At 71.2% G+C, this 113,940-nt stretch carries 102 protein-coding genes, 2 tRNA genes and 2 pseudogenes (1 of these 106 only partly in view); 62 read left to right on the top strand and 44 right to left on the bottom strand.

Features of this window, described 5'->3' with window-relative positions; genetic code table 11:
* The 5 genes from IE272_RS30450 to IE272_RS30430 form a co-directional block, all read left to right on the top strand.
* Window positions 1-1,000: the 3' portion of an MFS transporter gene (locus tag IE272_RS30450; protein WP_190009078.1), read on the top strand. Its footprint begins 353 nt before the window's first position; 1,000 of the gene's 1,353 nt are visible here — the last part of the coding sequence; the start codon falls outside the window, past its left edge; its stop codon occupies window positions 998-1,000.
* A 183-nt stretch (window positions 1,001-1,183) separates the two neighbouring features.
* Window positions 1,184-1,900, top strand: coding sequence for an SDR family oxidoreductase (locus IE272_RS30445; protein ID WP_373304216.1), 717 nt, complete (start codon window positions 1,184-1,186; stop codon window positions 1,898-1,900).
* Between the two features lie 95 nt (window positions 1,901-1,995).
* Window positions 1,996-4,407 (top strand): tetratricopeptide repeat protein, encoded by a 2,412-nt coding sequence (locus tag IE272_RS39165; RefSeq protein ID WP_050358796.1) that lies wholly within the window; start codon window positions 1,996-1,998, stop codon window positions 4,405-4,407.
* 10 nt (window positions 4,408-4,417) lie between these two features.
* Window positions 4,418-5,035: an AAA family ATPase gene (locus tag IE272_RS30435; protein ID WP_179890711.1), complete on the top strand. Its 618-nt coding sequence runs from the start codon at window positions 4,418-4,420 to the stop codon at window positions 5,033-5,035.
* Between the two features lie 164 nt (window positions 5,036-5,199).
* Window positions 5,200-6,315, top strand: a complete 1,116-nt coding sequence (locus IE272_RS30430) for an ADP-ribosylglycohydrolase family protein (protein WP_050358797.1) — start codon at window positions 5,200-5,202, stop codon at window positions 6,313-6,315.
* Here the strand turns inward: IE272_RS30430 and IE272_RS30425 are convergent.
* Together IE272_RS30425 and IE272_RS30420 are read right to left on the bottom strand one after the other, a co-directional pair.
* Window positions 6,300-7,877, bottom strand: coding sequence for a sodium:solute symporter family protein (locus IE272_RS30425; protein WP_050358798.1), 1,578 nt, complete (start codon window positions 7,875-7,877; stop codon window positions 6,300-6,302). The two genes, IE272_RS30430 and IE272_RS30425, sit on opposite strands and share 16 nt — an antisense overlap.
* A gap of 381 nt (window positions 7,878-8,258) precedes the next feature.
* Window positions 8,259-9,041 carry an SDR family oxidoreductase gene (locus IE272_RS30420; RefSeq protein ID WP_050359014.1) on the bottom strand — a complete coding sequence of 261 codons (783 nt, stop codon included), beginning with the start codon at window positions 9,039-9,041 and terminating at the stop codon, window positions 8,259-8,261.
* An 89-nt stretch (window positions 9,042-9,130) separates the two neighbouring features.
* Here IE272_RS30420 and IE272_RS30415 point away from each other — a divergent pair, with 89 nt between their 5' ends.
* A complete protein-coding gene (locus IE272_RS30415; RefSeq protein WP_229897823.1) occupies window positions 9,131-10,051 on the top strand; it encodes a hypothetical protein in 921 nt (306 codons plus the stop codon).
* Between the two features lie 144 nt (window positions 10,052-10,195).
* On the opposite strand, the gene IE272_RS30410 is transcribed toward IE272_RS30415, so the two are convergent.
* The 3 genes from IE272_RS30410 to IE272_RS30400 all read right to left on the bottom strand — a co-directional run bounded on the left by IE272_RS30410 (window position 10,196) and on the right by IE272_RS30400 (window position 12,525).
* Window positions 10,196-10,402, bottom strand: coding sequence for a DUF397 domain-containing protein (locus IE272_RS30410; RefSeq protein ID WP_032794851.1), 207 nt, complete (start codon window positions 10,400-10,402; stop codon window positions 10,196-10,198).
* 290 nt (window positions 10,403-10,692) lie between these two features.
* Window positions 10,693-11,550, bottom strand: a complete 858-nt coding sequence (locus IE272_RS30405) for a helix-turn-helix domain-containing protein (protein WP_050358799.1) — start codon at window positions 11,548-11,550, stop codon at window positions 10,693-10,695.
* A gap of 255 nt (window positions 11,551-11,805) precedes the next feature.
* Window positions 11,806-12,525 carry a GOLPH3/VPS74 family protein gene (locus IE272_RS30400; protein WP_032794854.1) on the bottom strand — a complete coding sequence of 240 codons (720 nt, stop codon included), beginning with the start codon at window positions 12,523-12,525 and terminating at the stop codon, window positions 11,806-11,808.
* A gap of 192 nt (window positions 12,526-12,717) precedes the next feature.
* On the opposite strand from IE272_RS30400, the gene IE272_RS30395 reads away from it, so the two are divergent.
* The 3 genes from IE272_RS30395 (at window position 12,718) to IE272_RS30385 (ending at window position 18,550) form a co-directional block, all read left to right on the top strand.
* Window positions 12,718-15,357 (top strand): serine hydrolase, encoded by a 2,640-nt coding sequence (locus IE272_RS30395; protein ID WP_190009028.1) that lies wholly within the window; start codon window positions 12,718-12,720, stop codon window positions 15,355-15,357.
* Window positions 15,358-15,517: 160 nt separating this feature from the next.
* Window positions 15,518-17,482, top strand: coding sequence for a DUF8823 domain-containing protein (locus tag IE272_RS30390; protein ID WP_190009026.1), 1,965 nt, complete (start codon window positions 15,518-15,520; stop codon window positions 17,480-17,482).
* Window positions 17,483-17,620: 138 nt separating this feature from the next.
* Window positions 17,621-18,550 carry an adhesin gene (locus IE272_RS30385; RefSeq protein ID WP_190009074.1) on the top strand — a complete coding sequence of 310 codons (930 nt, stop codon included), beginning with the start codon at window positions 17,621-17,623 and terminating at the stop codon, window positions 18,548-18,550.
* Between the two features lie 25 nt (window positions 18,551-18,575).
* Here IE272_RS30385 and IE272_RS30380 read toward each other — a convergent pair whose 3' ends face one another.
* Together IE272_RS30380 and IE272_RS30375 are read right to left on the bottom strand one after the other, a co-directional pair.
* Window positions 18,576-19,463 (bottom strand): ATP-grasp domain-containing protein, encoded by an 888-nt coding sequence (locus tag IE272_RS30380; protein ID WP_190009024.1) that lies wholly within the window; start codon window positions 19,461-19,463, stop codon window positions 18,576-18,578.
* Window positions 19,460-19,663 carry a hypothetical protein gene (locus IE272_RS30375; RefSeq protein ID WP_190009022.1) on the bottom strand — a complete coding sequence of 68 codons (204 nt, stop codon included), beginning with the start codon at window positions 19,661-19,663 and terminating at the stop codon, window positions 19,460-19,462. The genes IE272_RS30380 and IE272_RS30375 overlap by 4 nt, the downstream gene beginning before the upstream one ends.
* Here IE272_RS30375 and IE272_RS30370 point away from each other — a divergent pair.
* The 7 genes from IE272_RS30370 to IE272_RS30340 all read left to right on the top strand — a co-directional run bounded on the left by IE272_RS30370 (window position 19,662) and on the right by IE272_RS30340 (window position 28,247).
* Window positions 19,662-20,537 carry an aminoglycoside phosphotransferase family protein gene (locus tag IE272_RS30370; RefSeq protein WP_190009020.1) on the top strand — a complete coding sequence of 292 codons (876 nt, stop codon included), beginning with the start codon at window positions 19,662-19,664 and terminating at the stop codon, window positions 20,535-20,537. The genes IE272_RS30375 and IE272_RS30370 overlap by 2 nt on opposite strands.
* 227 nt (window positions 20,538-20,764) lie before the next feature.
* Window positions 20,765-21,664: a hypothetical protein gene (locus IE272_RS30365; protein WP_190009018.1), complete on the top strand. Its 900-nt coding sequence runs from the start codon at window positions 20,765-20,767 to the stop codon at window positions 21,662-21,664.
* The gene (locus IE272_RS30360; RefSeq protein ID WP_190009016.1) at window positions 21,661-23,481 is read left to right on the top strand and encodes a sacsin N-terminal ATP-binding-like domain-containing protein; all 1,821 of its coding nucleotides are present in this window, start codon (window positions 21,661-21,663) and stop codon (window positions 23,479-23,481) included. Before IE272_RS30365 ends, IE272_RS30360 begins: the two co-directional genes overlap by 4 nt.
* Before the next feature lie 258 nt (window positions 23,482-23,739).
* Window positions 23,740-24,474: an NUDIX hydrolase gene (locus IE272_RS30355; protein ID WP_190009014.1), complete on the top strand. Its 735-nt coding sequence runs from the start codon at window positions 23,740-23,742 to the stop codon at window positions 24,472-24,474.
* Between the two features lie 9 nt (window positions 24,475-24,483).
* Entirely contained in the window at window positions 24,484-25,647 is a 1,164-nt protein-coding gene (locus IE272_RS30350) for a 5'-methylthioadenosine/S-adenosylhomocysteine nucleosidase family protein (RefSeq protein ID WP_190009012.1), read from the top strand.
* The gene (locus IE272_RS30345) at window positions 25,644-27,626 is read left to right on the top strand and encodes a hypothetical protein (protein ID WP_190009010.1); all 1,983 of its coding nucleotides are present in this window, start codon (window positions 25,644-25,646) and stop codon (window positions 27,624-27,626) included. The genes IE272_RS30350 and IE272_RS30345 overlap by 4 nt, the downstream gene beginning before the upstream one ends.
* An 87-nt stretch (window positions 27,627-27,713) precedes the next feature.
* Window positions 27,714-28,247, top strand: a complete 534-nt coding sequence (locus tag IE272_RS30340; protein WP_373304215.1) for a hypothetical protein — start codon at window positions 27,714-27,716, stop codon at window positions 28,245-28,247.
* A 196-nt stretch (window positions 28,248-28,443) separates the two neighbouring features.
* On the opposite strand, the gene IE272_RS30335 is transcribed toward IE272_RS30340, so the two are convergent.
* A tRNA-Arg gene (locus IE272_RS30335) sits at window positions 28,444-28,516 on the bottom strand.
* Window positions 28,517-28,724: 208 nt separating this feature from the next.
* Between IE272_RS30335 and IE272_RS30330 the strand changes: the two genes are divergently transcribed.
* Genes IE272_RS30330 through IE272_RS30320 form a run of 3 tightly spaced genes read left to right on the top strand, consistent with a single transcriptional unit; the run spans window position 28,725 to window position 32,356 of the window.
* Window positions 28,725-29,351, top strand: coding sequence for an RNA polymerase sigma factor (locus tag IE272_RS30330; RefSeq protein WP_050359019.1), 627 nt, complete (start codon window positions 28,725-28,727; stop codon window positions 29,349-29,351).
* On the top strand, window positions 29,348-30,532 hold the full coding sequence (locus IE272_RS30325) for a CU044_5270 family protein (RefSeq protein WP_190009008.1): 1,185 nt from the start codon (window positions 29,348-29,350) through the stop codon (window positions 30,530-30,532). The genes IE272_RS30330 and IE272_RS30325 overlap by 4 nt, the downstream gene beginning before the upstream one ends.
* 42 nt (window positions 30,533-30,574) lie before the next feature.
* Window positions 30,575-32,356, top strand: coding sequence for a class I adenylate-forming enzyme family protein (locus tag IE272_RS30320; protein ID WP_057663554.1), 1,782 nt, complete (start codon window positions 30,575-30,577; stop codon window positions 32,354-32,356).
* Here the strand turns inward: IE272_RS30320 and IE272_RS30315 are convergent.
* Window positions 32,343-33,620 carry a M6 family metalloprotease domain-containing protein gene (locus IE272_RS30315; RefSeq protein ID WP_050358807.1) on the bottom strand — a complete coding sequence of 426 codons (1,278 nt, stop codon included), beginning with the start codon at window positions 33,618-33,620 and terminating at the stop codon, window positions 32,343-32,345. The genes IE272_RS30320 and IE272_RS30315 overlap by 14 nt on opposite strands.
* Window positions 33,621-33,907: 287 nt before the next feature.
* On the opposite strand from IE272_RS30315, the gene IE272_RS30310 reads away from it, so the two are divergent.
* Window positions 33,908-34,603, top strand: coding sequence for a TetR/AcrR family transcriptional regulator (locus IE272_RS30310; protein ID WP_056703491.1), 696 nt, complete (start codon window positions 33,908-33,910; stop codon window positions 34,601-34,603).
* Window positions 34,604-34,889: 286 nt separating this feature from the next.
* Window positions 34,890-36,413, top strand: coding sequence for an MFS transporter (locus IE272_RS30305; RefSeq protein ID WP_050358809.1), 1,524 nt, complete (start codon window positions 34,890-34,892; stop codon window positions 36,411-36,413).
* 60 nt (window positions 36,414-36,473) lie between these two features.
* Here the strand turns inward: IE272_RS30305 and IE272_RS30300 are convergent, their stop codons facing one another.
* A complete protein-coding gene (locus IE272_RS30300; protein ID WP_056703494.1) occupies window positions 36,474-36,986 on the bottom strand; it encodes a MarR family winged helix-turn-helix transcriptional regulator in 513 nt (170 codons plus the stop codon).
* A 253-nt stretch (window positions 36,987-37,239) separates the two neighbouring features.
* Between IE272_RS30300 and IE272_RS30295 the strand changes: the two genes are divergently transcribed.
* Entirely contained in the window at window positions 37,240-38,022 is a 783-nt protein-coding gene (locus IE272_RS30295; protein WP_190009006.1) for a dioxygenase family protein, read from the top strand.
* A 124-nt stretch (window positions 38,023-38,146) separates the two neighbouring features.
* Here the strand turns inward: IE272_RS30295 and IE272_RS30290 are convergent, their stop codons facing one another.
* Window positions 38,147-39,193 (bottom strand): questin oxidase family protein, encoded by a 1,047-nt coding sequence (locus IE272_RS30290; RefSeq protein WP_190009003.1) that lies wholly within the window; start codon window positions 39,191-39,193, stop codon window positions 38,147-38,149.
* A gap of 523 nt (window positions 39,194-39,716) precedes the next feature.
* Here IE272_RS30290 and IE272_RS30285 point away from each other — a divergent pair.
* A complete protein-coding gene (locus tag IE272_RS30285) occupies window positions 39,717-40,718 on the top strand; it encodes a sigma-70 family RNA polymerase sigma factor (RefSeq protein WP_050358812.1) in 1,002 nt (333 codons plus the stop codon).
* 132 nt (window positions 40,719-40,850) lie between these two features.
* On the opposite strand, the gene IE272_RS30280 is transcribed toward IE272_RS30285, so the two are convergent.
* Window positions 40,851-41,927, bottom strand: coding sequence for a helix-turn-helix transcriptional regulator (locus tag IE272_RS30280; RefSeq protein ID WP_190009001.1), 1,077 nt, complete (start codon window positions 41,925-41,927; stop codon window positions 40,851-40,853).
* Window positions 41,928-42,096: 169 nt separating this feature from the next.
* On the opposite strand from IE272_RS30280, the gene IE272_RS30275 reads away from it, so the two are divergent.
* Window positions 42,097-43,680 (top strand): MFS transporter, encoded by a 1,584-nt coding sequence (locus IE272_RS30275; RefSeq protein WP_190008999.1) that lies wholly within the window; start codon window positions 42,097-42,099, stop codon window positions 43,678-43,680.
* A gap of 120 nt (window positions 43,681-43,800) precedes the next feature.
* On the opposite strand, the gene IE272_RS30270 is transcribed toward IE272_RS30275, so the two are convergent.
* Together IE272_RS30270 and IE272_RS30265 are read right to left on the bottom strand one after the other, a co-directional pair.
* Window positions 43,801-44,556 (bottom strand): DUF6227 family protein, encoded by a 756-nt coding sequence (locus tag IE272_RS30270; protein WP_007452547.1) that lies wholly within the window; start codon window positions 44,554-44,556, stop codon window positions 43,801-43,803.
* 368 nt (window positions 44,557-44,924) lie between these two features.
* On the bottom strand, window positions 44,925-46,121 hold the full coding sequence (locus IE272_RS30265) for a P1 family peptidase (protein ID WP_229897834.1): 1,197 nt from the start codon (window positions 46,119-46,121) through the stop codon (window positions 44,925-44,927).
* 220 nt (window positions 46,122-46,341) lie between these two features.
* On the opposite strand from IE272_RS30265, the gene IE272_RS30260 reads away from it, so the two are divergent.
* The 6 genes from IE272_RS30260 to IE272_RS30235 all read left to right on the top strand — a co-directional run bounded on the left by IE272_RS30260 (window position 46,342) and on the right by IE272_RS30235 (window position 51,874).
* Complete coding sequence (locus IE272_RS30260; RefSeq protein ID WP_056703500.1) at window positions 46,342-47,451, top strand: hypothetical protein; 1,110 nt, start codon at window positions 46,342-46,344, stop codon at window positions 47,449-47,451.
* Window positions 47,448-49,775, top strand: a complete 2,328-nt coding sequence (locus tag IE272_RS30255) for a molybdopterin oxidoreductase family protein (RefSeq protein WP_190008997.1) — start codon at window positions 47,448-47,450, stop codon at window positions 49,773-49,775. Before IE272_RS30260 ends, IE272_RS30255 begins: the two co-directional genes overlap by 4 nt.
* Before the next feature lie 6 nt (window positions 49,776-49,781).
* The gene (locus tag IE272_RS30250; RefSeq protein ID WP_007452552.1) at window positions 49,782-50,384 is read left to right on the top strand and encodes a 4Fe-4S dicluster domain-containing protein; all 603 of its coding nucleotides are present in this window, start codon (window positions 49,782-49,784) and stop codon (window positions 50,382-50,384) included.
* Window positions 50,381-51,196 (top strand): QcrA and Rieske domain-containing protein, encoded by an 816-nt coding sequence (locus IE272_RS30245; protein WP_057663552.1) that lies wholly within the window; start codon window positions 50,381-50,383, stop codon window positions 51,194-51,196. Before IE272_RS30250 ends, IE272_RS30245 begins: the two co-directional genes overlap by 4 nt.
* Window positions 51,193-51,588 (top strand): hypothetical protein, encoded by a 396-nt coding sequence (locus tag IE272_RS30240; protein ID WP_190008995.1) that lies wholly within the window; start codon window positions 51,193-51,195, stop codon window positions 51,586-51,588. Before IE272_RS30245 ends, IE272_RS30240 begins: the two co-directional genes overlap by 4 nt.
* A 61-nt stretch (window positions 51,589-51,649) precedes the next feature.
* The gene (locus IE272_RS30235; protein WP_050358818.1) at window positions 51,650-51,874 is read left to right on the top strand and encodes a hypothetical protein; all 225 of its coding nucleotides are present in this window, start codon (window positions 51,650-51,652) and stop codon (window positions 51,872-51,874) included.
* Window positions 51,875-51,890: 16 nt separating this feature from the next.
* Here the strand turns inward: IE272_RS30235 and IE272_RS30230 are convergent, their stop codons facing one another.
* The 6 genes from IE272_RS30230 to IE272_RS30205 all read right to left on the bottom strand — a co-directional run bounded on the left by IE272_RS30230 (window position 51,891) and on the right by IE272_RS30205 (window position 58,011).
* Complete coding sequence (locus IE272_RS30230) at window positions 51,891-52,433, bottom strand: MscL family protein (protein WP_190008993.1); 543 nt, start codon at window positions 52,431-52,433, stop codon at window positions 51,891-51,893.
* Between the two features lie 113 nt (window positions 52,434-52,546).
* Window positions 52,547-53,191: a hypothetical protein gene (locus tag IE272_RS30225; RefSeq protein ID WP_190008991.1), complete on the bottom strand. Its 645-nt coding sequence runs from the start codon at window positions 53,189-53,191 to the stop codon at window positions 52,547-52,549.
* Window positions 53,192-53,381: 190 nt separating this feature from the next.
* A complete protein-coding gene (locus IE272_RS30220; RefSeq protein WP_050358821.1) occupies window positions 53,382-54,266 on the bottom strand; it encodes an S-methyl-5'-thioadenosine phosphorylase in 885 nt (294 codons plus the stop codon).
* 102 nt (window positions 54,267-54,368) lie between these two features.
* Window positions 54,369-54,719 carry an FmdB family zinc ribbon protein gene (locus IE272_RS30215; protein ID WP_050358822.1) on the bottom strand — a complete coding sequence of 117 codons (351 nt, stop codon included), beginning with the start codon at window positions 54,717-54,719 and terminating at the stop codon, window positions 54,369-54,371.
* Between the two features lie 66 nt (window positions 54,720-54,785).
* Window positions 54,786-56,066 (bottom strand): MFS transporter, encoded by a 1,281-nt coding sequence (locus IE272_RS30210; protein ID WP_073960728.1) that lies wholly within the window; start codon window positions 56,064-56,066, stop codon window positions 54,786-54,788.
* 343 nt (window positions 56,067-56,409) lie between these two features.
* Window positions 56,410-58,011 (bottom strand): potassium/proton antiporter, encoded by a 1,602-nt coding sequence (locus tag IE272_RS30205; protein WP_229897819.1) that lies wholly within the window; start codon window positions 58,009-58,011, stop codon window positions 56,410-56,412.
* A gap of 277 nt (window positions 58,012-58,288) precedes the next feature.
* Here IE272_RS30205 and IE272_RS30200 point away from each other — a divergent pair, with 277 nt between their 5' ends.
* Complete coding sequence (locus tag IE272_RS30200) at window positions 58,289-61,033, top strand: penicillin acylase family protein (RefSeq protein ID WP_190008989.1); 2,745 nt, start codon at window positions 58,289-58,291, stop codon at window positions 61,031-61,033.
* Between the two features lie 65 nt (window positions 61,034-61,098).
* Here IE272_RS30200 and IE272_RS30195 read toward each other — a convergent pair whose 3' ends face one another.
* Entirely contained in the window at window positions 61,099-61,704 is a 606-nt protein-coding gene (locus IE272_RS30195; protein ID WP_050358826.1) for a 5-formyltetrahydrofolate cyclo-ligase, read from the bottom strand.
* Window positions 61,705-61,797: 93 nt separating this feature from the next.
* Between IE272_RS30195 and galU the strand changes: the two genes are divergently transcribed.
* From galU to IE272_RS30160, 7 genes are all read left to right on the top strand, one after another.
* The gene (galU, locus tag IE272_RS30190) at window positions 61,798-62,700 is read left to right on the top strand and encodes a UTP--glucose-1-phosphate uridylyltransferase GalU (RefSeq protein WP_032792340.1); all 903 of its coding nucleotides are present in this window, start codon (window positions 61,798-61,800) and stop codon (window positions 62,698-62,700) included.
* Between the two features lie 4 nt (window positions 62,701-62,704).
* The gene (glp, locus tag IE272_RS30185; RefSeq protein ID WP_056703524.1) at window positions 62,705-64,015 is read left to right on the top strand and encodes a molybdotransferase-like divisome protein Glp; all 1,311 of its coding nucleotides are present in this window, start codon (window positions 62,705-62,707) and stop codon (window positions 64,013-64,015) included.
* 101 nt (window positions 64,016-64,116) lie between these two features.
* Entirely contained in the window at window positions 64,117-64,617 is a 501-nt protein-coding gene (moaC, locus tag IE272_RS30180) for a cyclic pyranopterin monophosphate synthase MoaC (RefSeq protein WP_190008986.1), read from the top strand.
* A 191-nt stretch (window positions 64,618-64,808) separates the two neighbouring features.
* Window positions 64,809-65,252 (top strand): MogA/MoaB family molybdenum cofactor biosynthesis protein, encoded by a 444-nt coding sequence (locus IE272_RS30175; protein ID WP_050359023.1) that lies wholly within the window; start codon window positions 64,809-64,811, stop codon window positions 65,250-65,252.
* Window positions 65,253-65,269: 17 nt separating this feature from the next.
* Window positions 65,270-65,899: a GNAT family N-acetyltransferase gene (locus IE272_RS30170; RefSeq protein ID WP_057663533.1), complete on the top strand. Its 630-nt coding sequence runs from the start codon at window positions 65,270-65,272 to the stop codon at window positions 65,897-65,899.
* 157 nt (window positions 65,900-66,056) lie between these two features.
* Window positions 66,057-67,283: a SepX/GlpR family protein gene (locus tag IE272_RS30165; RefSeq protein ID WP_057663531.1), complete on the top strand. Its 1,227-nt coding sequence runs from the start codon at window positions 66,057-66,059 to the stop codon at window positions 67,281-67,283.
* Between the two features lie 98 nt (window positions 67,284-67,381).
* Window positions 67,382-67,455: transfer RNA gene (locus IE272_RS30160), tRNA-Ala, on the top strand.
* A gap of 116 nt (window positions 67,456-67,571) precedes the next feature.
* On the opposite strand, the gene IE272_RS30155 is transcribed toward IE272_RS30160, so the two are convergent.
* The 3 genes from IE272_RS30155 to IE272_RS30145 form a co-directional block, all read right to left on the bottom strand.
* Window positions 67,572-67,721 carry a hypothetical protein gene (locus IE272_RS30155; RefSeq protein WP_157875679.1) on the bottom strand — a complete coding sequence of 50 codons (150 nt, stop codon included), beginning with the start codon at window positions 67,719-67,721 and terminating at the stop codon, window positions 67,572-67,574.
* A gap of 497 nt (window positions 67,722-68,218) precedes the next feature.
* Window positions 68,219-68,980 carry a hypothetical protein gene (locus IE272_RS30150; RefSeq protein WP_190008984.1) on the bottom strand — a complete coding sequence of 254 codons (762 nt, stop codon included), beginning with the start codon at window positions 68,978-68,980 and terminating at the stop codon, window positions 68,219-68,221.
* A 593-nt stretch (window positions 68,981-69,573) separates the two neighbouring features.
* Window positions 69,574-70,164, bottom strand: a complete 591-nt coding sequence (locus IE272_RS30145; protein WP_190008982.1) for a hypothetical protein — start codon at window positions 70,162-70,164, stop codon at window positions 69,574-69,576.
* 508 nt (window positions 70,165-70,672) lie between these two features.
* Here IE272_RS30145 and IE272_RS30140 point away from each other — a divergent pair.
* On the top strand, window positions 70,673-71,896 hold the full coding sequence (locus IE272_RS30140; RefSeq protein WP_050358829.1) for a S1 family peptidase: 1,224 nt from the start codon (window positions 70,673-70,675) through the stop codon (window positions 71,894-71,896).
* Window positions 71,897-71,953: 57 nt separating this feature from the next.
* Here the strand turns inward: IE272_RS30140 and IE272_RS30135 are convergent, their stop codons facing one another.
* Window positions 71,954-73,057 carry a helix-turn-helix domain-containing protein gene (locus IE272_RS30135; protein WP_050358830.1) on the bottom strand — a complete coding sequence of 368 codons (1,104 nt, stop codon included), beginning with the start codon at window positions 73,055-73,057 and terminating at the stop codon, window positions 71,954-71,956.
* Between the two features lie 140 nt (window positions 73,058-73,197).
* Here IE272_RS30135 and IE272_RS30130 point away from each other — a divergent pair, with 140 nt between their 5' ends.
* A complete protein-coding gene (locus IE272_RS30130) occupies window positions 73,198-74,706 on the top strand; it encodes a sigma-70 family RNA polymerase sigma factor (protein WP_190008980.1) in 1,509 nt (502 codons plus the stop codon).
* A 44-nt stretch (window positions 74,707-74,750) separates the two neighbouring features.
* Window positions 74,751-75,212: a GNAT family N-acetyltransferase gene (locus IE272_RS30125; protein ID WP_190008977.1), complete on the top strand. Its 462-nt coding sequence runs from the start codon at window positions 74,751-74,753 to the stop codon at window positions 75,210-75,212.
* A gap of 88 nt (window positions 75,213-75,300) precedes the next feature.
* On the opposite strand, the gene IE272_RS30120 is transcribed toward IE272_RS30125, so the two are convergent.
* The gene (locus IE272_RS30120) at window positions 75,301-75,792 is read right to left on the bottom strand and encodes a GNAT family N-acetyltransferase (protein ID WP_190008974.1); all 492 of its coding nucleotides are present in this window, start codon (window positions 75,790-75,792) and stop codon (window positions 75,301-75,303) included.
* Window positions 75,793-75,842: 50 nt separating this feature from the next.
* Here IE272_RS30120 and IE272_RS30115 point away from each other — a divergent pair, with 50 nt between their 5' ends.
* The gene (locus IE272_RS30115) at window positions 75,843-76,658 is read left to right on the top strand and encodes an exodeoxyribonuclease III (protein ID WP_050358833.1); all 816 of its coding nucleotides are present in this window, start codon (window positions 75,843-75,845) and stop codon (window positions 76,656-76,658) included.
* Window positions 76,659-76,755: 97 nt separating this feature from the next.
* Here the strand turns inward: IE272_RS30115 and IE272_RS30110 are convergent, their stop codons facing one another.
* Window positions 76,756-77,400 carry a MerR family transcriptional regulator gene (locus IE272_RS30110; RefSeq protein WP_050359026.1) on the bottom strand — a complete coding sequence of 215 codons (645 nt, stop codon included), beginning with the start codon at window positions 77,398-77,400 and terminating at the stop codon, window positions 76,756-76,758.
* 168 nt (window positions 77,401-77,568) lie between these two features.
* Here IE272_RS30110 and IE272_RS30105 point away from each other — a divergent pair, with 168 nt between their 5' ends.
* The 4 genes from IE272_RS30105 to IE272_RS30090 all read left to right on the top strand — a co-directional run bounded on the left by IE272_RS30105 (window position 77,569) and on the right by IE272_RS30090 (window position 81,304).
* Window positions 77,569-79,170 (top strand): flavin-containing monooxygenase, encoded by a 1,602-nt coding sequence (locus IE272_RS30105; RefSeq protein WP_190008972.1) that lies wholly within the window; start codon window positions 77,569-77,571, stop codon window positions 79,168-79,170.
* Window positions 79,167-80,120 (top strand): alpha/beta fold hydrolase, encoded by a 954-nt coding sequence (locus IE272_RS30100; protein WP_050358835.1) that lies wholly within the window; start codon window positions 79,167-79,169, stop codon window positions 80,118-80,120. Before IE272_RS30105 ends, IE272_RS30100 begins: the two co-directional genes overlap by 4 nt.
* The gene (locus IE272_RS30095) at window positions 80,117-81,010 is read left to right on the top strand and encodes an SDR family oxidoreductase (RefSeq protein WP_057663517.1); all 894 of its coding nucleotides are present in this window, start codon (window positions 80,117-80,119) and stop codon (window positions 81,008-81,010) included. Before IE272_RS30100 ends, IE272_RS30095 begins: the two co-directional genes overlap by 4 nt.
* Window positions 81,011-81,109: 99 nt before the next feature.
* Entirely contained in the window at window positions 81,110-81,304 is a 195-nt protein-coding gene (locus tag IE272_RS30090; RefSeq protein WP_050358836.1) for a hypothetical protein, read from the top strand.
* A gap of 483 nt (window positions 81,305-81,787) precedes the next feature.
* Here IE272_RS30090 and IE272_RS30085 read toward each other — a convergent pair whose 3' ends face one another.
* Window positions 81,788-85,198: a S41 family peptidase gene (locus IE272_RS30085; protein WP_190008971.1), complete on the bottom strand. Its 3,411-nt coding sequence runs from the start codon at window positions 85,196-85,198 to the stop codon at window positions 81,788-81,790.
* Window positions 85,199-85,393: 195 nt separating this feature from the next.
* Here IE272_RS30085 and IE272_RS30080 point away from each other — a divergent pair, with 195 nt between their 5' ends.
* Together IE272_RS30080 and IE272_RS30075 are read left to right on the top strand one after the other, a co-directional pair.
* Entirely contained in the window at window positions 85,394-85,966 is a 573-nt protein-coding gene (locus IE272_RS30080; protein ID WP_030803460.1) for a TetR/AcrR family transcriptional regulator, read from the top strand.
* A gap of 121 nt (window positions 85,967-86,087) precedes the next feature.
* A complete protein-coding gene (locus IE272_RS30075) occupies window positions 86,088-88,307 on the top strand; it encodes an MMPL family transporter (protein ID WP_050358838.1) in 2,220 nt (739 codons plus the stop codon).
* A 211-nt stretch (window positions 88,308-88,518) separates the two neighbouring features.
* Here IE272_RS30075 and IE272_RS30070 read toward each other — a convergent pair whose 3' ends face one another.
* The 3 genes from IE272_RS30070 to IE272_RS30060 are packed head-to-tail and all read right to left on the bottom strand — an operon-like array spanning window position 88,519 to window position 90,954.
* Window positions 88,519-89,310, bottom strand: coding sequence for an ABC transporter permease (locus IE272_RS30070; protein WP_050358839.1), 792 nt, complete (start codon window positions 89,308-89,310; stop codon window positions 88,519-88,521).
* Window positions 89,307-90,260: an ATP-binding cassette domain-containing protein gene (locus IE272_RS30065; protein ID WP_190008969.1), complete on the bottom strand. Its 954-nt coding sequence runs from the start codon at window positions 90,258-90,260 to the stop codon at window positions 89,307-89,309. Before IE272_RS30065 ends, IE272_RS30070 begins: the two co-directional genes overlap by 4 nt.
* A gap of 31 nt (window positions 90,261-90,291) precedes the next feature.
* The gene (locus IE272_RS30060) at window positions 90,292-90,954 is read right to left on the bottom strand and encodes a DUF4097 family beta strand repeat-containing protein (protein ID WP_057663503.1); all 663 of its coding nucleotides are present in this window, start codon (window positions 90,952-90,954) and stop codon (window positions 90,292-90,294) included.
* Between the two features lie 223 nt (window positions 90,955-91,177).
* Here IE272_RS30060 and IE272_RS30055 point away from each other — a divergent pair, with 223 nt between their 5' ends.
* Window positions 91,178-91,957, top strand: coding sequence for a MarR family transcriptional regulator (locus IE272_RS30055; protein ID WP_057663500.1), 780 nt, complete (start codon window positions 91,178-91,180; stop codon window positions 91,955-91,957).
* 8 nt (window positions 91,958-91,965) lie between these two features.
* Here IE272_RS30055 and IE272_RS30050 read toward each other — a convergent pair whose 3' ends face one another.
* A complete protein-coding gene (locus IE272_RS30050) occupies window positions 91,966-92,382 on the bottom strand; it encodes an SsgA family sporulation/cell division regulator (RefSeq protein ID WP_098893620.1) in 417 nt (138 codons plus the stop codon).
* 211 nt (window positions 92,383-92,593) lie between these two features.
* Here IE272_RS30050 and IE272_RS30045 point away from each other — a divergent pair, with 211 nt between their 5' ends.
* The 6 genes from IE272_RS30045 (at window position 92,594) to IE272_RS30020 (ending at window position 98,025) form a co-directional block, all read left to right on the top strand.
* Window positions 92,594-93,733: an energy-coupling factor ABC transporter permease gene (locus IE272_RS30045; protein ID WP_190008967.1), complete on the top strand. Its 1,140-nt coding sequence runs from the start codon at window positions 92,594-92,596 to the stop codon at window positions 93,731-93,733.
* A 1-nt stretch (window position 93,734) separates the two neighbouring features.
* Window positions 93,735-94,496 carry a cobalt ECF transporter T component CbiQ gene (cbiQ, locus tag IE272_RS30040; protein ID WP_056711830.1) on the top strand — a complete coding sequence of 254 codons (762 nt, stop codon included), beginning with the start codon at window positions 93,735-93,737 and terminating at the stop codon, window positions 94,494-94,496.
* Window positions 94,484-95,284, top strand: coding sequence for an energy-coupling factor ABC transporter ATP-binding protein (locus IE272_RS30035; RefSeq protein WP_190008965.1), 801 nt, complete (start codon window positions 94,484-94,486; stop codon window positions 95,282-95,284). The genes cbiQ and IE272_RS30035 overlap by 13 nt, the downstream gene beginning before the upstream one ends.
* A gap of 265 nt (window positions 95,285-95,549) precedes the next feature.
* Complete coding sequence (locus IE272_RS30030; protein ID WP_050359028.1) at window positions 95,550-96,716, top strand: serine hydrolase domain-containing protein; 1,167 nt, start codon at window positions 95,550-95,552, stop codon at window positions 96,714-96,716.
* A complete protein-coding gene (locus tag IE272_RS30025) occupies window positions 96,713-97,516 on the top strand; it encodes an SDR family NAD(P)-dependent oxidoreductase (protein ID WP_050358857.1) in 804 nt (267 codons plus the stop codon). The genes IE272_RS30030 and IE272_RS30025 overlap by 4 nt, the downstream gene beginning before the upstream one ends.
* Window positions 97,517-97,557: 41 nt before the next feature.
* Window positions 97,558-98,025, top strand: a complete 468-nt coding sequence (locus tag IE272_RS30020; RefSeq protein ID WP_190008963.1) for a GNAT family N-acetyltransferase — start codon at window positions 97,558-97,560, stop codon at window positions 98,023-98,025.
* A gap of 69 nt (window positions 98,026-98,094) precedes the next feature.
* Here the strand turns inward: IE272_RS30020 and IE272_RS30015 are convergent, their stop codons facing one another.
* Together IE272_RS30015 and IE272_RS30010 are read right to left on the bottom strand one after the other, a co-directional pair.
* Window positions 98,095-98,820 (bottom strand): hypothetical protein, encoded by a 726-nt coding sequence (locus IE272_RS30015; protein WP_229897817.1) that lies wholly within the window; start codon window positions 98,818-98,820, stop codon window positions 98,095-98,097.
* 9 nt (window positions 98,821-98,829) lie between these two features.
* A complete protein-coding gene (locus IE272_RS30010) occupies window positions 98,830-99,291 on the bottom strand; it encodes a GNAT family N-acetyltransferase (RefSeq protein WP_190008959.1) in 462 nt (153 codons plus the stop codon).
* Window positions 99,292-99,399: 108 nt separating this feature from the next.
* Between IE272_RS30010 and IE272_RS30005 the strand changes: the two genes are divergently transcribed.
* A complete protein-coding gene (locus tag IE272_RS30005) occupies window positions 99,400-100,515 on the top strand; it encodes a MerR family transcriptional regulator (RefSeq protein WP_190008957.1) in 1,116 nt (371 codons plus the stop codon).
* 118 nt (window positions 100,516-100,633) lie between these two features.
* Here the strand turns inward: IE272_RS30005 and IE272_RS30000 are convergent, their stop codons facing one another.
* The gene (locus IE272_RS30000) at window positions 100,634-101,074 is read right to left on the bottom strand and encodes an ATP-binding protein (RefSeq protein ID WP_050358865.1); all 441 of its coding nucleotides are present in this window, start codon (window positions 101,072-101,074) and stop codon (window positions 100,634-100,636) included.
* Between the two features lie 165 nt (window positions 101,075-101,239).
* Here IE272_RS30000 and IE272_RS29995 point away from each other — a divergent pair, with 165 nt between their 5' ends.
* Both IE272_RS29995 and IE272_RS29990 read left to right on the top strand, forming a co-directional pair.
* A complete protein-coding gene (locus IE272_RS29995) occupies window positions 101,240-102,118 on the top strand; it encodes a helix-turn-helix domain-containing protein (RefSeq protein ID WP_057663480.1) in 879 nt (292 codons plus the stop codon).
* Window positions 102,115-102,327 carry a DUF397 domain-containing protein gene (locus tag IE272_RS29990; protein ID WP_057663477.1) on the top strand — a complete coding sequence of 71 codons (213 nt, stop codon included), beginning with the start codon at window positions 102,115-102,117 and terminating at the stop codon, window positions 102,325-102,327. The genes IE272_RS29995 and IE272_RS29990 overlap by 4 nt, the downstream gene beginning before the upstream one ends.
* A gap of 8 nt (window positions 102,328-102,335) precedes the next feature.
* On the opposite strand, the gene IE272_RS29985 is transcribed toward IE272_RS29990, so the two are convergent.
* From IE272_RS29985 to IE272_RS29975, 3 genes are read right to left on the bottom strand one after another with little or no spacing between them, the layout of a single operon-like run.
* Window positions 102,336-103,187: an EamA family transporter gene (locus IE272_RS29985; RefSeq protein ID WP_050358868.1), complete on the bottom strand. Its 852-nt coding sequence runs from the start codon at window positions 103,185-103,187 to the stop codon at window positions 102,336-102,338.
* Window positions 103,184-103,702, bottom strand: a complete 519-nt coding sequence (locus IE272_RS29980) for a YbaK/EbsC family protein (protein WP_073960711.1) — start codon at window positions 103,700-103,702, stop codon at window positions 103,184-103,186. Before IE272_RS29980 ends, IE272_RS29985 begins: the two co-directional genes overlap by 4 nt.
* 56 nt (window positions 103,703-103,758) lie before the next feature.
* Window positions 103,759-104,502: an AraC family transcriptional regulator gene (locus IE272_RS29975; protein WP_098893508.1), complete on the bottom strand. Its 744-nt coding sequence runs from the start codon at window positions 104,500-104,502 to the stop codon at window positions 103,759-103,761.
* A 54-nt stretch (window positions 104,503-104,556) separates the two neighbouring features.
* Between IE272_RS29975 and IE272_RS29970 the strand changes: the two genes are divergently transcribed.
* Window positions 104,557-105,762 (top strand): MFS transporter, encoded by a 1,206-nt coding sequence (locus IE272_RS29970; protein WP_190008955.1) that lies wholly within the window; start codon window positions 104,557-104,559, stop codon window positions 105,760-105,762.
* A 31-nt stretch (window positions 105,763-105,793) separates the two neighbouring features.
* A complete protein-coding gene (locus IE272_RS29965; protein ID WP_190008953.1) occupies window positions 105,794-106,366 on the top strand; it encodes a 3'-5' exonuclease in 573 nt (190 codons plus the stop codon).
* Window positions 106,367-106,475: 109 nt separating this feature from the next.
* Here IE272_RS29965 and IE272_RS29960 read toward each other — a convergent pair whose 3' ends face one another.
* On the bottom strand, window positions 106,476-108,113 hold the full coding sequence (locus IE272_RS29960) for a penicillin-binding transpeptidase domain-containing protein (protein ID WP_190008951.1): 1,638 nt from the start codon (window positions 108,111-108,113) through the stop codon (window positions 106,476-106,478).
* A gap of 310 nt (window positions 108,114-108,423) precedes the next feature.
* On the opposite strand from IE272_RS29960, the gene IE272_RS29955 reads away from it, so the two are divergent.
* Window positions 108,424-109,824: a hypothetical protein gene (locus IE272_RS29955; RefSeq protein WP_190008948.1), complete on the top strand. Its 1,401-nt coding sequence runs from the start codon at window positions 108,424-108,426 to the stop codon at window positions 109,822-109,824.
* 18 nt (window positions 109,825-109,842) lie between these two features.
* Here IE272_RS29955 and IE272_RS29950 read toward each other — a convergent pair whose 3' ends face one another.
* A complete protein-coding gene (locus IE272_RS29950) occupies window positions 109,843-110,688 on the bottom strand; it encodes a hypothetical protein (RefSeq protein WP_057663469.1) in 846 nt (281 codons plus the stop codon).
* A gap of 433 nt (window positions 110,689-111,121) precedes the next feature.
* Here IE272_RS29950 and IE272_RS29945 point away from each other — a divergent pair, with 433 nt between their 5' ends.
* On the top strand, window positions 111,122-111,283 hold the full coding sequence (locus IE272_RS29945; RefSeq protein ID WP_169808519.1) for a hypothetical protein: 162 nt from the start codon (window positions 111,122-111,124) through the stop codon (window positions 111,281-111,283).
* 136 nt (window positions 111,284-111,419) lie between these two features.
* On the opposite strand, the gene IE272_RS29940 is transcribed toward IE272_RS29945, so the two are convergent.
* The 4 genes and pseudogenes from IE272_RS29940 to IE272_RS38890 all read right to left on the bottom strand — a co-directional run.
* Window positions 111,420-111,572 (bottom strand): hypothetical protein, encoded by a 153-nt coding sequence (locus IE272_RS29940; protein WP_190009090.1) that lies wholly within the window; start codon window positions 111,570-111,572, stop codon window positions 111,420-111,422.
* Window positions 111,569-112,808: pseudogene (locus IE272_RS29935) on the bottom strand (tyrosine-type recombinase/integrase). The gene IE272_RS29940 and the pseudogene IE272_RS29935 overlap by 4 nt, the downstream one beginning before the upstream one ends.
* 55 nt (window positions 112,809-112,863) lie before the next feature.
* Window positions 112,864-113,097, bottom strand: coding sequence for a helix-turn-helix domain-containing protein (locus IE272_RS29930; protein ID WP_030710539.1), 234 nt, complete (start codon window positions 113,095-113,097; stop codon window positions 112,864-112,866).
* 463 nt (window positions 113,098-113,560) lie between these two features.
* Window positions 113,561-113,777: pseudogene (locus IE272_RS38890) on the bottom strand (AICE-type RepA C-terminal domain-containing protein); the annotation flags it as partial.
* Window positions 113,778-113,940: the final 163 nt, after the last annotated feature.

The following is a 113,940-nucleotide window of genomic DNA, read 5'->3' as shown; positions in this document are numbered from 1 at the left end:
CGTCCAGGCCGCCGGGTCCGGCGCCATGGCGGCCTGTGCCATGGCGCTCACCGCCTCGGTGCCCCCGGAACGGCGGCCGCAGGTCTTCGCCGGATTCGGGGCGACGATGGCGATCTTCTCGGCCGGCGCCACCCTGGCGGGCGGCGTCTTCACGGAGTGGGTGACCTGGCGCATCGCTCTGGTCCTGCCCGCGCTCTCCCTGCTCATCGTTCCCCTGTGCCTGGCCGGAGCATCGGTGCGCAAGAACTCCGGCCGCTCGATGGACCTGCCGGGCGCGGCTCTGCTGACGCTCACCGCCATGTCGTTCCTCGTGCTGATCCAGTCCTCCGCGCTCGCGCTGAGCACCCCGCTGGTGATCGCGACCGCCGCCGTACTGGTCCTCTCGGCCGCCGGGCTCACCTGGCGCACGCGCGGCAGCGAGAGCTCCTTCGTACCGCGCGCGCTCGTCACCGACCGGGTGTTCCTCAAGGCCGCCGTCATCGGCATCGGCGTGTACGGCGGCCTGTTCGCCGCGATGTACGCCGTACCGCAGCTACTCGTCCGCGACCACGGCTGGAGCGTCCTGTCCGTGGGCGTCTGGCTGCTGCCCGGCGCGGTCGTCGGCGCGGTGCTCTCCAGGCCGGCCGGCCGGCTCACCGCGGGCGACCACGGCAACCGGCTCCTCGGCGCGGTCTCGCTCGCCTTCGCCGCGGCCCTCGGCGGCGCGCTGACCGGCTCCGGCGTACTGCTGCTGATCCTCGGCGCCTCGCTCGGCTTCTCCGCGTTCTCCGTCACGCAGGTCTTCACCACCGCGCTGATGTCCGGGCACATCGAACCGGCCCGGCGCGGCGGTGCGATGGGGCTGCTCAACCTCACCTTCTTCGTCGGCGGCGGCGTCGGCAGCGCCACCGCCGGCGCCCTGGCGAAGTCGATGTCGCTCTCCACGGCGCTCGGCGTGGTGGCGCTCTTCCCGCTGGTCGCCGCGCTGGTCGCCTTCACGCTGGGCCGGCGCACGCCCTGACCGCCGCAGGGCCTCTCCGCCCGCACCGAACCCTCCGCCCGCACCGCACCGTCCGAACGGTGCCGTGCGGGCGGCCGCGTTCCACGACACACAGGCGATACGGGGTCGACAGGCCGCGCCGGCACGATGGGTGCCGTACCGCACTTGCCCCGTGATCAGGAGAGCGGAAGTCCGTCATGAGCCATGTCGTTGATGCCCCCCGGAACGGGCGGCTCAGGCGCGTCGGCCGCCGGTGATCGTTTCGCGTACACCGGGCGCAGCGACCGGCGGCTCGCCGAGGCCCAGGCGGCACTCGGCACCCCGCTGGCCCACCCGGTGCGCTCCGACGTCACCGACGCCGGGGCCATCGACGCCCTCCGTGACCAGGTCGCCGACCGCCTCGGCTCCATCGACCACCTCTTCGTGAATCAGGGCATCGCCGAGTTCCAGACGCTCGAAGAGGTCACGGAGGAGTCGTGGGACCGCATCTTCGACGTGAACGCCAAGGGGGCCTTCTTCACCGTCCAGCGCTTGGCGCCGCTGCTGTCCGAGGGGGGTTCGATCGTGTTCACCACCGTCTCCAACGACCAGATCTTCCCCGGTCTCAGCGCCTACTCCGCGGCGAAGGAAGCCGTCGCCGCCTTCTCGAAGGTGCTCGCCACCGAGTTGCTTCCCCGGGGGATCCGCGTCAACGCGGTCGCCCCCGGTTTCATCCTGACCCCCACGATGGGCGTCGCCGAACTGACCGAGGAGCAGCGCGCCGAGTTCATCGAGCAGGGCAACGCCTCCACGCCGATGGGCCGGGGAGGCACCGTGGAGGAGGTCGCCGCCGCCGCGCTGTACCTGGCCGTCGAGGCCACCTTCACCACCGGGGTGGAACTGACCGTGGACGGCGGGTTCGGCCAGGGCCTCGGCGCCTGACGGACCCGGGCCGGTCGGTGCCCGGCTCCCGGACGGCCGGCTCCCGGACCTGCGGAACGATCACGTCCGGCCGGGCCCGCTGACAGACTGGGCCCATGCATCCGCCGAGCCCCCGCCGCCTCTCCCTCCAGCAGATCGTCGAAGGGCAGCGCCGCGCAGCCTTCGTCGGGCGAAAGGCCGAACTCGGCCTCTACCGCGCTAATTTCGCGCTGCCGCCAGAGGATCCCCGGCACCGGTTCGTCTTCCATGTGCGGGGGAACGCCGGGGTCGGCAAGACCTCGCTCGTACGGGAATGGCGGGAGGCGGCAGGGGAGTTCGGGGCGCTGACCGCGTCGGTCGACGAGAGCGCCGACTCCGTTCCGGACGTACTCGCCGACTTCGCCGCGCAGTTCGCCGAGCAGGGGCACCCGCTCAAGGCGCTGGACCGGCTGCTCACCACCTACCGGCGCGCGCGCCACGACGCGGCCGGCCGGCTGGCGGCGGACAGCGAGACGCCGGGCGGTGCCCCTTCTCCCGGGGCGCTCGCCGCCGCGCAGGCCGGGCTGATCGCGGCCGGGGCGATTCCGGTCGTCGGGGCGCTGGCCGGCGGCATCGACCCGGCGGTCGTGGCGCGGGGCGCGGGCGGACTGCGGGCGGTGTTCGGGGGGCGGGTCCGGCAGCAGGACGAGGCCCTGCTGCTGGCGGAACCGGTGCGGGTCCTCACCCCGGTCTTCGTCGCCGAGCTGGACCGGGTCGCGGACACCGTGCCCTGGATCGCCCTGTTCCTGGACACCTACGAGCGCACCGCACCCCAACTGGACCGGTGGCTGGCGGACCTGCTGACCCCCGGGCGGTACGGCGACCTGCCCGCCAACCTCGTGCTCACCCTGGCCGGTCAGCGCCGCCTGGACCCCGTGCACTGGGGCGACCGGAGCCGGCTGGTCGCCGACGTACCGCTCGGGCCGTTCACGGAGGCCGAGTCGCGCCAACTCCTGCACGGGCGCGGGGTGGTGACGGAGTCCGTCGTACGGGAGGTGCTGCGGCTCTCCGGCGGGCTGCCCGTCCTGGTCTCCACGCTCGCCGCCAACCCCGGGGCGGCCGGGGAGGCGAACGCCACCGCCGTCGAACGCTTCCTGGCCGGGGAGAGCGACCCGGCCCGGCGGGCGGCCGCGCTGGCCTGCGCACTGCCGCGCCGGTTCGACGAGGACCTGGTCGCCGTCGCCGTGGCCGCACCGCGGAACGGGCCGCACGCGGTGCCCGATCTCTACGACTGGCTGCACGAGCTGCCGTTCGTCGCCGAGCGGCACTCCGGCCACTCCCGCTACCACGCCGTCGTCCGGGCCCCGATGCTCCGGCTCCAGCGCACCGGATCGCCGCGGCGCTGGAAGGCGGCGCACGACCGGCTGGCCGAGGCCTTCGCGGCCCGGCGGGACGCGGCGGCCGAGGGCATCGACCCGGAACGCCTCTGGGCCGAACAGCCCTGGCGCCGGGCCGCCCTGGACGTGCTGTACCACCGGCTCTGCGCCCGCCCCCGCACCGCGCTGCCCGAGGCCCTGCGCGCCGGGATCGAGCTGTGCGGGCAGGCGCCCTCCCGCGCCCGCCACTGGGCCCGGACCCTCGCGGAGGCGGGCGAGGACGCCGACAACGCCGTACTGCGCGACTGGGGCCGGGACCTGCTGGCCGCCATAACGGACCACGGGCCCCGGCCCACCGCGGCCCTGGGGCTCCTGCTGACCCGGGCCGAGCTGACCGACACGGACCGGGCCGCCGCCCTCGTGGTGCGCGCCTGGGACCGCTTCCGCGCCGGGGAACTCGACGCCGCGCTGTCCGACCACGGGCGGGCGATCGCCGTGGACCCGCGCAGCGAACGCGCCCACCAGGGCCGGGCGGTGATCCTGCGGTCGCTCGGCCGCTACGAGGAGGCCCTCGCCGACCTGGACCGGGCCGAGGAGATCGCGCCCGCCTGGGCCTGGGCGGTGCGTGAGCGGGGGGAGACGTACCGGCGGATGGGCCGCCTGGAGGAGGCCCTGACCGTCCTGGACCGGGCGCACGCCCTGGACCCGTCCGACGCCGTGCCTCTGGGAAGCCGGGGTCTGGTCCGCCATGTGCTGGGCCGGCACGAGGAGGCGCTCGACGACTTCGACCGGGCGATCGCGCTGTGGCCGGAGTACGCCTGGGCGCTGGTGAGACGGTCCCGGGTCCGCACCGTCCTGGGCGATCCGGTGGGCGCCCTCGCCGACCTGGACCGGGCGGAGGAGCTGTCCCCCGGTCTGGCCGGGACGGAGGGGGAGCGGGGCGAGGTGTACCGGGCGACGGGCCGCCCCGAGGAGGCCGTCGCCTGCTACGACCGGGCCCTGGTCCTGGACCCCGACTACGCCTGGGCGCACGGCAGCAGGGCCATCGCGCACGAGGCGCTCGGCCGGATCCCGGAGGCGCTGGCGGACCTCGACCGGGCGCTGGAGCTGGACCCGGACTACGCGTGGGCGCGGGCGCAGCGGGAGCGGCTGGGGGTGCGGGCGGAGTCGTAGGCTCGGGGGCATGCGCGATGTGCGGGTGGTGCTGATCGGCGGGACCTCGAACACCGGGAAGTCGACCGTCGCCGGGGCGGTGGCGGAACGGCTCGGTTTCGAGCACCGCTCCACCGACGGCCTGGCCCGTCACCCGGGACGGCCCTGGCGGACCCCGGAGCACGAGGTGCCGCCGCATGTCGCGGAGCACTACGGGACGTTGACCACCGACGAACTCCTCGCCTCGGTCCTCGACCACTACGAACGGCTCTGGCCGCGTATCGAGGAGCTGATCACCGAGCGCGCACGCGCCGGAGCACCGGGCCTGGTCCTGGAGGGCTCGGCGCTCTGGCCCGACCGGGTCGCCCGGCTGACGGTTCCCCGTACGGCCGCCGTGTGGCTCACCGCCGACGACACGGTCGTACGCGACCGGGTGCGGGCGGCGGGGCGCTACGAGGTGGCGACGGACGCGGAACGGCATCTCATGGACCGGTTCCTGGCCCGTACCGTCCGCTATCAGGCGCGGATGCTGGACGCCGTGGAGGCGCACGGCCTGGACCGGGTGGACACCGGCGGACGTACGGTCACGGAAGTGGCCGACGCGGTGCTCGCCGCCGCCGCGGCGGCCCGGACGCGGCCCGGCCGCTGACCACCTCGCACCGGTCAAAAACGACCTGCGGGACGTCCGTCGACATACCCGTACGTACCCAGGTCGCCCCCTCTACCGCCCGTTCCCGTTCGATTACAGTGCTTGCGCGGTCGCCCGCAGAGGCCCGCGAACGGGCGAGCACGTGGTGACGGGGAGGGGGCGGGGTGAGCACAGGGACCACGGCGGTCTGGGGCCGGGCCGAACAGCAGGATTTCCGCAGCCGGGTCCGCGGGGCGCTGCTCGGCGGGGCCGTCGGGGACGCGCTCGGGGCCGGGGTCAGCGAGCTCGTGCTGGAGGAGATCCGCGCCGCCCACGGTGTCGAGGGGGTCGGCGACTACGTCCCCGCGCACGGCAGACGCGGCGCCGTCACCGCCCTCACCCAGCTCACCCTGTTCACCGTCGACGGGCTGATCCGCGCGCAGGTCCGCCGCGACACCGGGGCCTGGCACCCGCCCACCGATGTGCACCGGGCCCATCTGCGCTGGGCCGCCACCCAGCACGACTGGGGGCCCGACGAGCGGCGCGAGGACAACGGCTGGCTGGCCGCCGAGGAGTGGCTCTACGCCCGCCGCGCCCCCGCCCGGGAATGCCTGGGCGGTTTCGGCGACTCCGTCATGGGCACCCTCGACCGGCCGAAGAACCCCACGGCACGGGACGCGGGCGCGCTCACCCGGTCCGCGCCGTTCGGGCTCCTCGTGGGCTGGGAGCCGGGTCTCGTGCTCCAGCTGGCCGTCGAGTGCGCGGCCCAGTCCCACGGCCACCCCGCCGCGCAACTGGCCGCCGGAGCCTTCGCCGTACTCGTGCACGGGCTGGCGCGCGGCGAGAGCCTGGACGGGTCCGTGCAGAACGTGCTGGCCCTGCTCGCCGAACGCCCCGGCCACGAGCCGGTGACCGAGGCCCTGCGCCAGGCCCTCGGCTCCGTGCGGCAGGGCATCCCTGGCCCGGCCCTGATCGAGGCGCTGGGCGCGAGCGACGCCGCCGAGGAGGTCCTCGCCGTCGCCGTGTACTGCGCGCTGGTCAGCGAGGACGTCCGGCACGGGCTGCGGCTCGCGGTGAACCACAGCGGCCCCTCCCGCGCCACCGGGTCGGTCTGCGGGGCGCTGCTCGGGGCGCTGCACGGCGAGACCGCGCTGCCGCCGGCCTGGCTCGCTGAGCTGGAGGGGCGGGCCACGCTCCTCGAACTGGCCGACGACTTCGCGATGGAGATGACCCAGGGGCCTGCCCTGCACAGCCCGGCGGCCGTCGCCCCGGGCTGGCTGGCCCGCTACCCGCGCGGCTGAGGGGCGGGGGCCGGTCCTCCGTCCTGGGCGGGGATCACGGCGGCCGTCGCCGTACCGTCCCCGTCGTCCCCGTCGCCCTCGTTGATCCTGGTCAGGACCGCGTCGCGCTCCGGGGTGTCCTCCGGCTTCACGAAGCCGATCAGGATGTAGAGCACGAGGGAGACGGCCAGCGGTACGGAAACCTGGTACTGGAGCGGGACCCCGCCCTCGACGGCCCAGTTGACCGGGTAGTTGACCAGCCAGAAGGCGAGCAGGCCCGCGGCCCAGCTGACCAGGGCCGCCGTCGGCCCGGACTTCCGGAAGGGGCGCAGCAGGCCCAGCATGAACGGGATCGCGATCGGGCCCATCAGTCCGGCGACCCACTTGATCACGACGGTGATGATGTCCTTGAACGTGGGCGAGTTGATCTGCGTCGCGATCGCCATCGACAGGGCCAGGAAGGCGACCGTAGTCCAGCGGGCCGCGATCAGCCCGGAACGCTCGCTCCAGCCGCGCGCCGCCTTCGAGAGCGTCGGGGCGATGTCCCGGGTGAAGACGGCCGCGATGGCGTTGGCGTCGGACGAGCACATGGCCATCGTGTGGGAGAAGAAGCCGACGATGACGAGGCCCAGCAGGCCGTGCGGAAGCAGCTGTTCGGTCATCAGGGCGTAGCTGTCGGAGGCGTCCGGCTTCTGCGCGTCGACCAGCAGCGGGGCGCACCACATCGGGAAGAACAGCACCACGGGCCAGACGAGCCACAGGATCGCCGAGAGCCGCGCGGAGCGGGTGGCGGAGGCGGCCGAGTCGGTCGCCATGTAGCGCTGGGCCTGGTTCCACATGCCGCCGTTGTACTCGAAGGTCTTGATGAACAGGAACGCCATCAGGAACGTCACCGTGTACGGGCCGGCGGTCGGGTCCGCGTGCCCTTCCGGGAGCTTGTCCCAGACGGTCCACAGGGTGGAGAAGCCGTCGAGCTTGCTCATCACGGCGAGCAGCATCGCCAGCCCGGCGAACAACTGGATGATGAACTGGCCCAGTTCGGTGAGGGCGTCCGCCCACAGTCCGCCGACGGTGCAGTAGATCCCGGTGACGACCCCGGTGATCAGGATGCCCTGGGTGATGGAGAGGCCGGTGAACACGGACAACAGGGTCGCGATGGCCGCCCACTTGGCGCCGACGTCCACGATCTTCAGAAGCAGCCCCGACCAGGCGAGTGCCTGCTGGGTCTGGATGTTGTAGCGGTTCTTGAGGTACTCCAGCGGCGAGGCGACGTGGAGCCGCGAGCGCAGCCGGTTCAGCCGGGGCGCGAAGAGCTTCGCGCCGATGAAGATGCCGATGGCGATCGGCAGCGACCAGGTCACGAAGGACGTGACCCCGTACTGGTACGCGATGCCGGCGTAACCGGTGAACATCACCGCGCTGTAGCCGGACATGTGGTGCGAGATGCCCGACAGCCACCACGGCATCTTGCCGCCGGCCGTGAAGAAGTCGCTGACGTTGTCCACGCGCTTGTGCGACCAGAGTCCGATCGCGACCATCACGCCGAAGTAGCCGATGAGTACAGCCCAGTCGAGACTGTTCATGTCCCCCTCCAGGGGTCCGCCTTGTGAACGGGAACGCACTTCGTCGGTACGGCCGTTCAGCGGCGTCCCCTTGCGGGAGCGGGGACTTCGGGGATTGAACCCCTAGTGAGGGTTCCCGGTCAAGGCTGCCTGACGGTCATAGATGTGAACGCAGGTCAGTAAGGCGAACGATTTTACTCGTTCTTGACCTTGTGGGGCGTTGTCGCGAACATGACCGCGGCCACACGATGGGCGGGCACTTCGTCAGGCTGTGCAGAGAAGTCAGGGAGAACGCGGCAACGCGTGAAGGCCGCACGGGATGCGGGTCCCGTGCGGCCGAGAAGTCGAGAGGGAGGTCGTCTCATGCGCGAGTAGCGAGCGGCGCGCGTGTCTTTCAGCCCGTCAGCGCATCAGCTCGCCCGCGTTGACCAGCAGCGACTGGCCGGTGATCGCCCGGGCCCGGTCGGAGGCCAGGAAGGCGACGGCCTCCGCCACGTCCCCGTCCGTGGCCAGCTCCGGCAGCGCCATCCGCTCGGTGAGCCGGGCCAGCACCTCCGACTCCGGTACGCCCTCGGAGTGCGCGGCGAACCGGACGTACGCCTGCACCGGCGGCCCCCACATCCAGCCCGGCAGCACCGTGTTGACCCGGATGCGGTCCGGTCCCAGCTCCCGGGCGAGCGAGTACATCGCCGAGGTGAGCGCCCCCTTGGACGCCGCGTACGCCGCCTGCCACACCTGGGAGGGGGCGGCCACCGCGGACTGCGTGCCGATCACCACCACCGAGCCGCCCCGCTCCTTGAGGGCCGGGAGGCAGGCCCGGGTCATCCGCAGCGTCCCCAGGAGGTTCACGTCGATGACCGACTGCCAGGTGGCGAAGTCCGCGTCCTGGAGCCCGCCGAAGTAGCTGTCCCAGGCCGCGACATGGACCACCGCGTCGATCCCCCCGAACCGCTCCACCGCGAGCGCCGCCAGCGCCTCGCACTGCGCCTCGTCCGTGATGTCGGTCGACAGGTGGGCCGTGTGCCGGCCCTCCGGGTCGATCTCGGCCGCCGATGTGGCCAGGTTCGCCGCCGTGCGCGCCCCGAGCACCGCGCGCCCGCCGTCCCGGACGACGGTCGCCGCGACCCGGTGCCCGAGCCCCGGGCCGACGCCCGACACGATGACGGTCTTCCCCGCGAGCAACATCGGCGCCTCCCGGCCCTGGAAGTTCATCTGACGGACCGTCAGGGTAGGGGGAGGCGGGACCTGATGGAAGAGGAAGGCAGGCAGAGGCGATGACCGATGACGCCGGCACGGGGAGCAGCGGGGTGGCACGCAGGGGGACGGAGAGCGGCGGGACGGAGAGAGGCGGGACTGGGAGCGGCGGGACGGGGAGCGAGCGGTACGCGGAGCTGGCGGGGGCGGGGCCGTACGGAGTGCGCCCGGGGCACGCGCTGATCACCATGGTCGAACCGCATCCGGGTCATGAGTACGCGTACAACCGCTGGTACGAGGACGACCACTACTACGCGGGTGCGACGGCGATGCCGTGGATGTTCGCCGGGCGGCGCTGGGTGGCCACCAAGGACCTTCAGGAGCTGCGGTATCCGGTGGAGTCGGCGGTGGCCCGGCCGGTCGGCACGGGGTGCTACCTGTCGACGTACTGGGTGACCGAGGGGCGCTACGACGAGCACATGAAGTGGACCGTCGCCATCAACAAGCGGCTGAACCGGGACGGCCGGGTCTACCAGGACCGGACCCACGTGTTCACGGCCTTCCAGGACCACGAGGCCACCGTCTACCGCGACGGAGCCGCCGGCCCCCGGGACTTCCACGCGCTCGACCACCCGTACGCGGGCCTCGTCCTCCAGGTCGTCGACGCCGAGGGGCCCGAACGGCGGGCGGAGCTGCTGGAGTGGCTGCGCTCGCGCCATCTTCCGAAGCGGCTGAAGGGGTCGCCCGCGGCCATGGTCACGGTGTTCCGGCCGACGCCCCTGCCCGGTGACCGGATGACGTACGTGAAGCAGGTCGAAGGGGTCGACACCCGGCTGACGCTGCTGTGGTTCCTCCAGGAGGATCCGCGGACCTGCTGGGACGAGCACTTCACCGGCCTGGACGCGGCGGTCGCGGAGACCGGTCTCGGGCGGGTCGAGCTGGTCGCCCCGTTCGTGCCGACCGTGCCGGGGACGGACCTGTACGTCGACCGACTGCGGTGACGCCGGCGAACGGCACCGGAGGCCGGTTCGACGGCACCGGAGAGCCGTGCCGGATCGTGCCGAGCCCCCTCGGCCAGGACGGCGAACCGGTCGAGAGGGCTCCATCAGGTGGTGCGGTGGTGCTGTCGTGCGGTGGTGCGTCGGTCAGGAGTTGACCGTGCCCGTGGCGACGTCGCGCACGAACGCGTTCCACGCACCGGGGACGAAGGTGAGCGAGGGGCCCTGGGGGGCCTTCGAGTCACGTACGGCGATGGACAGAGCGACGGGGGACTTGACCTCGACGCACGCGCCGTTGCCCCCGGAGTACGACGACTTCGTCCACTTGTCCGTAGCACCCTCAAGAATTGCCATGTTCACTCCGGTTCAGAGAGTTGGGTGAGTCGCACCAACCTGATTCCGATTGGCGTGATCGACGCTACTCGCCAAGCCCCGTGCATGAGATGGCCGTTCACTCGACCGGATGGTCTTTCTCCGGTAAGCCTTCCGTGGTGAGTGGGCGGCGGTGTACCATCCCGCCGCCGCTCACTCAACTCTCCCCGGATTCCGCCGCGTCCGCCGGATCGGATGTCCTGATCCCGCTGGTGCCGGCCGGTGCGGCCGGGCAGGGCGTGGCCAGGTGCCGCCCGGTGCCGCAGGGGCCGTCAGCTCGTGTACGACTTCGCGATCTTGCTGATGAACTCGCGGGTCTGCTCCACGTTCAGTGCCTGCGCCCGCAGGTGCTCGTACATCACGCTGTAGCGCTGCACGTCGTTCGCCTTCTCCAGGTAGAGATCGCTCGTGACGCCCTCGATGTAGACGACGCTGGAGTCCGCGGTGTCCGGGAACTCCAGGATCGCGTACTGGCCGTTGATGCCCGGGTGCGCGCCCATGTCGAACGGCAGGACCTGCACGGTCACGTGCGGCAGGTGCGACTGCTCGACGAGGTGTTCCAGCTGGTCGATCATCACCTGCTTGTCGCCGACCACCCGGCGCAGCGCCGACTCGTCGATCACGGCCCACAGCCGCAGCGGGTTCTCCGGCGCGTTGACCCGGTCCTGCCGCCGCGACCGTACGTTGACGCGCTTCTCGATGTCCGACGGAGGGGCCTCGGGAAGCGCGCCGTTGATCAGCGCCTCGGCGTACGCCCGGGTCTGGAGCAGGCCCGGGACCATCTGGGGTTCGTACACGCGCAGCGACTCCGCGTCGGTCTCCAGACCGATGTAGACGCTGTACGGGATGTCGCCGAAGGCGTGCCACCAGCCCTGCTGGCGGGAGTCCTTCGCCATCTGCATCAGCGAGTCGACGATGCGGTGGTCCTCGACCTCGTACACCCCGCAGAGGTCGCGCACATCGCGCTGGCTGATGGACCGGCGGCCGTTCTCCAGGCGACTGATCTTCGACTGCGAGACCAGCAGCCGCTCCGCCACTTCCTCGGCCGTCATGCCTTTGAGTTCGCGCAGGCGGCGCAATTCCTGGCCCAACCTGCGTCGCCTGACAGTGGGATTGACGTTGGACGGCACGGAAACGGCACCTCCGGCTATGTAGCTGTGCGTATCTACTGCTCAGCAGATTGCCACCCCTTGCCCCGGCCGCGCTGGGAAACGGCCACACGCGGGACGCGGGGGCGCACGCACCGGTGCGCGGGAGGGCGCGCAAGCGCACGGGGCAGCCGGTAGTGGTGACTACCGGCTGCCCCGTGCGTGGTGCGGCTCCCGGACCGGGTCCTGTGACGACTGACGACGGTACGGCGGTGTGCTGTTTTCAGGTCCGTGCGGTCAGCTCGCGGCGGTGTGCGCCATGCTGCCGCGACGGGCCTGTGCTTGCGGCTGCAACGGAACTCCCGCTGCCTGCTGCGTACGGCGTGGCTGGACGGCCACTCCGTTCTGGACGTCCATCACGGCGTGCGCCACGAGTCCGCCCATCGGGTCGTGCCTGATCAGGTCCCGGAGCCGGGAGCGCGATGAGCGCCCCTCGTTCCCGGGGTACAGATGTTTGCCGAGTCCGACCGCGTGGGCCAGTGCGGCGAGCGCCGCGGTCCGCGGGTCCGGCGGTACGCCGGTGCGGATCGCACTGTCCAGCCGGGTCCTGATGTCCCGGCTGATCGCCGTCTCCGTCGCTTGGTAGCGAGTCGTCGGCAGCACTCCGCACATCTGGCCCGCCACGGCATGAACCATGCCGCACCGCTCCAGATGAGCGAGGTAGATCTGACGCAGCCCCAGTCGGGGCCCGCCGATCCAGTGGACCGCCCGAACCGGGCTGCCACGACGGCGCAGCAGTTCCAGTGCGGAGTCCAGAGTCGGATCTCCTGTCGGCCGTGGCATCACCACGGCGATACGATCCCCGTCAGGGGCTATCCGTCCTGCCAGAGCCAGCTCCACTAGCTGTGCCCCGGCCAGGCCGAGGTCGAGCGACTGCGGCTGCGCTGTGGTACCCGTGGTCGGGTCCAGAGCGAGCAGCAAAAGCTCCTCCGGGATTGTTCTGCGGCTCCTGCCCATCCATGCCTCCCCGCGTGGATGTCTGACAGGGTGACCCCTCTCACATTGGTCTGTCGAGAGCGCCTGCCTGCTTTGTATGGGAACCAGTAGGTATGTCGTTCTCGTCTAGCAGCTCGGCCAGGGGTTCACACAGGACACTGGTAGATGGTTCGGACAGCGCGGGGTGACCCCGCAGCGCATGAGGAGGCATCGGTGGCGGGCGAGTCCCCCGACAAAACGGAGCAGCAGAAGTCGTCGGGGACGGCTGCGGAGGAACGCGACCCGCGCTTCGCCGTGTTCCGTGACCCCGGCGCGGACAGGAACACGGACGCGGAATCGGAATCGGACGCGGGTGCCGATTCGGGTCGTGCCGACTCGGGCGCGGGCTCGGGAGCGACGTCCGACACGGCGACCGCGGTGTTCCGCCCCCGGCTTCCGGAGGACGCCCGGCGTGAGCCCGAGGCGGAATCCACCTCCGCGGTGCGTGAGCCGGAGGGGGCGTCCCCCGAACCGGACGTCGAGTCGGAGACCGGGCCGGAGAACGGTTCGGAGACCGGGCCGGACGTCGAGTCCGTTCCGGAGACCGCCTCCGAGCCGCTGCGTGCGCCTGTGGCGGCCTCCACGGCCTCTGGGGAGGCTGCCACGCCTCCCGAGGGCCCGGAGGGCACGGAAGCCGCCGAGAGCGGCACGAGCCCGGACACGGACGCGGAGACGTCCGACACGGAGACGTCCGACACGGAGACAGCGGACGCGGAGACGGCGGACGCCCCCGCGTCGGCTGCCGCGCAGGAGCCGGAGGCCGAGCCCGGGGCCGGGGACGGCCGGCTGCGTGCCGCGGTGGCCGCGTGGGTCGATGCCGCGGCCGAGGACAAGCCGAAGGCGGACACCGAGGACGCGGACTCCGACGCGGAGTCCGGGACCGACGCCGAGGACGAGCCCTCCGCGACGGCGGATTCCGACGCGGCGCCGAAGTCGAAGCCCCAGCCCGAGGCGGACGAGGCGGACGAGGAGCCGGAGTCGAAGGGCGAGCCCGACGACAAGCCGAAGGCCGGACCCACGGCCACGGCCACGTCCACCGCCACGCCCGAATCCACGCCCGAACCCACGCCCGAACCGAAGGCCGACGCCGAGCGCGAGTCCGGGCCGGACACCGATTCCGACCCCGGGCCGGACACCGACGACTCCTCCGACCTGCGAGGAATCGATCAGCCCACCGCGATCTTCAAGGCGGTCAAGCCGGTCGGGGCGGCCGACCGGGTCGACCAGGCGACGACCGCGCTGAAGCTTCCGCCGCGCGAGAACAAGCCCGGAGACAAGCCCGGGAGCAAGAGCGAGGACAAGCCCGGGACCAAGCCCGAGAGCGACGCCGAGCGGACGAGCACGTTCGTGCCGCTCCGTTCCGACGCCGTACGGTCCACCCCTGCGCCCCGCAAGCCGGAGCCCGGGGCCGGGGCCGCGCCCGAGACGCCCGCGCGCACCCCGGAGACCGCTTCTCCGGCCTCCCCGGCGCCGGCCGCGCCGTCCTGGGCGGCGGCCGAGCGGACCCGGCAGCAGCCGCTGCCGCCGAGGCCGCCGCTCGATCTGCTCGCCGAGCTGACGAACACGCCGCCGCCCCCGGAGACCCCGGTCCGGACGGCCGTCCGACGGGTCAAGATCTGGACCCCGCTGGTACTCCTCCTGCTGATCGTCTTTGCGATCGTGCAGGTGATGCGCCCGCTGCCGGAGCCCTCGCTGGAGCTCACGGCGAAGCCCACGTACACCTTCGAGGGCGGCGAGACGAAGCTGTCCTGGCCGGGCCAGGGACAGTCGGCCGTGATGGTCGACGGCGTCGGGTCGCTCGGTTCCGAGGGCGCGCAGAAGCCCGCCCCGATCGCCAGCGTCGCGAAGGTCATGACCGCCTACGTGATCCTCCAGGAGCACCCCCTCAAGGGTGACGAGGAGGGCGAGACGATCACCGTCGACCAGAAGGCCGAGGACGAGTCCAAGCGGCCCGACGAGTCGACGGCCCCGCTGACCAAGGGGCAGCAGCTCAGCCAGCGGCAGATGCTCCAGCTGCTGATGATCCCCTCGGGGAACAACGCGGCGCGGCTGCTCGCCCGCTGGGACGCGGGTTCCGAGGACGCGTTCATCGACAAGATGAACGACGCGGCCAAGAAGCTCGGCATGACCGGGTCGACGTACACGGACCCGAGCGGGCTGGAGAAGACCACGGTCTCCACCGCCACCGACCAGCTGAAGCTGGCGCAGGCGGTCATGCGCAACGAGGTCTTCAGGGGGATCGTGGACATGCCCGAGATCGAGATCGAGGGCATAGACGGCAAGATCTACAACAACAACAACCTCCTGCTGCAGCCCGGCGTGAGCGGCATCAAGACCGGGTCCTCCACCCCGGCGGGCGGCAACCTGCTCTGGTCCGCGAACACCAAGGTCGACGGCAAGGTGCTGTGGATCTACGGAGCGGTCATGGGCCAGCAGGCCGGTACCGGCCGGGTCTACGACAGCCTGGAGCTGTCCCTCCAGAACAGCCTGAAGCTGATCAAGGACGCGCAGGAGGCAGCCACCTCGGCGACGGTGGTGAAGAAGGGCGACGTCGTCGGGTACGTGGACAACGGGTTCGGCGGACAGACCCCGGTGGTCGCCACCAAGAACCTCAAGGCGGTCGGCTGGTCCGGCCTGGAGGTCGAGCTGAAGGTCACGGACAACGGCAAGGGCATCGACCACGCCGCGAAGGCCGGGAGCGAGGTCGGCATGGTGACCGTGGGCACCGGCACCGGGAAGGTCACGGCGCCGGTGGTGCTGCAGAGCGATCTGACCGAGCCGGCCTTCGGCGACAAGCTGGCCAGGATCGGCTGAGACACCGGAGCGGGGGAGGGGCGGGCGACGACGTCGGCCCCTCCCCGTTTATGACAGAGATACGTGCAGGGGGTACGTGTTAGCGTCCCCGGACAACTCAGGGACGCTGGGACGCGTCCTTGAAGAGGTACGGGGCCGGCGGAGGACGGGGAGAGCCGTAGTGACCACCGCGGAGCCGAAGCCCGGCCGCGAGGCGGACGAGACCACAGGGGCCAAGGGCGACGCCCTGCACGTTCGCGTGCCGTCCCCGCGTGTCCCGAAGTCTCCGGACACCCGTGATTCCCCCGGGACCCCTGACTCTGCTTCCGCCGTGGCCGCCGGGCCCTCCGGGTCCACGAAACCCTCCGGGTCCACGGGTCGTCCCTCCGCAGGTCCTGCGGCGGGACCCGCCGCTCCCGAGACGTCGTCCGCCAGGGCCCGTCGGCTGCTGCGACACCCCGTCACCATTGCGACAGCCGCCGCCGCGGTCGCCCACGTCCTCTGGTTCTTCTTCTTCGCCAACACCGGCGGCGACATCGCCGCGCAGGACGCCTGGGCCGAGTTCGTGGGCCGGCACCCCGGCACGGCGTACAACCTGGCCTGGTACGGGGGCATGCACCCCGTCTCGTACAGCGTGGTCTCGCCCTACCTGATGTCGCTGCTCGGCGTCCGGACGACGATGATGATCGTCGGCACGGTCTCCTCCACGCTGACCGCGCTGATCCTCGTGCGGGTCCCGGCCGTCCGCAATCCGCTGGCCTGCTCGCTCGCCGGGGTCTTCGCGTTCCTGTGCAACGCTCTGTCGGGCCGGGTGACGTTCGGGCTGGGCATGATGTTCGCCGTCGGCGCGGTGGCCGCGGTGTTCTGCTGGCCCTACCGGTGGCGGTACAAGCGGTGGGCCAAGGCCGCCGTCGCCGCCCCGCTCGCCGCGCTCGCCACCGCGTCCAGCCCCGTCGCCGGACTCTTCCTGGGCGTCGTCGCGGCGGCGCTGTTCCTCCACAAACGACGCCCCGGCGCGTACGCGATCGGGCTCGCCCCGGTCGCCGTGGTGGGGGTGTCCGCCTGGCTGTTCCCGTTCTCGGGTACGCAGCCGATGTCGCTCGGGACGCTGTCGCTGCCGTTCCTCTTCGCGGTCCTCGTGTACGTCCTCGTACCGCGCGACTGGAGCACGGTCCGCACCGCCGCCGCCGTCTACGGGATCGGCACGCTGCTCACGTACGTCATCGACTCGCAGATCGGGTCGAACATCACGCGTATGGCGATGCTGTTCGCCGGGGTGGCGCTGCTCGCCGCCCTGCCGTACGCGGTGCCGCGCAGCCGCCGCTGGTACGCCCTGGTCCTGGCCTTCGTGGGCCTCAACTTCTGGATCGGGTTCAAGGGCGTCGACGACATCGTCCGGACCGCGCCCGAAGCGTCCTGGAACCGGGAACTGGCCCCGCTGATCAACCAGCTCCAGCAGGTGGAGGCGGAGCGCGGCCGGGTCGAGGTGGTGCCCGCGAGCAGTCACCGCGAGTCATCGGCGCTCGCCCCGTACGTCAACCTGGCGCGCGGCTGGAACCGCCAGGCGGACATGAAGCGCAACCCGCTCTTCTACGACGACACGCTGGACCCGGTGAACTACCGGGAGTGGCTGGACCGCTGGGCCGTGCACTACGTGGTGCTGCCCAAGGACCGTCCCGACAACGGGGCGATCCAGGAAGCGGAACTGGTCGAGCAGGGGCAGCCCTACCTGCGCGAGATCTGGGGCGACGCGAACTGGAAGCTCTTCCGGGTCCTGGACCCGGTGCCGCTCGCCGACCCGCCGGCGACGGTGGAGCGGGCGGGCGCGGACGAGCTGACGATCACCGTGAAGTCGGCGGGCCGGGTGCTGATCCGGATCCCGTACACGCGGTGGCTCGCCCTCGTCGACGAGGAGGGCAAGAGCGTGGAGCGCCCGCAGGAGACTGAGGAGTCGAAGGAGCGGTCGAAGGCGGACGAGACCGTGCCGAAGACCTATCTCAACACCCACGGCTGCCTGAACAGGGTCGAGGAGGGCCCGTTCGGCGACGAGTGGACCGAACTGCTCGCGCCGCGACCGGGCGTGTACCGGCTGGCGGCCCCGTACCAGCTCCAGCCGGGCACACCCTGCCCCGAAGAACTGAGCTGAGCCCCCTTCGGTCTCGTTCGGTGTCCCGTGTACGGGCCATCGTGTGCGGGATCTCCCTCTGCGGGCGGCGCCCTGGCATGGTGTCCTGCCATGACGTGCCAACACTGCGGCGGCGGGCGCCGAGGCGCGCTGCCCGGAATGGTCTGCCCCGGCTGCGGTGCGGGGGCGTCCCGGGCGCCCGGCACGGACGGTTCCTGGGTCGCGCGCGAGACGCTGACGGGCCGTCTCTCGACACTGCCCCGCCGGCGCAGGGTCCTGCTCGCGGCGGGCGTCGTGCTGGTGGCAGGCGGCCTGGTCACCGTCGCCTCGCTGTTGGTCCAGGACGGCGGGAGCGTGGGTGGCGGCACCACCCGTACGGACGCGGCGGGCCGGGCGGGCGCACTGCCCGACCGGGTCGGCGGCGCGGCCCCCACCAGGATCGGCCCGGCTCCGGACGCGGACCCGGGTACGGATACGGGCACGGGCACGGGTGCCGATACGGGCACGGGTGCCGACCCGGAGGCGCCCGGCGCGCCCCGCGGTACTCCGCCCGGCCCGTCCGCGTCCGCGGGGGACGGCCGCCGCTTCACCCAGTGGGCGGGTCCCGGCTGCGCGGCGGGCACGTACCGGGAGCGCGGCCGTTTCGAGAGCGGGGACGCGGGCTGGTACACGGTCGACTCCGGCGGCTTCGACGGCGGCGGGTGCGACGGCCGGTTCAGCGCGGTCCCGATGTCGGGCAGCCCGACCGAGGACCGGGGCTCCACGGCCACCTGGTCCTGGCGGCTGGGCCGGGGGTTCAGCGAGTGCGCGCTGACCGTCTTCGTCCCCGGGAGCGGAAGCCCGCGCGACGCCGCCGGTGACCCGACCGTCTACCGGGTGCTCTCCGACCCGGACGACGCGGACTCCGCGTACACGGGTTTCGCCGTGGTCCAGACGGAACACCGGGGGAGCGCGGTCCCGGTGCGCAGCTACCCGGTCAAGGGGGACGTCTTCGCCGTCCAGCTCATCGACCGGGGTCGCGACTGGGGCGATGCGAAGAGGGTCGGCGCACACCACGCGGCGGCCCAGATGAAAGCGTCCTGTCACTGAGTCGCACAGCCGACCGTTCCTCCGGCTACCGCACGAAGGCGCGGTCGTGCGGCGACAGGGCCGTGGCGGGTCCGGCGGCGCGGAGGACCGTTTCGAGGGCCCGGTCCGGATCGGCCGAGTAACACCCGCTCGCCCACGCGGCGTTGGCCTCGATCACGGCCCATCGGCCCTCGTCGTCCCGGCCGACGTCGACGACGATCGCGGACGGCAGGGTCTTCCCGGCAGCGGCGAGGACGTCCCGCCCGAAGGCGAGCGCGTCGCCGTCCGGCGGCCCGAGCCGGAGCCGGCCGGCCTCGGCGTACTGTCCGGCCGCGTGCACGGCTCCGTCGAGCAGATGGAGCCGGTACTCGACGGCGAACGTCATCACGTCGCTCACCAGCACCACGGTCGCCGGGTCCACGGCATCCGGTCCGGGCAGCCGGGACCCGTCCGCGTACACGAGCGCCGGAATGCTCTTGTCGTTGGGCGACTTGACGAAGGCGGGGCGTCGCAGCCGGTACGCCTCGCCGATGGTCATCGCCCGGATGTCCCGCTGCGTGAGGGCGCGGGGGAGCCGCGCGAGCCAGTCGGCGGGGGCCTCCAGGAGGGCGATCCCGAGCGCGGGGGCCACGACGTCGGCGAAGGAGGGCCCGGCGTGCAGATGCACGGCGTGACCATCGCTCCCGGTACATCCGGTGCTCTCCGCGCTCCCGGCGCCCCGGGCGTCCCCTGGGCTTCCGGCCTGCCCCGCCTCCTCCGGCCACTTCGCCCCCTCCGGCCACCCCGCCCATCCCGGGCTTCCCAGCCCTTCCGGTACGGCGGAGGCCGTCGCCTCGACGATCCGCAGGCCGCGCCGCAGCGCGGTGGCACGCAACGTCCGGGCGGAGGCGGTGAGCCGGGGCGGAAGGACGAGGATGCGCGGCGGGCAGGTCATGGCCGCAGATCCTCCCGCACGAGGGCACCGCGCCGCACCGATTTTTCCGGGTCGGTGGGGCCGGGGCGGGCCCGACGGGAAGAACGCGTGCGAAGACCGGCGGTGCGGCGGGCCGGGAGCGCGTTGTGCGCGTCCGGGGCCACCTGGTTGTCGGGGAGCATGTTGTGCGCGTCCGGGGCCACCTGGTTCGATCGCCGCATGATCATCGAACCGTCGCTCGTACACGGCCTGATCGCCGCCCAGTTCCCGCACTGGGCGGACCTGCCCGTGGAGGCGGTCGGCGCGAGCGGGACCGCGAACGCGATCTACCGCCTGGGCGCCGACAAGGCCGTACGGCTGCCCCGTACCGAGGGCAGTGCGGCGGATGTGGCGACCGAGCACCGCTGGCTGCCCCTGCTGGCTTCGCGGCTGCCCTTCCCCGTACCCCTCCCGCTGGTCCAGGGAGTTCCGGACAAGGCCTTCCCCCGGCCCTGGTCGGTCTGCACCTGGCTGGACGGCGCGAACCCGAGGCCCGGCGACGGCTCTTCGGCCTCCGAACTGCTCGCGGCCGATCTGGCGGAGTTCGTGCTGGCGCTGCGCCGGATCGACCCGGCGGACGCCCCGCCCGCCTACCGCAGCGAACCCCTGGCCTCCCGCGACCCGGCGGCCCGTGAGGCGCTGGCGGCCCTGGACGGGGTCCTGGACCGGGCGAGCGCCACCGCCGCCTGGAACGAGGCACTGACCGCGGAGCCCTTCACGGACCGGCCCGTCTGGGTGCACGGGGACCTCCAGCCGGGCAACGTCCTGGTCGCGGACGGCCGCCTCACCGCGGTCATCGACTTCGGCTGCACCGGTCTCGCCGATCCGGCCGTCGACCTGATCGCGGCCTGGTACCTGCTGACGGCGGGGGCCAGGGAGACGTTCCGTACGGCGGTCGCGGCCGACGACGCCACCTGGACGCGGGGGCGGGGCTGGGCGCTCTCCATCGCGCTGATGGAGCTCGCGCACTACCGGGACACGAACCCGGTGATGGCGGGCATCGCGGCGCAGGTGATCGACGAGATCCTCGCCGAGGGGCGGGGGGCCCGGGGGTAGGGCGAAGGCGGCGAGGGGCAGCCTCCGGCCACATCAAGTCAGGATGGACTTCAAGGTCCACAGCAGCCCGAACGGTTGACGGACCACCATCGCCACATCCCTCTCCCCGAGGGGCCCGTACTTTCCGGGCGGCGGCCTGCTCCGTGAAGGAGGCGGGCTATCGTCTGCACATCACCCATACATCTTGGATGATATGTGAATGTGCACGTGGGAGGGGCGAGTCGCCGATGGGTAAGAAGATCGAGGAACTCGAAGTGAAGACCGACGAGTTGGCTCTGTCGCTCGTCGGGTGGCAGGTCGAGAACGTGCGGGCGCGGCTCGTCACGGACAGCTTCGACGACACGCACTTCCAGGAGATCGTCGTCTCGGGCACGGCGCGCTTCCTGAAGGAGGACTGGTCCGACCGCTTCACCCGGGGCGAGGACGACGACTACCCGCCCACCCTTCTGCTGGGGCTGAGCCCGGTGGACCGGCCCGAGCTGGTCAGCTACACGCACGCCCTGCTGGAGACGGTCAAGAAGGCCGGCAAGAGGCCGGTGCGGTTCTCCGAGTCCAGCCGGACCTGGGAGTGCTCCAAGCCCGTCAAGCCCGAGCAGATCGCACTCCACATGACCTCCTTCGACCTGGAGGAAACCGGCCTGGGCCTGGTCTGGCCCTCGTCGAAGACGAAGCCGCTCCCCGTCGAGCTGGTCGACGAGACGGTTCACGAGGCGGTGCGGCTGAAGCCCACCACGTGCGACGCCACCGTCGTCGGCAAGAAGCGCGACGCCACTTTGCAGGTACGCCTCGGTGGGTTCGCCGAATTCGGCTCGGCCAGGGAACTGCTGGCCGACTTCATCGCCATGGAATCGTGGCGGGGCGACGAACCCGGCGACGACTACGACGTCGAGGACGAGTGTCCCTTCGAGGTCTCCATGCCCGGAATCGCCGTCGAGGTGCTGGACGATACCGACTTCCTGCTCGACAAGTGCGAGGTGTCGCTGTACGGGAGGGTGCCCGTCAAGGAGGGCGCCGCGTTGCCGTCGCGGCAGCCGCGCTGGATCGCCCAGTGCTCGTTCGACCTGGACGACCTGTCCGGGGTGCCGACCCGCGTCGTGGTGCGGGTGCTGGACGCGGAGGACCTGTGACCGGTCTGATGGCGGCCGTCGCCGTCCTGCGGGACACCCTCGTACGCGAGCACGCGCAGGCGCCGGGCCTCTTCCGTGAGATCGCGCGGATGGAAGGGCTGCTCGCAGACACCTACCGCGACCGGGTGCCGTACGAACTCCTCCAGAACTCCGACGACGCCGGCTCCGCCTCGGTGGTCGTCGAGGACCTGGGGGACGGACGGTTCCGCTGGAGCAATGACGGCCGGGCCTTGGAGGCGGCGGACGTGGAAGCGCTGTGCCGCAGCGCCAACTCCACCAAGTCGCGCGGCGGTGACTCGATCGGATACCGGGGGATCGGCTTCAAATCGCTCGCGGCCGTCGCCTCCCGGATCGAAGTCCGGTCGGCGGGCGTGCGTTTCGCGTTCGACAGGGCGGCCGCCGCGGCGCTGCTCGGCGAGCCCGGCGAGAACGCGGTGCCGCTGATCCGGATACCCGCCGAGGTGCATGCGGACACGCCGGCCGCGGGTGTGGCCTTCACCGTCACGTGCAGGCCGGACGCCACGGACGCACCGGGTGGGATCGACCCTCTCAGCGCGTTGTTCCTGCGGAACGTGACGCGGATCCGGACGACGAGCGCGACCGCACGGCAGGACGTCTTCATCGAACGAAGCAGCTCGCGGGTCGTGCTGCGCCTCGGCGCGGACGAAGCGGCGTTCGGTCTGCTGCGGCACGGTGCGGCGACGGTTGCGGTGCCGCTCGACGCACGCGCCCTCGCCATGACCGGCGTGCGCGGCCGCCTGGCGTGCTTCCTGCCCCTCCAGGACGACGTGGGACTGCCCGTCATCGTCTCGGGCGACATCCTCACCGACCCGTCCCGCACCCACGCGGTGACCGCGGACGAGTCGACTCGCCGGGTCCTCGCCGACGCGGCCCGGGCGATCGCGGAGCGGCTGCGCTCGCCCGGCGCCCCGGCGTTCGAGCGACTGTGGCAGCTGGTCCTGGAGGGCGAGGACCTGCGCAGCGTGATGGTCTCGGCCACCGCATCCGCAGGCAAGCTGCTCGTGACGTCGCTGAGGGAGGAGATGGTCACACTGCGGCCGTCGTTCGCCCACTCGCCCCTCCCGCTGGAGCCGCAGGACGTGGCTCTCGTCTTTCCGGGCGGCGCCCCTTCGGCGCTGTACGAGCCGCGCAACCAAGCCGCCGCCCGGGCACTGAAGGCGGTACTGGGCCTTGTCAGCATCGACCTCGCCGCCGCACTGGCCGGGACGAATCCCGCCGAGCTGTCCGACGCGCTCCGCTCGCGCCTCGATGAGCATCTCAAGGAACTCGCCCGCACCCACGGCCGGAAGCTCACGGAGGCGGAGAGCAGGCTCGTGCACGAGAGCGCCCCGAAGGAGCAGGCGTCCGCCGTCCCGGGCCCGGCCGAAGGGATCCGTATGACGAAGTCGGCCCCTCCCTCCGACGACTCCCTGGCGTCCGTCCTGAAGAGGTGGAGGGCGGCGGAACTCGCGGCCAAGGAATACCTCAACCGGCTCGGCTGGACGCTGCGTGATGTCAGCGCGCAGAACGTCGGCTACGACCTCGAAGGAACGGATCCGCAGGGAAGGCCCGTACGGATGGAGGTCAAGAAGGTGGACCGGCCCGATGGCAGGTTCGCCATGACCAACAACGAGATGTCCCTCATGCTGACGGAACCGGGCGGCTACCTGCTCGCCATCGTGGTCGGCGACGGCCGCCACGCCCGGCTGATGCTGCTCGATCCCTCGCGGGACGACCTCCCCAAGGAGCGTGTCTGCCGTCGCTGGGACTGGGAGTTCACCGACTGGTCACGGTTCGCGGAGACGGTCGGCGCCTGATCGCTCTGGGCCGGAGACCGCACCGCCGGACCAGGGGTTGCCTGCACGGATCAACAAGGTGAGGTCAGGCGAGGCCGCTACGGCCGTCGTGGGTGCTGCGGGGTGCGGCGAGCGTCGCCGATCCTGCACCGGGTCAGGCGGACGCAGATCTCCCTGCGGAGCCGATCCGACCGCGCGGAGCACCTCTTCGTGCAGCACCAGGGGTCTCCACGAGCCCCTTCTTGTCAAGCCGACAGAAAGTGAAGTACCGTATTGGGCATGCAAGCTGACGTGTGGTCACCCACGCCCGTACTGCTGACGGTCGATCTCGTGATCCTGACGCTGCGTGAGGGGCGACTGTGTGTTCTGCTCGTAGAGCGGGGTGAAGATCCTTTTCAAGGCATGCCGGCTCTGCCCGGAGGCTTCCTCAATCACGCCGGTGAGGAGATCCTGGACGCCGCCCACCGTGAGTTGAGTGAGGAAACCGCCCTGGATGCCGGGTCGGTCCACCTTGAACAGTTGGCCACATATGGGGGCGCGGGCCGGGATCCGAGGGGGCGAATTGTTTCCGTGGCCCATTTGGCGATCGCGCCGAGGCTTCCCGAACCGGTCGCCGGAACGGATGCCAGGGACGCCGCGTGGGTTCCCGCGGAAGTCGTGCTGTCCGGTGAGGTGGAACTGGCCTTCGATCATCGGCAGATCGTGACGGACGGAATTGAAAGCGCGCGTAGCAAGCTTGAATTCTCGTCGCTGGCAACGGCGTTCTGCGGAGAAATCTTCACCATAGCCGAGTTGCAGCAGGTGTACGAGGCGGTCTGGGGTGCCGAGCTCGACACCCGCAATTTCTACAGGAAAGTCCAGGCTGTAAAGGGATTCATCGTTCCCGCCGGATCGGGGCGCAGGAACACGGGAGGGCGGCCCGCGAGACTCTACCGGGCCGGGCCGAAGATGGCGTTGTCCCCACCGCTGATCCGCCCTGCGCTGTCTACGGCGGAAGAGGAATCGAGAGAGTAAGGGGACTAGATGTCGAAAGACCTGGTGGTGATTCTCACCGCCCTCAATCTCGAATACCAGGCCGTGCGCGGGAAACTGGCCGGTCCACGGAGTCATCTTCATGAGCGTGGGACGCGGTTCGAGGTGGGAACCGTGCAGGGCACCTCATGTCGTGTCGCGCTCGGGCTGACGAGCAAGGGGAACCATTCCGCCGCAGTGATCGCTGAGCGCGCGATCCAGGAGTTCTCGCCGGCGGCCGTCCTGTTCGTCGGCGTCGCCGGAGCCTTGTGGGACACCGCCAGGCTGGGTGACGTGGTGATGGCGACACACGTGTACGCCTATCACGGCGGGACCAGCGAGGACGACGGACTCAAGGCCCGTCCGCGGGTGTGGGAGGCGGCGCACGGCATCAGCCAGCTCGGCTCGCACCTGGCTCGCGTGAACGACTGGGCCGACGAAACACCTGCCCGTGGGCGCACTCCACAGGTGCGCTTCGGCGCTATCGCCGCAGGGGAAATCGTACAGAACTCCAAGATCTCGGCCGAGGCACGGTGGATCCGGCAGCATTACAACGATGCTCTCGCGATCGAGATGGAGGCTGCAGGTGTGGCGCAGGCCGGCCATCTCAACGGGGCGCCGGTGGCCATCATCAGGGGAATCAGCGACCGGGCGGACGGTACGAAGAGCAGCGCGAAGGACCGCGATTGGCAACCACGCGCCGCAGCCAACGCGGCGGCGTTCGCCACGCGGTTGGCAGTGGAACTGGTGAGCGAACAGGAGCAGATGGCAATGTCGCAGGCAGACCGGGCTCAAACGTCCGACAGGCGCACAGCGGGTGTCAGTAACACCGCCAATGGCAGCACCGTCGGCATCATGGCCGGGTCGGTCAAGGAGAGCAGTGTTTACGTGCACGGGGCCCCACGGACGACCGGTCCGGTGGACTTGGTCACGGAACTGGAGGGGGTCCGTGAGCATTTGAATCGCCTCCACGCCGAGGGTGCCATTGACGACGACACCAACTGTGAGGCGCGTACCGAACTGGATGCGGCCCGTCTGGCGGCACAGGAGAATACCCCCGGCTCGTCCAGGGCGGCGACGATGGCACTCAAGCGGTTACGCGGCCTGATCGCGGATTTTCCCGAGCTGGTGGCCCGGCTGGCGCCACTGGTCGTTGCTGCGGGTGACTTGTCGTGAATGACGGCAGTGCGACGCACAATTCGGCCGCCTACGGCTCCACCGTCGGAATCCAGGCCGAGACCGTGCACAACTCCAACGTCTATTTCGTCCAACCGGACGCATCGCCTCAGGAAAAGTACGAGGTCGGTGTGCGTTTCCTGGAGGACGGAGTTCCCAGCCGAGCCCGGGACATGATCAGCGACGCGATCGCCCACGGGCATGACACTGCGGAGGTTCGTTTCCATTGGGTGCTCGCCATGCTCAGCGCGCGTGCCTACCACGACCTCAGCACCGAAGAACTTCAACGGCTGCACCATGCCTCGGGGCTCGTACGGAACTATGCCGACGGAGAGTGGAGAGAAGCGCTGCGCGTCGCTTTCGAACTGCTGGCGATGTTCTCCACCGCGGACGGTGAAACGGGACGTGTACTGGAGCGGCTGCGAGCCCTGTCACCTCGCCAGCGCGACGGAATCTTCCACCACTTCGATCTCGTACTCACCGGAGGGCTCAAGGACAGCCTGTGGGCCGAGAACCGGGAGCGGGCCGAGGCGGCTCGCCTCAGCAACGGCCGCGTACAACGGGTCTGGACCTATTTCGAACCCGACCCCATCGGCCCGCGTGCCATGCCGCCTCGCCTGAGCACTGCTGCGGCCGCTCAGGCAGCCCTCCCTGTCCGAACCGGCATGTTCGTAGTCGGTGCGGCATCGCTCGGGATCCTGGCGCTGCTCGCAGATCCGGTCGCGGCGGTCGTCGAGTTGCTGATCGCGCTCGGGGCCGGCCTGACCGCGGCCCACTTCGGGCGCAGCTGGTGGTACGAGGAACATCAGCTCAAGGCCAAGGGCGGTGAGTCCTTCATCCCGCATGCGCGTGAACCCGACTCCACGGGGGACGGATTCACCAACCGCGTCCGACATTCCTTCGACTACTACTTCAGTAGCCGTGTGCCGCCCGGATTCGCCCCGCAGGAATGGCTCGGTCATACCGTCCACATCCGCAATGCCCTCGTCGCGGAGATCGCGGTTCTCTACCGTGAGAGCCGAATCAGCGTGGACCGGGTCAACTGGCTGATCCGCCACCTTGCCGAGGACGCCCGCGACCGCCACAACAGGGGCTCCTTGTTCGATCTCCGTCACCGGAAACCGGCCTCGGCATTCGTGAAGGCACTGTGCGTGGCAGCCCTCATCGTTCTCGGCATCATGACTCTGGCCCTGCTGGGAACAGTGGCGGCAGGCGCAGACAGGGCGCACCTGACGATGGCCGTCGTGGCCGTAGCCGTTGCGTTCTGGCCCGGACGTGCGGCTGCGTGCTTGTGGCTGGAAGCCCGGAGTGAAGAGCGTCGGCTGGCGGAGGAAACCCAGGAGTATCAAGAGCGGCTGGCCGCGCGGCAAGCCGCCTACCAGAAATGGAAGTCGTTCCTGGACACCGCGCGGCCCAGTGAGCCTGAGATGGAAACCTGGCTGACCTGCGACAAGTCGCTGTTCGTCGACGAGGTGCTCCGGCACTACCAGCTCACCTGGCGTGACCTGATCACTCACACCATTCTGGTAACGCCCGCACGTCCCTACAAGCGAGGGCGGGTGAAGGGCGGCCCCTGGCGATACTCGCGCTACAGCTTCCGCCTCTTCCTGGTCACCCAGGACGGCGTTCGTGAAGTCAGCACGGAGTTCGATTTCGCCGACGCGAAACGTGGCGGAGAACAGCGAAGCAACTACCGGTTCGACGCGTTGTCCTCCGTGCAGGTCACGGAACGTGCCTATGTCGGGTACGACTTGGAGCTTGTCCTTACCAACGGGCCGGCCAGGAGCATCCGGGTCAAGGACGCCGAAACCCACCAACTGGCACCGGACGAGAATGTCCAGGAGATCGCCGAGATCAACCTCAACGCGGCAGGCTTCATCCACACCTTCCGCCTCCTGGAAGGAATCGCGGCCGACGGGAAGGGGTGGATCGAACGAAACAACCCCAACAATCTGCCGTCCTTCCACGCTGCCGACTGAGTCCTCCGTGCCTTCGGGCGGGCAGGGGGCGGAGCCTCTGTCCGCCCGCTCATCAGCCAACCCGGGTACCCGAGCTGAGGAATAGCCGTGGCCGCCACAGAAGACATCACCGAGAGCAGACTGCTGCTGGCCGAGTATGACCGCATAAAGGAGGAGCAGAAGACCCGAATAGGGTTCCGTGACAACCTGCTCTACTTCACCCTCGCCGGGTCCACCACGATCCTGGCGATCAGTGTTCAGAGCCGGCAGGCTCAACTGCTTCTCACCATCCCCGTGATCTGTCTGGTCCTGGGGTGGACCTATCTGGTCAACGACGAGAAGATCTCAGCGGTCGGCTGCTACATCCGCGACCATCTGGGACCGCGGATGGCCGAGCTTGCAGGCACCCCCAGAGCGGTTTTCGGCTGGGAGACCTACCACCGCAACGACGCGAACCGCGCGACGCGCAAGCGACTGCAGGCCGCGGTGGATCTGTTCACGTACGTGGCCTTGCCGGTGATCTGTATGGCCGCGTTCTGGTGCTCTCCCGCCGTCGGACCTTTGCTCTTGATCGTCTCCCTCGCGCAGGCGTTCGCCCTGGCCGTACTGGGGTGGCAGTTCCTTCGCTATGCGGAACGCTAATGACCCTTCACCGCTACGCCCGCTTCGGCCCGGCGCGCGTCAGCGGGTCGACCGGCTCTCGCGCCGGTACCGGGCAGGCTCGGCTTCTACGGCCTCTCGCTCAGCTTGCCCTCGGCTTGAGGAGGCGTGTGTGCCGCGAGCGGAAAAGCCCTCCCGTCCGGACGAACGGAAGGGCCTTCGGCCAGGCGTTTCACTGTGCCCCCGGCAGGATTCGAACCTGCGACACCAGCTTTAGGAGAGCTGTGCTCTATCCCCTGAGCTACGGAGGCGGGGATGTGTTGGAGCCCCGTCGTGAGACCGGGCCACCGCCGACAGTGTAGCGGGTGGGGTGAGCGCCGTTCCTCGGGTTTGTCGACCGCCCACCCGGCGGGCCTGCGGCTTTCGGGGCTCCGCCGCTATGCCCCGGGCGGGCGCGTTGTGATGCGCGTCACCGGAACCTGTCGGGGCGGGCGGACAAGTCAGGGAGTGAACTACTCGATGCACGCGCGCATCCGCGCGGGGGATCCGGATGCCTTCCGGGAGCTGTTCCGCGATCATGCCCAGCTCGTCTTCCGGCACGCCGTCCGGACCACCGGGGACTGGGGCGCGGCCGAGGACGTCGTGTCGCTGACGTTTCTGGAGGCGTGGCGGCTGCGCGGAAAGCTGCGGGACGAGGGGGAGAGCCCGAGGCCCTGGCTGATGGGCATCGCCGTCAACGTGCTGCGCAACACGGGGCGCGCGGCCCGCCGCCATGAACGGGCGCTGGCCAGGGTGCCGTTGCGGGACGTTCTGCCCGACTTCGCCGACGAACTCGTCGGGCGGATCACCGACTCCGGCGAACTCGCGGCCGCCAAAAGGGCGTTGGGGCAGCTGAGACGTGCCGAGCGGGAGGTGTTCGCGCTCTGCGTGTGGTCCGGTCTCGGTTACGCCGAGGCAGCCGAGGCGCTCGGCGTACCGGTCGGCACCGTGCGGTCCCGGCTGTCCCGAGCGCGGGCCCGGCTCCGCAAGCTCACCGACAGCGAGTTGCGGCGGCGGGGCGGCGGGACGGAACCCGGCGGGTCCGGCGGACAAGTACAGGGTGGCCGCACCGCAGCGGCCCGGTCGAACGAGGAGAGAACCCGATGATCCGCACCCCCCGGCGGCGGCGCGAAGAGCCGCTCGACCACGCGGAACTGGCCCGGCTGCTGCCCGCACCCGGTGATCCGGAACTCTCCTCCGACCGCCTGAACGGCCTTGAGGAGCACCTGATGACCGAGATCCGGAACCTGACGTCCGACACCGCGCCCGACGCCTCCCCCCACACCGCGTCCGACACCTCACCCGGGGCCTCGACCGGCGCCCCGCCCGTCGGTGCGCCCGCGCGGAACCGCGCTCCCCGGCCGGCCCGTCGCCCCGGCCGTCGCCCGGTCCTGGTCGGCGTTGCCGCCGCCCTGGTCCTGGCCGCCGCCGGGGTCGCCGGACTCGCGGGGAGCTCCGGCGGCTCCGGCCGTGCGGTCGCCCCGCCCGCCGGGGCCGTTCCCGCCCCGGTCGTCCAGGTGGTCCGGGGCAGCACCGCGGGGCTGGCGGGCGCGGTGGCCGACATCTCCGGGGCGGCGGCGAGGGCGGAGCTGCCCGAGCCGGGCCCGGGGCAGTTCCTGTACGTCCGGAGCGAGGTCTCCTGGCTGGTCTCCTGGGAGGGCGCCGACGGGAAGAACAGGAGCTATGTCGACGAGATTCATCCCCGCGAGGTCTGGATGTCGCCCGACGGCGACAAAGGCTGGCTGATGGAGCCCTACAAGGAGGCCGTCGACCGCGACGGCATCACGCTGGACGACCCCGAGGGAGGGGGCCGCACGCTCAACTCGCCCAGCTACGACTACCTGAGGACCTTGCCCACCGATCCGGGTCTCCTGTTGAAGAAGATCTACGACGAGACCGGGGGCAGGGGCAACGGCCCCGACCAGCAGGCCTTCAGCACCATCGGCGACCTGCTGAGGGAGCAGGTGGTCCCGCCGAAGCTGGCTGCCGGCCTCTACCGTGCCGCGGCCCGGATCCCCGGCGTGGTCCTCGTCGACGACTCCGTCGACGCGGCCGGGCGGCACGGGGTCGCCATCGCCCGTACCGACGAGGCGGACGGCGCGCGCACCGAGTGGATCTTCGACCGCGAGACGTACACGTATCTGGGGGAGCGCACCGTGCAGACGCGTGATGCGGAGGGCATCGAGGCGGGCACGGTCCGGGGCCGTACCGCGGTGACGGACCGGGCCGTGGTCGACGCCGTCAAGCAGCGCCCGGCCGGCCTTGGCGATGCGCCCCCGTCCGCATAGCGTCTCGCATAGCAGCCAGCGTCAGCGCGAGAGGGGCCGTCCGTGCCGCACACCCACCCGTCCCCGTCCCCGGCCCCCGAAGACGCCGGGGCCCCTGCGGAACGCGCCCGGCGCGCCGCGCGCATCGCGGCCTCCCTCACCGCGCCCGGCGCGCCCTTCGCCGTGGTCATCGGCGAGCAGGGGACGCCGGAGTACGCCGACGGGCCCCGTACGCTCCGGGAGTTCGTGGAGACCACCTGGGCCTACCGGGACACGCCGTTCCTCATCGCCGGCGAACAGCGGTACTCCTACGCGGAGTTCTTCGCCGCCGCCTCCGCCCTCGCCGTACGCCTGCGGGAACGGTACGGGCTGCGCTCCGGCGACCGGGCGGTGATCGCGATGCGGAACCATCCCGAGTGGCAGATCGCCTTCTGGGCCGCCCAGTTGGCCGGTCTCGTCGCCGTACCGCTCAACGCCTGGTGGGCCGAGGACGAGTTCCTCCACGCCCTGGAGGACTGCGAGCCCGGGGTGCTCCTCGTGGACGGCGAGCGGCTGGGGCGGGTCGCCGGCTGGGCCCGGCGGACCGGGACGCGCGTCGTCCTCTTCCACGGGGAGCGCGACGGCGAGGGGGACGGGGACGGGCTGCGCGTCGAGCGGTACGAGGATTTCCCCGCGCCCGACCCGCTGGCCGCGCCGCCCGACGTGGAGCCCCGGCCCGAGGACGACGCCACGATCCTCTACACGTCCGGCACCACCGGCCGCCCCAAGGGCGCGGTGGCCACGCATCTCGCGCAGGCCGGGGCCGCGCTCAACCCCCGCTACCACGCGGCGGCCTCCGCGCTGGCGCGCGGCGTCATCCCGGGGCAGGGGCCCGCCCCCGTCTCCCTGATGACGTTCCCGTTCTTCCACGTCGCCGCGTTCACCGGCTTCTACGGCGCGATGGCGGCCGGCGGCACGCTCGTCCTGATGCACAAGTGGGACGCGGACGAGGCGCTGCGGCTGATCCGGGCGCACCGCGTCACGCACTTCGCCGGGGTGCCCACCACCGGGCTCCAACTGCTGGAGGCCGCTGAGCGGGCCGGGGACGGGCTTGAGGGGCTCACGCTGTTCAGCACCGGGGGAGCCCCCGCCCCGCCCGCCCTGGTCGCCCGCCTCACCGCCCGGTACGGCGAACGCGTCGAGCCCCGCAACGGCTACGGCCTCACCGAGACCAGCGGCGGGGTCCTCGCACACTTCGGGGACGAGTACCGGGCGGAGCCGGGCGGCGCGGGACGGCCCACCCCGGTCACGGAGGTGAGGGTCGCCGGGCCGTCGGGGGAGGAGCTGCCCGACGGGGAGGCGGGGGAGCTGTGGCTGCGCGGCCAGTCGCTGTTCCGCGGCTACTGGCGGGACACGGCGGCGACCGAGGAGGCCTTCGGCAACGGCGGCTGGTTCCGTACGGGGGACCTCGCCGTGCGCCGCGAGGGGCGGGTCTCCATCGTCGACCGGATCAAGGACGTGGTGATCCGGGGCGGCGAGAACGTGTACTGCGTCGAGGTCGAGGGCGTCCTGCACGACCACCCCGACGTGGCCGACGCCGCCGTCCTCGGCATCCCGCACCCGGTGCTGGGGGAGGAAGTGGCGGCCGTCGTCCGGCCGCGCCCCGGGGCCGGGGTCACCGCCGGGGCCCTGCGCGAGCATGTCGGCGGGAAGCTGGCCGCCTTCAAGGTGCCCGCCCGGGTGCTGTTCACCGACGGGCCGCTACCGCGCAATGCCACGGGGAAGCTCCTCAAGAACCGGCTCCGGGCCGTCGTGGAGGGCGCCCCGGCGTGCGGTCCGGGCGACGAGCCGCTCACGGGCGGGTGACCCGCACGCGGTAGTTGCCGTCGTCGTCCTCGTCCAGCACGGATATCCGTACGCCGTTGGCCCGGTCGGTGAAGGTCTGGCCGGGGCGGAACGTGGCGTCGGACAGCTCCGCGTGCACGTTGGGGCGCCGGGTGCAGCCGCCGCTGTCCTCGGTGGCGTCGGCGACGGAGACCGGGCCCTGGCCGGTGTCCACGTCGGAGCTGACCTTGTAGATCAGCACGCCCGGCCGGCAGACCGCCTCGTCGTTGCCCGCCGCCGTACGGACCTCCACGGCGTAGCCGGACTGGGCGCTCAGCGGGACGAAGGCGAGCTTGGTGCCGCCCTCGGTGGCCAGCGGGCCGAGCGTGTGCTCGCTGACACCGGGCCCCGAGGCGCAGCTGATCTGCTCGTTGTCGAGCCAGCCGAGCTTCCACTTGTGCCAGGCCAGGAAGTCGTTGTTGGCGCCCCAGTCCTCGGACATGATGTCCCAGTGCCCGACCGAGCCGCCGCCCTCCATCGTGTAGAGGTCGGGCAGTCCGAAGACATGGCCGTTCTCGTGCGGCAGGACGCGGTAGCCGGTCTCGGCGTACGACCCCGATCCGTCGTCCTGGCGGCTGTAGACGAACGACGTGTTGGAGAGCGGGACACCGTCCGCCGTCGGGGCCTCGTCGTTGCCGGAGAAGGTCACCGAGAGCACGGTGTCCAGCGCGGAGGGGCCGGCGTTCGGGCTGACCAGCACGTTGACCAGGTCGTACGCGGAGAAGTCGACCCGGGGGTCGGCGGCCGCGACGATGTCCTTCACCAGTTGGCGGTAGCCCGGCTCGAAGGGTGAGCCGCGCTCTATCCCGTACTCCGTGAAGGGCATCGGCATCCGCAGCCAGTCCTTGACGGGGGCCTCGGGCCGGTAGACGAGCCGGCCGTAGGAGCTGGCCCTGAACCACTCGGAGGTCTGCGGGAAGAACTCCGCGTACCGGTCCGCAGCGGGTTCCGTTCCCTCCGCGTCCGGGAAGTCGATCATCAGGTTGAGCGCTTTGATCTCGCCGGTCGACCGGGCGTAGCCGGGCGGCGTCGGCAGCCCCTCGGACATCTGCACGCCCATGGTGGCGGAGATCCGGCACGGGGCGAGCGCGGAGTCCTGGCTGGTGGCCGCCGGGCCCGCCGAGGCACGGCCGGCGGTCGGAAGGGTGGTGCTGGCCGAGGCCATGGCCGCTATGACCAGCGCGGTCGCTCCGGCCAGGGCGATCGGGCGGCGGTGTCTGCGTATCCGGTGGCGGGGTTGCTGCATAGAGGCGCCTTCGGGTTCCGCGGCAGTCGGCCGACCCCTGACTGCGCTCTGGCGATCAGCCTGTGCCGGGTGGTTCGGGGCCGCTCGCTGGGTGCGCCGATCGGAGGGTTTTCTTCCGGAAGCGGGGAGGATTTCCCTCCGTGAGTAATGTGACTCAGGTCACATTCAAGCGGGAAATAAGCGGGGATCCTCTCCCCGTTTGCATACGTGTCCCCACTAAGCGGGGAAACGGTCCCCGGTTACTGAAGGGGGCCGACCGGTTACGGAAAGGGAAGGGGAGGAGCGTCGTGGAGACCGTCGCCGAGACCGCCGCGAAGGGTGCCGCATCGGCATCCGCCGGGAGCACCGCACCGGCGGGACCGTGCCGGACGCCCCGCCCGCGGGCCGACGCGCTGCGCAACCGTGAGCGGATCGTCACGGCCGCACGCGAGCTGTTCGTCGAGTTCGGGCCGGACGTGGCTCTGGACGACGTCGCACGGCGAGCGGGCGTCGGCAACGCCACGCTCTACCGGAACTTCCCCGACCGCGCCGCCCTCACCCATGAGGTCGTCCTCGCGGTCACCTCCCGCACCACCCTCCGGGCCGAAGAGGCCGCCGCCACGGAGTCCGACCCGTTCGCCGCGCTCAGCCGCTTCGTGCACGCGGCCGCCGACGAACGGATCGGCGCCCTGTGCCCGATGCTCTCCGGCGTCTTCGACAAGGACCACCCCGAACTGCTCGCCGAGCGCCGACGCCTCGAAGAGGCCGTCGAAGGGCTCGTGGCGCGCGCCATGTCCGCGGGGCGGCTGCGTACCGACATCGCCGTCGGTGACGTACTCGTCGCCCTCTCCCAGCTCACCCGGCCGCTCCCCGGCATCGCCTGCCAGGGCATCGACCGGTTCACCCACCGTCATCTGCAGCTGTTCCTGGACGGACTGGAGACCCCGGCCCGCTCCGAACTGCCCGGATCGGCGGCGACCTTGGAGGACCTGCGGCGCCCCTGACCCCCGCGCCGACCTGAACCTTCCGGCCCTGTCCGGCCCTCACCGGTAACGCCCTCGGGCGTCCGCCGGCCGCCCGAGGCCTGTCCGTCACCGGGAAACGCCCTCCCGCGTACGCCCTTCCCGTGTACGGGGACCGCCGTGTCCCACCGCGGGCCCCTACGCATCCCCGCGCGTCCTGACGCGTCCCACGAACCCACGTCCTCCCGTCGCGCGTACACCAGCACGTACTCCGGCGCCCACTTCGCGACGCCTCGGCGTCCTCGCACGTCCTTAGGTGGCTACACCCATGTCAAAAACGGCTGACACCGCCCTTCCCGATCCGAGTCGCTGGAAAGCCCTGGCCTTCATCGCGCTCGCCCAGTTGATGGTCGTCCTCGACGCGACCATCGTGAACATTGCGCTGCCCTCCGCCCAGACCGACCTCGGCATATCCGACGGCAACAAGCAGTGGGTCATCACCGCCTACGCCCTCGCCTTCGGCGGGCTCCTCCTCTTCGGCGGACGGATCGCCGACCTCTGGGGGCGCAAGCGCACCTTCGTGGTCGGTCTGATCGGCTTCGCGCTGGCCTCCGCGCTCGGCGGTGCGGCCCAGAACGAGGCGATGATGTTCGGCTCCCGGGCCCTCCAGGGTGTCTTCGGCGCCCTGCTCGCCCCGGCCGCCCTCTCCCTGCTCGCCGTGATGTTCACCGACGCCAAGGAGCGCGCCAAGGCGTTCGGCATCTACGGGGCCATCGCCGGTGGCGGTGGCGCCGTCGGGCTGATCCTCGGCGGCTTCCTCACCGAGTACCTGAACTGGCGCTGGACGTTCTTCGTCAACATCCCGTTCGCCATCGTCGCCGCCGCGGGCGCCTACTTCGTCATCCGTGAGCCGTCCGGCACCCGCAACCGCGCACCGCTGGACATCCCCGGCGTCGTGCTCTCCACGCTCGGCCTGGTCGCCCTGGTGTACGGCTTCACCCGCGCCGAGTCCGCCGGCTGGTCGGACGCGACGACCGTCTCCATGTTCGTGGCCGCCGCCGTGCTGCTGCTCGCCTTCGTCGTGACCGAGGCGCGCGTGAAGTCGCCGCTGCTGCCGCTGCGCGTCCTCACCGAGCGCAACCGGGGCGGGGTCTACCTCTCGCTGGGTCTCGCCATCATCGCGATGTTCGGGCTGTTCCTCTTCCTGACCTACTACCTCCAGGTCGTGAAGGGCTACTCCCCGGTCAAGACCGGCTTCGCGTTCATGCCCATGATCGTGGGCATGATCACCGGTTCCACCCAGATCGGCACCCGCCTGATGACCCGGGTCCCGCCGCGCCTGCTGATGGGCCCCGGCTTCCTGGTCGCCGCGGTCGGCATGCTGCTCCTGACCCAGCTGGACCTGAACACCAGCTACGCGGCCGTCATCCTGCCCGGCATGCTGCTGCTCGGCCTCGGCATGGGTACGGCGTTCATGCCGGCGATGTCCCTGGCCACGCACGGCATCGAGCCGCGTGACGCGGGAGTGGCCTCCGCGATGGTCAACACCTCGCAGCAGGTCGGCGGCGCCATCGGCACCGCCCTGCTGAACACCATCGCCGCGAGCGCCACCACCGCGTACGTCGCCGACCACGCGGCCCGCGCCACGGACCCGCAGCTCCTGGAGCTCCAGGCCATGGTCAGCGGTTTCGCCGCCGCGATCTGGTGGGCTGTCGGCATCCTCGTCGCCGCCGCCGCCATCGCGATCGCCCTCATCAACACCGGCCGCCCGGGAACGGGATCCGGTGGGACGGACGGCGTGTCCGACGCGGGAGCCGAGGAGGAGTTCAAGATTCCGGTCGTCGCCCACTGACGACGGCGGATGCTTCCCCGCCCCGGTTGTTCCTCTGCCCTGGTTCCGCTCAGCGATCGCTCAGCGGAGCCAGGGCAGATCCGCGCCCGTGCCCTCCGGCTCCAGGCCGGTCGCGAGCACCCGCATGATCTCCCCGAGACTGCTCACCTGCTCGGGCGTGAGCCGGTCGAACATCGCCTGCCGTACGGCCTCGACGTGGCCCGGCGCCGAGCGGCGGAGCATCGCGTAGCCGTCGTCGGTGAGCACCGCGTTCTGGCCGCGCTTGTCGGAGGGGCACTCCTCGCGGCGCACCCAGCCGTTCTTCTCCAGCCGGGCGATGGCGTGCGAGAGCCGGGAACGGGTGATCTTCGCGTTCCGGGCCAGCTCCGTCATCCGCATCCGGCGGCGGGGGGCCTGCGAGAGCTGGACGAGCAGTCCGTAATAGATGTGCGGCATGCCGGCATCGCGCTGCAACTGGCGGTCGAGGTGATCCTCCAGCAGCGTGGTGGCATGCAGATAAGCGCGCCAGGCGTGCTGCTCCTCGTCGGTGAGCCAGCGCGGCGCGCCGGTGGGTGCCGTGGTCATGTACTCCACTGTACGACCTTTTCTTGAATGTTTAACTAGATAGGGCTAAGGTCTCCGGAGGTAGGAACTTGAAGTTTCAATAAGCCTGCCCCGAGAGATCCCCGCAGGGGATCCGAAGGAGTTTCGCAGGGCCCCTGAACAACGATCCCCCGGATGACCTCGGGGAACTCCTGCTCGGACGAGTTCGTGACCGGATCCAGTGCTTTGCGCGCCCAGCGCGGCGCCTGTCGCCCTGGGGCCGTGTCCAGTGGATGGGAGTGCCATGACAGCCACCGCGGAGCGGATGCCCGCCCTCTACCTCTCGCACGGCGCACCGCCGCTGGCCGACGATCCCGTCTGGCCCGGCGAACTCGCAGCCTGGTCCGCGGGGCTGCCCCGCCCCCGCGCGATCCTGATGGTCTCCGCCCACTGGGAGGAGGCCCCGCTCGCGCTGGGCGCCACCGAGACCGTGCCGCTCGTGTACGACTTCTGGGGCTTTCCCGAGCACTATTACGGGGTGCGTTACGGAGCCCCGGGCGCGCCCGAGCTCGCCGACAGCGTCCGCAAACTGCTGCGCGGCGCCGGTAGGCCGGTCCAGGACATCCCGGACCGCGGCCTCGACCACGGGGCGTACGTACCGCTGGTGGAGATGTTCCCGGACGCCGACATCCCCGTACTCCAGATCTCCTTGCCGACGCTCGACCCGCGGAAGCTGATGGACGTCGGGCGCAAACTCGCCCCCCTGCGCGACGAGGGCGTGCTCATCGTCGGCAGCGGCTTCTTCACCCACAACCTGGCCGCGCTGCGCCACCAGGGCGGCGGCGTTCCCGGCTGGTCGGCGGAGTTCGACGACTGGGGCGACCGCGCGCTGCGGGCCCAGGACATCGACGCGCTGATCGACTTCGAGCACACGTCCCCGGCCGGGAAGCTGGCCCACCCGCGCACCGAGCACTTCGCGCCGCTGTTCGTGACGCTGGGCGCGGCCGAGGACGAGCTGGACCGGGGGCGGAACGTCATCGACGGCTTCTGGATGGGGCTGGCGAAGCGCTCGGTGCAGTTCGGCTGAGGGGATCAGGGTGCTCCCCGGAGCCGACTGAGGGGATCAGGGCGCTCCGGGGCCGGCTGAAGGGATGGGGGCGTTCCGGGGCCGGCTGAGGGATCAGGGCTCTCCGGGGCTGCTCCGGAACGCCCTAGAAGACCGGCGGGTTCAGTTCGATCGCGCGCCGGGCGGCGGAGAACGCGAGCGCGTCGCCCACGTCCAGTGCCGTGTCGGTGAACTTGATGGTGTGGTCGTCGCCGTGCGCCGCCGCCTGGGCGAACAGCTCCCCGGCGTCCGGGGCGACGGAGGCCGACGCCGGAACCGGGGCCGCCTCACGGGGTGCGTAGGCGGCGGTGACCGCCGCGCTCGCCGCCCAGGCGGCCCGCAGACTCGGCGCCCACAGCTCACCGGGCAGCGCCGGCAGGGTGCGCAGGACCGCGTTGGGCGCGGTCGCCGCGTGGACCAGCATGATCGGCTCGCCGTGCGCATGGGTCGCGTACCGGTGCGTCGAGGCCCGTACCAGCTCCCGGAGCGCGGACCGGGCCGCCTCCGGGCCGGCGGGCCCCTGCCCCGGGTCGGTGTCCTGGTCCGGCCCCGGCCAGACCGGGAACCCGGTCAGCTGCGCGAACCGGTCCCGGACGCCGCCGTTCCGGTCCGGCACCAGCGGGACCCGGTCCAGTGCGGCCGCCGCACTCGGGGCCGGGCCGAGCGGCACCAGGGCGGGCAGCGGCTGGTGCCGGGCGGCCCAGTAGCCGAGGGCGTGGGCCAGCTCCCGGACGCGCGGGGCGCTCTCCTCGCCCGCCAGCAGGGTCCGTACGGAATGGCCCACCCGGATCACCGGATGCGTGGCGCCCGCGGCGATGCCCGGCAGCAGCCGGGGCCACCACTCGGCGAGCACGTCGCGCCAGGGGCGCTCGGCCGTCTCGCGTTCGAAGTGCGCCGTCCAGTCGGCGATGCGGCGCGGGTCGCCCAGCGCCTCGTGCCAGTTCCGCGCGGTCACCGGGGAGCCGGGGTCCGGCATCTCCTCCAGCTTCGGGCCGTAACGGTCCAGCCAGCGGTGCACCGCCGAGGCCTGGCCGTGCCGCACGAGGGCCTCCACGGCCATCGGCGCGTGATTGCTGAGCCAGCCGTCGCGCTCCGGTCCCGAGACATGGATGCGCTCCAGCGCCTCGTCGAGGGTGCCTGTGGTGTCGTCCATGCCGATCACGCTAGGCACGCGCGGGCCGGAGCGGATCGGGCCGCGGTCCCGGTCGGTCTCCGACCGGGGACCCAGGTACACCGGGCCCGGTTACCGGCCGGATCGGTCGACGGTCGTACGTCCCCGGGCCCGGGCCCCTTCCGTCCCGGCGCGGCGCGCACACCCTGAGCAACCCGAACGCCGCCCGATCCGTCTTCAGGGGTGGGAGCACGGCCCTCCGGGCGCCGGGCGACCGGGGGCGGGGGAAGTGGGCGCGTATGTGAGTGCGGTCTCATGCACGCGCCGATTCCGGGTACCCGGCCGGAGAGCCGCGGAGGGACCGGATCGTCCGCGCCAACGGCTCTGACCTGCGCGTCCGGCGGAATCCGGAAGCGGCATCCAGCGGTCGGCGCCGGACAGGGTACTGCATGATCACGAAAGTGAATGTGCGGCATGGGAATTCTGTCCGGATTCCAGTCGTTGTTTCCATCGGATGCAGGGCACCTCGAAAGGGTGTCGCGACCTACTCAGCAAGGGAGCACGCATGGCAACCCGTGCCGTCGCCCGTCGTACGTCCACCACTTCCGGTGGGTCCGGCCGGGCAGGCAGTGTTCGCGCCGTGGGCGGGGAAATCGCCGATCGCGACCTGGTCGGCATGTACCTGGACGAGATCGCCCGCACACCGCTGCTCGACGCCGCCAAGGAAGTCGACCTCTCCCAGACCATCGAGGCGGGCGTCTTCGCCCAGCAGATCCTCGACGGCGAGGTGGAGGGCGCCGCCGGTGACGCGAAGCGTGAGGAGCTGGAGGCGCTGGTCGCCGAGGGCGAGCGCGCCAAGGACATATTCATCCGTTCCAACCTCAGGCTCGTCGTCGCCGTGGCCCGCCGCTACCCGCGCGCGGGGCTCCCTCTGCTCGACCTGATCCAGGAGGGCAACGCGGGCCTGGTGCGCGCGGTCGAGAAGTTCGACTACGCCAAGGGCTTCAAGTTCTCCACGTACGCCACCTGGTGGATCCGGCAGGCCATCACCCGGTCCATCGCCGACCAGTCCCGCACGATCCGGCTCCCCGTCCACCTGGTGGAGGAGCTCGGCCGGATCCGCCGGGTCCAGCGCGAGTTCAACCGCGAGCACGGGCGCGACCCGGAGCACGCGGAGATCGCCGCCGAGCTCGACTCCAACGCCGAGCGCGTGGGGAACGTGCTGGACTGGGCCCGCGACCCGGTCAGTCTCAACATGTCCGTGGACGACGACGGCGACACCCAGTTCGGCGACCTGCTGGAGGACACCTCCGCCGTCTCGCCCGAGCAGTCCGTGATGACCCTGCTCCGCAGCGAGGAGCTGGAGGACCTGATCGGCAAGCTCGACAACAGGACCGCCTCGATCATCAAGATGCGGTACGGCATCGAGGACGGCCGGGAGCGGACGCTGACCGAAGTGGGCAAGCAGCACGGCCTCACGCGGGAGCGGATCCGCCAGATAGAGAAGCACGCACTACTCGAATTGAAGCGAATGGCTCACGACACGGGCTTTGACGCTGCGGCGTGAGCCAATAACCCGTAATCTCCCCATCAAGCCGGTTCGCACCGGCTGACCGACCGGGTCATTCCGGTCACCCGACCGGTTTTTCACCGGTCCCTCAGCTGAGCCCCGGCGCCCACCCCCCCCCGGCGTCGGGGCTCATCCCTGTTCCGGGTCGGCCGGGGGCCGGTCCTTGTCCGCGCTGCCCCTCCTCCGGAACGACGGCAGGGCGGCACGGGTCAGCCGGGCGCCGAGGCTCTCCAGGTACTCCACCAGTTGCGGCGGCCCCTGCACGGAGAACTCGCAGTCCACCAACGCCAGCCGCAGCGCCACCCACTCCAGGGAATCGGCGCACGAGGTCCGCAGCCGGCAACCGTCCTCCCCGTCCGGCACCGGCGCCCCGAGATGCGCGGGCAGCCGCGCCGCCACGAACTCCGCCGGCGCCCCGAACCACACATCGAGGCACAGCTCCGGCTTCATCCGTCGTTCCGGCTTCATCCGCCGCATCGACAGAGACAAGTACCTCGCCGCGTCCCCGCTCTCTGCGTCGCTTCCGTCGCTCCCCGTGCCCTCGACGGGCAGCGGCCTCGGCGCGAACCGCGCCCCCGTCGCGTACGGCTCGCCGACCCGGTCCACCCGGAACGTACGCCAGTCCTCCCGCCCGAGGTCGTACGCCACCAGGTACCAGCGCTGCCCGGCGCTCACCAGCCGGTAGGGCTCGACCTGCCGCTTCGTCCGGGTGCCGTCGCCGCTGCGGTACGCGAACCTCAGCCGCTCCCGCCCGGTGGCCGCCGAGGCAAGCGTCGTCAGGGTCCGGGGGGCGATGGTGGCGCCGTCGCCCCGGGTCAGCGGCACCGTGGCGTTCTGGAGCACGGAGACCCGGTGCCGCAGCCGGGAGGGGAGCACCTGTTCCAGCTTCGCCAGCGCCCGTACGGAGGCCTCGTCGACGCCCTCGATCGCGTGCCCCGCCCCGGCCCGCAGCCCCACCGCGATGGCCACCGCCTCCTCGTCGTCCAGCAGGAGGGGTGGCATGGCGGCGCCCGCCACCAGGCGGTAGCCGCCGACGGAGCCGCGTGAGGCCTCGACCGGGTAGCCCAGGTCGCGCAGCCGGTCGACGTCGCGGCGGATCGTGCGCGGACTGACATCGAGCCGCTCGGCCAGCTCGCCGCCCGGCCACTCGCGCGGGGTCTGGAGGAGCGACAGTAGCTTCAGCAGTCGTGCGGGGGTGTCGGACATGGCTTCAGGGTGCCGGACCATCAGGTCATGTTCTGACCTAATGGATGCATAGGTTCTCCCCATGCCTTCTTCCGCACCTCCGTCGCCCACGGCGTCGCACCTCGCACCGCCCACACCTCCCGCAGTACCCGCCACGTCCGAAGCGCCCGTGGCATCCCCCCTGGCGAAGATGTCTGCCGTACCGCCGTCGGCATCGGTGGGCGCGCCGGGCGAGGCCGGGGCCGCCCCGGCCGACCGGCGGCGCTGGTTCGCGCTCGCCATCGTGATGACCGCCGCCTTCATGGACCTGGTCGACGTCACGATCGTCAACATCGCGATCCCCAGCATCCAGCGCGAGACCGGGGCTTCGGTCTCCGCGATCCAGTGGATCACCGCCGGTTACGCCCTCGCGTTCGCGGCCGGGCTGATCACGGGCGGCCGGCTCGGCGACATCTACGGACGCAAGCGGCTCTTCCTCATCGGTATCGGCGGATTCACGCTCGCCTCCGCCCTCTGCGGCTTCGCGGGCAGCCCCGACATACTGGTCGCGGCGCGCGTCCTCCAGGGCGCCACGGCCGCGCTGATGGTGCCGCAGGTGTTGTCGATCGTGCACGCCACCTTCCCCGCCCACGAGCGCGGCAAGGTCTTCGGGCTCTTCGGCGCGATCGTCGGACTCGGCGCGGTCTCCGGGCCGCTGCTGGGCGCGCTGCTCACCGAATGGGACCTCTTCGGGCTCGGCTGGCGGCCGATCTTCCTGATCAACCTGCCCGTCGGCATCGCCGGGCTGCTTCTCGGCGCGAAGTTCATCTCCGAGTCGAAGGCCCCCAGGGCGGTCCGGCTCGACCTGCCCGGCGTCGCCCTGATCACGCTGGCGATGCTGATGCTCATCTACCCGCTCACCCGGGGACACGAGCTGGGCTGGCCGCTCTGGGGCCATCTGTCGATGGTGGGCAGCCTGTTCGTCTTCGGGGCGCTGGTCCTGTATCAGCGTCAGAAGGCGCTGACGGACGGCTCGCCGCTGATCGAACTGTCCCTGTTCCGGGTCAAGAGCTTCGCCGCCGGCATCGCCGTGCAGCTGACCTTCGGCGTCGGCCTCGGCATCTTCTTCCTCGTCTGGACCATGTATATGCAGATGGGTCTCGGCTGGAGCGTGCTGCGCGCCGGCACGACGGGCATCCCGTTCTCCGTCGCCGTCTCGGTGGCCGCCGGGATCTCCGTGCAGAAGCTGGTGCCCCGCTTCGGCCGCAAGGTCCTCCAGGCCGGTGCGCTCCTCATGATCGCCGGACTGCTGATCTATCTCTGGGAGAGCGAGCGGTACGGCCTGGGCATCACGTCCTGGCAGATGGTCGTCCCGCTGGTGGTCATGGGCGTGGGGATGGGGCTGATCGTGGCTCCGCTGACCGACGCGGTGCTCTCCGAAGTGCCCAAGGAACACGCCGGTTCGGCGTCCGGCCTGATCAACACCGTGCAGCAGATGGGGACCGCGCTCGGCCTCGGCCTGGTGTCCGTCGTCTTCTTCGGGGCGATCGGCGACCGGCTGGCCCCCGACGAGGTCGGCCCGGCGTTCGTCGACGCGTTCCAGCAGTCGCTGTGGTGGGTGGCCGGGGTGCTCTCGGTGATCTTCCTGGTGATGTTCGCCCTGCCCGCCCGGCCGCGCGCCCACGTCGAGGGCGACGCCCACCTGGAGGGAGACGCCCATCCGGAGGGTGACGCGAACGGGGAAGGCGGCGTCAACGTGCAGGGTGGCGCGAGCGTGCAGGGCGGCGTGAGCTGACCCGCGTGGGCGGCTGTGACCGGCACCGCGCGAGTGCGTGAAGGCCCCGGCTGTGACCGGCTTCGGATGTGACCGGCTTCGGCGGCGAGCCCGCCGGGGCCGGTCACGGCGCTGTCCGGGTCAGCAGATCCGGGTGCGGCTCTCCATCGCTGCACGGGCGGTGTGCTCGTCCTCGTACACCTCGCACATGTGGCGGCCGTCGGGCGTCGCCGTGTGCTCGACCTCCCACAGGCTCGTCTCGCTGCCGTCCAGCAGCAGGAACGCGTGCTCGTAGAGCGTGAATCCGGCCGCGCGGCCGTCGACGCGGCACTGCCGCCCGAAGATCTGGGTGATGTGGTGGGCGAACGCCGACCGGAGCAGCCGCGTCTTCTGCTCGCCCGGCCGGTCGGCGTTCTCCGCGCGGCGCAGCACCCGGCGGGCGTGGTCCGCGGAATTGTCGGGGGCGTACGTCCGGGGGAGCGGGGCCGGAGGGGCGGACATCAGGACCGTCAGCATCTCCAGATCGCCCTGGGTCTCCTGCACCCCCTCGTCACCGAAGGCCGGGGAGTCGGAGAAGCTCCCGGCGAGCCGGGACGCGGCGATGCGGGCGTCGCCCTCGTCGTCGTACAGCTCGTGCCGACGCGGTATCCGCACGTCCCGGCCTCCGCTGTGGACCAGCTCCCAGAGAGTGAGGGCGGAGCCGTCGGAGAGGAGATACGTATGACGGTAGGTCTCGCGGTGCAGCACGGAACTGTGGTGCGACGAGTGCAGCGAACTGCTGTGGGCGAGCGCGGTGCCGAGGCGGTCGACCGTGCTGTCGGGAAGGTCGAAGGAGTTGAGGGCGCGTCGCAGGAGTCGGTCGAGGTGGTGCTCGGTTGTCTCGTACGGATCGCTCAAGGTGGTGTCTCCAGGCCGTCGCCGCGTGTTACTTGGTGCGTGCTTAACGTAGTCCCTGGGTCTGACATCGTGACCGGGGTTGGTAAAAACGTAGGGCGCACGCAGAAAGTTCCCCGCCTGTTCCCGGTGCATTTCGGGCGGTTGGGATGAACTCCCTTACGTGGACGACGAGTCGGCCGCCCCCGCGCCCCTCTCTCGCGCCGCGCGCCCCCTGGGATCCGCTGCTCGGAACGGAGCCGTGGAGCGGCCGCCGTATGACTCCCTGGCGCCGGCGGCCGTACGACTCCGTGGCGCTGGTCGCTGTACGGCTCCGTGGCGCAGGTCGCCGTATGGCTCCGTGGCGCAGGTCGCCGCATGGCTGAGCGGCGCTAGTCGCCGTACAGCTCCGTGTACGAGAGGAGCCTGCCGCCCGGGCCCTCGGTGCTCCGGGCCGCGCGTACCGCCTTCACGATGGCGCGCGCCAGGACGTCGGCGCCCGCCGCCAGGATCTCGTTGACGGCGGCCGGGTCCCCGGACGGCACCCGCACCTGCCCGGTGGCGAGCGTGAACACGGTGTCCCCGTCGGTCAGCAGATGGACCGGGCGTACCGCGCGGGCCAGCCCGTCGTGTGCGGTGCCCGCCAGCTTCTGGGCCTGCGCCCGGGTCAGGTCCGCGTCCGTGGCGACGACCGCGATCGTTGTGTTGAACGGCGGGGCCCCGCCCCCGGCCGCCTCCGTCGCCTCCCGCTCCCGGGCGAGACGTCGCTCCGCCGCCGCGTGGACCTCGGCCGGAGGGTGGGCCGGCGGCTCCCCGGCCCCGTACTCCCCGAACAGCACCCCGGTCCCGGGGTCGACCACCGAGCCCGCCGCGTTCACCGCGACGAGGGCGGCCACCGTGACCCCGGAGGCGAGGCGGACGCTCGCCGTGCCGATGCCGCCCTTGAGCTGCCCGGCCATCGCGCCGGTGCCCGCGCCCACGCCGCCCTCGGCGACGGGCTCCCCGGGCCCCGTGGCAGCCGCGGCCTCCACCGCGGCGCGGCCGGTCGAAGCGTCGGGCCGGGCCCGCCAGTCGCCGCCCCGGCCGAGGTCGAAGAGGGCGGCGGCCGGAACGACCGGTACCACCTGGGTGGGTCCGGGACCGACCCGGACGCCCCGGCCCCGCTCCTCCAGCCAGGCCATCACGCCGGACGCGGCGTCGAGCCCGTACGCACTGCCGCCCGTGAGGACGACGGCGTCGACCCGCTGCACCAGATTGCGCGGGTCCAGGGCATCCGTCTCCCGCGTGCCCGGCCCGCCGCCCCGTACGTCCACGGCGGCCACGGCCCCGCCCTCGGGCGCCAGGACGACGGTGGTGCCGCTCAACGCGCCCGCACCCGCGACCTCGGCGTGGCCGACGCGGATTCCGGCCACATCGGTCAGCGCGTCCAGCGGCAGCGGCGCTCGCCCGGGGGCTTCGGCCCCGGAGTCCACGAGGTTCACGGAGTCTGCGGAGTCCACGGGGTTCACGGAGTCTGCGGAGCCCACGGGGTCTGCGGAGTCCACGGGGTCTGCGGAGTCCACGGGGTCCACCGGGTCCACGGGATTCATGGGGATCATCGTGCGGCTCCTCCGGTCGGGATCGGGACCCGCGGGGAGTGCGGGCCGGTGCGTTGCAACGTACCGGCGAGCCGGATGCGGTGGGCGAGGTCCCCGCTCGGGCAGAGGCCCCGCTCGGGCGAGGTGGCCCCTGCGACTGTCCGGGCGACCTCCTCACCCTCTCACCCCCTAAAACGGGTTAAATCCGCCCAAACAGTCCTACGGTGGCCGGGTGACCGAGCCCTCAGAAGCCACCGCAGCCGCCGAGCCCCGTGCCCCCGGCGGCCCCGCGGACACGCCTCCCGCCGCTACCGGCCCCCGGTCCGTCACCACCCGGGCGACGCTCGCCGGAGTGGCCGTCTCCGCCCTGCTGATCCTCGCGATCGTGCTCGGCAGCCGCATGCTCCACAACTTCGACTCGGCCCTCCTCCCCTACGCCGTGGCCACGGTCTTCCTCGCCTTCGGCGTCGCCTACCGGTACACCGTCTGGATCTCCGCCCCCGGCGCCCGACGCCTCTTCAAACAGGGCTGGCGCAGCCTCTTCTCCCTGGACAACTTCCGCAGGGCCCCCACGGCACTGCCGAAGATGATCGCCACCTATCTGGGCTTCCAGAAGTTCCTCGGCGCCCGCTCCCACGCCCGCTGGGCAGCCCATCAGCTGATCTTCTGGGGCTGCATCCTCGCCGCCCTGATCACCTTCCCGCTCACCTGGGGCTGGTTCACCTTCACTTCCGGCAGCGGCTCGGGGCCCGGCTACGAGATGCGGATCTGGGGCTTCAAGATCCTCGGATTCGACTCGCTCAACGTCCTCGGCTGGCTGATGTTCCACGGCCTGGACATCGCCGCCGTCCTCGTCATCCCCGGCGCCTCGTACTTCCTGTGGCGCCGCATGAAGGACCGAGGCGCCGCCACCGGCCAGCGCTTCGCCTACGACCTGGTACCGCTGATCGCGCTCATCGTCATCTCCGTGACGGGGCTGCTGCTCACCTTCTCCTCGATCTTCCTGCACGGCGGCGGCTACCAGTTCCTCGCGATCCTGCACATGGTGTCGGTCGTCTTCACGCTCATCTACATCCCGTTCGGCAAGTTCTTCCACATCGTCCAGCGCCCGGCCGCGGTCGGCATGCAGCTGTTCAAGTACACCGGCCGCAAGGACGACGAGGTCTTCGCCTGCCGCCGCTGCGAGGAGCCCATCGACACCGGCCCCTATGTCGAGAACCTGCGCGGCACCATGCGCGACCTCCGGCTCGACTTCGACTCCTGGGCCGAATACTGCCCGCGCTGCAAGCGGGTGCTGCGCGGCAGCGCCTATCTCTCCCATGTGAAGAAGGGCTTCAAGTGACCGCGGATCCGCGAGCTGCTGCCGACCGCCGAACGTTCATCCCCCTGGATCCCTCCCTCGCCCCTCCCGGCACCCGCGCCTTCCGGGACGCGGGCGGCATCCCCGCCGACCAGTGGCACGCCGACCAGAACGGCGAGACGCTCGTGCCGACCCACTGCTGCTTCTGCGGCGTCCAGTGCGGGATGTATCTGCGCGTGGACCGCGGCGGCAAGGTCTTCGGCGTCGAACCCCGCAACCACGACATCAACCGGATGCGGCTCTGCCCCAAGGGCATCAACGCCTACCAGCAGGTCAACCACCCCGACCGGCTCACCGCCCCGCTGATGCGCCGCTCCCGCGACGAGGAGTTCCGCGAGGTCTCCTGGGAGGAGGCGCTCGACTTCACCGTCTCCGAGATCAAGCGCATCCAGCAGACCCACGGCAACGACGCCTTCGGGCTCCTCGGCGGGGCCAGCCTGTTCTCCGAGAAGACCTATCTGGTGGGCAAGTTCGCCCGGGTCGCCCTCAAGACCCGGCACGTCGACTACAACGGCCGCCTCTGCATGGTCAGTGCGGCGGGCGCCAACAAACTGGCCTTCGGCATCGACCGGGCCGGCAACCCCTTCTCCGACATCCTGCTCACCGACTGCCTGCTCATCGCGGGCTCCAACGTCGGCGAGTGCTTCCCCGTGATGACCCAGTACGTCTGGGGAGCCCGGGACCGCGGGGCCAGCCTGATCGTCATCGACCCGCGCGAGACCGCCATCGCCCGGACCGCCGACATCCACGTCGCCCTCAAGCCCGGCACCGACTCCGCCTTCTTCACCTCCGTCCTGCACGTCGTCATCGAGGAAGGGCTCACCGACGAGAACTACCTCGCCGCCCACGCCACCGGCTGGGAGGAGGTCAAGGCCAAGGCCGCCGAATACCCGCCCTCCCGTGCCGCAGCGATCTGCGGGATCCCCGCCGAGCAGATCGTCCAGGTCGCCCGGACCTTCGCCCGCGCGCCCAAGGCCATGGCCTGGCACGCCCGGGGCATCGAGCACCACTCGCAGGGCGTCGAGAACTGCCTCTCCGTGATCAACCTCTGCACCGCCACCGGGCACATCGGCAAACCCGGCGCCGGCTACGGCACGATCACCGGCCAGGGCAACGGGCAGGGCGGCCGCGAGCACGGCCAGAAGTCCGACCTCCTCCCCGGCGGACGTTCCATCATGAACGAGGAGCACCGCCGCCAGATCTGCGAGATCTGGGGCATCGAGGAGTCCGAACTCCCGGCCGCCGGGACCTCCATGATGGAAATGGTCTGGCAGATGCAGCGCCACGAGATCCGCGGCCTGATCGGCATCTGCAACAACCCCTTCGTCTCCCTGCCCAACTACCGGGTGGTCAAGGAGGGGTACGACACCACCGAGTTCCACGCGCAATTCGACTTCTTCCTCTCCGAGACCGCCGCCAACGCCCATGTCGTCTTCCCCGTCACCACCTGGGCCGAGGACGAAGGCGTGATGGCCAACGCGGAAGCCCGCGTGGTCAAGCACAACAAGGCCCAGGACCCGCCCCCCGGCGTCCGCACCGACACCTGGGCGATGTGCGAACTCGCCCGACGGCTCGGCGCCGGCGACAAATTCGACTTCCCCGACTCCCGGTCGGTCTTCGACGAGCTGCGCGTCGCCTCCGCCGGCACCGTCAACGACTACTACGGCATCACCTACGAACGCCTGGAGGAGACCGGCGGCATCGCCTGGCCCTGCCCCACCACCGACCACCCCGGCACCCCCCGCCTCTTCGAGGACGGGAAGACCTACCACCCCGACGGCAAGATCCACCTCCAGGTCGTCGAATGGCACCCGCCGATGGACCCGTACGACGACGAGCACCCCATGTCGCTCACCACCGGCCGCACCGTCGCCCACTTCCTCTCCGGCAACCAGACCCGCAGGCTCGGCGCCCTCGTCGAGCAGACCCCACGCCCCTGGGCCGAGATCCACCCCTCCCACGGCTTCCGCAACGGCGAGCCCGTCCGTGTCGTCACCCGGCGCGGCAGCGAGGTCTTCCCCGTCCTGGTCACCGAAGCGATCCGCCCCGACACCGTGTTCATCCCGTACCACTGGCCCGTCCCCACCGCGGCCAACGCCCTCACCATCGACGCCCTCGACCCCCGGTCCAAGATCCCCGAGTACAAGGTGTGCGCCTGCCGCATCGAGCACGCCGAGCGGATCGACGAGGTCCCCGCCCCGCCGGTCGCTCCCGGCCATGTCGCCTACCCGGAGACCCAGGTCTCCCGTACCGACCCGCTGCCTCCCACGGCCCCTCAGGGCCGTGGCACCTCGGAGAGGAGCTGAGGCCCCGTGATGGGCAGAACGATCTTCATCGACCCGGGGCGTTGCATCGGCTGTCAGGCCTGTGTCTCCGCCTGCCGTGAATGCGACTCGCACCGCGGCAAATCGATGATCCACCTCGACTACACCGACGAGGGCCACTCCGTCGCCTCCCTCCCCACCGTCTGCATGCACTGCGAGGACCCGGTCGCCCCGTGCGCCGAGGTCTGTCCCGCCGACGCGATCCTGGTGACCGCGGACGGCGTGGTGCAGCAGGCCGACACCACCCGCTGCATCGGCTGCTCCAACTGCGTCAACGCCTGCCCCTTCGGCGTACCGAAGATCGACCTCCAGGCGAAGCTGCAGATGAAGTGCAACCTCTGCTACGACCGCACCGCCTACGGCCTCGCCCCCATGTGCGCCACCGTCTGCCCGACCGGAGCCCTCTTCTACGGAACCGTCGAGGAGCTCCAGGCGGAGCGCCCCGGAGTCCAGGTCGCGGACACCTTCGTCTTCGGCGAGACCGAGGTCCGCACCGGTGTGGCCATGGTCGTCCCCGCCGAACGGGTCCAGTGGCCGGTCCCCGGCGGGCTTCCCGTCGTCGAGATCAACGGGAAGGACGTCCGCCGATGAGCGTCACCGATCAGCAGCCGGGTGCCGACCACCCCGCCGGGGGAGACCCGCGCGAGGCGCTCCAGGACCGGATCGCCGCCGACTCCCTCACCACCCGCCGGGACTACCTCCGGATCGTCACCACCGTCTCCGGCGGCCTCGCCGTAGGCGGCATCGGAGTGGCCGCGGGCATGCTCCACCGCCACGGCGACGGCGAGGAGGGCAAGGCCCCCGAGGCGAAGCGCATCGCCGGCGGGCTCCAGCCCGGCGAGTCGATCGCCTTCCGCTACCCGGGCGAGGAGGACCGGGCCGTCGCCGTCCGCCTCGACGACGGCACCCTCGTCGGCTACTCCGCCGTCTGCACCCACCTCGCCTGCGCCGTGCTCTGGCGCAAGGACCGGGGCACGGAGGGCGAGCTGTACTGCCCGTGCCACGAAGGAGTCTTCGACGCCCGGTCCGGCGAGGTCACGGCGGGGCCGCCGCCGCGCGGTCTGCCCAAGGTCGTGGTCATCGAGCAGGACGACGGCAGCGTCTGGGCCGTGGGGACCACCCGCTCCGGCGAGAGCATCGAGGGAGGCCTCTGCCGACAGCTCGGCGGCGACCGCCCCGATCTCGCCTCCCGTATCGGCTGCCCCGACATCGGTGGCGGAGCCGAATCCCCGCCCCGGGCCGCCGGTGCGCGAGCCCGCGACCGGAGCACCGGTGAGCGGCCCGCGCCCCGGGCCGACAGCGGAACGGAATCCGGCCGCCGGGCCACCGGCCCCGCAGACGGCCCCGGGCGGAGAGCCGGCGGGACTCCCGCCACCGCCGAGAACCCGGGCAGGCGGGCATGAACGACACCCCGCACCCCGAGCAGCCGCTGCCGCCTCCCGGCAGCCACTACCCCACCTACCACCCCGGCAGCGCCGACCCCGAACTGAACCGGCCCGTCCATGAGCGGTATCCGCAGATCCGCCCCACCAGCGGATACGGGGACCCCCGCGTCCGGCACACCGGACCCGGTCCCGGAGCGGGCACCGACCAGGACCCCGAGCGATCCTCGAAACTGACCGCCCGGCTCACCCTGGCCATGACCGTCGTCATCGGCCAGCTCTGGGGACTGACGGTCCTGATCGACGAGTGGATGGAGGGCAACACCGGCACCGCCTGGTGGGGGGCCGGCTTCCTCTGCCTGTCGTTCCTCGTCGTGCTCGGCCTGTGGCTCATCGACCCGAAGGACCGCTGACCCCCGTCGCCCGGCCCCGCGGCGGCTCACACCTCGTGGTGAGCCGCCGTACCCTGGAGGCATGAGCGCCGCCCCCGCCCCCAGCCCGCGCGATGCGAAGCAGCAGCAGCCACAGGAGCAGCAGCACGAGGAACCGAAGCCCAAGCCGGTTCTGGTCTTCGACGATCCGCTGGACCGGCAGTCCGCGGACGATACGGACCAGGGGTGGGGTGAGCGGCCGCTCTCCGGCGGCAGCGCGGCGGACCTCGCGCGCTTCCTGGACGAGAAGCCGCCCCACCACATCTGAGCAAGAGCCCGGAGGGCTACCGGTCCGCGCGCGGACCCGCGGCTTCCCCGCCCGCCGCGCCCGGGCCCTCGCCCGAGCCCGGCCCGGCGGAGCCGGGCACCCCGCCGGTGCGCTGCGCCACGAGGGCGTCGCGGATCTCCTTCAGCACCTCCAGCTCGCTCACCTCCAGCGTCTCCCGTACGCCTTCCTTGGCGGCCTGCGACGCCGCCCGCCTGGCCAGGTACTTGGCCATCGGCAACACCATCAGGAAGTACACGACGGCGGCGGTGATCAGGAAGCTGAGGGCGGCGCTGAGCACCGAGCCCCACAGGATCTCGATGCCGTCCATCTCCCCGGTCTTCGGGTCGGTGGTGCAGGGGCCCTGGAGGCAGGAGCTGTAGTTGTCCAGGTCCTGGGTGCCGAACGCACCGACCAGGGGGTTGATGACGCCCTTGACGACAGCGTTCACGATGTTGGTGAACGCTGCGCCGATGACGACAGCCACCGCGAGGTCGATCACATTGCCGCGCGTCAGGAAGGCTTTGAAGCCCTCCAGCAGACTGACCTTCTTCTCGCTCACAGGTGAGCCTTCTTTCGCATGGGCGGTGAGGGGAGCGAACTGCTCCGCCACCTAAGGCGGGAGAAGGCAACACTGTCCAACCCGCTAATTCCCACGGGTGACGTGAGGCGACGTCAGTTCGCATCGGACACCGCCACGGCCAGCCGCCCCGAAGCACCCGCGCCGAGCAGCGCCGTGGCCGTCGACCGCTCCACGGACAACACCACCAGCGCCCCGTCCTCCGCCCCCGCTCCTCCGATGTCATCCGCCCCGCCCGTACCGTCCGCCCCGGCGCCGGAAACGTCCGCCGCGTGACCGCCGGGTCCCGAGCCTGGGTACGGCACCTTCGCCACGCGCACCCCTCGCGCCACCACACGCGCTTCGTCGTCGGCGTCATCGACCGCGATCACATCGACCCGGTCTCCCGGGCGCAGCAGTCGCACCGTCTCCGGGTCCGCGATCCTGACCGGCGCGGAGACCAGCCGCACGGAAGGCCGGCCGGCCCCCGGCGGAGCATCCGGTGGGCGGGCCTCTCCGTCGGTGCCGCTCAGGCCCGTGGTGGCCAGCGCGGCACCCGCCAGCGCGAGCCCCGCGGCCGCCGCCCGCCGCTGTCGGCGCAGCATCCGGCGCAGCCTGTCCGCGCCACCGCCCCGCACACGCAGGGGTCCGAACGGCCCGACCCCGCAGGGCGCGGGCACCGGAGCGGGAGGCGGAGAAGCGCACCGGGACAGAGACCGGGGCGGGGACGGGGACGGGGATGGGGACGTGTGCGTGGACATGGCACCACCTGGATTCGGGCGGACTAGGGCAAGGGAAAGGGGAGCCCGGACCGGTTGATCCGGCCGAACTCCCCTCACTTTCCACCGTCCGCGCAGATCCCGCTGAGCCCTGTGGACAGCCCCCGCACTGGGGATAACTCCGTCACCCGTTCCGGCGACGACCGCCCTGTCGAAGCAGCGGCGATCCCCGCTACGGCAGGGCGATCCCCGTGTCGATCCCGTCCAGGGCGTGGGCGCACGTGCAGTTGCGGTTCTCGTTCTTCGGCAGCCCGGCCACCGCGTCGAACAGCACCGAGCGCAGCCGGTCCACGTTGGCCGCGAACACCTGGAGCACCTCCTCGTGCGAGACGCCCTCGCCCGCCTCGGCCCCCGCGTCCAGATCGGTCACCAGGGTCATCGTCGTGTAGCAGAGGCCCAGCTCACGGGCGAGGACCGCTTCGGGGTGTCCGGTCATGCCCACGACCGACCAGCCCATCGCCGCGTGCCAGCGCGATTCCGCACGGGTCGAGAAGCGGGGGCCCTCGACGACCACCAGGGTGCCGCCGTCCACCGGCTCCCAGTCGCGTCCGCGAGCCGCGGCGAGCGCGGCCTTGCGCCCCTCGGGGCAGTACGGGTCGGCGAAGCCCAGGTGGACGACGTTCGGCACGGTGCCGTCGGCCCGGGTCTCACCGTCGTAAAAGGTCTGCACGCGGGCCTTGGTGCGGTCCACCAGCTGATCGGGGACGAGCAGGGTGCCCGGCCCGTACTCCGGCCGCAGCCCGCCCACCGCACACGGGCCGAGCACCTGCCGGACCCCGACGGAGCGGAGCGCCCACAGGTTGGCCCGGTAGTTGATGCGGTGCGGCGGCAGGTGGTGGCCGCGTCCGTGGCGGGGCAGGAAGGCCACCCGCCGGCCGCCGAGCTCGCCGAGGAAGACCGAGTCGCTCGGCTTCCCGTAAGGGGTGTCCACGGAGACCTCGGTGACGTCCTCCAGGAAGGAGTAGAAGCCCGAGCCGCCGATGACACCGATCTCCGCGGAACTCCCGGTACCCGCCGTACCCGTACCGGAGCCCGTTGCGTCAAGTGCGTTCGCCATGCGGTCACCGTATCCGGAGGAGCGTTTCCCACGACGAACGGCCGGACCCCGCCGAGTGGCCTCGGCGGGGTCCGGTCGAAAAGCAGGTGGGGCGTACGTGGGCTAGGCGGCCGACGTACCGCTCGACGAGGCCGGCGCGGAGGCCGACGACGAGGAGGAGGCGGACGAAGAGGACGACGACGATGCGCTCGCCTTCGTGTCCGAACCCGACGACGAGGACGACGCGGAGTCGGACGACTTCGCGGCCGTCGACGCCGGCGTGCTGCTCGACGAGGAGCCGCGGCTGTCGTTCCGGTAGAAACCGGAACCCTTGAAGACGATGCCGACCGCGGAGAACACCTTCTTGAGGCGTCCGTCGCAGCTCGGGCACACGGTCAGGGCGTCATCGGTGAACTTCTGCACCGCCTCGAGGCCCTCGCCGCACTCGGTGCACTGGTACTGATAGGTCGGCACTTGCTCCTCCTGGCACTCTCACTCAATGAGTGCTAACGACGGTCCATACTGACGTATTCCGTTGAATCAGTCCACCGTGACCGGCTCGCGGTGACCGATCCCACGTGCCACGGTGCGTCCCGAGGACTTCGGATTCAGCCGCGAACGCAGGGCCAGCAGGGTCATCAGGGCCAGCGCGGTTCCGACCAGAGGCACCAGGAAACCGGTGCTCGCACCATGGGCGTCGGCGAGTTGCCCCGCCACGGTCACGGCCGCCGCCTGTCCGAGCGCCACGGCGCCCGTCAGCCAGGTGAAGGCCTCGGTGCGGGCGGTGGCGGGCACCAGCGCTTCGACCAGGGTGTAGCCGCTGATCAGCGCCGGAGCGATGCAGAGGCCGACCAGCAGGCCGAGCCCGGCCAGCAGCGGCACCGAGTGCACGGCCCACAGGCCGGACGCGGTCAGGGTCAGCGCCACGTACCCGACGACCAGCCGGCGGCGCGGGCTGCTCTTCCAGGCGATGGCTCCGCAGGCGATGCCGGCCAGCATGTTGCCCGCCGCGAAGATCCCGTAGAGGACACCGTTCACCCCGGGGTGGCCGATCTCCTCGGAGAACGCGGTCAGCGAGACCTGCATCCCGCCGAAGACCGCGCCGATGCCCAGGAAGGCGACGGCCAGGACGCGTACTCCCGGCACGGAGAGCGCCGAGGCGTGCGGTTCGGCAGCGGTGGCCGCGTTGCGAGGGGCGGGCTGGGTGGCGCGCTGCGCGGCGAAGAACAGGCCGCCGACCAGCGTCAGAGCGGCTTCCGTGATCAGTCCGGCCGCCGGGTGCACGCCGGTGCACAGCGCGGTGGCGATCACCGGGCCGAGGACGAACGTGAACTCGTCCGTCACCGACTCGAACGCGGCCGCGGTGGACATCAGCGGAGAGGCGGGCCGGTCGGGGGTCGCCCCCAGCATCGCGGCCCAGCGGGCCCGCACCATGGGGCCGATCTGCGGGATCGAGGCGCCGGTCGGCACGGCGGCGACGAACAGCGCCCACAGGGGGGCGTCCGCCAGCGCCAGTACGGTCAGGGCGCTCACGGAGGCGGCGTGGAGGAGGACCCCCGGCAGCAGGACGGCGCGCTGACCGAAGCGGTCGGCGAGCTTGCCGCTCTGCGGGGCGAACAGCGCCATGGCGACGCCGGAGACCGCCGCGACGGCGCCCGCGCTGCCGTACGAGCCGGTCGTGTGCTGCACGAGGAGGACGATGCCGATGGTGAGCATCGCGAAGGGCTGCCGTGCGGCGAAGCCCGGGAGGAGGAAGGTCCACGCACCGGGGGTGCGCAGCAGTTGCCCGTATCCGGGGCGGTCGGAGACCGTGGTTGCCACGGTCCTTGCCTTTCTGCCGCCTGGTAGCCCTGCTTCCCGGCGCCCTTGTGGGGCGGGCCGGACGGAAGCGGCCGAGAGCTGTCCTCTTCGCGCGGAACTGCGGTAGATGCCGGGCGACTCGCTGCAAGCGGCGAAGAAACGCCGGGCGAAGAGACACCACGACCGCCATACGGTCGCGCCAGCTCTGCTTCAGACAGAGTTGGTCGATCAGGTTTACCTTCATGCTACAGGCAGGAAGTCCTGTGCGCCTGTGATTGCGCACAGGACTTCCGTTTAGACCTGTGATCTGCGACGCGTCCGGGGGCAGTCGCCTGGGGCGTCACCTCAGGGAGTCTCAGGAGTCTCAGAGACCGGTCTTCGTGCCGCTTCCGCTTCCGTTTGCACTTCCGCTTCCGTTGGCACTGGTGCCGGCGCCGGTATTGGCACCGCCGAGCTTCTTGGCCAGCTTCATCGCCTGGGGGATGGCGGAACCGCCGTGGGGTCCCACCATGCCGGGTGCGCCGGAAGCGGGGGATCTGCCCGTGCCCAGCCAGCCAGCCAGTTTGCCGCCCTCGCCGACCGCCCGCAGTCGTTCCTCCGCCCTGTCGCGCACCGGATCGGTGGCCACCACCAGCAGCTCGTCCCCGCGCCGCAGCACCGTCGCCGGGGACGGCACGAAGCTCTTCCCCTCCCGGACCACGAGCGTGACCGCGGCGCCGGCCGGGAGCCGGAGCTCGCCGACCTCGACGCCGTGCATCTTGGACTTCGTCGGGATGGCGACCGACAGCAGGTGTCCGCGCAGCCGTTCCAGCGGGGCCGACTCGATGCCCAGGTCCGCGGCCTCGGCCGGATCGTCGGCGATGTTCAGCTTGTTCGCGACCCAGGGCAGCGTCGGGCCCTGGATCAGGGTGTAGACGATGACCAGGACGAAGACGATGTTGAAGATTCTCGTACTGCCCTCCACCCCGGACACCATCGGAATGGTCGCCAGGACGATGGGCACGGCTCCGCGCAGCCCGGCCCAGGACATCAGGACCTTCTCGCGGGCGGGCAGCCGGAACGGCGCGAGACTCAGGAAGACCGACAGGGGCCGCGCCACCATGGTCAGCACCAGGCCCACGACGATGGCGGGCCAGAAGTCGTCGACCAGGTCGTGCGGGGTGACCAGCAGACCGAGCAGCACGAACATGCCGATCTGGGCCAGCCAGCCGAGCCCGTCGGCGAAGCCCCGGGTGGCGGGCCAGTGCGGCAGCTTGGAGTTGCCGAGGATCATCGCGGCCAGATAGACAGCGAGGAACCCGCTGCCGTGGGCCATGGCGCCCGCCGCGTACGCGGAGACGGCGATGGCCATCACGGCGATCGGGTAGAGGCCGGAGGCGGGAAGCGCCACGTGCCGCAGCCCCAGGGACCCCAGCCAGCCCACCGCGATGCCGATCGCGGCGCCGATGGCCAGCTCCATGGCGATCTCCGCGACCAGGATGTACCAGTGCTCCACCGGGCCGGCCGCGGAGAACGCGACGACCATGATGACGACGGGAGCGTCGTTGAAGCCCGATTCGGCTTCCAGGACCCCGGTGATCCGGGGCGGCAGGGGAACCCTGCGCAGCACGGAGAAGACGGCCGCCGCGTCGGTCGAGGAGACGACCGCGCCGATGATGAGGGCCTGGCGCCAGTCCAGCCCGACCAGGTAGTGCGCGGCGGCGGCGGTGATGCCCACGCTGATGCCGACGCCGACGGTCGAGATCACCGCGGCCGCGGGCAGGACGGGTCTGACTTCTTTCCACTTCGCCCCGAGTCCGCCCTCGGCCAGGATGACGACCAGTGCGGCGTAGCCGAACACCTGCGTCAGCTCGGCGTTGTCGAACTTGACGTCGAAGATGCCGTCCTGCCCCAGGGCGATCCCGATGCCGAGATACAGGAGCAGGCTGGGGAGTCCGCTGCGCGAGGAGATCCGCACCGCCGCCACGGCGACGAGCAGGACGAGCGAGCAGACGAGCAGGAGTTCGTTGAGCGCGTGGACAGTCAGGGTCCGTTCCTTCCCTGCGTGCGCCTGCCGGATCGTCCTCCGGCAGCCAGTTACTTCGTTACCTTACCTAATCTTTAACGATTTCTTGACGGGTTCGAGTGTTCGTACGAGGAAGACGCAAATGGATGCATCCCCATACCGCGTCCGAGTGGCTTCTCCGCTGCGCCTATGGTTGCTCCTGCACTCCCAGGACCACCCTGCCCCTCGAAGGACAGCGATGCCCGCCAACACAACCGCCTCTTCCGGCCCTTCCGACGCGAAGAAGCCCGGCAGGAAGAAGGGGCGACGCGCCCGCCTGATCGTGCTCGTCCTGGTGCTGGCGCTCGTCGCGGGTGTCGGATACGGGGCGTACTGGTCCGTATCCACCGTGCGGGCCTCGTACCCGCAGACCACCGGATCGATGACTCTCGACGGCCTTTCCGGCGACGTCGAGGTCAAACGCGACTCCTACGGAATCCCGCAGATCTACGCGGACTCCGACGCCGACCTCTTCCGCGCCCAGGGCTTCGTCCAGGCCCAGGACCGCTTCTGGGAGATGGACGTCCGGCGGCACATGACGTCCGGTCGGCTCTCCGAGATGTTCGGTTCCGGACAGGTGGAGACCGATTCCTTCCTGCGCACGCTCGGCTGGCGGCAGGTGGCGCAGAAGGAGTACGACGAGGTTCTGGACGGGAGCACCAAGAAGAACCTCCAGTCGTACGCGGAGGGCGTCAACGCGTATCTGAAGGGCAAGGAAGGCCGGGACATCTCGGTCGAGTACGCGGCGCTGGGGCTGACCAACGACTACAAGCCCGGCGAGTGGACCCCGGTCGACTCGGTCGCGTGGCTGAAGGCGATGGCCTGGGACCTGCGCGGCAACATGCAGGACGAGATCGACCGTTCGCTGCTGACCAGCCGCCTCGACAAGGACCAGATCGAGGACCTGTACCCCGGCTACCCGTACAAGCAGCACAAGCCGATCGTCGAGCAGGGTGCGATCTCCCCGGTCACCGGGAAGTTCGACCCCGAGGCGACCCCGTCGGACAGCATCGGATCGTCGACCCCCGAGGGTGCCACCGATGGCCTGAACACCCAGATGTCCGCCCTCTCGGACACTCTCGACGAGATCCCGGCGCTGCTCGGCCCGAACGGCAACGGCATCGGCTCGAACTCCTGGGTCGTCTCCGGAGAGCACACGACCTCCGGCAAGGCGCTGCTCGCGAACGACCCGCACCTCGCGCCGATGCTGCCCTCCCTCTGGTACCAGATGGGCCTGCACTGCCGGGAGCTCTCCAAGACCTGCCAGTACGACACGGCCGGCTACACGTTCTCCGGCATGCCCGGTGTGATCATCGGCCACAACCAGGACATCGCCTGGGGCCTCACCAACCTGGGCGCCGACGTCACCGACCTCTTCCTGGAGAAGGTCTCCGGCGACGGCTACCTGTACGACGGCAGGACCAAGTCCTTCAAGACCCGCGAGGAGACCATCAAGGTCGCCGGCGGCAGGGACCGGACCATCACCGTCCGCGAGACGAACAACGGCCCCCTGGTCTCCGACCGCAGCAAGGAACTCGACAAGGTCGGCCAGAAGGCCCCCGTCAGCAACGCGGCCCCCGACCGGGCCGACGGCTACGCGGTGGCGCTGAAGTGGACCGCGCTGGAGCCCGGCAAGTCGATGGACGCCGTCTTCGCGCTCAACCGGGCCAAGGACTTCACCACCTTCCGGAAGGCCGCCGAGTACTTCGAGGTCCCCTCGCAGAACCTCATCTACGCCGACACCGACGGCAACATCGGCTACCAGGCCCCCGGCAAGATCCCGGTCCGCTCCGAGGGCTACGACGGAACGGCGCCGGCCCCGGGCTGGGACCCGAAGTACGCGTGGAAGGGATACATCCCCTTCGACGAGCTGCCCTACGAGTACAACCCGGACCGCGGCTTCATCGTCACCGCCAACCAGGCCGTCATCGACGAGAAGAAGTACCCCCACCTCCTGACCAAGGACTGGGGCTACGGCGCCCGCAGTCAGCGGATCAACGACCTCCTGACCCAGAAGATCAAGGGCGGCGAGAAGGTCTCGACCGATGACATGCAGAAGATGCAGATGGACAACTTCAGCGAGATCGCCGCGCTGCTGGTGCCCGAGCTGAAGAAGATCAACATCTCCGACCCGAGCGTCCGCGAGGCCCAGAAGCTGCTGGAGGGCTGGGACTACACCCAGGAGCCCGACTCGGCCGCCGCCGCGTACTTCAACGGCGTCTGGCGCAACATCCTGAAGCTCGCCTTCGGCAACAAGCTCCCCAAGGAGATGCGGGTCGAGGGCGACTGCCTCAACGTGCCGCCGGCCAAGAACAGCGGCCCGGCCGACCAGCAGAAGAAGCTCGTCCGCGAGTGCGGCCAGCGCGATGGCGACACCGCGCAGCCGGACGGCGGCGACCGCTGGTTCCAGGTGGTCCGCGGCATCGTGGACGACCAGGACAACGAGTGGTGGAAGGCGCCCGCCCGGGGCCGCGAGGACGCCCTGGAGAGCCGGGACGACTTGTTCGCCCGGGCGATGGAGGACGCCCGCTGGGAGCTGACCTCCAAGCTCGGCAAGAACATCTCCACCTGGAGCTGGGGCCGGCTGCACCGGCTCACGCTGAAGAACCAGACGCTCGGCACCGAAGGTCCCGGCCTGCTCCAGCGGGCGCTCAACCGTGGCCCCTGGAACCTCGGCGGCGGCGAAGCGGCCGTCAACGCCACCGGCTGGAACGCGGCCGGCGGCTACGACGTCGTCTGGGTGCCGTCGATGCGGATGGTCGTCAACGTGGGGGACTGGGACAAGTCCCGCTGGATCAACCTCAGCGGAGCCTCCGGACACGCCTTCAACGCGCACTACACCGACCAGACCGACAAGTGGGTCGACGGTGAGCTGCTCGACTGGTCCTTCGGGAAGGAAGCGGTCGACGCGTCCACCGTCGACACGCTGACGCTGAAACCGTAGGGCTTACCGAAGCCCCCTTGTAGCTCACGCGTGAGCCACAAGGGGGCTTCGGTGTGGAGGGCGACTCATGAAGCGAAGCGCCGTGCTCCGGCCGGTGTGACCACCGCGTCCACGGGGTGGTCGTGCGGTTCCGAGGGGACCCGCGCGACCACCTCGTCGTCGTACAGCAGCACGACGAGCGAAGGGTGCGCCCCGGCGGCCGTCAGCCGGGCCAGCACCCGGTCGTAGCTGCCGCCGCCCCGCCCCAGCCGCATCCCGGCCCCGTCCACCGCGAGGCCGGGCAGCAGCACCGCGTCGGCGTCCAGGACGGCGGCGGGGCCCAGACGCGGGCCGTCCGGCTCAAGGAGCCCCCGCCCGGCCGGGAGCAGGTGCTCCGGGCCCTCGTAGGCCGCCCAGTCCAGGTCGTTGTCGGCGAGGAGGACCGGCAGCAGCACCCGCACGCCACGCCCGCGCAGCGCTTCCAGGAGGGCACGGGTGCCCGGTTCGCGCCCCACGGAGACGTACGCGGCGACCGTACGGGCGTCGGCCAGTTCGGGCAGGCACAGGGCGGCCTCGGCCAGAACCGCGGCGGTCCGGGCGGCGTCCTCCTTCGTCAGGAGGGCCCGCGCGGCGAGCAGTTCGCGCCGCAGGGAGCTCTTCGCGGACGCCTTTCCGGACTTGTCGGTGTTCAATGGTGACTCGCACGATTCTCGTATGGGCATATTTAAGGACGAAGTTAACCGGAATATCAGCTTCCGGCCGTGTGTAGCCGCTAAGGTCTGCACATGACTCAGTCGCACCCCAGGATCAGCAAGGCCGTCATCCCGGCAGCAGGTCTCGGCACCCGGTTCCTGCCCGCTACGAAGGCCACTCCCAAAGAGATGCTGCCTGTCGTCGACAAGCCGGCCATCCAGTATGTCGTCGAAGAAGCCGTGGCGGCGGGCCTCTCCGACGTGCTGATGATCACCGGCCGCAACAAGCGACCGCTCGAGGACCACTTCGACCGCAACTACGAGCTGGAATCCGCGCTCACCCGCAAGGGCGACGCCGAACGCCTCGCCAAGGTCCAGGAGTCCAGCGACCTGGCCACCATGCACTACGTACGCCAGGGCGACCCCCGCGGCCTCGGGCACGCCGTGCTGTGCGCCGCCCCGCACGTGGGCGACCAGCCCTTCGCGGTGCTGCTCGGCGACGACCTGATCGACCCGCGCGACGCGCTGCTGGCCCGGATGGTCGAGGTCCAGGAGCGTGAGGGCGGCAGCGTCATCGCGCTGATGGAGGTCGACCCCTCGCAGGTCCACCTCTACGGCTGCGCCGCCGCGGACGCCACCGTCGACGGCGACGTGGTCCGCATCACCGACCTGGTCGAGAAGCCGGACCCGGCCGACGCCCCCAGCAACCTCGCCATCATCGGCCGATACGTCCTGGACCCCGCTGTCTTCGAAATACTGCGACACACCGAGCCGGGCCGCGGCGGCGAGATCCAGCTCACCGACGCGCTTCAGCTGCTCGCCGCGGACGAGAAGATCGGCGGCCCCGTGCACGGCGTCGTCTTCAAGGGCCGCCGCTATGACACCGGCGACCGCAGCGACTATCTGCGCGCCATTGTCAGACTGGCGTGCGAACGTGAAGACCTGGGGCCGGACTTCCGGACCTGGCTGCGCAAGTACGTCGCTGAGGAGATGTAACCCCGTGAGCCGCACGATCTGGTCGGTGGACGAGCACCTGGACGACATCCTCGCCTCGGTGAGGCCGCTGGAGCCCATCGAGCTGCAGCTGCCGGACGCCCAGGGCTGCGTTCTCGTCAAGGACGTCGTCGTCGAGGTGGCGCTGCCGCCGTTCGACAACAGCTCCATGGACGGTTACGCGGTCCGGATCGCCGATGTCGAGGGCGCCAGCGAGGAGTTCCCCGCGGTCCTCACCGTCATCGGCGACGTCGCCGCGGGCAGTGCGGGGCTCGCCGACGATCAGGTCGTGGGACCGGGACAGGCCGCCCGCATCATGACGGGCGCGCCGCTGCCCGCCGGCGCAGAGGCCGTGGTCCCGGTCGAGTGGACCGACGGCGGCACGGGCGAGGGTCCGGCCGCCGCCATGCGCGCCCACAGCGACGCGCCCGAGGACGCCACCGGCGAGGTCAGGGTGCACCGGCCCGTCGTGGCCGGCGCGCATGTGCGCGAGCGCGGCAGCGACGTCAAGCCGGGCGACCTGGCCCTGGCCGCCGGGTCGGTCGTCGGCCCGCCGCAGATCGGGCTGCTCGCGGCGATCGGCTGCGCCACCGTGGTCGTACGGCCCCGCCCCCGCGTGGTCGTCCTGTCCACCGGCAGCGAACTGGTCCAGCCCGGCGAGCAGCTGACCGGCGGCCAGATCTACGACTCCAACAGCTTCGCGCTGACGGCCGCGGCCCGGGACGCCGGAGCCATCGCCTACCGGGTCGGCGCGGTGGCCGACGACGCCGAGACGCTGCGCGCCACGATCGAGGACCAGCTGATCCGCGCGGACATCGTCGTCACCACGGGGGGTGTCAGCGTCGGCGCGTACGACGTGGTCAAGGAGGCGCTGTCCTCCGTCGGGGACGAGGACGAGCCGGGCGGCGGGGTCGAGTTCCGCAAGCTCGCCATGCAGCCCGGCAAGCCGCAGGGCTTCGGCTCGATCGGCCCGGACCACACCCCGCTGCTGGCCCTGCCGGGCAATCCGGTCTCCAGTTACGTCTCCTTCGAGCTGTTCGTCCGCCCCGCCATCCGTGCCCTGATGGGCCTCACCGACGTGCACCGCCCCACGGCCCGCGCCCGGCTGAGTGCCGAAAAGGCGCTCACGTCGCCGGACGGCCGCCGTCAGTTCCTGCGCGGCCGCTACGACGCGGAGGCGGGCACGGTCACTCCGGTCGGCGGTTCCGGTTCGCATCTGATCGCCGCGCTCGCGCAGGCGGATGTGCTGATCGTGGTGCCCGAGGACGTGACCTCGGTCGAGCCCGGCACGGAGACGGACGTGGTCCTGCTCGGCTGACCGCCGCCCGGTGGCGGTACGGTATCTGCCGCCGTGCCTTCCGGGGGATACCCTCCGGTTCCCCGAGGCCCAACGGCGCCCCTACCGCTAGGCGGAGTGAGTTGAGTACGCAGAACAGGCTGACGCACATCGACGAGGCGGGCGCGGCCCGCATGGTCGACGTGTCGGCGAAGGACGTCACCACCCGCGTCGCCCGCGCCACCGGCCGGGTGCTCGTCTCGCCGCGCGTGATCGAGCTGCTGCGCGGCGAGGGAGTCCCCAAGGGAGACGCCCTCGCCACCGCCCGGATCGCCGGGATCATGGGGGCCAAGCGCACCCCGGATCTGATCCCGCTCTGCCATCCGCTGGCCGTTTCCGGCGTGAAGGTCGACCTGAGCGTGGCCGACGACGCGGTGGAGATCACGGCCACCGTGAAGACGGCGGACCGCACGGGCGTCGAGATGGAGGCCCTGACCGCGGTGTCGGTGGCGGCGCTCACGGTGGTCGACATGATCAAGGCCGTCGACAAGAGCGCGGTCATCACCGACGTACGGGTCGAGGAGAAGTCGGGCGGCAAGTCCGGCGACTACCGGCGCACCGCGCCGGAGGGATCGGGCACGTGACGCCGCCCGGGCCCGGAGCCCTCGGCCACGAAGGGCGGACGACCGAGTCGGGCGCGCCCGGCCACGAACGGCGGACGACCGAGGCCGGAGCCCCCGGCCATGAGCAGAAGGCGGCCGAGCCCACCGGCGCCGCGCTCACCTCCTCGTACGCCGCGCTCGTCGTCACCGCCTCCAACCGGGCATCCGCCGGGGTGTACGCGGACCGGGGCGGCCCGTTGATCGCCGAAGCGCTGACCGGCCTCGGCTTCACGGTCGACGGCCCGCAGGTCGTCCCCGACGGCGACCCGGTCGAGGCGGCCCTGCGCGCGGGCGTCGCCGCCGGGTACGACGTGATCGTCACCACCGGCGGTACGGGCATCTCGCCCACCGACGCCACGCCCGAGGCCACCCGTCGCGTCCTCGACCACGAGATCCCCGGCATCCCGGAGGCGATCCGGGCCGAGGGCCGGGCCAAGGTTCCGACCGCCGCCCTCTCCCGGGGCCTCGCGGGCGTCGCCTCCCGCACCCTGATCGTCAACCTCCCCGGGTCCACCGGTGGGGTGAAGGACGGGCTCGCGGTCCTCGGCCGGCTCCTGGTGCACGCCGTCGACCAGCTCCGCGGCGGCGACCACCCCCGACCGGGGAGCCCGAGCTGAACATCGCGACCTGGCCGGTGACGCTGACCGACGGCGAGATCGTCCTGCGCCCGATAAAGATGCGTGACCAGCGGATGTGGCGCGAGGTCAACCGGCGCAACCGCGACTGGCTGCGCCCCTGGGAGGCGACCGTCCCGCCGCCCGCTCCCGGCGGTCCGATGGCGCAGCGCCCGACGTACCGGCAGATGGTCCGCCACCTGCGCGCCGAGGCGAATGCGGGTCGGATGCTGCCGTTCGCCATCGAGTACGAGGGCCGGCTGGTCGGCCAGCTCACGGTCGCGGGGATCACGTGGGGCTCGATGTGCTCCGGTCACATCGGTTACTGGGTCGACCGGAGCGTCGCCGGGCGCGGGGTCATGCCGACGGCCGTGGCGCTCGCCGTCGACCACTGCTTCCGCGCCGTGGGCCTGCACCGCATCGAGGTCTGCATTCGCCCGGAGAACGGGCCCAGCCGCAGGGTCGTGGAGAAACTCGGATTCCGTTCGGAGGGCGTGCGCCCGCGCTATCTCCACATCGACGGCGCCTGGCGCGACCATCTGATCTTCGCCCTCACCGCCGAGGAAGTGCCCGAGGGGATGCTCAGGCGCTGGCGCCGGTCGCGCCCCGTGTCGCCGAGCGACCCCGGGCAGTCCGGAGAAATGAAATAGGTGTTCGAATTTGATCGCCGGATGACCGCATTGGGTCGGGCTATCGGCGGCTGTTGATCCGAACAATCACAAAAAAAGTCCGTGATATCAGCCGGATCGTGCGACACACCGGGCCAATTGGCGGATCCTTCCGCGCAAACCCCTCTACGGTGTGAGCGTGAGCAGCAGCGGCCTCATCTACGCAGTCATCGTCGGGGCCTGGGCCGCCTACTTGGTACCGATGTGGCTCCGCAGGCAGGACGAGCTCAACGAGGCCCGTCCGACGGAACGCTTCAGCACCGCCATCCGGCTGCTGTCCGGACGGGCGGCGATGGAGCGCCGGTACGCCAAGGAGCTGCAGGAGCGCACCGCCGAGGAGGCGACGCCCGACGTCGACCCGGACCGGGAAACGGACCGTATGGAATCCGTGGACGTCCGGGCCTTTGCCGCGCCTCCGGCGCACACGGAAGCCAGGCTGACCGACCCGGCGCACGCGCCCGAGCGGGCCCCGGACCACCAGGCCTCCGAACGCACGGCGCGCGACCGTCAGGCGCACGACCGACGGGCGGGGCATCAGCCGCCGGACCGTCAGTCGCACGAACGCCGGTCCGGAGAGCGTCCCGCGGAACAGGTGCCCCCCGCGCGTCGGCGTCCCCCCTCCGGTGCGGCCGACGCCGAGCGCGCCCGGCGCGCCCAGCGCTCCCAGGTCCTCGCGCGGCGCAGGCGGACCACCGTCGTCCTCTTCCTGGCCTTCACCCTCGGAGCGGTCGTCGCGGCGGTCGGCGGCCTCGGCTTCCTGTGGGCGCCCGCCGTGCCCGCCGTGCTGCTGAGCACGTACATCGTGCATCTGCGCGCCCAGGAACGCCGCCGGTTCGCCTTCACCATGGACCGCCGCCGGGCCGAGGTCGCGGCACAGCGACTGCGCGAGAACCGCCCCCGCAGGCACCAGCCCGCGGCCCCCGCCCCCGCCGAGCCCGACGACGACTCCGAAGCGCACCACCCGGAGCCGGAGCCGACGCCCACGGTCTCCCCCCAGGAGGCCGGCCGCCGCGCCCTCGTCGAGCAGACGGACCACGCGGAGTGGGTGGACCAGCAGCGCGAGCGCGGCCGCGTCCAGGGCGACAGCTGGGAGCCCGTTCCCGTACCGCTGCCGACGTATGTCACCGCGCCCGTCGCCCCCCGGGCCACGGGCGGTGTGGAGGTCGGCGACCCGGAGACCTGGAGCGCGGCCCGCTCCAGCACCGCCGAGCCCAGCCAGACGGGCACGTCGCACCCGACGGCCCCCTCGGTCGACCCGGCTCCGCGCCAGCGCACGAACCAGTCCCGTCGCAACCGCGACCGGGGCCGGACCCCGCTCTTCGACCAGTACGACGACGAGGACCGGCCGCGTGCGGCCAACGAGTGACGCGACGGGTGGGAGCTGGAAACCCCGGCACCGCTGACCAGCGGAGGAACGGATTTCCAAGCACCCCCGTGAGGGTGCTAGAGTTTCACACGTCGCAAGGGCCTGTGGCGCAGTCTGGTAGCGCACCTCGTTCGCATCGAGGGGGTCTGGGGTTCAAATCCCCACAGGTCCACAGTGGCAACTGTTCTTGAGTAAGCTCAAGAGTGGTTCATGAAATCCCGCCCAGTTGATTCAACTGGGCGGGATTTCGCGTTCCCGGTCAAGCTTCGGACGATCGGTCTCTCGGGTTCAGGCCCTCGCCGTGAAGAGGGCGGTGGTGTCGCCGTTGGGCCCGCGTTGCCGGAGCGCGGCCGCGCCGGCCAGCGCCGCGGCCGAGAAAGGGGCGACGAGCCAGCCGTGGGAGGCTGCTTCGGCCTTGTGCGTCGTCGACCGAGACACCGCCGCCGCTGTGGCGGGCCGCCTGTATGGTGGCGGCCGTCGCCTGGGCGTCGATGGTCGACAGTGCCGCCACCAGGTCGGAATGCGCGCTCGGCGGGGGCTGCTCGCCGCCTTTCCGAACGCTGTGGAAGCGAACCACCACGAGCATCCGGGAGGGCTCGGCCAAGCTGCAGGAGCTCGTCGAGGCCCGCCACCTTTACGTAGCATCCCGCGGTGTAGTTGTGGTTAGCCCGGGTGAGCGGCGCCGTGGGCCGTATGCGGCTGCCACCGAGTGCAGTTGACGACTCCTGCCCGGTCATTTCGATCTGGTGGGATTGCGTCATTCCCAGGGTGCGGTTTCCCGGTGCGTTGCCTGCTCACCTCCTTCGCGGCCCTGCCCGGCGGTGATCGGCTGAAGAGCCGGACCGTAAGGGCCGCTCCGATAGCAGTGCAGTGTGGAGAAGCCGCGCTTCTTGTTCGGCACCCGTCCGAAGGCCGTCCAGCTACTGACGATCGAGTCAGTACCGCAGCCGGATGGCGTCTGCTCCGGGAAGCTGGGCCGGACGACGGTAGGGCGCCAGCGCGGCTGCCGACGACATCCCCGCCGCTGCTGCGATCACGGGCGGGCTGATTCCTTGGGCCAGCAACCCTGCGAGCCAGGTCGCCTGAAGCCGGTGCGCGGAAAGTTTGGGAAGATTCTCATCCAGGCTATGACAGCTGATCCACGAGGAGATCAGCGTCGTTGGCCTCTTGAGGTCACGTTGCGGTTTGAACATGTAGGAGGAGCCCGCGAGTTTGGCTAGTTTGGTCAACGTTTCAGCCCAATCGACGTGACATACGACCAGGCGCCCTAGAGCTCTCTCGTCCAGTACTGGGACCCCCGAAGAAGCGTCCACATCGGTGCCTCGCATCGTGAGGGCCTCGCTCGGAGTCAGCCCGCAGCCCGCCCCCATGGCCAAGAGCGCCAGCCCGTCCAGCTGGGCTCGGTCAGGCAACTGCTCTGCCCAGGCTCGAAGCTTTGCCAACTCGCCCATGTGGTAAGGCGGTGCCGTGTACGAGAGCGGGGCTCGAGGGAGTGGCGGCACACCGTTGGCAGCCCAGATCACTGTCTTGCTGACGCGTCTCAGGCAGGATCGAAACCTTCTGATGTTGTCATCAGGGCCGACGTGGCCCGTGGCGATGAAGGCGTTGATGATCTCGTGCCTCAGCCAGAGTGCCGGGTCGCGCACGAGACGGACCTGCTCTGCCCAGACTGCCAACCGGCCCACGGCGTACAGCATTCGTCGCGCCTGTGCACAGTTCGCAGGGGCTGCCGCAGCGACTGTTGCCCGTACCAGACCAGCGACCGGTGCCCATCGCGCGCAGGGCAGACGAGGGCGATACGCGCGGATTTTGTCGGACACCTGCGGACTCAGCGTTAGGGACCAGGAGAAGCGGCTGGTCAGGCAGCCGGTGAGAGGGCTGTCCTCAATCTCCAGAGAGAGGCAGGTGGCGGTCGCGGTGAGCACCTGCGCATGTTCGGAGCGGGATCGGAGGCTCGCCGACGCGTGGTCAGCTTGTGAGCGTCTGGGCGAATCCGACCGGACTTCCGTGCTGTGACCTGATTCGGTATGCAGCTCTGCATTCAAGCAGTCATTTTTGATGGAGAGACGGAACATGAAGCCTCAATATCTGTCCAATTTCGATCACGCATCGATCGGACATGACGATTTCGTGGCTCCGCTCACCGGGCGTCAAATATCTCGTTTACGCTCGGAGATGCGTAAAGCCACCTTGCTGGGAGCTTGCGCGTCGGCACCGCCGATGGTTACCAGGCCTTGCGGCGGTGCCGACCCTTCCTCCACTTGCCGTGTAGGCGAGCGAGGGGCCTATGTCAGTCCTTAGCGGCCGCCCTCAGGCGTGCCGGAGCGCTGTTGACCGTGGTAATGGCGAAAGAGCCGATAGGGCCCTCAACAACTTGTCCACTCCTGGCAAGACGCTTGAGCCGAGCGCGAGTGGTCTCCACTCGTGAGGGGGTGGAGACGTCCTCGCCGATCGCAGCGGCGATTTCTCGAGCGCTCAAGGCCCGTCCCGCCGTTGCCAGTACGACCAGGATGCGGCGGCGGCCCTCCTCGAGGTCGGTCGGCTCCCCGGGCTCGAAGAGTGTCCCGGGCCTGATGGTGAGCGGCGGGCGGGCGGATCCGCGGCTGTCCTGGCGGGCGGTCGAAACCTCGACGGCTGAAGTGGCGTGGGCCAGGGTATCGCTGGTGGCCTCATCCTCAGGTAGCGACCTCAGGGTCTGACGTGTGATCTCCAGATGGTGTAGCCGTTCCTCGCCGCCCTTGATTCGCTGGTGAATCCGCTCGATCTCTTCGCGCCACGCGGATACCTGGTTGCGGGTGGTCGCTACCTCCCGGTCTACGCGCTGGAGATATGACGACACAATGCACCCCTTGATTCCGATGGCTTCCCTGAGGAACCCCAAAAAACAGATTTTGGGGCAGGCCTAACCGTAAGGGATTCAGCTGCGATATCCCGCAAGCTGTCAGGCAAAGATCATAAGAGTCAAATTGCCCTCGCGGTCTGTTCGTTGGTGCGAGATGCGTGGCCATTTGCGTCTGCTCGGGCACCTCTGACATCGGGTTCTGCAGTTGGCAGGTGCCTGACGCCCCGAAGCTCCTGGCCGTGCGGTGATCGCAGGAGGCGGCGAGCGGGCCCGAGGTCACTCAGCGGAGTCCGGTAGCTGTGTGGTGGTGGGCGTCACCGCCTTGATGGTGCGCAGCTTCTCTACAGTTCTCGGCCAGTTCTGTAGAAAAGAGCCCCATCTCCGCTTCTTGTCGCGGCAGTTCCGGCTGAGCCAGAGTTCGAGGCGCGGCGACAGGAACATGTCATCGCCGCCGGGCAGTGTCCATGGAACACATCGCGCTTCCCCAGGCGCGGTGTGGCCACCCCCCCATTGTCTGGACGCTCGCCTGCGTAGCGGAAGGAATCGCGTGAAGCACAGCAGGAAGAAGAACGCGCGCAGATACATCGTGGCCGCCTCGATCGGCGCCCTTCTGTCGGCCGGAGTCGCCACAGGGGCCTACGCCGGAACGACGGAGGAGCCCTCGGCGCCCGCAGCGGCGCCGGCGTACCAGCCGGAGATGGTCAAGGCGCTCGCCACGACCCTGGGTGTCAGCGAGAAGGCCGCCGTGGAGCGGCTGGACCGCGAGGCGGAGCAGCAGGACCGGTTCGCGGAGTTGCGGGAGGACCGGGTCAGCACGCTCGGGGCCTTCTTCACCAAGGACGGTTCGCTGGTCGTCAACGCCGCCGACGCCGGAGCGGCGAAGGAGGTCAGGGCCGCGGGTCTCAAGGCCCGGGTCCCCGAGCGCGGCGAGAGCGAGCTGGACCGGATCAAGGCGCAGCTCGACGCCAAGGCGCTCAGGAGCGCCCCGGCCGGGGTGTCCGCGTGGTCCGTCGACCTCGCGTCGGACACCGTGACCGTCGAGGTCAACGGCGACTCCGACGCCGCGACCCGCAGCTTCCTCAAGGCCGCGAAGAGCAACGGCGACGCCGTGCGCGTCGTGAAGGGCCAGGAGAAGCTGGAGACCCAGGCCGTCGTTCCGCCCGGCAGCCGGATGACCTTCAACGGCTACCTCTGCTCCGTCGGTTACGGCGCCAAGGACCGTAACGGCAAGCAGGTGCTCGTGACCGCCGGGCACTGCATCGAGGACCTGCCGGAGCTGGCCTACAACGGCACCCGGTTCGCCAAGGGCACCCACACCCGGTTCGCGCTGGGCACCCGCAGCGTCGACATGGGCATCGCGGCCGTCGACGCCGGCAACTCGATCGGCCTCGACGTCACCACGTACGGCAGGGCCGGCACCGTCCCGGTCAAGGGCAGCAAGCGGGCCCCCTCCGGCGCGGCGCTCTGCAAGTCCGGCCAGACCACCAACTGGACCTGCGGCAAGGTCGGCTCGTACAACGTCAGCGTCACCTACACCGACCAGAACGGCGGCCCGGACACCGTCGTGACCGGCCTGGCGAGCTCCAGCGTCTGCACCCAGGGAGGCGACAGCGGAGGCGCGTACATCTCCGGTGACCAGGCCCAGGGCATGACGTCCGGCGGTCCCAGCAACCAGCGCTGCAACGGCCAGGTCAACTCGCCCGGCTCCTCCTACTTCCAGCCGCTCGACGACGCCCTCGCCTACTACGGGCTGACGCTCAACACCAAGTAACCGCACCACAGATCAGGACCGGCCAAGGCCACCCCCCAGACGCGGGAGACCGTCCACTCATCCTGGGCGGTCTCCCGTTCCACTCGTTCCCGGTCCGCCCTTCGCCGTCACGTCCGTTCCCGTTCCGTAGTCCCACGCCACCCCGTGGACGCCGGGCTTGCACCGGGAGGTGAGTACATGGACGTCGTGCGCTTCGCTCAGCGGGATGCGCCGCCGGGCGCGGGGCGGGGCGCCGACCTTCTCCCGGACGTAGCGGTGGCAGTCCGACGGTAGGGCGCCGGGGTGGAAGAAGACCTGCTGGAGGTACTCGTGGAGGTTCGTGCGCGACCAGCGCTCGTAGTGCGTGGCAGGCGTTTCGGACGGGCTCACCTCGACCGCGTAACTCACCACCGTGGTGTCCAGTTTGGCCAGCTCCCGGCCGAAGTGGATCTCCAGCACCAGGGATTTGAGCCCCTTCAGATACGTGGCCTCGGCGAGGCGTCCGCAGCTGACCCTGATGTCGACGGGTTCGGCCGCCTCGTCGTCGAAGCTGAGCACGAAGATCGCCCGGTCGGCCCCCGCCCGGCTGGCCCGCAGCACGTTCGTGGTGGAGATCGCGCTCAGGGTGCCGCTCTCGCCGACCTTCACGATGTCGTGGACCATCAGCGAACTCGTCTCCTGGTTGAAGTGGCGGAAACGCGCGCCGAGCGCCTTCTCCACCACCGAGTCCTCCCCGAGGATCTGGAGCGCCGCCCCCTCCGCGCCGGGCGGGGTGATCCGGCCGCGCGGGCGGCGCGGTCCGAGCAGCGAGCGCAGGGCCCCGGCGGGCAGTTCCAGGATCTCCTCCAGCACCTCCACCGCCCGCAGGGACCGCGCCCGTTCGGGCTGGCTGCGGCCGCGCTGCCAACTGCTGAGGGTGGCCTGGCTGATGGTGATGCCGCGCACCCTGAGCCGTTCGCTCACCCGCTCCAGGGACAGCCCGCGGCGGTTCAGCGCCTCCCTCAGTGCCCCGGGGAAGGTGTCGGCGCCGGTCGCCGCCGCGTGCAGGGCCGAGGTGGTGATGGCCTCGCCCGTCCGCGCCGCGGTGGCGTGTGCCCCGTCCGGTCGTTCCGCGCTCGCGGGTGCTCCCGCGGAGTCCGGACCGGTGGCACGCGCCTCGTCGGTGTCCGCTCTGCTCGACATGTCCCTCCCGTTTCCCGGCACTCTCCCTGCGGGACGGCCTACGGGCCCCCGCATACTGGTTGACCACCGGACAGGGGACGGATAACAAATCCCGCAGGAGTGACCTGTCCCACACACCCGGTGCGAACCGAACGAAGGGCGTGAACGGCGTGGACAGCACCGCTCTGGTCATCGCGGCGAGGCAGGGCGACCGGGCCGCCGGGGAACGGCTGGCCGCCCAGTACCTCCCCCTGGTCTACAACGTCGTCGGGCGTGCCCTCAACGGCCATCCGGACGTGGACGACGTGGTGCAGGAGACCATGCTCCGGGCGCTGTCCGGACTGCCCTCGCTGCGTGATCCGTCCCGTTTCCGGTCCTGGCTCGTCGCCATCGCCATGAACCAGGTCCGCACCCGCTGGTCCGGTCTCGGCCACCGGCCGGCCCCGCTGGAGGCCACCGAGGACCCCGCCGACCCCGCCGCCGACTTCGTCGACCTGACGATCCTGCGCCTCGAACTCTCCGGCCAGCGGCGCGAGACGGCCGAGGCCACCCGCTGGCTGGACGGATCCGAGCGCGACGTGCTGTCCCTGTGGTGGCTGGAGACGACCGGCGACCTCACCCGGTCCGAACTCGCCGAGGCGCTCGGCCTCTCCCCGCAGCACGCCGCCGTACGCGTCCAGCGGGTCAAGAACCAGCTCGACATCGGGCGCACGGTCGTCCGGGCCCTGGCGTCCGACCCGCGCTGCCCGGCCCTGGAGGACCTGCTGGGCGACTGGGACGGTACGCCGACGCCCCTGTGGCGCAAGCGGATCGCCCGCCATGTACGGGGCTGCGCCTCCTGCTCCGACGGCAGTGCGGGGCTGGTTCCGCCGGAGGGCCTGCTCTCCGGGCTCGCCCTCGTGGTGCCGCTCTACGACAGCGGGCAGCAGGCGGCGGTGGCCGTCGCCTCCTCGGCCGCACCGGCCGCCGCGTCCGCCTCGGCCCCTTCCGTCTCCGCCCCCTCCGCCGCGTTCTCGGCCGGGAAGGCGGCGGGTCTCATAGCCGGCGCGGCCGCCGTGACCGCCCTCGCCGTACTGATCTGGCCCTCCGCCCCCGCCCCGCCCGAAGCCCGGGGCGGGGGCGTCGCGCACAGCCCCTCGCCCCCGCCGCCCGCGGCCGCTCCCGCCGAGCCGCGCCCCACGCCCTCGACGCCCTCGCCCTCGCCGACGCCGAGCCGTACCGCCGTCACCCGGCCGCCCACCGTCGCCCCGTCGCCCTCCGCCGCGCCCAGGACCGCCGAGCCGCGCCCCCGCCCGGAAGCAGGCGTGGTCACCCGGGTCAACACGCTGCGAGCCGCGAACGGCTGCCCGGAGCTGGAGACCGACCCCCGGCTGACCGGGGTGGCCCAGCGGCACTCCGAGGACATGGCCGCGCGGAACTACTTCGACCACACCGATTCCTCGGGCCGGGGCACGGGCGACCGGGTCGACGCCACGGGCTACGACTGGTCGGCCGTCGGGGAGACCATCGCAACCGGCATGAGCGATCCGGCCGCGGTCGTGGAGGAATGGCGCAATAGCCCCGGCCGTGACGACGACATCTTCAACTGCGACTTCGTCCATGTGGGCGTGGGCATCGCCGACTCCCCGCGCGGCCCCTACTGGACCCAGGTGCTGGCCACCCCGCGCTGAGCGGCCGGGCCGGTTGTCAGTGGCGGGTGCCAGACTCGGTCGGCATGGAGAACACCGTGCGGCTCAGGGATGTCGAGACAGCGGACCTGGAAGCGTTTCTCGCGTACGAGCACGACCCGGAGGCGGTCCGGAGATCGCGCTTCCCGCCGAGGGAGCGGGAGGCTTTCATGGCGCACTGGACGTCGAAGGTGCTGGGGGACCCCGCCAACCTCGTGCAGACGGTCGTCGTGGACGGCGCGACGGCGGGGAACATCGTCGCCTGGTGGGAGGGGGAGCGGCGCTACATCGGCTATTGGCTCGGCCGCCCCTACTGGGGCCGGGGCATCGGCACCCGGGCGTTGACCGCGTTCCTGGAGCTGGAGACGGCACGCCCGTTGTACGCGGACCCCGCCGCCGGGAACACCGGCTCGGTACGCCTGCTGGAGAAGTGCGGGTTCGTGGCGACCGGCACGGTGCTGCACGGGGAGAACGAGCATGTGGTGCTGGTGCTCGGCGGGGGTGCCTGAGCGACCGCCCTGCCGGGAGGCCGTTGCCCCGGAGCGTCGTTGCCCAGGAGGTCGTTGCCCCTGGCGGCCCTTGCCGCCGGGGGCCGGTTCAGGCTCCGGGCTGCTGGAGCGGCTTGGCCATGCAGATGCTGCTCTCGTACTCCCGGTAGTGGCCGAACTTCTCGCACACCGTGTAGCCGCTCGACTCGTACAGGGCGATGGCCTCGGGCTGCTGGTCGCCGGTCTCCAGGACCATGCGGAGCCGGCCGGCGGCGCGCGCGTCCTCCTCCAGGGCGGCCAGCATCCGCCGGGCCAGGCCCTTGCCGCGCTCCTCGGGTATCACGAACATCCGCTTGATCTCGGCGTCGCCGTCCCAGTAGCCCTCGGCATTGCGGTCCTGGGTCCGCCAGCCGCCGGTCGCCACCGGGCGGTCCTGCTCGTCGTAGGCGAGCAGGTACAGGCCGCGCGGCGGAAGGAACATCGAGGGGTCGAGCGGTGTGAGATCGCCCCCATCGCCGTAGCGCTCGTCGTACTCGAGCTGCACCTGGTCGTTGAGTTTGACGGCGTCGGGGTGGTCGAAAGGCCGAGTCTGAATAAGCATGCTGAGTATCGTATATCTGTGCGTAGGGGTGGAGTGGGTACTGTTCCGGGATGCTCACAGTGACCTCCGTGAATGTTAATGGGCTCCGCGCCGCCGCCAAGAAGGGCTTCGTCGAGTGGCTGGCGGGGACCGGTGCCGATGTGGTCTGCCTCCAGGAAGTGCGGGCCGAGCTCGCCCAGCTGCCCGAAGGCGTGGGCGCCCCCGAGGGGTGGCACACCGTCCACGCGCCCGCCGCGGCCAAGGGCCGCGCCGGTGTCTCGCTCTACTCGCGGCAGGCCCCCGAGCGGACCCAGATCGGCTTCGGCGGCTTCGGGGTCGCCGGGGCCGAGGAGTTCGACACGAGCGGCCGGTACGTGGAGATCGACCTGCCCGGCGTCACCGTCGCCAGCCTGTACCTGCCCTCCGGCGAGGTCGGCACCGAGCGCCAGGACGAGAAGGAGCGCTTCATGGCCGCCTTCCTGCCCTACCTCCAGGGTCTGAAAGAACGGGCGGCGGCGGACGGCCGCGAGGTCGTGGTCTGCGGTGACTGGAACATCGCCCACCAGGAGGCGGACCTGAAGAACTGGAAGGCCAACCGCAAGAGCTCCGGCTTCCTCCCCGAGGAGCGCGCCTGGCTGACCCGGGTCCTGGAGGAGGCCGCGTACGTGGACGTCGTACGGGCGCTGCACCCGGATGTCGAGGGGCCGTACAGCTGGTGGTCGTACCGGGGGCGTGCCTTCGACAACGACAGCGGCTGGCGCATCGACTACCAGATGGCGACCCCGGGTCTCGCCGGGCGCGCGGTGAAGGCCTGGGTGGAGCGGGCGGCCACGCACGGCGAGCGCTGGAGCGATCATGCGCCGGTGACGGTCGTCTACGAGCGGTAGTCCCGGGCGGTACCCCGGGGGAGCGGTGGTCCCGGGTGGTACGCGCCCCGGGGGAGCGGTGGTCCCCCGGGGCGCGTACCTCGGGGGCAGGGGTGCGTCAGTCGGACTTCGGGGGCTGCGTTCCGTCCTCGCGGCGCAGCCTCCGGTCGAGGGCCATGGACAGCTCGGCGTCCACCACCGCACGGGCCAGTGGGCGGAGTTGCGCCGGTTCGGTCTCCTTGGTGTGGGCATGCAGTACGCGTACGAAGATCTCCGCGAGCGCGTCCGCGTGCTCGCGGACGCGGCGGCCCGAGGAGAGCACCGTGGACAGCGGCACCCCTTCCCGTACGAGCTCGGCCGACACCTCCAGGAGGCGGCGGCTGATGTGCACGATCTCGTCCCCGTCGGTGGCGAGATAGCCCAGGTCCAGTGCGGTGGCGAGGTTCTCGGGCGTGACCTCGCCCTCGAAGTAGTCCGCGAGCTGCTCCGGGGTGAGGCGGACCGGGGTCTCCTCGGTCGGTTCGCCCAGGCCCAGCACCTCGGCGACATCGCGGCCGCTCTCGAAGGTGGCCGCCAGATCGGCGATGCCGTTGAGGGTGTGACCGCGCTCCAGCAGGCCCGCGATGGTCCGCAGCCGGGCCAGGTGGTGGTCGTCGTACCAGGCGATACGGCCCTCGCGGCGAGGCGGCGGGATCAGGCCGCGCTCCCGGTAGAAGCGCAGGGTCCGCACGGTGATGCCGGCCTCCTTGGCCAGCTCCTCCATGCGGTATTCGCGGTGCTCGCGTCCTTCGGCCACAGGGGCACCCTATGTTGTACCGCCGGTAACTTTCCTCCGTCCGCCCCCTACCCATCAGTACGGTCCTGCTCTACTCTCCGAACAATGCCAGTGATTGCTGGCAGAGTCGTGTGACGTACCGCGGGAGGCGGCAGCATGGCCCAGCAGGAGCACGTACGTGTGGCGGTGATCGGAACCGGATTCGGGGGCCTGGGGGCCGCCGTACGGCTGCGCCGCGAAGGCATCACCGATTTCGTCGTCCTGGAGCGGGCCGACTCGGTGGGCGGCACCTGGCGCGACAACAGCTATCCCGGCTGCGCCTGCGACGTACCGTCCCACCTGTATTCCTTCTCGTTCGCCCCCAACCCCGACTGGCCGCGCACCTTCTCCGGGCAGGAGCACATCCGGGCCTACCTGGAGCGCGTCGCCGACAACTTCGGGCTCCGCCCGCACATCAGGCTGAACCACGAGGTGAAGCTGATGACCTGGGACAAGGAGAACCTGTACTGGGTGATCGAGTCCGCCGACGGGTCCGTGCTCCACGCGGACGTCGTCGTCTCCGCCACCGGGCCGCTCTCCGACCCCAAGACGCCGGACATACCCGGGCTCGACTCCTTCCCCGGCAAGGTCTTCCACTCCGCGCGCTGGGACCACGACTACGACCTGGCCGGCAAGCGCGCCGCGATGGTCGGAACGGGCGCGTCCGCGATCCAGATCGTCCCGGCGATACAGCCGAAGACCGCGAAGCTCACGCTCTTCCAGCGCACCCCGCCCTGGGTCATGCCGCGCATGGACCGCACGATAAGCAAGGCCGAACGGGCACTGCACCGTGCCGTCCCCGTCACCGGCACGGCACGCCGCGGACTGCTCTGGGGCATCAGGGAGTTGCAGGTCAGCGCCTTCACCAAGCACCCCGACCAGCTGGGCCTGGTGGAGAAGATAGCCAAGTCCAACATGGCGCGGGCGATCAAGGACCCGGCCCTGCGGGCCAAGCTGACCCCCGACTACCGCATCGGCTGCAAGCGGATCCTGCTCTCCAGCACCTACTATCCCGCCCTCGCCCAGCCCAATGTGGACGTCGTCGCCTCCGGGCTCAGCGAGATACGCGGCAGCACGGTGGTCGCCGCCGACGGGAGCGAGGCGGAGGTCGACGCGATCATCTTTGGCACCGGCTTCCATGTGACGGACATGCCGATCGCGGAGCGGGTCGTCGGCGAGGAGGGCATCACGCTCGCCGAGTCCTGGAAGGACGGCATGAACTCGCTGCGCGGCGCGACCGCCGCCGGGTTCCCCAACTGGATGACGATCATCGGCCCCAACACCGGGCTCGGCAACTCCTCCATGATCCTGATGATCGAGTCCCAGCTGAACTACATGGCCGACTACCTGCGGCAGTTGAACGTGCTGGGCGGACGCGCCGCGCTCGGCGCCCGCTCCGCCGCCGTCACCGCGTGGAACGACCGGGTCCAGCAGCGGATGAAGCGCACCGTGTGGAACACCGGCGGCTGCACCAGCTGGTACCTGGACGAGGCGGGCCGCAACACCACCGTCTGGCCCGGCACCACGGGTGAGTTCCGGCGGCAGACGCGGTCGGTGGACCTCGCGGAGTACGACGTCGTCCGGGCCGGCGCGGCGGGCGGGACGCGACGGGCCGCCGGGAGCGGACGCGTACCGGAGCAGCCCGGCCGCACCGATCGCGAGACCGTGAAAGCTTCTACGGACACCGGTTCCGTCGCCGCCGAGGAGGCCGCGCGATGAGCCGCCTCCTGCACCGCGACACCGTACCGCCGGTGCCCGCGGCCGAGTTGACCGCCCGCTCCGCCGACGGCTCGCGGATCCACGTCGAACTGCACGGCCCCGAGGACGCCCCGGCGGTGGTCCTGGCCCACGGCTGGACCTGCAACACCCGCTTCTGGGACGCCCAGATCCGCGACCTGGCCGCCGACCACCGGGTCATCGCCTACGACCAGCGCGGCCACGGGCTCACCCCCGAACCCGGACCCGGCGGCTACAGCACGAACGCGCTGGCCGACGACCTCGAAGCGGTCCTCGCCGCGACGCTCGCCCCGGGCCGCAGGGCGGTGCTCGCCGGGCACTCCATGGGCGGGATGACGGTGATGGCCGCCGCGGCGCGCCCCGGACTGCGCGAGCACGCCGCCGCGGTGCTGCTCTGTTCCACCGGCAGTACGCGGCTGGCCGCCGAGGCCCGCGTCCTGCCGCTGCGCGCGGGTGCGCTGCGGACCCGGATCACCACCGCCGTACTGGGGGCGAAGGCGCCGCTCGGGCCGGTCAACCCGGTCTCCAGGAAGATCCTCAAATACGCGACGATGGGGGCCGGTTCGGCCCCGGACCGGGTCGACGCCTGCGCCCGTATCGTGCACGCCTGCCCGCGCCGCGCGAGGGTGGAGTGGGGCCATGTGCTCGCCGAGCTGGACCTCGCGGCGGGCGTGCGTGAGCTGCGGGTGCCGACCGCGGTGATCGCCGGCACGGACGACCGGCTGACCCCGCCGGTCCACGCGCGGGCCATCGCGGCCGCGCTGCCGGTCGGGCTCGGGCTGACCGAGCTGGCGGGCATGGGGCACATGACGCCGGTCGAGGCCCCGGAGGCCGTCACGGCGAAGATCAGGGAGCTGGTCACCCGGTACGTCGCCACGGGGACGGCCGCCGAGCGGAAAGCCGCCACGGCGGAGAAGGAGGATGTCGCATGAGCAGCAGGCGGAGTCTGGAGGGCCAGGTCGTCGTCGTCACCGGCGCGGCCCGGGGCGTGGGCGAGCTGCTGGCCCGGAAGCTCTCGGCGCGCGGGGCGACCCTCGCGCTGGTCGGCCTGGAGCCGGACGAGCTGAAGCACGTCTCCGAGCGGCTGCACGGCGAGAGCGACCACTGGTTCGCCGACGTCACCGACCACGAGGCGATGGCCCAGGTGGCGCGCGACGTCAAGGAGCGCTTCGGCAAGGTCGACGTGGTCGTCGCCAACGCGGGCGTCGCCTCGGGCGGCCCGTTCGCCGACTCCGACCCGGACGCCTGGCGGCGGGTCATCGAGGTGAACCTCATCGGCGGCGCGGTCACCGGGCGGGCCTTCCTGCCGGTGCTGATGGAGAGCCGCGGCTACTTCCTCCAGATAGCGTCGCTGGCCGCGATCACCCCGGCCCCGATGATGACCGCGTACTGCGCGTCCAAGTCGGGTGTCGAGGCCTTCGCGCACAGCCTGCGCGCCGAGGTCGGCTACAAGGGCGTCAAGGTCGGCGTCGGCTACCTCTCCTGGACCGACACCGACATGGTGCGCGGCGCGGACCAGGACGACGTGATGCGCGAGCTGCGTCAGCGGCTGCCGTGGCCGATGAACCGTACGTACCCGCTCGGCCCGGCCGTCGACCGGATCGTGGACGGGATCGCGCGGCGCTCCCCGCACGTGTACGCCCAGTGGTGGCTGCGCGGGATGCAGTCCGTGCGCGGCTATCTGCCCTCCGTCATCGCGATCGGCGGGCAGCGCGAGATGCGGCGCTTCGAGCCTCGGCTCCACACGGTGTCGAAGGGGCTCGTGGGGGCCGGGGGAGCGGCGGACCAGGACGCGCGTGCGGAGCGTGCTGACCGTACGTAGCGGTACGAAATGCGTGGGATGTCGGGCCGTGCAACGCTGGGCGAGGCCCCGCAGGGGGCCATCCCCACGTACCCCACGCATCCCACAGGAGTGAACAGCATGGGCATCGCAGACCAGTTCAAGGACAAGGCGCAGGAGCTCGCCGACCAGGCCAAGCAGAAGGCCGGTCAGGGCAAGGACCAGGCCCAGGACCGGGCCTCCCAGGGCCGTGACCAGGAGTCGGACTCCTCCTCGGGCATGCAGGACCGTGCCCGGGACGCGAAGGACCAGGCTCGCGAGCGTTTTGACCGTTGACGGTCACTGAGGTGTGACGCGTGCGTGCTGCGGTTCGCGCGTGCGTACGCGTCGCTCCAGGAGGCGCATCCGGGTGACCGGGTGCGCCTCCTTCTTGCGCGGGTCGCCGCTCCTGGCGCGGGTTGAAAGACGTCCTCAATCGCCGGACGGGCTGGGAAGGATGCCCTCAATCGCCGGGCGGGCTGGGGTGGCCGGGCGAGTTGGGAAAGATGCCCTCAATCGCCGGGCGGGCTGGGGTGGCCGGGCGGGTCGGGTGGCGGTCGGGCTTGAAGGGATGCCCTCAATCGCCGGGCAGGCTGGGGTGGTCGGACGGGCTGGGGTGGCCGGGCAGGCTGGGTGGCGGTCGGGCGGGCTGGGGTGGATGCGCAGGCTGGGTGGTGGGCGGGATGGGGTCGTCTGGGGAGGGGCGTGGGCGGTCGCTTTGAGCCTCTCCGGCGATTGAGGAGCGGGGGTCGGGGCGGAGCCCCGGGGTGGGGCGGAACGTTACTGACGTGGCGGCAGTGGTGGGCGCCGCAGGTTCGGGGCCGTGTCGTACGACGGCGGTGTCGCCGCCGGGTGCGCGGCCAGCAGGTCCAGGGCCAGGCGGACCGCGTCGTCGAGGACGGCGTACCGGCCCTCCGCCCAGTCCAGTGGGGTGCGCAGGGCCTCCACGTCCGGTTCCACACCGTGGTTCTCCACCGACCAGCCGTACGTGTCGAACCAGGCCGCGTTCATCGGCACCGTGATCACCGTGCCGTCGCCCAGCCGGTGGCGGCCCGTCATGCCGACGACACCGCCCCAGGTGCGCTGGCCCACCACGGGGCCCAGCTTCAGCAGCCGGAACGCGGCGGTGATCATGTCGCCGTCGGAGGAGGTCGCCTCGTCGGCCAGGGCGACGACCGGGCCGCGCGGCGCGTTGGAGGCGTAGCTCACCGCCTGGGCGTTGCGGGTCAGGTCCCAGCCGAGGATCTTGCGGGTGAGCTTCTCCACGACCAACTCGCTGATGTGACCGCCCGCGTTGCCCCGTACGTCCACGATCAGGGCGGGACGGGAGACTTCGAGACGCAGATCGCGGTTGAACTGGGCCCAGCCCGAGCCGCCCATGTCCGGGATGTGCAGGTAGCCGCACTTGCCGCCGCTCAACTCCCGTACGACGTCGCGGCGTTTGGCCACCCAGTCCTGGTAGCGCAGCGGGCGTTCGTCGACCAGGGGCATGATCGCCACCCGGCGGGAGGGGCCGCCGCCCGCCGGGGAGAAGGTCAGTTCCACTGTCGTGCCGCCCGCCGCCGTCAGCAGGGGGTAGGGGCCGGCGACCGGGTCCACCGGGCGGCCGTCGACATGGGTGAGGACCGCACCCTCCCGGATCCCCGTACCCGCCAGCGGCGAACGGGCCTTGGAGTCCGAGGAGTCGCCGGGCAGGATGCGCTGGACGGTCCAGGCGCCGTCCCGGCAGACCAGGTTGGCCCCGAGGAGGCCGATCGCGCGCTGGTAGTGCGGCGGGCCCTCGTTGCGGCGGGCGGGGGAGACGTACGCGTGCGAGGTGCCCAGCTCGCCCAGCACCTCGCGCATCAGGTCCGCGAACTCGTCGGGGGAGGCGACCCGTTCGACCAGGGGGCGGTACTGGTCCAGCACCCCGTCCCAGTCGATGCCGCACATGTCCGGCTCCCAGAAGTAGGAGCGGATGATCCTCCCCGCCTCGCCGTACGCCTGCCGCCACTCCGCCCCCGGGTCGACCTCGTGCAGGATGCGGCGGAGGTCCAGGTAGACCGTGGAGTCGGTGTCGCCGGGCTCGGTGGCCGGTACGGCGCGGAGTTCGCCGTCGTCCATCACGACGAGGCGGGACGCGTCGCCGCTGACCGCGAACCAGTCGAGGTGGTCGACCAGTTCGGTCCTGCGGGCCTTCGCGATGTTGAAGTGCTCCAGGGTCGGCCGCCCCGACATGTCGGCCGGGTTCGCGAACGTCTCGCCCAGCGCCCCCGAGATCGGCCAGCGCAGCCAGACGAGACCGCCGCCGCTCACCGGGGCCAGCGCCGAGTACTTGGAGGCGGAGACCGGGAACGGCGTCACCCGGCTCTCCAGGCCCTCGAACTCCACCATCACCGTCGACCCCTCCGACGTACCCCCCTCGGGCACGTCCACCGGGTCCAGGCCGCCCGCCGCCGGCCGCCCGTCGGGGGAGAGCGCGAAGGGGGAGGGCGTCGCGGAGGAGAGCGGGACCAGGTACGGGCGGCAGCCGAGCGGGAAGGACAGGTCGCCGGTGTGGACGTCGTACACCGGGTCGAAGCCGCGCCAGGAGAGGAAGGCGAGGTAGCGGCCGTCCTCCGTGAAGACCGGGTTCTCGTCCTCGAAGCGGCCGTTGGTGACGTCCACGATCACCGGGGCGCCGGGGCCGGAGATCCGGGCCAGCTTGATCTGCCGCAGCGAGCGGCCGATGCCCGGGTGCGACCAGGTCAGCCAGTCGCCGTCGGGGGAGAAGGCGAGGTCGCGCACGGGCCCGTTGACCGAGCGGATCAGTTCGGTGAGACCGGGGTGTTCGTCGACCGGCGCCGCGCTGTCCGGGGCCGCCGCGCCCGTGGCCGTGTGGAGGTCGGCGCGGGTCGAGCCGCTGGGCGCCTTCTCCCGGGCTTCCGGAGCCTCCGCATCCGGTTCCAGTACGTCCGCCTCCCCTTCCCCCGTGTCCAGGAGCAGCAGACGGCCGTCGTTCGACGCGATGGCGAGGCGCTCGCCGTCCGGGTCGGAGATCATCTCCTGGACCCGGCCCAGCAGGCCGGAGGCCAGCCGGCGCGGGGGGCGGTCGCCGCTGGCGCGCGGCAGATAGGCGATCTCGACCGCGTCGGGGCCGTCCGCGTCGGTGACGTACGCGACCTGACCGCCGCTGCCGAGCATCTCCGGCAGCCGCACCCGCACGCCCGGGGTGTCGGCGATGGTGCGGGCGGGGCCGTCGCGGTGGGTGAGCCAGTAGAGGCTGCCGCGTACGGTGACGGCGCTGGCCCGGCCCGTCTCGTCGACGGAGAGCGAGTCGACGTTGCTGGCGGCGGGCACCTGGTGGACGCGCCGGCCGGTGCGCGGGCCCCCGAGGCGTACCTCCAGCTTGCGCGGGGTGGCGTCGGGCGACTCCAGGTCCTCGACCAGCCACAGTTCGCCCGCGCACTGGTAGACGACCCGGTGGCCGTCGCTCGCGGCGTTGCGGGCGTAGAAGGCGTCGTGGTCGGTGTGGCGGCGCAGGTCGGTGCCGTCCATCCGGCAGGAGTAGAGGTTGCCGACGCCCTCGTGGTCGGAGAGGAACGCGATGCGGCGGCCGACGAACATCGGGTTGGCGAGGTGGCCGTCGATGTCCGGGAGCAGACGTTCGCCGTGCAGCCACAGGCGGCCCATGGCCCCGCCCCGGTAGCGCTTCCAGGCGGCCGGTTCGTGCGGGGGCGTGCCGGTGAGCAGCAGGGTGCGGCGCTCGCCGTCGATGTCGGCGACCGCGATGTCGGAGACCGGGCCCCAGGGGAGCCTGCCGCCGGGGCCGCCGTCGGTGGGGACGCTGTAGGCCCAGGAGAAGTACGAGAACGGCTGGTTGTGCGAGGACACGGCGAGGATCTGGCAGGCCTCGCCCGGATCGGGGCTCCAGCCGCAGACCCGGGCGTCGGTCGAGCCCCAGTGGGTGAGCCGGCGGGCCGGGCCGCCGTCCACCGGGGCGAGGTGGATCTCGGGGTCCAGGGTGCGCCAGGACGTGTAGGCGATGGAGGAGCCGTCGGGCGAGAAGCGCGGATGGCTGACCCGGGTCCGGTCGACGGTCACCCGCCAGGCCCGTCCGGGGTGGTGCCCGGCGGGGGCGAGGGGGGCGACCCAGAGGTCGTCCTCGGCCGCGAAGCACAGCAAGTCCTGGTGAAGGTGCGGGAAACGGAGATACGCGACGTCGTCACTCACCCCCCAATGTTTTCGGTGCGCGGGGCCCGGGGCAACTTGTGGTGCAGGACACAAGCGAAACGATTTCGTTTCGCTGGACTCTGCGGGTACGGTTCAGGTGTACGAAACAGTTTCGTTCGATGGTGAGCGGGACTGCTGATCGGGACTGCCGAGCCGGACACCGGCAGGCAGGGCGAACACGAAGGAGGTCGGCACATGGCACGCACCAGGCTGACCCCCGAGCGTGAGGGCGAACTGTACGAGGCCGTCCTCGACCTGCTCCGCGAAGTCGGTTACGACGCCCTGACCATGGACGCCGTCGCCGCCCGCACCCGGTCGAGCAAGGCCACTCTCTACCGCCAGTGGGGCTCCAAGCCCGAGCTGGTCGCGAAGGCGCTGCGGCACAACAAGCCGGGGAACCTCGCGGACATCGACACCGGTTCGCTGCGCGGGGACTTCCATACCGCGCTGAGCCGGACCGACGACTGCCAGATGGAGAAGGACGCCGCGCTGATGCGGGGTCTGAGCCATGCCGTCCATGAGTACCCCGAGCTGCTCCAGGCCCTGCGCGAGCTGCTGATCGAGCCGGAGATGACCGGCTTCGACCAGATGCTGCAACGGGCGGTGGACCGGGGTGAACTGCGCCCGGACAATCCGGCGCTGAAGTACATCCCGCACATGCTGGTCGGCGCGCTGGCCGCCCGGCAGCTGATCGAGGACCGTCCTGTCGACCAGGCGTTCCTCATCGATTACGTGGACTCCGTGGTTCTCCCCGCCCTCGGTGTCTGACGTCCCCGTCCCACCCGCACGGCCCTCTCCCCGACGCTCCACCTGACACGCCGCTCTCGTCGTCGGGCTGGTTCCTCACGCCCAATTTCCACTCATACGACCTGACCGGGAGTACGCCCCCGTGGCCACTTTCCTCTACAAGCTCGGACGGCTCACCTTCCGCCGCCGCCGCTTCGTCGCCCTGATCTGGGTGGCGTTGCTGGCGGTCGCCGGAATCGGTGCGGCCACCGCGCCCGCCGCGACCTCCAGCTCCTTCTCCATTCCTGGTACGGAGGCGCAGCGCGCCTTCGACCTGTTGGATCAGCGCAACCCCGGCACCAGTGCCGACGGTGCCACCGCCCGTGTCGTCTTCAAGGCGCCCGAGGGCGAGAAGGTGACCGATCCCGCCAACAAGAGCGAGATCACCGGCATCGTCAAGGAGCTGGAGACCGGCTCGAAGCAGATCGCCTCGGTCGCCGACCCCTTCGCGACGCAGGCCGTGAGCCAGAACGGTTCGACGGCGTACATCTCGGTCTCCTACCAGGTCAGCTCGATGGAGCTGACCGACGCGACCCGCGCGTCCCTGGAGGACGCGGGCAAGGACGCGCAGAAGAGCGGTATGAAGGTGGAGATCGGCGGTGACGCCCTCCAGGTCATGCCGCACACCGGGACCGCCGAGATCATCGGCGTCGTCATCGCCGCCATCGTCCTGGTCATCACCTTCGGCTCGCTGGTCGCCGCCGGACTTCCGCTGGTGACCGCGCTCGTCGGGGTCGGCATCGGGGTCTCGACGATCACCGCGCTGGCCAGTGTGCTGGACCTGGGCTCCACCACCTCGATCCTGGCCATGATGATCGGCCTCGCGGTCGGCATCGACTACGCGCTCTTCATCGTCTCCCGCTACCGCGCCGAACTGGCCGAGGGCCGAGAGCGTGAGGAGGCCGCCGGGCGGGCCGTCGGCACGGCCGGCTCCGCGGTCGTCTTCGCTGGCCTGACCGTGGTGATCGCCCTGGTGGGCCTCGCCGTCGTCAACATCCCGATGCTGACGAAGATGGGCTTCGCCGCCGCCGGCACCGTGGCCATCGCCGTCCTCATCGCCCTCACCCTCGTCCCGGCCGCCCTCGGCTTCGCGGGCAAGCGGGTCATGGGCCGCAAGGCGCGCAAGGCCGCCGAGGCGGAGAAGAGCCCCGAGGCCAAGCCGAACATGGGAACCCGCTGGGCGCGGTTCGTGCTGCGCAAGCCGGTCTGGGTCATGCTCGTCGGCGTACTCGGCCTCGGCATCATCGCCGTACCGGCGGCCTCGCTGGAGATGGGTCTGCCCGACGACGGCGCCCAGCCGAAGTCGACCACGCAGCGTCAGGCGTACGACATGCTCTCGGACGGCTTCGGCCCCGGGTTCAACGGTCCGCTGCTGGTCGTCGTCGACACGAAGAACAGCTCCGACGGCAAGGCCGCCGCGGACCGGGTCTCCGAGGAGATCGAGGCCATCGGCGTCGGCGCCGTCATCCCGCCCGCCTTCAACAAGGCCGGCGACACCGCGACGATCACGGTCATTCCGAAGGACCGGCCGTCCTCCCACGCCACGGAGGAGGTCGTCCACTCCATCCGCGACGCGGGTGCGGACGTGAAGGCGGACACCGGCGCCGAGGTGCTGGTCACCGGCGCGACCGCGATGAACATCGACTTCTCGCAGAAGATGAACGACGCGCTGCTGCCCTACCTGGCACTCGTCGTCGGCCTCGCGTTCCTGCTGCTGATGCTGGTCTTCCGGTCGATCCTCGTCCCGCTGAAGGCGGCCCTGGGCTTCCTGCTCTCGGTGGTCGCGGCCCTCGGCGCGGTCGTCGCGGTCTTCCAGTGGGGCTGGCTCGGCTCGCTCTTCGGCGTCGAGCAGACTGGTCCGATCATGAGCATGATGCCGATCTTCATGGTGGGTGTGGTCTTCGGTCTCGCGATGGACTACGAGGTCTTCCTCGTCACCCGGATGCGTGAGGCGTACGTCCATGGCGAGAGCCCCGGGCAGGCCATCGTGACCGGCTTCAAGCACGGCGCACGGGTGGTCACGGCCGCCGCCGTGATCATGATGGCGGTGTTCTCCGGCTTCATCGGCTCCAGCGAGCAGATGATCAAGATGATCGGCTTCTCGCTCGCCATCGCTGTCTTCTTCGACGCCTTCGTGGTGCGGATGGCGATCGTGCCCGCCGTCCTGGCCCTGCTCGGCAAGAAGGCCTGGTGGCTGCCGGGCTGGCTGGACCGGGCGCTGCCCAATGTGGACGTGGAGGGCGAGAAGCTGCAGAAGCAGCTGACCGACGAGCCCGGGGCCGAGGGCGGGGAGAGCGGCGAGCGCGAGCTCGTACGCGTCTGAACCGATTCCCCTGGGCCCTGACAGGCCCTTCGAACTCCGGGATCCGCGTCTGAGCGGAGCGTGGCCCCGGAAGCGCCGGTTACCTGTGGGGACGGGGACCGGGGCACAGCGAAAGCCCCCGTGCGAACAGCACGGGGGCTTTCCTCTTGCGGTGCCGCCCCCCTGGTCGAGGGCGGGCGGGGGCGAGGCGCGGGCGGGGCGCCGCACGCGATCAGTGCGCCGCCGGTTCGCGGTCGAACAGCGACTTCGACCAGAGGTAGCCGAGCGCGGTGAGAGCCAGGCACCAGGCGACGGCGAGCCAGCCGTTGTGGCCGATCTCGCTGCCGAGCAGCAGTCCGCGCAGGGTCTCGATGGCCGGGGTGAAGGGCTGGTACTCGGCGATCGGCCGGAACCAGCCCGGCATCGTCTCCACCGGGATGAAGGCGCTGGAGATCAGGGGGAGGAGGATCAGGGGCATGGCCATGTTGCCGGCGGCCTCGGCGTTCGGGCTGGCCAGCCCCATGCCGACCGCGATCCAGGTGAACGCGAGGGCGAACAGCGCGAGCAGCCCGAACGCGGCCAGCCACTCCAGAGCGGTGGCATCGGTGGAGCGGAAGCCGATGGCCACGGCGACGGCGCCGACGAGGACCAGGCTGGCGAGCACCTGCAGGACGCTGCCGACGACGTGCCCGATGATCACGGAGCCGCGGTGGATCGCCATGGTGCGGAAGCGGGCGATGATGCCCTCCGTCATGTCCGTGGAGACGGACACCGCGGCCCCGATCACGGTGGATCCGATGGTCATCAGCAGGATGCCCGGGACGATGTAGGCGATGTAGTCGGAGCGGTCCGCGCCACCGATGCCCGCGCTCATCACGTCGCCGAAGATGTAGACGAAGAGAAGCAGCATCATGATCGGCGTGAGCAGGAGGTTCAGGGTGAGGGAGGGGTAGCGCCGGGCGTGCAGGAGGTTGCGGCGCAGCATGGTGTTCGCGTCGCGTACGGCGAGGGAGAGGGAACTCATCGGACAGTCTCCTTGGGCTGGTCGTCGTTGCCGGTGAGGGCGAAGAACACGTCGTCGAGGTCGGGGGTGTGCACGGTCAGCTCGTCGGCCTCGATGGCGGACGATTCCAACTGGTCGAGGATGGAGCGCAGTTCGCGCTGGCTGCCGTCGCTGGGTATCCGCAGCGCGAGGGCCTCGTCGTCCCGGGTCACCTCGCGCAGAGCGCCGGCGGCGCTCCGGTAGGCGTCGGGGTCGGTGAAGCGGAGCCGGATGTGCCCGCCCGGGATGAGTCGCTTGAGCTCCTCGGCGCTTCCTTCGGCGGCGATCTTCCCGTTGTTGAGGACGGCGATGCGGTCGGCGAGTTCGTCGGCCTCTTCCAGGTACTGCGTGGTGAGGAAGACGGTGACGCCGTCGGAGACGAGGTTGCGGATGATGCCCCACATGGTGTGGCGGGAGCGGGGGTCGAGTCCGGTGGTCGGTTCGTCGAGGAAGATGATGCGCGGGGAGCCGACCAGGGTCATCGCGATGTCGAGGCGGCGCTTCATGCCGCCGGAGTAGGTGGATGCGGGCTTCTTCGCGGCGTCCACCAGGTCGAACCGTTCCAGGAGTTCGGCGGCGACCCGCCGCCCCTCGCGCTTGGACAGGTGGTGGAGGTCGGCCATGAGGAGCATGTTCTCCTCTCCGGTGATCAGGCCGTCGACGGCGGAGAACTGTCCGGTGACGCCGATCGTGGCGCGGATCGCCTGCGGGTCGGTGGCGAGGTCGTGGCCGCCGACGCGGATCTCGCCGGAGTCGGCGCCGGGGGAGATGAGGGTGGAGAGAATCTTGACGACGGTGGTCTTGCCCGCCCCGTTGGGGCCGAGCAGGGCGAAGACCGTGCCGGCCGGGACGGCCAGGTCGATGCCGTCCAGGACGGCCTTGTCTCCGTAGGACTTCCGCAGCCCGTTCGCCGCGATGGCCGGATGGGTCATGATCGTTGCTCCTCCGAGGGTGTGGGGCAGGTCAGAGACTGCGGGCGGCGATGTCGCCGTGGGACGTGGTGGCGCGGATGTCGAGTTCGGCGGTGCCGTTGTTCCTGAGGGCGTTGCTGACGCGGCCGTGGGCGGTGCCGGCGTCCAGGGCGGCCGAGACTCCGGCGGCGGCGGTGACCGAGATGTCGCCGGACCGGGTGTGCAGCACGACCGTGCCGCGTGCGGCTTCGGCGATCCGGATGTCGCCCCGTGCGGTGCTGATCTCCGAGGGACCGCCCAGCCGGCCGATCTCGACGTCGCCCTCGATCGCGGTGAGGCGGACGCTCGCCGCCTCGTCGATCTTGATCCGGCGGTAGGCGCCGTCGAAGGCGACGTCACCGAGCCGTCCTACGCCGCGGAGTTCGGCGGCGGCCGCGTGCGCCTCGACGTGGGACCCGGCGGGCAGTTGGACGGTCACCTCGACGGAGCCGGAGCCGCTGACCCGGTTCTCGGCCGCCTGGGCCGCGATGCGCAGGACGCCGTCGCCGTAGGCGACCTCGATCCGCTCCGCGGCCTTCACGTCCCGGCTCCTGGAGGCGTCGGCGGGCCGGACCTCGACCGTGGTGTCGGCCCGGTCGGCGGCGATGAACTGGATGCGCCCGGCGGGGATGTCCAGGACGGCGGTGACCGGGGCGGTGGTGTCGAACTTCTGCATCGTGCTCTCCTTGCGCTCGTCGTTTCCGATGAGAGAAAAGCTACGTTGCCTTTACGGATTGCTCAACAGGTTCGTTGCAAGCAATCTCTATGTTCCCAGGTCAAGGCACTGGTTTCGTTGCAATGCCCTTCGGGCTTAACGCAACGTCAGATAGTGCTACGTTGCAATAAGGTGAGGGTGAACGCTATAGTGGGGACTCCGTGGACCACGAAGGAGAACCGCGATGCCGGGAGGCAGGCTCACTCAGCAGGAACGTCAGCAGATCGCGCTGGGGCTGGCCGACGGCCTCGCCTACGCGGAGATCGCCCGACGCCTGGACCGTCCGACCTCGACCATCACGCGTGAGGTGATGCGCAACGGCGGCCCCACCGCCTACCGCGCCGATCTCGCCCATCGCGCCACCGAACGCCGTGCGCACCGGCGGAAGCAGGCCGCCCCCCGGGAGGCGCAGGACTCGGCGCAGCCCTACGGGCGCGACGCGGAGGCCGTGCGGGAGTACGAGGAGCAGTTCACCACCGTCGTCATGGCGTCGGGCATGCCCCTGATGATGTCCCGGGTGCTGTCCTGTCTCACTCTCACCGACTCCGGCAGCCTCACCGCACCTGAGCTGGCCCAGCGCCTCCAGGTCAGCCCGGCGTCCATCTCCAAGGCGATCGCGTTCCTCGAAAGCCAGGGCATGGTCCGGCGGGAGCGTGACGAACGCCGTCGTGAGCGCTACATCGTCGACGACGACATCTGGTACCAGTCGATGATGGTGAGCGCCCGGGCCACCGCCCAGCTCGTCGAGACGGCGCGGCAGGGCGTGGACATCCTCGGCCCCGGCACTCCGGCCGCCGTCCGCATGGAGAACGTCGCCCGCTTCCTCGACTTCGTCTCCGAAGGCATAGCGCGCGCGGCGGAGCAGGCTCGCGAGATCCTCCACACGACATCGGGGGCGACGTCGGACCCGGCTGCGACAACGGCCCCGGGCGGCCCTGCCGGGCCGGGTCCGGGGCGCGCGTAGGCGGTGCTTCAGCCGCGGGCGGGCTGGGCGCCCCGCTCCGGGCGGGTGGTGCGGGACGGGGGCTTCGGCTCCCGGCCGGCCTCCGGCTGCGCGGTCGGTGTCTGCGCGCGGGTGCGGGCGAGGAAGCGGGTCAGCGTCCGGATCTCGAACTGGAACACCTCGACCCCGTCGGTCGAGTGCAGCTCCACGATCAGCTGCGTACGGCCGCACGGCCAGACGCGGACGTCGCCGCGCTCGATCGGGGTGCGCAGGCCGCGTTCCAGGAGGTCGCGGCCGAATGCCCAGTCGGTGCCGTCGGGCAGTCCGATGTGGACGGTGCGCCGGTCGTCGGCCGGGTCGTAACGCAGGTCGACGGGGACCGGGCGGGTCAGGGGGCCATCGGTGATGAGCCGGGCACGGGCATGTACTTCGATCACGGGGGACATGGGCCGGCTCCTCCTGTATGTGTAGCTCTGCCCTCTAATGTCCCATATTTTGCGGAAGCGGCGCGGTGAGCACGGTCCACCTGCTGGGCTTCTGCTCTTGCGCATGGTTCGCAGGAGGGCACTATTATTGATGGGTTCATGACCCCGCCCGCAGGACCTCGTCCGCATGGGCGTGGAGACCGTGCGGACCCCGCAGGAAGCGGAGCCTCCCATGCATGTACCCGATGGTTTCATCGATGCACCTGTCTCCGTGGCCGCCGGGGTGGTCGCCGCCGGCGCGGTAGCCGTCAGCCTGCGCGGCGCGCGCCGTGAGCTGGACGAGCGCACCGCCCCGCTCGCGGGGCTCGTCGCCGCCTTCATCTTCGCCGTGCAGATGCTGAACTTCCCCGTCGCGGCCGGCACCAGCGGGCATCTCATGGGCGGGGCGCTGGCCGCGATCCTGGTCGGGCCCTACACGGGGGTGCTCTGCGTCGCGGTGGTCCTGCTGATGCAGGGCATCTTCTTCGCCGACGGCGGTCTCACCGCCCTCGGCGTCAACGTCACCGTCATGGGCGTGGTCACCGTCCTCGTCGCGTACGGCCTGTTCCGGCTGCTGACCGGGGTGCTCCCGAGCACCCGCCGGTCGGCCACCGTCTCCGCCTTCGTCGCCGCCCTGGTCTCCGTACCGGCCGCGGCCGCCGCCTTCACGCTGCTCTACTGGATCGGCGGCACCACCGACATCCCGATCGGCAAGGTCTTCACGGCCATGGTCGGCGTGCACACCCTGATCGGCATCGGCGAGGCGGTCATCACCGCGCTGACCGTGGGCGCGGTCCTGGCCGTGCGCCCCGACCTGGTCCACGGCGTCAGCGGGATCGCCGCCCCTCTCAAGCTCCGCATCGACGGCGAACTGGTCGACGCCCCCGCCGCCACCCGCGACCCCGAACCGGCGGGCGCCGCCCGTTCCACCCGCGGGTTCTGGATCACCGGGCTGGTCTCCGCGTTCCTGCTCGCCGGGGTCGTCTCCTTCTACGCCTCCGCCGACCCGGACGGCCTGGAGAGGGTCGCCGCCGACCAGGGCATCGACGAGAAGGCCGAGGAGCACGGTGCCGCCGACTCCCCGCTCGCCGACTACGGCGTCGGGGACATCGCGAACGCCCGCCTCTCCGGCGGTCTCGCCGGAGTGATCGGCGTCAGCGCCACCGTCGTCGTCGGTACCGGCGTGTTCTGGGTGGTCCGCCGCCGCCACGAGGACGATCACGGCACCGTTTCCCACGACCACGACCACGACCACGACCGCGACCGCGACAGCGGCAACGACCGCGACCGCGACCGCGACAACGACCGCGACAGCGATCACGGGCACGTCTGACATGGGCGCGGGCCACGCCCACAAGCTCTACCGGCACGGACACTCGCCGGTCCACGACCTGCCCCCGCACTGCAAGCTCGCCGCCGTCTTCTGCTTCGTCCTCGTGGTCGTCTCCACCCCGCGCGAGGCGATGTGGGCCTTCGGGCTGTACGCGGCGCTGCTGGCCGCCGTCGCCGCCGTGGCCCGCGTCCCCGCCGGCTTCCTGCTGAAGCGGCTCGTCGTCGAGGTGCCGTTCGTCGCGTTCGCCCTGCTCATGCCCTTCGTGGTGCCGGGCGAGCAGACGAGTGTGCTCGGCGTCTCCGTCAGCGTGCCCGGCCTCTGGGGCGCGTGGAACGTCCTGGCCAAAGCCACCCTCGGCGTCGCCGCCTCGGTGCTGCTGGCATCCACCACCGAACTGCGCGCCGTCCTGCTCGGCCTCCAGCGCCTCAAGCTGCCGCCGCTGCTCGTGCAGATCGCCTCGTTCATGATCCGGTACGGGGACGTCGTCACCGACGAGATGCGACGCATGTCGATCGCCCGCCGCTCCCGGGGCTTCGAGGCGCGCGGCGTACGGCAGTGGCGGGTGCTCGCGGCCTCGGCGGGCGCCCTGTTCATCCGCTCCTACGAACGCGGCGAACGCGTTCACCTCGCCATGGTCAGCCGCGGCTACACCGGCGCCATGCCCGTCATCGACGAGGCGACCGCCACCCGCACCCAGTGGGCGTACGCGGCGGCCCTCCCCGCCCTCGCCCTCGCCGTCTGTCTGTTGGGATGGACCCTGTGACCTCCTCCACGGAATCCACGGAACCCTTCACGGATGACGCCCCGTCGCTCGAAGTCAGCGGCCTGGCCTACGCCTACCCCGACGGCCACCAGGCCCTCTTCGGGGTGAACCTGACCGTCTGCCGCGGCGAACGCGTCGCTCTCCTCGGCCCCAACGGGGCGGGCAAGACCACGCTCGTCCTGCACCTCAACGGCATCCTGGACGCCGGCTCGGGCACGGTGCGGGTCGCCGGACTCCCGGTCGCCAAACGGAATCTGGCCGAGATCCGCCGCCGGGTCGGCATCGTCTTCCAGGACCCCGACGACCAGTTGTTCATGCCCACCGTCCGCGAGGACGTCGCGTTCGGCCCGGCCACCGCCGGACTGCGCGGCCCGGAGCTGGAGGAGCGGGTCCTGGGCGCGCTGAAGCAGGTCGGCATGGAGGAGTACGCCGCCCGGCCGCCGCACCACCTCTCCTTCGGGCAGCGTCGCCGTGTCGCCGTGGCCACCGTCCTCGCGATGGAGCCGGAGATCCTCGTCCTGGACGAACCCTCGTCCAACCTGGACCCGGCATCCCGCCGCGAACTGGCCGATATCCTGCGCTCCTTGGACGTCACCGTGCTGATGGTCACCCACGATCTGCCGTACGCCCTGGAGCTCTGCCCGCGCGCCGTCATCCTCAGCGAGGGGGTCATCGCCGCCGACGACCGTACGCAGGACCTCCTCTGCGACGAGAAGCTGATGCGTTCCCACCGGCTGGAGCTGCCGTTCGGCTTCGACCCGCGCTCCGTCAGCATTCCGTCGGCGTAAACAGGTCGTGACAGCCCGGTGGTCACGGTGACCCGCCCCCCGAACACCCCGCCGGGACGTGCACCATGGGGGGATGAGCGGGAGCGCGGGAGTGAGCACGACGGCGGGCGCGGAAGCGGAATCGGGATCAGGCACGGGAGCGGAGCCAGGCAAGGGGTCCGAAACAGGCACGGAAACGACCGGGACAGGGTCCACGGCCGGAACCGTGGCCGCGACCGGGGCCGGGGTGACCGAGGCCGTCACCACGAGCGTGAGCAACGTGGATGTGGACGTACGGGGCACGGTCGCGCCCGGGTTCGAAGCGGTCGCGGACGCGTTCGTCCGTAACTTCGAGCAGCGCGGTGAGCGCGGCGCGGCCGTCGCCGTCTACCGCCACGGGCGCAAGGTCGTCGACCTGTGGGCCGGTACGAGAGACGTCGACGGCGTCGAACCATGGGCCGTCGACACCGTCCAGATCGTCCGCTCGGCGGGCAAGGGCATCGCCGCCGCCGTCCCCCTGCTGCTCCACCAGCGCGGGCAGGTCGACCTGGACGCCCCGGTCTCCACCTACTGGCCGGAGTTCAAGACGAACGGCAAGGAACGCGTCCTCGTCCGGGACCTCCTCGCCCACCGGGCCGGCGTCCCCGCCCTGGACACCCCCCTCACACCCGCCGAGGCCGCCGACGGGGTCTCCGGGCCCGCCGCCGTCGCCGCCCAGCGCCCGCAGTGGGAGCCCGGCACCGACCACGGCTACCACGCCCAGACCTACAGCTGGCTGATCGGCGAACTGGTCCGCCGTGCCACCGGCCGCACCATCGGCCGCTGGATCGCCGAGGAGATCGCCCGTCCGCTCGGCCTCGACTTCTGGTTCGGGCTCCCCGCCGACGAGGCCCACCGCATCGGCCGCATCGGTCCCGTGGAGCCCCCGGCCACGGGCACCGCCTCGGGCGCCCTGCGCGTACGTGCCAAACGCTCCGTCGTCGAGGCCTACCGCGACCCGGACTCCCTCACCCGCAGGGCGTTCGGCGCGATCGACCCGTTCCCCGACGAGAACGACCCCGCCTACCGCGCGGCCGAACTCCCCGCCTCGGGCGGCATCGCGACCGCCCGGGGTCTGGCCCGCTGCTACGCCGCGATGATCGGGCCCGTCGACGGCCACCGCCGCCTGTTCGCCCCCGCCACGCTCACGCTGGCCCGCACGGAGGAGTCGGCGGGCCCGGACCGGGTGCTGGTCGTCAACACCCGCTTCGGCCTGGGCTACATGCTGCACGGCCCGGCGGCACCGCTGCTGGGCCCCGGCTCCTTCGGCCACCCGGGACGCGGCGGCTCCCTCGGCTTCGCCGACCCCGAGTCCGGCATCGCGCTGGGCTATGTCACCAACGGACTCCAGAAGGGAGTTACCGCCGACCCCCGTGCCCAGGCCCTGGTCAGGGCAGTACGGTCGGCGCTATGACACCAGCACCCGCGCAGACCCCGGCCCGGTTCGCCGGATACAGCGTCCTGATCACCGCCGCAGGTCAGGGCATCGGAGCGGCGACGGCCCGCCGCCTGGCGGCGGAAGGGGCCGCCGTCCTCGTCACCGACCTGGACGCGAAGCGCGCCGCCCACACGGCGGCGGCGATACGCGAGGCGGGCGGCACCGCCGAATCCCTCGTCTGCGACGTGGCCGACCGGGCGGCGGTCGAGGCGGCCGTCGCCCACGCGGTCGCCGCCTTCGGCCGGCTCGACGTCCTGGTCAACAACGCCTACGCGGCGGGCCAGGACACCCCGCTCTTCGAGGACGAGACGGACGAGGTCTGGGAACGCGACCTGGACGTCACGCTCTCCGGCCCGTTCCGCTGCGCCCGCGCCGCGCTGCCGCACCTGGTCGCCTCGGGCCGGGGCGCGATCGTCACCATCGGCTCGGTCAACGGCGAACAGTCCTTCGGCGGCCACGCGTACAGCGCCGCCAAGGCGGGCCTGACCAGCCTCACCCGTACGCTGGCGGGCCACGCCGGACCACGCGGCGTACGCGTCAACCTGGTCGCCCCCGGCACGATCCGCACCGACGCGTGGGCGGGCCGCGACGCCGAACTGGAGCGGGCCGCCGCCCTCTACCCGCTGGGCCGCGTCGGCACCCCCGAGGACATCGCGTCCGCCGTGGCGTTCCTCGCCTCCACCGACGCCGCCTGGATCACGGGGACGACGCTGCGTGTGGACGGCGGGATCCTCGCGGTGAACACGGGCTTCCGGCAGGCGATGACGCAGCCGTAAATCCGTGGTCGAGCGTCGCCCGGGGGGCCTACCCTGCGCGGATGATCGACCACGGACACTCCGACAGCACCGGCCGCCCCGTCACCCTCCACGAGGTGGACGCGGACAACTGGCGGGCGGTCGCCGACAGCGCGCCCCGCGACGACCAGCGCGACTGGGTCCCGGCCCTGGCCGCCCGCTACCTGGTGCTGAGCAGCCGCGAGGACACCTGGACCTCGCTGGCCGTGTGCACGGGCGGCGAGGTGGCCGGGCACATCATGTGGGCCCGGGACGAGGACGGTTCGCACTGGATCGGCGGCATGCTGATCGACGCCGCCCACCAGGGAACCGGCATCGGCCGCGCCGCCGTACGGACCCTGGCCTCCTGGCTCTCCACCCGCGAGGACGGCACGGCGGTGCGCCTCTCCTACGCCCCGGCCAACGAGGCCGCCGCGCACCTGTACACGTCGCTGGGCTTCCGCCCGACGGGGGTGGAGGAGGACGGCGAGGTGGTGGCGGAGTGGGGGTAGCGGCACGGCGGGGGAGAACGGGGGAGGCTCCGGCTCCCGGCCGGTTCCGCCCGCCGCGACCGCTGTGCCTCAGCCGTTCCGCCGCAGCCGCGCCCGGAGTCGGGACGTGACCGCCTCCGGGGTGTCGGGCAGTGCGGCCGCGAGGGTGAGGGCGGCCTTCAGGTGGTCGGCCGTGGCGGTGGGGTCCGCGTGCACCGCTCGTACGAGCCGTGCGTCGTCCATCGGGACCAGGCAGTACCGCCAGGCCGGGTGGCCGTGCGACCCGGCGTAGCGGGCGGTCAGCAGTTCGGCGGGGGTCAGTGCCTCCGGTCTGCGGAGGAGGATGGTCGCGAGGCCCGCCTGCCGGACGAGGTAGCAGATCTGCTCGGGCTCGGACTCGTTGCGGCGGTGGTCGTCGTGGACCTGGTAGATCAGGCCGTACACGAGCAGCGCCTCGCGTTCGGTGAGCGGGCTCGGCAGTCGTACGTCCCGCCAGAACGCCTCGACGGCGGCCGCGTTCACAGGGGGCCGCGGCCCTGACCCGTCCGTGGAGGTCGCCAGCCGTACGGCTCCGAGGGCGACGGTCCCCTCGGAGAGCCGCCGGCGGTAGCGGAGCCCCCGCGCCGCCTCCGGGCCGGCGGCCCGGACCGCTCGCTCCACGCCCTCGACGGTCTCGCCGTCCGTCCATTCCAGCGTCCACCGTCCCGTGTCCGGGTCGTGGACCGCCTCGACCTCCGCGCCCGACTCCCGTGCGACCAGGGCGGCGAGGGCGTGCGGATGGCCGGCGGGAGCCGGTGTCCCGTCCCTGTCCGGCACGGTGCCCACCTACCGCTCGGCGTTCAGGACCATCAGGCCCTCGGGGTCGGGCACGGGGACGAACCCGACCTTCGCGTACAGCTCGTGGGCGTCCAGCGTGGCGAGGAGGGTCCGCTTCAGCCCGTACGGGGCGAGATGGTCGCGCACGGCGGTCGCCAGCCGTACGCCGAGGCCCCGGCCGCGATGCGCCGGGTCCACGTAGACGTCGCAGAGCCAGGCGAAGGTCGCCCGGTCCGTGACGACCCGGGCGTAGGCGACCTGGGCCCCGTCGGCGTCGTAGACACCGAAGTTGAGCGACCCGTCCATGGACCGTTCGACGAGGTCGCGGCTGCGGCCGAGTGCCCAGAAGGCGTCGGTGGAGAGCCAGTGGTGCACCAGGGTGACGTCGAGCCGTCCGGGATCGGTGTCGATCTCGTACCCGTCGGTGCCCTGGTTCCTGTTCCCGTCTTCGCTGCGCGTGGTGGACGTCATGGGCTGGGATCGTAGTCGTGGCGCGGTGCGGGCCCGGGCGCGAGGTGGGCGGGCAGGGCCGGGGAAGCGCTTGACCCTCACGTGGCGTGATGCCCCATAGTCCGTGCCATGGAGGAGCACCTGACCGTGGGGCGCGTGGCCGGACTGGCCGACGTGAGCGTCCGCACGCTGCACCATTACGACGAGATCGGCCTCGTGCGTCCGTCCGAGCGGACGGCCGCCGGGTACCGGGCCTACACGGCGGGCGACGTGGAGCGCCTCCGCGAGGTGATCGCCTACCGGCGGCTGGGCTTCGGACTGCGTGAGATCGCCGATCTGGTCGACGACCCGGATACCGACGCGGTCGCGCACCTGCGCCGGCTGCGCGGCCTGCTGCGGGAACAGCGCGACCGCGCCGACGGCATGGTGACGGCCATCGACAGGGAGCTGGAGGCACGGGCCATGGGGATCAGAACAACGCCGGAGGAGCAACTGAGGGTGTTCGGGGCCCAGTTGTACGACGTCATCGGGTCCGCCTACCCGGCCACACGGTGCACGGAGCCACGGATCGCCGCGCGCATCTGGGAGGCGCTCGGGGACGCGCGGACCGTGCTCAACGTGGGGGCGGGCATCGGCTCCTACGAGCCCCCGGACCGCGACGTGACGGCGGTGGAACCGTCGGCGGTCATGCGGGCGCAGCGCCCGGCGGACGCCGCTCCGTGCGTGGCCGCCGCCGCGGAGCGTCTCCCGTTCGAGGATCAGTCCTTCGACGCCGCGATGGCGGTCAGCACCGTGCATCACTGGCGGGACCCGGTCGCCGGGCTGCGGGAGATGCGGCGGGTGGCCCGCCGCGTGGTCGTGTTCACGTACGACGCGAGTGGCAGCGGCTGGCGTCAACGCTTCTGGCTCACCTGCGACTACCTGCCCGAATTCGCCGGCCTGCTCGTCGACTGGCCGTCACTGACCGACCTGACCCATGCGATCGGGGGCCGCGCGGAGCCGGTGCTCATCCCGTGGGACTGCGCCGACGGATTCTTCGAGGCCCACTGGCGTCGGCCCGAGGCGTACCTCGACGAACAGGTGCGCCGCGCGGTATCGGTGTGGACCCGAGTCGGGCCGGAGGCCGAACAGCGGGCGGTGGACGGCCTCCGCGCCGATCTTTCCTCGGGTCGGTGGGCCGAGCGCAACCGTGACCTCGCCGCCCTCGACACGGCGGAACTGGGCCTCCGCCTTCTCGTGGCCTGAGCCGTCGGTTCGGTCAGGTCGGTAGGTGGCCGGGGGTGGTGGAGCGGAAGGCGCGGGCGCAGTCGTCGCAGGTCTGGAAGGGCCCGGGTCGCACCGGCGCACGACCCGGTGGGAGACGTCACCGTACGAGGTCGATCTCCGCCCAGACCGTCTTGCGCGGGACCGGCCCGGGGACGATCCCCCAGTGGTCCGCCAGCGCCTCGACGATGAGCAGGCCGCGTCCCGTCTCCGCGTCGTCCTCGGGCGGCTTCACGGCCCCCGGCCCGGGCGGCACGCTGTCCCCGCGCGTGTCGGTGACCTCGATCCGCAGCGTGCCTCCGCCGACCGTCAGGCCGAGTTGGAAGTCCCGCCCCTTCACGCGCCCGTGCACCGTGGCGTTGGCCGCCAGCTCGGCGACGATGTGCGCCGCCGTCTCCGCTTCCGACGGGAGCCCCCACGCGCCGAGATGGGCCACGGTGAGCAGCCGGGCGAGCCGGGCCCCTCGGCGTGTGGGGGACAGCAGCACGGTGAACGCCCGGTCTGCGTGCAGGTGTTGGATGCGGACGATTTCTTGGTTCATGTCACTCAGCGTGGCCGCATCTGCGTACCGTGCCCAGTGACCGAGCCCTTGCGTACGGTGATTGTCCAGGGCTTGTCCGGCGTTGTCCCGGCTGTCCGCAGTGACGTGCGGGGAAGGGACGCGGTTGGGAAAAGAACGGCAGGCGCGTTGGAAGCGGGGGCTCGCATGAGCGTGGTCGGCGACGGTACGGAGCGTGGGGACGGCGGGGTGGACGAGCCCGGCTGGGACGTCGATCCCGATGACGAGTCGGGAGCGGCGGTGGTCGCGGCGGTGGGCCGCCAGATCAAGGCCTGGCGCGAGGCGGCGGGCATGCGGGCCTGCGAGCTGGGGTTGGCGCTGGGCTACGGCGAGGACCTCGTCTACAAGGTCGAGGGCGGCCGGCGCATCCCGCGCCCGGAGTTCATGGACGGCGTGGACCGGGCGGTCGGGGCGGGCGGCAAGCTCGCGGCGATGAAGTCCGACCTGGCGGAGGTGCGGTACCCGAAGAAGATCCGCGAGCTGGCCAAGCTGGAGGCTGCGGCGGTGGAGCTCTCGGCGTACGGCAGCCACAACATCCATGGCCTCTTGCAGACCGAGGACTACGCGCGGGCGTTGTTCGGGATGCGTAGGCCCGCGTTCTCGCAGGACGAGGTGGAGAGGTTGGTGGCCGCTCGTGTGGCCAGGCAGTCCATCTTCGGCCGCTCGCCTGCACCGGAACTCAGCTTTGTCCAGGAAGAGGTGACACTGCGACGCCACCTTGGAGGCAGAATGGTGTGGCGTCGACAGTTGGAACGGCTCCTGGAAGCAAGCGAACTGCGCCATGTCGAGATTCAGGTGATGCCGACCAGTCGCGACGAGCATGCCGGAATGGGCGGTGAGATGCAGGTGCTGAAGTTCAGGGATGGATCGGCGGTGGGGCGCTCCGAGGGCGACTTCGGGAGCCGACCGGTCTCCGACCCGAAGCACCTCCGGATCATCGAGCTGCGGTGTGGCATCCTGCGGGCGCAGGCTCTCAACCCGAGGGAGTCGAGGGCCTTCATCGAGCAAGTACTGGGAGAGACATGATCAGCGAGACCTCTGCCGGGGACGCTTCCAAGCTGGAGTGGGTCAAGAGCAGCTACAGCGACAGCAGTAACAGCAACGAATGCGTCGAGGTCGCCACCGCCCCTGACGTCGTCCACGTACGCGACTCCAAGAACCTTCAGGGACCCCGTCTCGCCGTCGCGCGCGCCGCGTGGAAGGCCTTCGTCCCGTACGTCGGCGAAGGCCGCTGACCCCCGCCTCACCCCGTGTGCAGCATCAGCCCGATGCCCACCACCATCAGCCCCGCAGCCGCGATCCTCGGGGCCCCGAAGCGCTCCTTGAAGAACAGGGTGCCGATCGCCGCGCCCACGATGATCGACGATTCGCGCAGCGCCGCGATCGGGGCGAGCGGGGCCTTCGTCTGGGCCCAGAGGACCAGCCCGTACGCGGCCACCGAGAGAGCCGCGCCGATCAGGCCGCGTACCGCGTAGGGCCTTAGCTGCGGCAGGAGTTCGGCGCGGCGGCGGTAGTACGCGTACGCCGGGATCGCCAGGCCCTCCAGGATCATCAGCCAGGCGATGTAGCCCAGCGGGGTGCCCGATGCGCGCACGCCGACGCCGTCGACCGTGGTGTACCCGGCGATGGCCAGGCCGGTGCCGAGGGCCGCCACGATCGCCGGCCAGTGCGGGCGCTTGCCGGAGCCCCGGATGCCCCACAGTGCCAGTCCGACCAGGCCGGCCGAGGCCACGGCCACGCCCGCCGTGGCCCAGGCGTTCGGACGCTCGCCGACGAACACCGCCGCCAGGACCGTCACCACCAGCGGAGCCGTGCCCCGGGCGATCGGGTACATCTGGCCGAAGTCGCCGAGCGTGAACGAGCGCATCAGCAGCAGCATGTACAGCACGTGCAGGGCGGCCGAGGTCACCAGGTACGGCCAGGCCCCGGCAGCCGGGAACGGGGTGAACAGGGCCATCGCCACGCCGATCAGCAGACCGCCGCCGGAGATCAGCGTGAAGGAGACCAGCTGATCCTTGATCGCGTGGGCGATGGCGTTCCAACTGGCATGCGTGACGGCGGCTATGAGGACCGCGAGGGCGACCAGAGGGGTCACTTGGCGGGCTCGCGCACATCCGCGACCGTCGCGCCCGCGTGGGCGATCAGTGTTTTCGGGTCGAGCGGGAACACCGTGTGCGGGGTGCCCGCCGCCGCCCACACCACCGCGTGGTCCAGGAGGCGTCGGTCGGCCAGGACGCGGGTCCTGGTGGCGTGGCCGAAGGGGGGCACGCCCCCGATCGCGTAACCCGTCGTCTCCCGGACCAGGTCCGCGTCCGCCCGCTTGACCTTCTGCGCGCCGAGTTCGCGGCGTACCAGCTCGACGTCCACCCGGGACGCCCCGTCCATCAGGACCAGTACCGGCACGCCGTCCGCCGTGAAGACCAGCGACTTGACGATCTCGCTCAGCTCGCAGCCGACCGCCGCCGCGGCCTCGACGGCGGTCCTGGTCGCGTCCGGGAAGCGGCGCACCTCGACCTGGAGGCCCAGCTCGGCCAGCGCCTCGGCGAACCGGGGGTGGGCGTGGGAGACGGGGGCGGCGGGCGTGGTCCCGGGGGGTTCCGATGTGCTCATGGCTGCACGCTAGCGGTAGGTGCAGTATGCATGCGAGGGGGTTCCGGAGCCTGGGCTCACCCCGCCGGGTGGGAGCCCGGGGTGTGGCCGAACGTGCGGCGGAAGACCTCGATGAAGGCGCTGGTGGACGACCAGCCGCACTGGTGCGCCACCGCGGTCACCGGCGTCCGCCCGGTCAGCAGGATCAGGGCGTGGTGGAGGCGGAGCTGGGTGCGCCACTGCGGGAAGGTCATGCCGAGGTCGCTGCGGAACAGCCGGGACAGGGTCCGGTCGCTCGCCCCGACCCGGCGGCCGAGTTCGGCGAGCGTACGGCTGTCGCCCGGGTCGGCCTGGAGGATGTCGCACAGGGCGCGCAGCAGAGGGGCGGTGGGAGTGGGCAGGTGCAACGGCTGCTGCGCGGACGCCCGCAGCTGGTCGAGGAGCACGGCGCGGAGGCGGGCCCGTTCGGGGCAGTCGTCGCCCTCCGCGCGGGTGTAGGCGATGAGGAGTTCGCGCAGCAGCGGGCTGACGGCCAGCACGGTCGGTGTGTCGAGGCCGAGCGGGTTCTCGGTGACGGGCAGCCCCACCAGATGCAGGTCGAGTTCGCCGTAGGCCCGGTGCGCGTGCACCGTACCGGCGGGCACCCAGATCGCGCGCGTGCCCGGGGCGACCCAGGACCCCTCGCCGGTCGTGACGGTCAGCACCCCGCGCCCCGCGTAGACGATCTGGTGGTCGTCGTGCCGGTGGGCGTCGATCGATCCGCCGGGCGCCAGCCGCCGGGTGCGGGTCGGCGCCACGGGATCGTGGCGGATGTTCGTCATCATGTGGCAGTTTATCGAAAGCGCGACAACGCCCCCGGGCCGGAACATGGCGGGATGCGAAGGAACACGCCGATCGTCCTGCTGTCCGTGGGCCATGCCTGCGTCGATATCTACCAGGGCTCCGTCGCGGCCCTGGTGCCGTTCTTCATCGCCGAGCGTTCCTACTCCCTCGCGGTCGCCTCGGGCATCGTGCTGGCCGCCTCGCTGCTGTCCTCCGTGGCGCAGCCGCTGTTCGGCGTACTCACCGACCGCTGGGCCATGCCGTGGCTCCTGCCGGCCAGCACGCTGCTCGGCGGTCTCGGCATCGCGCTGAGCGGCCTGAGCGGTTCCTATCCGCTGACCCTGGTGTTCGTCGCGCTGTCGGGGATCGGGGTGGCCGCCTACCACCCCGAATCCGCCCGCGTCGCCCGGATCGCCGGCCGGGGCAGCCACCGGGCGATGGGCTGGTTCGCCACGGGCGGCACGGTCGGCTTCGCGCTCGCCCCGCTCATGGTCGCCGCCGTGATGAGCGTCGGCGGGCTGCGCTGGACGCCCCTGCTGGTGCTGCCGGCCCTCGTCGGCGCCGCGTTGTGCCTGCCCGTCGTGCGCGTCCTCCAGGAGAGGCAGGCCGCCGCCGGCTCCCGTACGACGCCGCCGGCCGGAAGCGACGACGTCGCCTCCTTCGTGAGGCTGTCCGTGGCCGTCGTGTTCCGGTCGATCGCGTTCATCGGCCTGAGCACCTTCATCTCGCTGTACGTCCGCCAGCGCCTGGGCGGCGGCATGGCCGTGGGCACGGCGGCCCTGTTCGTGCTCTACCTCGGCAGTACGGTCGGCTCGGTGCTCGGCGGGTCCCTGGCCGCCCGGTGGGACCGGGTGGCGGTCGCGCGCTGGTCGTACCTGGTCACGGCCGCGGCCGTCGCGGGCGTGGTGTGGGTGCCCGGCCCGGCCGTCTTCCTGTTCCTGGCGCTGACCTCGGCCGGCCTGTACGTGCCGTTCTCGCTACAGGTCACGCTCGGCCAGGACTACCTGCCCTCCCGGGTCGGTACCGCCAGCGGGATCACCCTCGGCCTGACCGTCAGCATCGGCGGCCTGGCCAGCCCCGCGATCGGCGCGCTGGCCGACACCACGTCCCTGCAGACCGCCCTGGCGCCTCTCGTGGCGATGCCCCTGCTGAGCTGGCTGCTCTTCCGCACCCTGCCCGAACCGCGCCTGCCGGGGCCTCGGTTCGGGGCGCCCGCGGAAGCGGACGGGGCCGTCGTCCGGGCGGCGAAACCTGGATGACCCGGGGCGGGGGTGCTCCTACGCTCGTCCCATGGACACGGGCGGGCAGGGCGAGCAGTTGCTGAATGTGGTCGACGTCGAGGCGACCTGCTGGGAGGGGCAGCCGCCGCCCGGCCAGGTCAGCGAGATCATCGAGATCGGCCTCACCGTCGTCGACCTGCGCGCGGGCGAGCGGGTGGCCAAGCACCGGCTGCTGGTCCGGCCCGCGCGCTCGACGGTCAGCCCGTTCTGCACGGAGCTGACCGGGCTGACGCAGGCGGAGGTGGACGGCGGCCTGTCGTTCGCCGAGGCGTGCCGGACACTGGCCGCCGAGCACCGTACGGGCCTTCTGCCGTGGGCCAGTTGGGGCGACTACGACCGCAACCAGTTCACCCGCCAGTGCCGGGCGACGGGCACGGATTACCCCTTCGGGCAGAGCCACACGAACGCCAAGGTCGCCTTCACCGCCGCGTACGGGCTGCGCCGCCGCCCCGGTATGGCCCAGGCGCTGACCGTGGCCGGCCTCCCGCTGGAGGGCCGCCACCACCGGGGCGACGACGACGCGTGGAACATCGCCGCCCTGGTGCTGGACCTGGCGGGGCGGGGGGACTGGGCGGCGGGCTGATGGCCCGGGGCCTGCCCCGGGCCCCGCGTACCCGTGCCTCGTACTCCGGACTCCGTGCCGCGTACCCGTGCCTCGTACTCCGGACTCCGTGCCCCGTACGGCTGCGGCCTCAGCCGCCCGCGCGCAGCACCTCCGCCACGACCGGGCCCGCCGCGTCGCCGCCGTGGCCGCCGGTCTGGACGACCGCCGCCGCGGCGAGGTCGTTGCTGAAGCCGGTGAACCAGCTGTTGGAGGTGTCCTGCCCGTCGACCTCCGCCGAACCGGTCTTGGCGCCCTTGTCGCCGCCCACCGAGGCCATCGCCTTCGCGCCGGTGCCCCAGGCCGCCGTGGCGCGCATCATCGTCGTGAGCTGCTGGGTGACGGACGGCGACAGCGAGCGCGTGGCCGTCGCCAACTCCCGGTTGTCCAGGGACTGCGGGACGATGACCGGCTGGCGGAACGTGCCCGTGCGGGCAGTGGCGGTGATGGACGCCATGTTGAGGGCGTTCATCTGGACCGTGCCCTGGCCGATGTACTGGGCGGCGGCCTCACCCTGCACCTCCTCCGGAACGCTGCCGTCGGTCGTGACGACACCGGTCTTCCAGTCCAGACCGATCCCGAAGACCTCCCGCGCCTCCTTGGCGAGCGCCGAGTCGTCGTCGACGTCGTCGATCAGCTTGACGAAGGCGGTGTTGCACGACCGGGCGAAGCTCTGCGTGAACGTGGAGCCGTCCGGCAGCGAGAAGTACTTCAGGTTGTGGATCGTGCGGGTGTAGTACCGGGCTTCCTTGGGGCACTCCGCCGCCCCGTTCGCCGTGACCAGGCCCTTCTCCAGCAGCATCGCCGCCGTCATGATCTTCAGCGTGGAGCCGGGAGCCTGCTTTCCCTGCATCGCCGCGTTGAACCCGGTCGCCGGGTTGTTGGCCACCGCGCGGATCGCCCCGGTGGACGGCTTCACCGCGACCACGGAGGCCTCCGCGTACTTCTTCACCGCCCGCTCGGCCGCTTCCTGCGCGCCCGCGTCGATCGTCGTCCGGACCTTGCCGGGCTTGCCCTTGGCCAGCGTCAGCAGATTGACGTCGGGCTGGGTCTCGTCGGCGGGCTCGATCCACGTCTCGATGCCGGGCGAACCGCCCGCGCTCTCCCCGTACTTCTCGCGCAGTGTGTCCAGGATCGGCCCGAGCGAGGGGTACTTCTCCTTGGTCAGTACCTTCCCGTTGTGGTCGACGGCCTCGATCGTCGGCGTCGAGGCCTCGCCCGTCCTCAGCGTCGCGCCCTCCGTCAGCTGCGGGTGCACAATCGTCGGGGCCCAGTCGACCAGGGCCTTGCCCGTCGTCAGGCCACGCACCACGGTCAGCTCCGAGGCGTACGAAAGGGGCTTGGACTTCCCCTCGTACGAGACCGTCGCCTTGACCGTGTAGGGCACCTTCGTGCCGACGGCCGGGCCGGGGGTGATCTTCACCTTGCCGATGCGGGCGTCCTCGCCGTACGAGGCGAGCACCGGCGCCGAGCCCGACTCGTTGTTGGTGAGGAGGGACGCGGCGGACGCGTCCCCCGCCGCCCACGCGTCGAGGAAGCCCTTCGACGTCTCCGCTATCTCCTCCGCGCTCGGCGGCCCCGTCTTCACCTTCGACGACTCGGACGCGCTCCGCGTACCGCCGTCCCCGCCGACCGTGTCCCCGAGCATGCTGTACGCCCCGTAGCCGATTCCTCCGGCCATCAGGACGAACACTCCACCGATCACGGCGACCTTCGCTCCACTGCGCATCTCGCAGTCCCCCTCCCCAGGAGAGCCCCTTGAACACGTTCAAGGGGCAACTGTGAGGAACCCTAAAGGGTTGTGGCAGGCGGTGAGGGCGTTGTTACCGGACCGGAATGCTTGGCCGGAAAGCGCTCTCCGCCGTGTGGGGCCGCGTGACGCGGTGCGAGGTAGGTGCGAGGTGGTGCGAAGCGGTGTGGGTGCCGTGTGATGTCGTGTGAGGGAGGACCGGCGTGGGAAGACTGGCCGGTAATGCACGGGGGAGCAAGCGTCGGGGGGCGTACGGCATGGGCATACAGAGGCGCGCGGCGGTGGCCCGGTGACGGCCTATCACATCAAGCATCTGCCGACCGGGATCCTGCCCGAAGGCGCATCCGACACCTGGACCGTGACCGGGGACGGCGTCGCCTCCCGGCTCTCCGGCGGCATCGCCCCCTGGGCCGTGACCGACGCCGAGCGCTGGCGGAAGGCGGCGGCCCCGGCCGTACTCGCCCCGGCCGTGGGCGGCTGGGTGCTGGCCGCCCTGGTAGCGGTGGCGTACGTCCTGCTGTTCGGGCTCTCGTCCGCGTCCCTGGCCTGGCGCAGCGGGCCCGGGGACGGGACGGACTGGCTGAGGTATCCGGGGCCGGTCCTGCTGACCGCCCTGCCGCTCTGGTACCGGTACGTTCCGGTCGCGGCCGTGCCGGCGGCCCTGCTCCTCGCCGGGGAAGCGGGGCTGGCCCTGGCCCGGCCGGGTGACGTGGACGCCTCGGCGAGGGCCGGATGGCTGGTGGTCCTCACCGCCTGCGCCGTCGCGTTCACGGGAAGCTGCCTTCGGCTGCGGGCCCGGCGCCGGCAACGGGCCCTGGCCCTCGCCGCGGCGGGAGAACGCCGCTTCCCGCTGCCCCAGGGCACCCCGGAATCGGACGGCCACCGAGGCCACCAGCACGTCTACCTCGGGCTGGCTCTCTGCCTCGTCGCCGCAGGCATCCTGGCCGACGGCCTGGTCGAGGACCTGACCTCGGGTGGCGTCGGGTACGACGCCGTCGGGCAGCAGCGCATCGGTCTGGTGCTCCTCGCCGCCGGCACGACCTTCGGTGGCTGGGGCCAGCTCGCCTACCGGGCGGCGCGTCGGCTGTACGAGGAGGAGCAGCCGGCCCTGATCGTGGGCGTGCGCGCCGGGGCGGACGGACGCCACTGGGTGTGCGCGGACGCCCGCACCCGCTCGGCGGCCCCCCTGATCGCGTACACCCCCCGCAAGAGCGACACCCGAGAACGGACACGGCTCCTGGGCAGCGGCTCGGCGTACGCGGTGGGGAACGGGCACCACGACGTCGACCCGAAGCACGAGCCCTTCGAAGCGGTCCTGTACGGCACCCTCGCGGAGGGCGACGAGGTCGTCCTCGAATACGCCTGCGCCGAATACCACCGCCACCAGGAGATGGGGCGGATGTACGCGACCGTGACCACGGTCCCGCTCCGCCCGGACCGCCGCCACAAGCTCGGCCCGTGGGAACCGGCGGACGGCGCCGCCCGGCAGCAGGAGCGGCTGCGCGAGGGCCGGGAGCGGGCGGAGCGCTACCGGCAGGCGCAGCGCGAGGCGGAGGAGCGCCGCAAGAACCCACCACCGCCCCGCTCGTCGCGCGGGTCGAGCGGGAGGGGCTCCGGAAGCCGGAACGGCGGGGGCGGCTGCGGCTCCAGTTGCGGGTCGAGCTGCGGAGGCGGCTGCGGGGGCGACTGAGCGCGCACTGCCGCCGGGCTACTGCGCCCAGTCGAAGACGTCCGACTCCAGGTCGATCTGCGCGTTGCCGCCGCCGAGGTTGAACCCGCCGACGCCGTCCTCCAGCTCGAAGACGTACGGGGTCAGCCCCTCGGGCATCACCTGGCAGGGCATGACCGTTCCGCCCAGGTGCGAGGTTCCCTCGATGGACGACCAGAACTCCTGGAGCTGCTCGTCCTCGGAGGACCAGGCGGCCACATAGCCGCCCTCGCCGTCCTCCGACGGGGCTATGCCGGTGTTCGGGTCGTCGGCGCGCTCGCCGAGCCAGACCGTGGTCTCCGGGGTGCTGTCGTCCCAGGCGTTCAGGCCGCGGCTGTACTCGTCGCCGAGACCGGCCGGGCGGATGTCGGCCGGGGGACCGATGCGGGGCGCGGCGAACTCCTCGGCGGTGAGCCACAGGAGCGCGTGCGCGCCGCCGATGAGGTCTTCCAGATCCCGCTGCTGGGGATGGCGTGCCGCCGCCGTCGCGGCCACCGCCGCGAGGAACGGATCGGCGGCCTGCTCCGCGGTGGGCGCGGTGCCCTCCAGGAGTCCGGCCACACCGTCGATGTCGGTGGCGACATGGTCGTCGGCCTGGAAGAAGGAGATGGCCACCAGGTCCTCGCCCTTGCGCCGGTAGTCCTCCGGCAGTTCGAGGGTGATGACATGGATCATCGGCAGCCCGGTGACGGGACTCCGGGGCCACGCGGCCGTCCCGATGCCGGGCGCACGACCGCCGCACCACCCCGCGACGCGGGCACCGGGCAGATCGATCTCGATGGTCTTGCCGGGACGGACCGTCAGCTCGTCCGCGGACTCCCCGAACCCCAGTTCGTACGACTTCACCGTGTGCCTTTCGTTCGAATGCGACGGCGCTCAACCTACGCGAGGGCACTGACAGCCCCGCCTACCCTGCTCGGGGACGAGGAAGCGGAACGTCGGCTCGGCGCCGACGGGCAAGGGGGGGAGCCGGATGGGCGGCGAAGCGAACGGGGGCGCGTCCGCAGTGCGCGCCCCGGCGAACACGGGTGCGGTCGGCGGGCGGACCGTGGTGGCGGACCTCCCGGTGGGCAGCGGGGGCGGCCGCCCTCTACCTGGCGCGGCAGAGGCGAACGCGAAATCGATGATGTGACTGATGTGTGAACGCCGAATTGCCGGGCACCAGGATCTTCGCAACGAGGTCCCGGCGACATTCGGAGCCGGGAGGTATTGGTGAGGTGCACTGAGACCGTTGTGAAGCGCAGGCGCAAACGCGTCTGAACCGACTTGACGATGGGAAATGAAAATGATCGTCCTTGGACTTATTCTGCTGATCATCGGCCTGCTTGTCGGTATGGGGCTGCTGACGACCATCGGCGGCATCCTCATTCTGGTGGGTGCCATCCTGTGGATCCTGGGCGCGACCGGCCGCGCGGTGGGCGGGCGAAAGCACTTCTTCTGAGCCTCGGGTTCGGAGGAGTGAGAGGCCAGGAATTCTGTCGACCGGACGGAATCCTGCGAAATGCGGGCGGGCCGCGACGACTTGTCGTCGCGGCCCGCCCGCATTTCGGCTTCCTGCCCCGGTTCCACCGCGGTGCCTACACCCAGGTGTCCAGCCACATCCGGTCCCGCCACAGGTCCTCCGGGATCGACGTCCCCGTGAACAGCGGCCAGAAGTAGATGAAGTTCTGCGACGCAGGCGCGGCACCGCCGATGACCAGCCAAAACGGCTCCAGAGAGCGGGCCGTCACTCGTCGTGGGCCGCCTCTGGGCCGTGATCATGGTTTTGCGGCCCCTGATACAGGGTGTCCACCGCGTTGCGGGTGCGCAGTTCGCTGCTCGGCATCAGGTGGGTGTACGTCCGCAGGGTGAACCCCGCGTCCGCATGCCCCAGATACCGGCTCAGCGCTTTGATGTTCTCGCCAGCATCCAGTAGCACGGAGGCGTAGAAGTGCCTCAACGCGTGCATGCCGTGCTCACGGGCGGAGGCGTACCGCTCGCCCTCTTCAGGCTCCGGAATGATCCCGGCAGCGGCCAGAGCGGGCTTCCACATGAAGTCGTTGAAGTGGCTCACCCGGACGTGCATGCCGGCCGCTCCGCTGAAATACAAGCGCTTGGTGCGCCGCTCCCCATCCACGGTGCGCCACGGCACGCTGACGGAGATGGGTGGGAAGGCGGCAGCGTGAGACCGGAGCGCGTCCGCTACCGCTCTGGGGAGGGGCACCTGCCGGGTTTTCCCACCCTTCGGGGGAGCGAAGACGTACCGACCTCGGAGCCGTTTGAACTGGTGGCTCACGGTGACCCAGCCACCTTCAAAGTCGACCTCGTCCACGGAGAATCCGAAGATCTCTCCCTGACGCAGCCCGCACCCCCCCGCCCAGATCCACGGCTGCACGGTGAACAGTTGGCTGGAGGTCCACGGCTTCACCGTCGCGTCCCCGGCTTTCGGCATCTGCACGGAGCGGGCCTTGAAGGGATTCCGCGCTAGCAGCTCGTCATCGACGGCCGCGTTGAAGACGGCGGACACTGTCGCCGCGATCACCCGGCGGTGGGTCTCGTTCGGGATGGACTTCTTCAGCACCCCCCAGCCAGGTGCGGACGTGCTCCGGTTTGAAGGAGCCGAGCGGCCGACTCCCGATGGTCGGGTAGGCGTGCAGCCTGAGCCGTCGCTCGGCGCCTTCCCCACTGTTGACCTCTCCGGCGTGCGAGGACACCCAGCGTTCGGCGTACTGCTGGAAGGTGGTTCGGCCTGCTTTCGGGTCTACGTACTGGCCGCTGTCCATGTCGGCCTCGGTCTTGCTCAGCCACTTCTCTGCGAGTCGCTTCTGTCGGTCCGGGAAGGACTTGGACTTCTCGGTGCCGTCGGGGCCGATGTAGCGGGCGCGGTAGCGGAGTCCGGAGCCGTATCGGTCGCTCTTGACCCGGCGGTCCTTGCCGTCGGGCCCGGGTTCGGTTTTGTACCAGCGGTTTTGGATGTGGCCGGCCACGGGGTGCTCCTGTCGGGGCGCGACCAGTGGTGGTCGCGCCCCTGTGGGTGGTGGGTCAGGCTGCTTCGCGGTCAATGTTCTTGAGGTGGGTGACGTGGGCGAGTACTTCAGCGGGGTCGTAGCGGATGTGCTTGCCGATGCGGAAGCCGGGCGGGCCGATCTGCTTCTTGCGCCAGGCGTAGACGGTCTCTTTGGGCACCTCGAAGATTTCGGCGATGTCGTCGGGGGTGAGGTAGCGGTCGGGGAGGCCGCCCCGGAGGGTGGCGCGGGGGTCGGGTTTCGGTGCCACGGGATCTCCATGGGGCGGCGACGGGCGGCGTGGTTGTCCGAGGTGTGGATTTCTGCGTCACCGCGTCACCCGCGTCACCTAGGGGGTGTGACCTGCGGTTTTGGGTGACGCAGCGGCGCGGGGCTGCGTCACCCGTGCGTCACCTTCTGCGTCACCGGATGACGTGGGGGTGACGCGGGTGACGCAGGGGTGACGCAGGATTCGCCGTCTGCGTCACCCCTGTCTGTCCTGCTCAGGGGCCGTTTTCCGTCCCTGGTGACGCAGGTGACGCAGACTCCCCTACTTAGGAAAAGAAGGGGGTGTCTGTAGTAGTGGCGGTGATCCTTCAGGCGAAGTGAGGGGCCCTTCGGGCACGCCTGTTGGGCGGCGCTGCCGCCGAACAGCAAGAGGAGCACCCGGCGGGGGCGTGCTCCTCTTGCTTGTCCTCCGGTGATCGGTGCGGACAGAACGCCGCTGCCTGCTCCGGTTGCTCAGGGGGCGGGGATGCGGCCGGGCGGGTCATTTCGAGGTAGCGGCCTGCTTTGGTGCGTCCGCTGTCGATGAGGACGCCCCGGGCGGCGAGGGTGGGTTGCAGGCGCTTGAGACGGTCGGAGAGCACCTTGCCCGTGGTCGGCCACCCCTTTCGGCAGAGGCCGTAGCTCCTCGCCGCTGTAGAGGCGGCTCAGGGCGTGCAGCCATTTGCCAGCGACCGCCCTAATCGGTAGACGTGATTTCCGGGAAAGGGCATGCTGCGGCCTCCTGGATGGCGGTCGCTGTATGAAGCTGGCGATGAGGTTGGAGTGGTTTGCTGGCAGTGTGAGTGCAGTGGCGAGTGTGAGTGCAGTGCCAGTGCTGGCAGTGTGA

This window comes from Streptomyces anulatus, assembly GCF_014650675.1.
Classification (GTDB): Bacteria; Actinomycetota; Actinomycetes; order Streptomycetales; family Streptomycetaceae; genus Streptomyces; species Streptomyces anulatus.
Note: the sequence above shows the minus strand (reverse complement) of the source record. Positions and strands in the feature narration are given on the sequence as shown.

Coding starts and splice junctions, on each gene's coding strand:
- IE272_RS30445 (WP_373304216.1), top strand. CDS start 1,184: ATGTCGTTGATGCCCCCCGGAACGGGCGGCTCAGGCGCGTCGGCCGCC.
- IE272_RS39165 (WP_050358796.1), top strand. CDS start 1,996: ATGCATCCGCCGAGCCCCCGCCGCCTCTCCCTCCAGCAGATCGTCGAA.
- IE272_RS30435 (WP_179890711.1), top strand. CDS start 4,418: ATGCGCGATGTGCGGGTGGTGCTGATCGGCGGGACCTCGAACACCGGG.
- IE272_RS30425 (WP_050358798.1), bottom strand. CDS start 7,877: ATGAACAGTCTCGACTGGGCTGTACTCATCGGCTACTTCGGCGTGATG.
- IE272_RS30420 (WP_050359014.1), bottom strand. CDS start 9,041: ATGTTGCTCGCGGGGAAGACCGTCATCGTGTCGGGCGTCGGCCCGGGG.
- IE272_RS30415 (WP_229897823.1), top strand. CDS start 9,131: ATGACCGATGACGCCGGCACGGGGAGCAGCGGGGTGGCACGCAGGGGG.
- IE272_RS30410 (WP_032794851.1), bottom strand. CDS start 10,402: ATGGCAATTCTTGAGGGTGCTACGGACAAGTGGACGAAGTCGTCGTAC.
- IE272_RS30400 (WP_032794854.1), bottom strand. CDS start 12,525: ATGGGCAGGAGCCGCAGAACAATCCCGGAGGAGCTTTTGCTGCTCGCT.
- IE272_RS30385 (WP_190009074.1), top strand. CDS start 17,621: ATGGTCTGCCCCGGCTGCGGTGCGGGGGCGTCCCGGGCGCCCGGCACG.
- IE272_RS30380 (WP_190009024.1), bottom strand. CDS start 19,463: ATGACCTGCCCGCCGCGCATCCTCGTCCTTCCGCCCCGGCTCACCGCC.
- IE272_RS30370 (WP_190009020.1), top strand. CDS start 19,662: ATGATCATCGAACCGTCGCTCGTACACGGCCTGATCGCCGCCCAGTTC.
- IE272_RS30375 (WP_190009022.1), bottom strand. CDS start 19,663: ATGCGGCGATCGAACCAGGTGGCCCCGGACGCGCACAACATGCTCCCC.
- IE272_RS30365 (WP_190009018.1), top strand. CDS start 20,765: ATGGGTAAGAAGATCGAGGAACTCGAAGTGAAGACCGACGAGTTGGCT.
- IE272_RS30355 (WP_190009014.1), top strand. CDS start 23,740: ATGCAAGCTGACGTGTGGTCACCCACGCCCGTACTGCTGACGGTCGAT.
- IE272_RS30350 (WP_190009012.1), top strand. CDS start 24,484: ATGTCGAAAGACCTGGTGGTGATTCTCACCGCCCTCAATCTCGAATAC.
- IE272_RS30330 (WP_050359019.1), top strand. CDS start 28,725: ATGCACGCGCGCATCCGCGCGGGGGATCCGGATGCCTTCCGGGAGCTG.
- IE272_RS30325 (WP_190009008.1), top strand. CDS start 29,348: ATGATCCGCACCCCCCGGCGGCGGCGCGAAGAGCCGCTCGACCACGCG.
- IE272_RS30315 (WP_050358807.1), bottom strand. CDS start 33,620: ATGCAGCAACCCCGCCACCGGATACGCAGACACCGCCGCCCGATCGCC.
- IE272_RS30305 (WP_050358809.1), top strand. CDS start 34,890: ATGTCAAAAACGGCTGACACCGCCCTTCCCGATCCGAGTCGCTGGAAA.
- IE272_RS30295 (WP_190009006.1), top strand. CDS start 37,240: ATGACAGCCACCGCGGAGCGGATGCCCGCCCTCTACCTCTCGCACGGC.
- IE272_RS30290 (WP_190009003.1), bottom strand. CDS start 39,193: ATGGACGACACCACAGGCACCCTCGACGAGGCGCTGGAGCGCATCCAT.
- IE272_RS30285 (WP_050358812.1), top strand. CDS start 39,717: ATGGCAACCCGTGCCGTCGCCCGTCGTACGTCCACCACTTCCGGTGGG.
- IE272_RS30280 (WP_190009001.1), bottom strand. CDS start 41,927: ATGTCCGACACCCCCGCACGACTGCTGAAGCTACTGTCGCTCCTCCAG.
- IE272_RS30275 (WP_190008999.1), top strand. CDS start 42,097: ATGTCTGCCGTACCGCCGTCGGCATCGGTGGGCGCGCCGGGCGAGGCC.
- IE272_RS30265 (WP_229897834.1), bottom strand. CDS start 46,121: ATGAATCCCGTGGACCCGGTGGACCCCGTGGACTCCGCAGACCCCGTG.
- IE272_RS30245 (WP_057663552.1), top strand. CDS start 50,381: ATGAGCGTCACCGATCAGCAGCCGGGTGCCGACCACCCCGCCGGGGGA.
- IE272_RS30240 (WP_190008995.1), top strand. CDS start 51,193: ATGAACGACACCCCGCACCCCGAGCAGCCGCTGCCGCCTCCCGGCAGC.
- IE272_RS30235 (WP_050358818.1), top strand. CDS start 51,650: ATGAGCGCCGCCCCCGCCCCCAGCCCGCGCGATGCGAAGCAGCAGCAG.
- IE272_RS30225 (WP_190008991.1), bottom strand. CDS start 53,191: ATGTCCACGCACACGTCCCCATCCCCGTCCCCGTCCCCGCCCCGGTCT.
- IE272_RS30220 (WP_050358821.1), bottom strand. CDS start 54,266: ATGGCGAACGCACTTGACGCAACGGGCTCCGGTACGGGTACGGCGGGT.
- IE272_RS30200 (WP_190008989.1), top strand. CDS start 58,289: ATGCCCGCCAACACAACCGCCTCTTCCGGCCCTTCCGACGCGAAGAAG.
- galU (WP_032792340.1), top strand. CDS start 61,798: ATGACTCAGTCGCACCCCAGGATCAGCAAGGCCGTCATCCCGGCAGCA.
- IE272_RS30150 (WP_190008984.1), bottom strand. CDS start 68,980: ATGCTGTACGCCGTGGGCCGGTTGGCAGTCTGGGCAGAGCAGGTCCGT.
- IE272_RS30135 (WP_050358830.1), bottom strand. CDS start 73,057: ATGTCGAGCAGAGCGGACACCGACGAGGCGCGTGCCACCGGTCCGGAC.
- IE272_RS30125 (WP_190008977.1), top strand. CDS start 74,751: ATGGAGAACACCGTGCGGCTCAGGGATGTCGAGACAGCGGACCTGGAA.
- IE272_RS30120 (WP_190008974.1), bottom strand. CDS start 75,792: ATGCTTATTCAGACTCGGCCTTTCGACCACCCCGACGCCGTCAAACTC.
- IE272_RS30115 (WP_050358833.1), top strand. CDS start 75,843: ATGCTCACAGTGACCTCCGTGAATGTTAATGGGCTCCGCGCCGCCGCC.
- IE272_RS30110 (WP_050359026.1), bottom strand. CDS start 77,400: ATGGAGGAGCTGGCCAAGGAGGCCGGCATCACCGTGCGGACCCTGCGC.
- IE272_RS30105 (WP_190008972.1), top strand. CDS start 77,569: ATGGCCCAGCAGGAGCACGTACGTGTGGCGGTGATCGGAACCGGATTC.
- IE272_RS30100 (WP_050358835.1), top strand. CDS start 79,167: ATGAGCCGCCTCCTGCACCGCGACACCGTACCGCCGGTGCCCGCGGCC.
- IE272_RS30095 (WP_057663517.1), top strand. CDS start 80,117: ATGAGCAGCAGGCGGAGTCTGGAGGGCCAGGTCGTCGTCGTCACCGGC.
- IE272_RS30090 (WP_050358836.1), top strand. CDS start 81,110: ATGGGCATCGCAGACCAGTTCAAGGACAAGGCGCAGGAGCTCGCCGAC.
- IE272_RS30080 (WP_030803460.1), top strand. CDS start 85,394: ATGGCACGCACCAGGCTGACCCCCGAGCGTGAGGGCGAACTGTACGAG.
- IE272_RS30070 (WP_050358839.1), bottom strand. CDS start 89,310: ATGAGTTCCCTCTCCCTCGCCGTACGCGACGCGAACACCATGCTGCGC.
- IE272_RS30065 (WP_190008969.1), bottom strand. CDS start 90,260: ATGACCCATCCGGCCATCGCGGCGAACGGGCTGCGGAAGTCCTACGGA.
- IE272_RS30060 (WP_057663503.1), bottom strand. CDS start 90,954: ATGCAGAAGTTCGACACCACCGCCCCGGTCACCGCCGTCCTGGACATC.
- IE272_RS30055 (WP_057663500.1), top strand. CDS start 91,178: ATGCCGGGAGGCAGGCTCACTCAGCAGGAACGTCAGCAGATCGCGCTG.
- IE272_RS30050 (WP_098893620.1), bottom strand. CDS start 92,382: ATGTCCCCCGTGATCGAAGTACATGCCCGTGCCCGGCTCATCACCGAT.
- IE272_RS30045 (WP_190008967.1), top strand. CDS start 92,594: ATGCATGTACCCGATGGTTTCATCGATGCACCTGTCTCCGTGGCCGCC.
- cbiQ (WP_056711830.1), top strand. CDS start 93,735: ATGGGCGCGGGCCACGCCCACAAGCTCTACCGGCACGGACACTCGCCG.
- IE272_RS30035 (WP_190008965.1), top strand. CDS start 94,484: ATGGACCCTGTGACCTCCTCCACGGAATCCACGGAACCCTTCACGGAT.
- IE272_RS30025 (WP_050358857.1), top strand. CDS start 96,713: ATGACACCAGCACCCGCGCAGACCCCGGCCCGGTTCGCCGGATACAGC.
- IE272_RS30020 (WP_190008963.1), top strand. CDS start 97,558: ATGATCGACCACGGACACTCCGACAGCACCGGCCGCCCCGTCACCCTC.
- IE272_RS30010 (WP_190008959.1), bottom strand. CDS start 99,291: ATGACGTCCACCACGCGCAGCGAAGACGGGAACAGGAACCAGGGCACC.
- IE272_RS30005 (WP_190008957.1), top strand. CDS start 99,400: ATGGAGGAGCACCTGACCGTGGGGCGCGTGGCCGGACTGGCCGACGTG.
- IE272_RS30000 (WP_050358865.1), bottom strand. CDS start 101,074: ATGAACCAAGAAATCGTCCGCATCCAACACCTGCACGCAGACCGGGCG.
- IE272_RS29995 (WP_057663480.1), top strand. CDS start 101,240: ATGAGCGTGGTCGGCGACGGTACGGAGCGTGGGGACGGCGGGGTGGAC.
- IE272_RS29990 (WP_057663477.1), top strand. CDS start 102,115: ATGATCAGCGAGACCTCTGCCGGGGACGCTTCCAAGCTGGAGTGGGTC.
- IE272_RS29980 (WP_073960711.1), bottom strand. CDS start 103,702: ATGAGCACATCGGAACCCCCCGGGACCACGCCCGCCGCCCCCGTCTCC.
- IE272_RS29975 (WP_098893508.1), bottom strand. CDS start 104,502: ATGACGAACATCCGCCACGATCCCGTGGCGCCGACCCGCACCCGGCGG.
- IE272_RS29970 (WP_190008955.1), top strand. CDS start 104,557: ATGCGAAGGAACACGCCGATCGTCCTGCTGTCCGTGGGCCATGCCTGC.
- IE272_RS29965 (WP_190008953.1), top strand. CDS start 105,794: ATGGACACGGGCGGGCAGGGCGAGCAGTTGCTGAATGTGGTCGACGTC.
- IE272_RS29960 (WP_190008951.1), bottom strand. CDS start 108,113: ATGCGCAGTGGAGCGAAGGTCGCCGTGATCGGTGGAGTGTTCGTCCTG.
- IE272_RS29945 (WP_169808519.1), top strand. CDS start 111,122: ATGAAAATGATCGTCCTTGGACTTATTCTGCTGATCATCGGCCTGCTT.